We start from the raw sequence: 114,015 nt of genomic DNA, 5'->3' as shown, positions 1-114,015 counted from the left end.
GGCAGTGCTTCGGAGTGCTGTCCGGTGTTGAACAGCGCTCCCGCGCAGTTGAGTTCGGCCGACAGGGTGATCGGGTGGTCTGCGCCGAGCTCACGGCGGCAGTCGACGACCAGGTCCGGTCCTGCCGGTGCCTCGCGGTCCAGATCCGGTCCGGGAGGCAGTTCGAGCAGGCACGCCCTCGCCTCCAGCGTCAGCGGGTGCCACGGGCCCAGCAGCGCGGCTCGCCCGGCCGCGGCCCGGTGCATCAACTGCACCGCTTCCGCCGGCCGGTCGAGCCAGGTCAGCGGGCGGGACAGGTGGAGGCAGGTGGTCAGGGTGTCCGGCGCCTCGGGACCGCAGACCCGTTCGAGGTCGTCGAGCAGCCCGCGGTGGAGATTCGCCGCCTCCTGGAGGCGTCCCAGACGATCGGTCGCTTTCCCGATCCGCTGCCGCAGGCGCAGCACCAGGACGTGATCGTTGCCCAGCCGCCGTCGCACGAGGTCCGTCGCTTGTTCGGCCGCGGCCAGCGCAGAGGCGTAGTCGCCGGAACGATGCTGGGCCGTCACCAGACGCAGGGCGCAGGTGGCCGCAGCCTCGGCGGTGCCGACCGCGGTCTCGGGCCAGGTGATCACGCGGCGAAGCAGCGCCAGGACATGTGGGGCGAGGAGGGTGAGTCGGCTGTCACGCAAGCCGCGTTCCGGTGACGCGGGCAGGGAGCGCAGCAGAAGTCCGGCCGCCGCGGTAGCGAGCCCGTCGCGTTCACCGGCCGGGGTGACGCGTGCGACGCTGTCGAGCAGCACCCCGTGCGTGCGCAGGCAGCGGATGCCGCCGGGAACGAGTTCGGTGAGCGAGTGGTCGAGCAGTCCCCGCAGCGCCAGTTCCACCCGGTCGGCGGGCAGGGGCAAGTCGAGCCGGGCGTCGGCCGGCAGCGACAGGGGCAGCGGATCGTTCGACCAGCAGGCCAGCAGGCGGAGCAGGGTGACGGCCTCGGACAGGTTCTGCGCGACCAGGGAGTTCAGCGAGAGCTGCCACGTTCCGCTCACCAGGTGGCGCGAGTCGTTGCCCGCGTCCGTGGCGCCCTGGTCGATGAGTTCGATGGGATCCGGACGCTCCTGCAGACGACGCCCGTATTCCTCCATGGTCCAGGGGGCGATCACCTGGTGGGCCAGGAACCCGCCGGCCAGGGTCAGGGCGAGCGGCAGGCGGCCGAGGCGGTCGGCAATGGCGGCCGCTTCCTCGACGGAACCCGTTCCGGGGGCCAGATCGCACAGGACCTGGGCCGCCTCCTCACGCGGCAGGACACCTACGTGCAGCAGCTCGGCGGCGGGCCACCAGTGGCCGGCGGCCTGCCGTGTGGTCACGAGGACGGTTCCGCGCGGGCTGGTGCGCAGCCACCCGCCGTCCCGCAGCACTGCCGGGTCGTCGGCGTTGTCCAGCACCAGCAGCCATGGCAGGTCGGAGCGGTCGAGGTGGTCCCAGACCAAGTCTGCGGCCGCGCGCAGGCCGTTGCGCGCAGCCATCAGCTCGCCGTCCCTGGCGCCGCGGTCGGCGGCCACCGCGAGCATCCCGGCCCGCAGGGATGCCTGATCGGAGGCGTTGACCCACAGGCCAAGGCGTCCGCGTTCCCCGGTGGCGTGGTCGAAGAGTGCGCACGCCACGGCCGTCTTGCCGCATCCGCCCAGGCCGTGCAGGACGAATACGGTGTTTCCGGCGCCCTCGGTCACCGCCTCCTTCAGGCGTCCGACGAGTTCGCTGCGATCCCGGAGGATCGCCGGTGCCCGGCCGATGGGTGGACGCCGAACCGAGTCCGGGCCGGTCCAGGCGGCGCCGTGATGGTGGTGCTCGACGATGTGCTGGTCGCCGGAAGCCTGGTAGACGCGCCCTTGATCAGTGGCCCGGCCGTCGTTGCGTCCGGTCACCGCTGGTCGACGTTCAGGTCGCGGCCGGCCTGGTAGACGCGTGAGCTGCCGGAGGCGGTCGCGCGTTGGGTGACGGTTACGGTGGCGGGTGTGCCGGGGGCGAGTTCGGTCAGCAGGGAACGTAGTTCCGCCGCCAGCTCGGGGTGGGTGACGAGGAGACGGCGGATGCGGCCGCGCCACTCCGCCGCGATCTCCCGCTCGGTCTCCTCGTCACCGTCGGCCTGCGCGTCCAAGAGGTCCCGGCGCGACGCGTCGAGCTGGGCGGCGACGTGCTCCTCATGGTCCGGCCGGACACGTCTCCACAGCGCGAGCACTCCGTTCCGCACGCCGTTCCACGCGTCGGACGCCAGCAGCGTCGCGATCGTCGTCCCGGCGGTGCCCGCTAAAAGAGTGATCTCCGCGTCCATCGTCCGCCCTCCCTCGGTCCGGCCCCGGGCTACAACTCTAGGGGCGACACAGTGTCAGCACACCGGGCTGCCGGAGGCGTACGTCATCCGGCCAGCCCTGACCGTACGGACGTCGTGGCTTGTGTGGGGTTGTCGCCTGCGGCGACCGCGAGGTCGCGTAGGAGGCCGGCGAGTACGTCGTCCGGTCCGTAGCGGCCCAGGATGTAGCCGGCGCGGGTGAGTTGGGCGAGTCCGTGCATCTGCGCGAACAGCTGGCGGACGAGGAGATCGGCGTCCGTGTCGGCGTGGAACCGCCCGGCGCCGGCGCACCGGCGGATCGCGTCGCGCGGGAAGCGCAGCAGGGCGACGCCCATGGACCGGTCCGTCTCGCTGAGTTCGAACCCGGCGAGCGCCGAGCCGCCGAACAGCACGGCGTAGACGTGGGGTTCGGCGCGCGCGAACTCCTGGTAGGCGCGGCAGAGTCCGGCCAGTTCACGGACGGGGTCGGCGTCGGGCGGTACCTCCCGCACCCGGGCGAGGAACCGTTCGACGCCCTCCTTCATGACCTCGCGCACCAGTTCCGGCATGGACCCGAAGTGGGTGTACACGGCCATGGTGGAGGCGCCGACGGCCCGCACGAGCCGGCGTGCGCTGAGCGCGCCTGGCCCTTCCTCGGCGAGGACCCGGGCGGCCTCGTCCAGCAGGCGGCGGCGGAGGGGGCGGGCGCCGCGGCCGGGCGCCGCCGGATCCGGGTTCTGGGTTGACACGAGCCGAGCATAACGCTGTTATTGGCATAACGGCGTTATGGACGGGGGTTCGGCGCATGCGCAGGACGGGTACGCGACCGGTACGGCTGCCGGCGGCCGCGGGGGACGACACGGGAACCACGGAGGGCGCGGAGCCCGCGCTGCGGCTGGCGGTGATCGGGGACTCGGTGGCGGCGGGCGTGGGCGCGCCGGACCACCGTGCCACGCTCACCGGCCAGACGGCACAGGCCCTGACGGCGATGACCGGCCGGGCGGTGTCCTGGCGGGTGACGGCGAAGCCGGGCGCGACGCTCTCGGAAGTGCGGCGCGGTCTGCTGTCGGGGCTCACCGACCCGACGACCCGGTGGCGCCCGCACCTGGTCCTAGGTCCTGTCGTCAAACTCCCGTCGTCCGCCCGGAGGGCGGGCCCTGCGGCGTCAGGTGCGTGCTCTCGGTGTGCCGGGCGCGGGCCCTCGTACTGGACGTACTTGGGCCTGTGTCCGGTGCGGCGACTGCGTGCATGGCATCGCGGGGCTGGGGGCACCTCCCGGCCGGAGGCTGGGGGAGGGAGTTTGACGACAGGGCCTAGTGGTGGCCGGCACCAATGACGCGCTGCGGCTGCGCAGGCCGGGCGCGTTCCGCCGGGACGCCGAGTCCCTGATCCGCGACGTACGCCTGCGGCTCGGCGAAGAGGTCCCGCTGGTCTTCGCGGGCCTCCCGAGGATCGACGGCCTGGCGGCCCTGCCGCGCCGGCTGCGCCTGCCGATGTCGTTCTACGTCCGTCTGCTGGACCACAAGCTGAAGACGGCGGCCACGAGGGGAGCCGCCGTCTTCCACCTTCCCTCCGGGGGCCCGCCGGACCTCCCCGGTGACTGGCTGGCGGCCGACCGGTTCCACCCGTCCCCCGCGGGCTACCGCGCCTGGGGCCGCGTCCTCGCCTCCCGGCTCGCCACGCTCACGGAGACGGCCTGCCCGCCGCCCGCGGCCGACGCCTGAACGGCATCGTCCGCGGGCCGGGGATCAAGTACCTTGGCCACGGCGTACACGCGACAAGTGCGGCACACGTGACGGGGGTTGCGGGATGGTGGGGCATCGGCCCGCGGACTGGCATCCGCTGGATCTTGACAAGGACCCGACACCGGGCGACCCGCAGCGGGTCCGTTCCCTGGCGAAGCAGCTCCACGACTTCGCCGACGATGTCTCCGACGCCCTGCGGCTGGTCAAGGGCATGGCGGGCGAGGGCACGCTGCTGGAGTGGGCGGGCAAGTCGGCGGAGGTCTTCAAGGAGCAGTTCGGGGACGTCCCGAAGAACCTGAAGAAGCTGAGGACGTCGTACGAGATGTGCGGCGACGCGCTCGCCGACTTCTGGCCGAAGCTGGAGCGTGCGCAGGCGCTGGCGGACCGGGCGCTGGCGAGGGCGAAGGAGGCCCAGTCCGACCTGTCCTCCGCCAAGTCCCGTCTCGCGTCGGCCGATTCCTGGGTCACCCGGGCCGGCAAGGAGGCGGACAAGTACAAGGACGACCCGACCGGCCGCGGCAGCGACGGGGACAAGCCGGACGAGGCGAAGGTCCGCGCCGCCACCCGGGACGTCCAGCACGCCAAGTCGGCCCGCACCGAGGCCCAGTCGGACGTCACGACCGCGCAGAACGCCCTCGACGCGGCGAAGAAGATGGCCGAGGACGCGCGGAAGATGCGCGACGAGGCGGCCCGTGAGGCGAAGACGAAGATCGACGAGGCGTCGGACGCGGGGATCCAGAACCGGTCGTGGTGGGAGGACATCGGCCACTGGTTCGAGAACAACTGGGACACGATCGTCGCGGTCTGCAAGGTGGTCGTCGCGGTCGTCGGCATCGTCGCGATGATCATCGGCGGGCCGATCCTGGGTGCGATCGTCCTGATCGCGGCCCTCGTCGTCCTCGCGGACACCCTCTACAAATACTCCCAGGGCCAGGCATCCCTGTGGGACGTGGCGTTCGCAGCCCTGGACTGCATACCCGGCGGCAAGGGCATCACCACACTCGGCGGCCTCGCCCGAGGGATGAAGGGCCTGGGCAAGCTGGGCCTGAAGGGGATGGCCCTGAGCCTGCGCGGGCTGGCCAAGAGCGGCAGGGGCATGCTGGCCGACGGGGCCCGGGGCGCCTTCAACCGGTTGACGGGCGTTGTCCGCCGCGGCGGCAGCGACCCGGTGGACATGGCCACGGGCAAGATGTTCCTCCCTCAGACCGACACAGAGCTTCCGGGTCTCCTCCCTCTGGCCTTCGAACGCCGGGTGGAGTCGGGGTATGCGGCGGGCTGGTGGTTCGGGCCGTCGTGGTCCTCAACCGTGGACCAGCGTCTGGAGATCGACACGGAGGGAGTCGTCTTCGTCACCGAGGACGGCCTGATCCTCACGTATCCGCATCCGAACCGGCCGGGGGCACCCGTGCTGCCGGACATCGGTCCTCGCCGGCCCCTGTCCCGGCTGGAGAACGGCGGCTACGCCGTGACCGACCCCCTCACCGGGCACACCCGCCGCTTCGGGGCACCCGCCGACGGGCTGGCGCTGCTGGAGTCGATATCGGACCGCAACGGGCACACCATCGACTTCCACTACGACGCTGTCGGCACCCCCACCGACATCCGCCACTCGTCCGGCTACCACCTGAAGCTGACCGCCGATGACGGCCGTATCACCGCCCTCGCCTTGGCCGGCGCCGGCGAGGACGGCTCGGACGTCACCGTCAAGCGGTACGGATACACCGACGGCAATCTCACCGAGGTCATCAACTCCTCAGGTCTCGCGCTCCGTTTCAGCTACGACGAGCGGTTGCGCGTCGCCTCGTGGACCGACACCAACGACAGCCGCTACGCCTACACCTACGACACGCAGGACCGCTGCATCGCCGAGGGCGGCGCGGCCGGCCACATCGCGATCACCCTCGACTACGGCGGCAGGGACCCGCGCTGGCCGGACCACCGGGTCACGACCCTCACCACCGCCCAGGGCGCGGCCAGCCGATTCGTGATCAACGACCTCTGCCAGGTCGTCGCCGAGATCGACGCCAACGGCGGCACCACACGCACGGAGTACGACCGGAACCACCACGTCGTGTCCTCGACGGACGCCCTGGGTCACACCACCCGGTTCACCCACGACCTCGACGGACGGCCCCTCTCCGTCACCCGTCCGGACGGCGGGGTGACCCGCTGCACGTACAACGAACTCGGGCGCCCCACGACCGTGACGCTGCCGGACGGATCCCGTTGGCGGCGCGCGTACGACGCGCGCGGCAACTGCACCGCCGCCACCGACGCGACCGGCGCGACGACGCGGTACGCGTTCGACGACGCCGGGCGGCTGACCACCGTCACCGACGCACTCGGCGCGATCACGCGGGTACGCTGCAACGCCGCGGGGCTGGTGGCCGAACTGACCGACCCGCTGGGCAACCGAAGGACCGCGGAGCACGACGCCTTCGGCCGAGTCACCCGCACCACAGACCCCATGGGAGCGCAGGCCCGCCGCTGGTGGACCGTCGAGGGCCGGCTCGCCCGCCTGCTCGGGCCGGACGGGGCGGAGCAGACATGGGCCTACGACGGCGAAGGCAACTGCGTCAGCCACACGGACGCGAACGGCGGTGTCTCCCGCTACGAGTACACCCACTTCGACCTGCTCACCGCGCGTACCGGACCCGACGGAGTCCGGTACGAGTTCGAGCACGACCCTTCGCTCCGCCTGACCAAGGTCACCGCCCCGCGCGGCATGACGTGGGAGTACGCGTACGATCCGGCCGGACGCCTGGTGGCGGAGACGGACTTCGACAACCGCCGGATCACCTACACACGTGACCCGGCGGGCCGCGTGGTGGCACGCGCGAATCCGCTGGGACAGTCGGTCACCTACACGTACGACTCCTCGGGGCGGCTGTCCGCCAAGAACGTGGACGGAGCGGTCACCGGGTACGAGTACGACAGCGTGGGCAGGAGGCTGCGCGCCACGGGCCCCGACTCCACGGTGACCTGGGAACGGGACGCGAACGGCAGGCCCGTCGCCGAGACCGTGAACGGCACAACCCTGTCGTTCGGTTACGACGCAGCGGGCCGGCGCACCGAGCGGATGACTCCCACGGGCGCCCGCACCCGCTACGGTCACGACGCGGCCGGCCGTACGACATCGCTCGTCGCCTCCGGTCACGCCCTCGCCCTCCGCCATGACGCGGCCGGACGCGAGACCTCGCGGCTGGTGGGTGACCACCTCGAACTGGGCCAGGGCTGGGACGCGGCCGGCCGGTTGGTGGACCAGACCGTCACCGCGGCCGGGGCCACGGTCCAACACCGCTCCTACACCTACCGTCCGGACGGCCTCCTCGTCGGCATCGACGATCCCCTGCTCGGCGGGATCGAACTCGGCCTCGACGACGCCGGCCGAGTGACGGAAGTCCAGGCGCGCGACTGGACCGAGCGCTACGCCTTCGACCCCGTGGGAAACCAGAGCCGGGCAGTGTGGCCCGCAGGCCACCCCGGCCACGAAGCGCAGGGCGATCGAGCCTGCACCGGCAACAGCCTCACCTCCGCAGGCTCCATGCGCTACGAGTACGACGCGGCGGGACGCATCGTGGTCCGCCGCAGGACCCGGCTGTCGCGCAAGCCCGACGTCTGGCGGTACGCGTGGGACGCCGAGGACCGTCTCACCTCGGTGACCACCCCGGACGGGACCGTCTGGCGCTACCGCTACGACCCCTTCGGCCGCCGCACGGCCAAGCAGCGCCTGGCCGCCGACGGCGTGACAGTCACGGAGGAGGTCCGGTTCACCTGGGACGGTCCCACCCTCGTCGAGCAGACCACCACTGCCGCGGAACTGCCGCACCCGGTGACGCTCACCTGGGATCACGACGGGCTGTTCCCCGTGGCCCAGACCGAACGCCTCACCGACCGGGCCACACAGGAGGAGATCGACTCCCGCTTCTTCGCCATCGTCACCGACGTCGTGGGTACTCCCACCGAACTCGTCGACGAGGCGGGACACATCGCCTGGCGCTCCCGCAGAACCCTCTGGGGCATCACCGCGTGGCAGGCCGACAGCACCGCCCACACGCCCCTGCGCTTCCCGGGCCAGTACCACGACGCGGAAACCGGCCTCCACTACAACTACCAGCGCTATTACGATCCCGAGACCGCGCGCTATTCCACACCGGATCCGCTCGGACTGGAGCCGGCCCCCAATCCCTACGGCTATGTGGCCAACCCGTTCCGGTACATCGATCCGTTCGGACTGTCTCCTTATACGGTTCTGTACCATGGGTCGATGGACTGGCAGGGCAGCCAGTTCGCGTTGGACCTCTCCGAGGCGGGGCAGCGAGCCGGTACGCCGCAGGCGGGTGTCTACTTGACGGACGACTTCACACGAGCCGCTTCGTCCTACGGTCGAGGCGGGCACGTGGTCCGTGTCCAAGTACCGGAGGAATTCGCCGGCTCCATCCGGCAGATGGGCGGCCCGAGGGGAAATCAGCCTGAATTCTTCGTCAACACACCCGAGGGCATCGAAATCCTGAACAACGGCATCACGGACGTCCTCCCCACCCCAGAGGCGACAATGCGGCACTTCGCCGGCCTCTTCTGATCGAGCAAGGTCCTTTGACATGACGGATGAGTACGCGCCGGTCTCCGAAACAGGGCTCGGCTACGACGTGTTCGCCCCGCTGTGGGGGATTCTGGAGCTGAGCGCGGTCACCGTCTCGGGGGCACGGTCACTGCGGGATGTCTCCCTTTCCGGCTTCGTCGCCGCACACCGCGACGACCTGGATCACCTTCTCGAAGTGATCCGAAGCATCGGAGACTTCTCCGCGGAGACCATGGACATCTTCGAGAGACAGGGTGGTTGGCACGACAACCGTGCGGTGACACCGGAATACCTCATGATGTACTCGGGCTGTATCGAGGGCTATCCACCCGACACGGACGACCCGGTCGTGCTGCGACGCATGGTCCACATGGGCGGTGACCTGCAGCTGACCGCTCTCCTGGATGCCCTGGTGGGCGCCGCCACCGTGCGCGGCCCCGGTCCCGAGCAAGTAGCCGCGCTCGTGGTCGCCGCCGTGCGCGGGGCGGCTTCGCTGCTGGGCCGCGACGGGGACCAGGCGGCGGTGGACACCTTCCGGATGTGGCGGGTCAAGTTCCTCCCGGACATCCTGCGCCCGGACGCTCCCTCACGTCCCGGTGCCAAAGAGGCACTCCGGACCCACGCCCATGCGCTGGAGACGCTGCTCACCCCCTACCCGTGAGGGGATGCGTTGTCGGGTCAGAAGCCCAGGCGGCGTAGTTGTTTCGGGTCTCGTTGCCAGTCCTTGGCGACCTTTACGTGGAGGTCCAGGAACACCGGCGTGCCCAGCAGTGCCTCGATCTGCTTGCGGGACTTGATGCCGACGTCCTTCAGGCGCTTGCCCTTGGGGCCGATGACGATGCCCTTCTGGCTGGGGCGTTCGATGTAGAGGTTGGCGTGGATGTCCAGCAGCGGCCGGTCAGCGGGGCGGTCCTCGCGCGGGAGCATCTCCTCGACGACCACGGCGATGGAGTGCGGCAGCTCGTCCCGGACGCCCTCCAGCGCGGCCTCACGGATCAGCTCGGCCACCATGACCTGCTCCGGCTCGTCCGTGAGGTCGCCCTCGGGATAGAGCGCCGGCCCCTCGGGCAGCATCGGGATCAGCAGGTCGGCGAGGAGTTCCACCTGCTTGTCGCCGACCGCCGACACCGGGACGATCTCCGCCCACTCGAAGCCCAGCTCCCTGCCCAGCGCGTCGATGGCGATCAGCTGCTCGGCGAGTGCCTTGGAGTCCACCAGGTCGGTCTTGGTGATGACGGCGACCTTGGGTGTCTTCTTGATCCCGGCCAGCTCCTTCGCGATGAAGCGGTCACCGGGGCCGATCTTCTGGTCGGCGGGAAGGCAGAAACCGATCACGTCCACCTCGGCCCAGGTGGTGCGCACCACATCGTTCAGCCGCTCGCCGAGCAGGGTGCGCGGCTTGTGCAGGCCAGGGGTGTCGACCAGGATCAGCTGGGCTTCGGGGCGGTGCACGATGCCCCGTACCGTGTGCCGGGTGGTCTGCGGCCGGTTCGAGGTGATCGCCACCTTCTGCCCGACCAGCGCGTTCGTGAGGGTGGACTTGCCCGCGTTGGGGCGGCCCACGAAGCAGGCGAAGCCGGCACGGTGTACGGCCTCGGCCGACTGCTCGGATGACTGGGTACGAACGCTCATGCCGCCCATTGTCCCTGATCCCCGACCCAGCCCGTACCGCCCGGGACGGGCACCGGGGCAGGTCCGTACGACAGAGAGTCACGGTGACATCACCCTGCGGGTACGGACGGGCGGCGGGCACGGCCCCGGCGCGCCCGGACCAGCAGGGTCACCCCCGCGACGGCCACGGCGGCGGCCACCGTCACCACCAGCCACGGCAGTGCGAGGAACGAGGCGCTCGACGACTGCCGGGTGCCGGTGGCGTGCGCCGTCAACGTGACGTCCGCCCAGTCGAGTTGGGGCGCATTCCGCCACGGCGCGGTGAGCCGGACCCGCTGCCCGGGCAGCAGCTCGGCGGGGATCCCGGTCAGGTCGCGGGCCAGCAGGGTACGGCCGAACAGGCCCCGCGCCCTGAGTTCCACCTTCGGATCGAGGGTCACATTGCCGGTGTTGTGCAGGGTGTAGGAGACGGCCGCGGCGCTGTCGCCGAGGCCGGGGACGAGCGGCTGGCGGTGGGTGATGCGGACGCGCTCGACGGCGAGCGCGGGCAGCGCGGGTCCGCTCACCCGCAGATAGACCCGGGCGCCGACGGCCCGGCGCACGCCGAGCGCGACCGATCCGGCGCCGGGGTCGATCCGCTCGTCGATCGCCACGAGCGCGCCGGAGTGGTCGCCCGGTTCGGCGTCCACGGGCACCCGCAGTGTGACGGGCACCGTGACGGTGCCGTGGCCGGGGACGGTGACCCGGGACCGCGCGGGCCGCGCCCACGCCCCGACCCCCCGCATCCGCTCGCCGGCCGTCCGCACGGCGAAGCCGCCGTCCCGGGCGGTGTTGTAGGCGTCGGCCGCGTACAGCCGGAAGGTGCGGGGCTCGGCGGTCTTGTTGGCGAGGACCACCTTGTCCTCGATGGTCTGGCCGGGGTCGGCGGAGAGAGCGAAGTACGGCCGTGCGGCGACGCGCGAGGAGACGGGGTAGACGGACCAGCTGCCGTTGTCGGCGGCGTGCGCGGGCGTGGCCGCGAGGCCGAGGAGCAGACAGCACAGGCTCAGCAGGAGGACGTACGGCTTGCGCATGGGTGCGGATGGCTTGCGCATGGGTGCGGATGGCTTGCGCATGGGTGCGGATGGCTTGCGCATGGGTGCGGGCCCCCACGGGCGTAGGTCGGGGCGGTCGGACGGGTGCGGCCCCGCGCGGGCGGGCGCCCGGCCGCCGGAGTCGGATGCGGTCAGGTGAGGGTGAGCGTGAGGACGCCGGAGTACGCGCCCGGAGGCGTGAACGCCGGTACGTCCAGGGACAGTCCGGCGTCGACGGTGAACTCACCGCCGGTGAGCGTCCCGTCGGGCGCCTGTGCCAGCGTGGCCCCCGAAGCGCCCACCGTGCCCGCCGAGCCGGCCGCGCAGGTGCTCGGGCTGCCCGTCTCGGTCGCGCAGGCGGGGGTCCAGCTCAGCTTCCCGGCGTCGATCCGCCCGCCGGGGCCGGTGAAGTCGGTGACCTTGCCGGTCAGGGACCAGCCCGCGGGGCCGCCGCGGAAGTCCTTGACGGTCACCGTGCGCAGCGCGCCCGTCGAGGCGCCGCCCTCGCCGAAGTCGACCGCCGACAGCGCGACGGAGTCCCCGGCCTGGGACATGGCCAGCGTGCCCGCCTTGACGGTGGTGGTCAGCCGCTGGCTGCCGTCGGGGACGGGCGTGGTGTCGTTGACGACGTAGGCCGCGGGTCCTGCGCCCAGGTCGGCGTTCCATGCGCTGCCCTCGTAGGCCACGATCCCGGTCGTGGCCGGGTCGTTGACGACGAGGGAACCGCTGAAGGAGCCCTGGGCGTTCGCGGTCACGGTCGCCGTGTCCGCGGTCTGCGCCGCCCCGGACCGCCCGGCCAGCGTGACGCTCGCGCCCGGCGTGAAGTCGCTGCCGCTCACGGTGACGCTGTCCCCCGGGTCCCCGGATGCCGAACTCAGCGAGATGGCACGGGTGTTGGTGGGGACGCCGGAGGTCGCCGTGACGGTCTGGGACACCGGGGCTGGCGGGGCGATGACCGTGCAGGGGGTGTCCAGTTCGAGGATGTAGCTGGTGTGGATGTTGTAGTCGCCGGGCGAGAGGGTGATCGCGCCGGGCGAGGTGACGGTGAACGTCCCGGTCATGGAGAACGACGGGAACGTGCCCCTTCCCGGCACCGGGGGGTTCTTCTTCGGCCCCGCCACCGTGATGCTGCCGCTCTGCGCGCCGCCGAGGGTGACCTTTCCGGTCGGGGTCATGATGTCGGCCGGCAGGGCGAGGTCGGTGGGGTTGGCGGCGGCGGCCGTGACCACGGTGTAGGTCACGGCGACGGTGTCGCCGACCTCGGGGCTGGTGTCGTCCACCGTGATGTTCGCGGTGGTGGTGCCGTCGATGGGCGGCAGGCCCGCGATCGCGGGCGGGATGCAGTGGGTGGCGAAGTCCACGTTGCTGCCCGCCGCGGCCGGGCAGGCCAGGGCGCCGCCCGCGGTGACCGCGAGCGCGGTCGCGCCGAGCAGGGACGCCCAGCGCCGGCGTGCGGATCTTCGGAGTGTCGAACCCATGGGCCCCCTCCTTGAGGGTTGCGGGCGCAGCGGCTCGGCTGCGCCGACAGGGGGCCATTGATGTGGAGGTCGCGTGAGAAGTCAATGAAGAAGCGGCAGGAGAACTGACATGGTGTCAGTTCTCCTGCCGCAGCCGTGCGTCGGACCTGCGTCGGGTCAGTCGAACACGAACGGGCCCGGCGACTGGTTGCCGGTCGCCGTACAGGTGATGGTGATACCGAAGACCGTCATCTGCAGCGAACCGCCGTTCGCCTCCAGGCTGTCGCCGGAGGCCACGGTGCCGCTGAGCGGGCCGACGGTGACCGGGTCACCGGCGGCCATGGCGGGGTTCTTCGTGCCGCTGAAGACGGTGGTGCCGCCGCCCGCCTTGACCATCGTGAGCTTGGACGTGATCGAGTCCGCCGACAGTGACAGGGGTGCGGTGACCGCGGTGGACGTGAGGGTCATGGTGGCCGAGGTGCCGCTCTGGGTTGCGGTGAGCGTGGCCGCGCCGCCGCCGAAGGCTCCGCAGTCGGCGGTGATCGTCGCCGATTGCGGGGTGACGGCCAGGGCTGCGGGCGCGAAGGCCAGCCCGGTGACCGCGAGGGCCCCGACCGCCAGTGCCGCACCGGTTGCTGTTCGCTTGCCTCTCATGGGAATCCGGCTCCCTTCCCGTTGTCTGGGAATGCCATGTGGGGATGGACGGGAGGTACGCGCCGACGGACGACCCCGGACCAGGTGGATGCGGGCACCCTGCGGGGCTGAAACTGACGGTCCGTCGGGAACTTGCGGTTCCATTGATACGCGAGGGACACCCGCCGACAAGGCCGATTTCCAGCCGATTAACCAGAACAGCTACCGCCTGCCCAACTCCGGCCGGGATCGGTGGGGTTCACTCGACGGAGAGCGATACGTCTCGCCCGGCCGAGAGCCATGTCACGCGACCGGGAAGAAGCCGAGCGGCTGGGTCGGACGGGACCGGTGGGGTCCACCCGAGCGAGGGCAGTGGGGTTCGTCCGGCCGGGAGCGATGCGGTGTGGCCGGGCAGAAGCCGTGCGGTGCGGTCAGGCGGGAGCAGTGCGGGCGGTCACGAGCCGTGCGGGCGGCCGGGCCGGCGGGATTCATCACCCCGGCGGGAGCGGTGGGGTTCACCCGGCCGGAAGCGATGCGACTCGGCCACCGACAACGGTGCAGCACGGTCCGGCAAGAGCCGAGCGGCCCGGTCGAGTGGGACCGGTGGGGTCCACCCGAGCGGGAGCGGTGCGGCTCGCTGCCCGGCCCAAAGCCGTACATCGCGGCCGGGCCGGAAGCGGTGCGACTCGCCCGGCCGAGAGCAGTGCCGTGCGACCGGGCAGAAGCCAAGCGGCTCAGCCGGCCCGAGAGCGGTCGGGTTCACCCGACGGAGAGCGACACGTCTCGCCCGGCCGAGAACCGTGCCGTGCGACCGGGCAGAAGCCGAGCAGCTCAGCCGGGCGGGAGCGGATACGGCTCGCCCGGAGCGATACGGCGTGGCCGGGCAGGAGCAATGCGGTCGGTCACGAGCCGTGCGGGCGGCCGGGCCGGGCCGGCGGGGTTCATCACCCCGGCGGGAAGCCATGCCGCATGGTCCGGCAGAAGCCCAGCGGCGCGGGCGGTCGAGAGTCGTGCGGGCGGCCGCGCCGGGGACGCGGAGTTCATCGCCCGGGCAAGTGTGGTGCGGCTTGCCCGGACCGAAGCCGTGCCGTGCAGGCGTGCGGCTCGGGCAGCCCGGAGAGCCGGGGTCCACCCGAGCGGGAGCGGTGCCGCGCCAGCCAAGCGGCTGGGCGCCGTGGGATTCAGGTGGCGGTCAGGGTTCGGTGGATCTTGCCGTCGGGGGTGGACAGTAGGACAGGGGTGTCCGGGCCGCCGAGGTCTCGTACGGCGGACAGGTCCTCGGTGGGCACGGTGTCGGACTCGGTCACCACGGCCGCCGCCTCAAGGGACTTCGCCCCGGACGCCACCGCCATCGCCACGGCCGTCCGCAGGGCGCTGAGCCGCAGGGAGTCGAGGGCGACGGTCCCGGCGACATACGTACGCCCGGTCTCGTCCCGTACCGCCGCGCCCTCGGGCACGCCGTTGCGGGCCCGCGCGGAACGGGCCAGAGTGACGATCTTGCGGTCCTCGGGGTCGAGCCCGGTGCTGTCGGTCATGCCCCGAGCATACGAAGCCCCGCACGGCCCGCTCCACCACGGGGGTCAGGGGCGGTCCAGGCGGAGCCGCTCGGCGCGCGGCAGTCCGGCGACGACCAGGTCGTACGAGTCCTCGACCAACTCCCTGACCACACGGTCCGGGAGCGCGCCGTCGACCGTGACGGTGTTCCAGTGCCGCTTGTTCATGTGCCAGCCCGGGACGATCAGCCCCGGGTGCTCGCCACGCAGCCGGACCGCGTCCTCCGGATCGCACTTGAGGTTGACCGTCAGGGGCGTGGCCTCCAGGCTCGTCAGCGCGAAGAGCTTGCCCCGCACCTTGAAGACCGAGAGCTCGGGGTTGAACGGAAAGTCCTCCACGCTCGCGTTGAAGGACAGGCAGAAGTCACGCAGCGCCCGGGGCGTCACCCGGACTCCTTCTCGGCGGGCACGCCCTCCACCACGACCGGCTCCACCAGCACCGTCACGATCTTGTTCCGGCGACCGATCGCGGCCTCGGCCGTCAGCCGCAGCTCCCGGCCGTCCGGCAGCTCCACGACCGACGAGGCGCCCGCGATCGGCACCCGCCCCAGCGCCTTCGCGAGCAGCCCGCCGACCGTCTCCACGTCCTCGTCGTCGTACTCCTCCAGCCCGTACAGCTCGCCGAGGTCGGTGATGTCGAGGCGGGCGGTGACCCGGTAGCGGTCGTCGCCCAGCTCCTCGACGGGCGGCAGCTCACGGTCGTACTCGTCGGTGATCTCCCCGACGATCTCCTCCAGGATGTCCTCGATGGTGACGATGCCGGCCGTGCCGCCGTACTCGTCGATGACGACCGCGACGTGGTTGCGTTCCTTCTGCATCTCACGCAGCAGGTCGCCGGCGTTCTTGGTGTCCGGCACGAACACGGCGGGCCGCATGGCCGTGGACACCACGTCGTTCTCGGCGTCGCGGCTGATGTGCGTCTTGCGGACCAGGTCCTTCAGATACACGATCCCGACGATGTCGTCCTCGCTCTCACCGGTGACCGGGATACGCGAGAAACCGGACCTGAGCGCCAGGGTCAGGGCCTGCCGGATCGTCTTGTAGCGCTCGATGACGATCAGGTCGGTGCGCGGGACCATGACCTCCCGCACCAGGGTGTCGCCGAGCTCGAAGACCGAGTGCACCATGCGGCGCTCCTCGTCCTCGATGAGCGACTCCTGCTCGGCGAGGTCGACCAGCGCGCGCAGCTCCGCCTCGGAGGCGAACGGGCCACGGCGGAAGCCCTTGCCGGGGGTGAGCGCGTTACCGATGAGGATCAGCAGCGACGGGATCGGGCCCATCACCCGGGCCAGCGGCACCAGCACATACGCCGCCGCGGTGGCCGTGTTGAGGGGGTGCTGCCGGCCGATGGTGCGCGGCGAGACGCCGACGGCGACGTACGACACCAGGACCATGACGGCCATCGCGACGAGGAGTGCCTCGGCGGTGGAACCGGGGAACTCCTCCAGGCAGGCGTAGGTGACCAGCGCCGCCGCGGCCATCTCGCAGGCCACGCGGACCAGCAGCGCGACATTGAGGTAGCGGGTGGGGTCGGCGGCAACCTGGGCCAGCTTGGCGCTGCCGCGGCGGCCGGACTTCACGGCCTCCTCGGCGCGGAAGCTGGAGACGCGCGCGAGGCCCGCCTCCGCGCAGGCGGCCAGCCAGGCGACGACGATCAGCGCGATCGCGCCGAGGACGATCTGCGGACTCATGCGGACCCGCTCACGAGACCGTGGGTGCCGGAGAGGGGCCGGTCAGGCCCTTCTCCGCGCGCCAGCCGTCCACGATGGCCGCCTGCAGGCCGAACATCTCGGCCCGCTCGTCGGCCTCCTCGTGGTCGTAGCCGAGCAGGTGCAGCACTCCGTGGACGGTGAGCAGCTGGAGCTCCTCGTCCATGGAGTGCTGCGTCGGGGCCTCGGCCCCCTGCTTGGCGGCGACCTCCGGGCACAGCACGATGTCGCCGAGGAGTCCCTGCGGGGGCTCGTCGTCGTCCTTGGCGGGCGGCCGCAGCTCGTCCATCGGGAAGGACATGACATCGGTCGGGCCCGGCAGGTCCATCCACTGGATGTGCAACTGCTCCATGGCATCGGCGTCCACGACGATCACCGAGAGCTCGGAGAGCGGGTGGATGCGCATCCGCGCGAGCGCGTAGCGGGCGATGTCGAGGATCGCCTGCTCGTCTGCCTCGGTGCCGGATTCGTTGTTGACGTCGATCGACATGCTCGTGCTGGTCTACTTCCCCTTGTGCGCGTGCCCGGCCTTGTCGCGGCCGCCCTTGTGGGTGCCGTTCTCGGTGCCGTGCCTGCTGTCGTACTTCTCGTACGCGTCGACGATACGGCCCACCAGCTTGTGCCGTACGACATCGTGCGAGGACAGTCGGGAGAAGTGGACGTCCTCCACCCCGTCGAGGATGTCCTGGACCTGTCGCAGACCGGACTTGGTGCCGTTCGGCAGGTCGACCTGGGTCACATCGCCCGTGATCACGATCTTCGAGTCGAAGCCGAGCCGGGTGAGGAACATCTTCATCTGCTCGGGGCTGGTGTTCTGAGCCTCGTCCAGAATGATGAAGGCGTCATTGAGCGAACGGCCACGCATATATGCGAGGGGGGCGACCTCGATGGTGCCGGCTGCCATCAGGCGGGGGATCGAGTCCGGGTCGATCATGTCGTGCAGGGCGTCGTAGAGCGGGCGCAGGTAGGGGTCGATCTTCTCGTAGAGCGTGCCCGGCAGGAAGCCGAGGCGCTCACCTGCCTCGACCGCGGGGCGGGTCAGGATGATGCGGTTGACCTGCTTGGACTGCAGGGCCTGGACCGCCTTGGCCATGGCGAGGTAGGTCTTGCCGGTACCGGCGGGGCCGATACCGAAGACGATCGTGTGCTTGTCGATCGCGTCGACGTAGCGCTTCTGGTTGAGCGTCTTGGGGCGGATGGTGCGGCCGCGCGAGGACAGGATGTTCTGCGTCAGCACCTGGGCCGGGGTCTCCTGGCCGTCGCTCTCCCCGTTCTCGCTCGCCTTGAGCATGGCGATCGAGCGTTCCACTGCGTCCTCCGTCATCGGCTGCCCGGTGCGGAGCACCAGCATCATCTCGTCGAACACGCGCTGAATGAGGGCGACTTCATGGGGGTCGCCGACCGCGCTGATCTCATTGCCCCGGACGTGGATGTCGGCCGCCGGGAAGGCCTTCTCGATCACGCGCAGAAGGGAGTCGCCAGAACCCAGCACGGTGACCATCGGGTGCTGGGCTGGGACCGTGAACTGTGCTCTCGCCTGCTCCTGCGCAGGGGTGCGAGCTGTGGGTGTCTGAGTCATGGGCCGGCGCTTAAGGCCTGCGGTTCCTCCTCATCACGGCCGCGTAGCTGAGGGCGGCCTCGCGATTCCAAGAGTACGACGGTGTACCGACAACGCCGTAAGTCTTTTCGCCCCTGCGTGCGCCGTCCGGCGGTTGCGGGGGTTCGCCCCGGGAGTGCCCCGGTACGTTGTTGGGCGGCTGCGGGCGCGTTGTGGCTGGTCGCGCAGTTCCCTGCGGGATGCCGTCCGGCGGTTGCGGGGGCGCCCCCGAGAGTGCCCCCGTACGTTGTTGGGCGGCTGCGGGCGCGTTGTGGCTGGTCGCGCAGTTCCCCGCGGGATGCCGTCCGGCGGTTGCGGGGGCGCCCCCGAGAGTGCCCCCGTACGTTGTTGGGCGGCTGCGGGCGCGTCGTGGCTGGTCGCGCAGTTCCCCGCGCCCCTTCAGGGCGCTGGCACCAGCCCGGCGGGACAGGCTCGGGCAGGTCAGCCCCGGGAGTGCCCCGGTACGTTGATGGGCGGCTGCTGCGGCGTTGTGGCTGGTCGCGCCGTTCCCCGCGCCCCTTTGGGGCGCTGCATCTGCCCGGTGGGACAGGCTCGGGGGTGCTTCTTGGGTCAGGCTGAGCGGCGGAAGCCGATTGTGGGGACTGCTCGGCGGCGGGGCCACGGGTGTGCGCCCTCCTCCGGTACCAGCCGGTCCAGGAACGCGTATCGCCGCAGCGCGGCCGGATCCTGGCCCTCGACCGACTGCACCCTGCGCCACCACGCCCCGATCTCCGACCAGCCGGGAGCCGACAGCGATCCGCCGAACTCCTGGACGGACAGCGCGGCGGTGAGCCCGGCGAAGGCCAGCCGGTCGGCCAGCGGCCAGCCGGCCAGGGTGCCGGTGACGAAGCCCGCCACGAACACGTCGCCGGCGCCCGTCGGGTCGAGGGCCTCCACGGCGATCGCGGGGACCTCGGCGGTCTCCCCGGTCCGCCGGTCCACCGCGTAGGCGCCCTCCGCACCGAGCGTGACCACCGCCAGCGGTACGTGTGCGGTCAGCGCGTGCGCCGCCGACCGGGGGCAGCCGGCGCCGGTGTAGCGCATCGCCTCCTCGGCGTTCGGCAGGAACGCCTCGCAGTGCTCCAGGTCGGCCAGCCCGGACAGGTCCCAGGTGCCCGTCTCGTCCCAGCCGACGTCCGCGAAGATCCGGGTGCCCTCGCGCGCGGCCTGGGCGATCCAGGGGGCGCGTGCCCCGGGCGTCAGGGACGCGATCGCGGCACGCGCGGGTGGTGGGCAGTCCGGGGCGGGTTCCTCGGGGGGCGGCTCGTGGCCGTGGGAGACCATCGTGCGCTCGTCGTCGTAGGCCATCGAGACGGTCACCGGCGAGTGCCAGCCGGGGACCGTGCGCGAGGTGGACAGGTCGATGCCCTCGCCCTGGGCGAGGGCGTCCCAGCAGTACTCGCCGTAGTGGTCGTCGCCGAAGGCCGCGGCGAGGGAGGTGCGCAGGCCGAGCCGGGCCAGCGCCGTGGCCATGTTGGCGACCCCGCCGGGGCTCGACCCCATCCCCCGGGCCCAGGACTCCGTGCCGCGTACGGGGGCCGCGGCGAGCCCGGTGAAGATGATGTCCAGGAAGACGGTGCCCGTCAGGTAGACGTCCCAGGGCGGGTCGCCGGGCACGCGCAGGGCGGCCAGCGGGTCGACGTGGACCTGCCCGTGCTGGGGCTGGGTGAGGTGCTCCGGTTCCTCTCCGGTCATCGCGTGGGACGCGGTCACGGTGTGCTCCCTGACGTGGTACGGATCAAGTCAGTGTGCACCCTTTTCCGTGACCGGTCTCACCTTCAGGGCGCGACGACGCCGCGCACGGGCCCGGGCATTGCAACGCGCTCCGCGCCGGGTGTCGTCCTCGGGACAGCGCCGCCCGCCGCGCCCGGATCCGGTGGGCCCGACCAGGCTGCCCTCGGTCGCGCCGGTGTCGTCCTCGGGGTGGTGGTCGGTGGGTGGCTCGGTGGAGGGCGGTTCACCAACGGGGGACGGTGGGGGTGACCCATTCGGGGTCGGCGACCCGCATCGCGGCCGCGTCGTCGCGTTCCCTGAGCGTGCCGTCGTCGGCGGCCCAGCGGCGGTGCAGGAACTCCAGCCGGTCGCGGTCGAGTTCCACGCCGAGGCCGGGTGCGTCCGAGACGACGACCTTGCCCCCGGTGAAGGTGAGGCGTTCGGTGAGGACGTCCTCCGGCTGCCAGGGGTAGTGGGAGTCGCAGGCGTGGTGGAGGTCGGGGACGGTCGCGGCCACCTGGGTCATGGCGGCCAGGCTGATCCCCAGGTGGGTGTTGGAGTGCATGGAGACGCCGACGCCGAAGGTGCGGCAGACGGCGGCCAGTTGCTGGGTGTTGCGCAGCCCGCCCCAGTAGTGGTGGTCGGAGAGCACCACCTGGACGGCGCCCGTGGTGAACGCCTCCTGGATCTCGGCGAAGGTCGTCACGCACATGTTGGTGGCCAGCGGGACCTGGGTGCCCGCGGCGACCTGGGCCATGGCGGGCGTGCCGAGCGCGGGGTCCTCCAGATACTCGAGGACGTCGGCGAGTTCCTCCGCCACGGTCAGCGCGGTCGCCACGGACCAGGCGCCGTTGGGGTCGAGCCGCAGCGGGTGCCCGGGGAAGGCCCGGGCCAGCGCGTGGACGGCGGCCGTCTCCTCGTCGGGCGGGAAGACGCCGCCCTTGAGCTTGAAGGAGGTGAAGCCGTACCGCTCCTTGAACTTCCGGGCCTGCTCGACGATGCCGGCCGGGTCGAGGGCGGCGCCCCAGTCGTCCCGTTCGCCGGCCACGCCCTCGGGGTGGTCGGCCCATCGGTAGAAGAGGTACGCGCTGTACTCGACGGCGTCGCGCACCTTGCCGCCGAGCAGCGCGTGCACGGGCAGGCCCAGCGCCTTGCCGAGGGCGTCGAGGCAGGCGACCTCGAAGCCGGAGACGACGGACAGCCGCAGCTTGTCGGCGGTCTGGACGCCGCGCAGCCCGCCGACGTCGATGGCCTCGCTCACCCGGTTCGCGTCCACGGCGATCTCGTCGGCGACCGTGAACAGGCCGTTGAGGTCGGACACCTGACGGCCGATCAGCCGCGCGGCGAAGGGCCGGGCCAGCTCCAGGTACTTGGTGTCCCCGTACGTCTCGCCGATGCCGGTGCTGCCGTCCGCGGTGACCACCTCGATGATCAGGCGGGGCGTGTAGGGCTGGTGGACGCCCTGGGTGTTCAGCAGCGGCGGGTCGGCGACCAGGATCGGGGTCAGCCGTACGTCGGTGATGGTCAGGTTCCGGGTCACAGGGCGGCTCCCACGAGGTCGAGTCCGGCTGTCAGCAGGGTCATCTCCCCATAGAGACGCCATCCATGTATGGAGACAGAGGTTAGATATACGAATCACGAGCGTCAATGGCCGCGTCCGGCGAGACGATCCGCCTGGGGCGGCTGGACGGCCGGGGCGGCCGCCGGCTGCCGGCTTTCTGGCGGCCGGTGCTGCTGCCGACGTCCTGGGGGCTGCCGCCCCCGGACCCCCGCTTCGGCCTGGCGGCCTCGTCCTCAAACGCCGGACGGGCTGGATCTCAGCGGACGCCAACTGACCACCGCTACTCGAAGGTGTAAGCGTCCACCTCCGCCAGATACCGCCCCCTGCGCTCCTCGTCGTCCTCCAGGAACGAGGCCAGGAAGGAGTTGCGGGCCAGCTCGCGCAGCCGGTCCTCGGTCAGGCCGAGCGCCTCGCGCACCGCGTCGAAGGTGTCGCCGACGTAGCCGCCGAAGTAGGCCGGATCGTCGGAGTTGACCGTGCACATCAGCCCGGCGTCGAGCAGCGCGGGCAGCGGGTGCTCGGTCAGGGCGTCCACCGCGCGCAGCCGGACGTTGGACAGCGGGCACAGGGTCAGCGGGATCCGCTCCCGCACCAGCCGTTCGACCAGCGCCGGGTCCTCCAGGCAGCGCAACCCGTGGTCGATGCGCTCGGCGCCGAGCACGTCCAGCGCCTCGGCGATGTACTCCGGCGGCCCCTCCTCGCCGGCGTGTGCCACCCGGCGCAGCCCGAGCGCCGCGGCGGCCTCGTACACCGCGCGGAACTTCACCGGCGGATGCCCGACCTCGGCCGAGTCCAGGCCGACGCCGGTGATCCGGTCGAGGTGCGACCGGGCCGCCTCCAGGGTGCGCAGCGCGGACTCGGCGGACTCGTCCCGCAGGAAGCACATGATCAGCCGGGTGGAGACGCCGTGGTTCCGCTCACTGCTGCCGAGCGCCCGCCACAGCCCCTCGACGACCGTGTCCATCGCCACTCCCCGGGCGAGGTGCGCCTGCGGGTCGAAGAAGATCTCCGCGTGCCGCACGCCCTGAGCAGCGGCCCGGGCCAGATAGGCGTCGGCGAGGTCCGCGAAGTCACGCTCGGTGCGCAGCACGGCCATGAGTTCGTAGTACAGGTCGAGGAAGGACTGGAGGTCCTCGAACCGGTACGCCGCACGCAGTTCCTCGGTGTCCGCGTACGGCAGTCTCACGCCATTGCGCTCGGCCAGCCGAAACGCCAGCTCGGGCTCCAGCGTGCCTTCGATATGGAGGTGCAGTTCCGCTTTGGGGAGGGGCATCAAAGCATCGTACGGGCGTTTCACCTGCGCTTCGGAACAGGCACTCGCAGTAGGTCGTGCGCAACCGTCAGCTCCCCCTCGAAGCCCGCGGCCCGCGCCTGCCGCTCGAACTCCGCCGGATCCGGGTAGCGCTGGCTGAAGTGGGTGAGGACCAGATGCCGCACCCCGGCGTCCCGGGCCGCGCGGGCGGCCTGCCCGGCGGTCAGATGCCCGTACTCCACGGCGAGTTCGACGTCCTCGTCCAGGAAGGTGGACTCGATGACGAGCAGGTCGCAGCCCTCGGCGAGCGCGTGCACCCCGTCGCACAGCCGGGTGTCCATGACGAACGCGAACCGCTGCCCGCGCCGCACCTCGCTGACGTCGTCGAGCGTCACGCCCCCGAGGACGCCCGCGCGCTGCAGCCGCCCGATGTCCGGCCCGGCGATCCCGTGCGCGGCGAGCCGCTCGGGCAGCATGCGGCGCCCGTCGGGCTCGACCAGGCGGTAGCCGTACGACTCGACGGGATGCGACAGCCCGCGCGCCTCAAGGGTGTACGCGGGGGTCACCGCGAGGGTGCCGTCGCGGTCCACGGGCGCCTCGGTGAGCGCCACGGTCTCCCGGTAGGCGGTGGCGTACCGCAGCCGGTCGAAGAAGCGCTGCCCGGAGCGCGGGTAGTGGGCGGTCACCTGGTGCGGCACCCGGTCCAGGTTGATCCGCTGGATCACCCCGGCCAGGCCCAGCGAGTGGTCGCCGTGGAAGTGCGTGACGCAGATCCGGTTCAGGTCGTGGGCGGCGGCCCCGGCCCGCAGCATCTGGCGCTGGGTGCCCTCGCCTGGGTCGAACAGGATCCCCTCGCCGTCCCAGCGCAGCAGGTAGCCGTTGTGGTTGCGGTGCCGGGTGGGAACCTGGCTCGCGGTGCCGAGCACCACCAGTTCACGGACGGACACGGCGCCCTATCCGGGGGGCCACTGCATGCCGCGCCCGCCGAGGACGTGCGCGTGGGCGTGCCAGACCGTCTGGCCCGCGCCGCTGCCGGTGTTGAAGACGACGCGGTAGCTCTCCAGCTTGTCCTCGTCGGCGACGGCCTGGCTCTCGCGGAGCACGTCCGCGGCGAGCGTCGGCGCGGCGGTGGCCAGCTCGGCCGCGTCGCGGTAGTGGGCCTTGGGGATCACCAGGACATGGGTGGGCGCCTGGGGGTTGATGTCCCGGAAGGCGACCGTGGTCTCCGTCTCACGGACGATCGTCGCCGGGATCTGCCCCGCGGCGATCTTGCAGAACAGACAGTCGTCCTGCGGCGCGCCGTCCGCTCGCTGCGCTGCCATGCGTGTGCCTCCTCACGCCGGGTGATCTCCTATGGGTGCATGGTAGCGAGGCCGGCCGGACCGGATCCGCACCTCGGCCCCCACCGCCACCAGCCACCCCGGACCGCACGACCGCCCTCGACCTGCACGCCGCCTCCTGCCACCCCGCCACGGGCCTCACGGCAGCCCCGCCCGCCCGGGAACACACCACAGCCGAGCCCCCACCCCCGGACCACAGCACCACCCGAGCCACACAACCGCCCCCGGCCCCGCCCCGGGCCTCACGGCGGCCCGCCCGTGCTGCGGGTCCTGGGAGCGCACCGCGGCCGGGGCCGGCAACCCCCGACCCGAACCCCGCGACCGCACCACAGCGCGGCCCCGCGGACAGCCCCGGGCCACGTCAGCCGCCCCGGACCCGGCAGCCCGGCTCACGCCCCCACCCACACCGCGCACCCCGGGCCCCGGGTCCCGCCACGGCACCCGGAACCGCACCGGCGGTCGCCGGGCCTCACGGCAGCCGCGGTGGCGTCTTGGCCGGTGTCGACTCCAGCGCGGCCAGCGCCAGCGCGACCGCCTCGTCCAGCTGGGTGTCCCGGCCGGCCGCCCAGTCCTGCGGGCGCTGCACCACCTCCACGTCCGGGTCCACCCCGTGGTTCTCCACGCCCCACTCGTAACCCTCCAGCCAGAACGCGTACTTGGGCTGGGTGATCCGGGTGCCGTCGACCAGGCGGTAGCGGTTGTCGATGCCGATGACGCCGCCCCAGGTGCGGGTGCCGACCACCGGGCCGATGCCGAGCGCCTTGATCGCCGCGTTGACGATGTCGCCGTCGGAGCCGGAGAACTCGTTGGCGACGGCCACCACGGGCCCGCGGGGCGCGTCCAGCGGGTAGCTGAGCGGCCGCATGCCGCGCGGCACGTCCCAGCCGACGATCCGCCGGGCCAGTTTCTCCACGACGAGCTGCGAGGTGTGCCCGCCCCGGTTCTCCCGGACGTCCACGACCAGCCCCTCGCGGGCCACCTCGATCCGCAGGTCGCGGTGGATCTGCGCCCAGCCCGGCGCCTGCATGTCCGGCACATGCAGATAGCCGAGCCGGCCGCCGGAGCGCTCGTGGACGTACGCCCGCCGGTCGGCGACCCAGGCGTGGTAGCGCAGCGGTTCCTCGTCGTCGAGCGGGACGACCACGGTGTGCCGCAGATCGCCGCCGCCGGCCGGCGAGACGGTCAGCTCGACCGGCTGCCCGGCCGTGCCGACGAGCAGCGGGCCGGGTCCGACCATCGGGTCGACCGGCCGGCCGCCGACCGCGACGATCGCGTCCCCGGCGCGCACCGCGGCGCCGGGCGCGGCCAGCGGGGAGCGGGCCCGGGGGTCGGAGGTCTCCGCGGGCAGGATCCGGTCGATGCGCCAACCACCGTCCGGGTGCCGGGAGATATCGGCGCCGAGCAGGCCCTGCCGGGCGCCGGAGCCGTAGCCGCCGCGCGGTATGACGTAGGCGTGCGAGGCGCCGAGTTCGCCCTGCACCTCCCACAGCAGGTCGACCAGGTCGTCGTGGGTGGCGACCCGGGCGAGGACCGGGCGGTAGCGGTCGAGGACCCCGGCCCAGTCGACGCCGCCCAGGTCGGGCCGCCAGAACTGGTCGCGCATGATGCGGCCGGCCTCGTCGTACATCTGCCGCCACTCGGCGACCGGGTCCACGGTCTGCCGGACCCGGTCGAGGCCGACGGTGCCGCTGGTGTCGCCGTCGTCGTCATGACCGGCCCGCCGGTCGCTGGGCACCACCCTCAACCGGTCCTCGGTCCGCAGCAGGACGCGTTTGCCGTCGCCGCTGACCTCGAAGTGGTCGGCGTCGGCGGCGAGATGCTCGATGCGCTGCTGGACGAGGTCGTAGCGCTCCAGCTCGGTCTTGGGGTCCGGATCGTCGGGCGTGGCCCGGGTGGCGCCGAGGACGCCGCGCACCGGGTGGCGCAGCCACAGCACGCCGTCCTTCGCGGCGCGCAGGTTGGAGTAGCGGGCGGCCTCGACCGGGAACGGGACGATCCGGTCGGCCAGGCCCTCCAGGTCGATGCGGGTGGCCGGGGTGCCCTCGCTGTCGGGGGTCTCGTCCCGGTCGGGGGTCTCGAACGGCCGCCCGTGCCGCTGCGGGCCGAACGGGGACGGCGTGGTCGCGGCCAGGGTGATCAGGTGCGGGCGGTCGCCGACCACGAAGGCGAGGTCGAGGACGTGCTCGTCGTACACCGGGTCGAACGACCGGCTCGACAGAAAGGCGAGGTGCTTGCCGTCGCGGGTGAAAGCGGGCGCGTAGTCCTGGAAGCGCAGCGGGGTCGCCTCGGTGACCGACAGGTCGGTGGTGTGGGCGAGCCGGAGCTGGCACAGCGGGTGCGGGCCGGGGTGCGACCAGGCGAGCCAGGCCGAGTCGGGCGAGAAGGCCAGCCCGGAGACCTCGCCGTCGGTGCTGCGGTCGACCTCGCGCACCTCGCCGGTCTCCCGTTCGACGAGCAGCAGCCGCCCGTCGTGCGCGGCGACCGCGGCCCGGCTGCCGTCGGGTGCCATGGCCAGCTCCAGGACCCGGCCCAGCTCTCCCGCGGCGAGCCGCCGGGGTACGGCGCCGGGCACGAGGCCGGTCGCGGGGGCGAACTCCAGGGCGTCCTCGCCCTCGGCGTCGGTCACCCACACCACCCACTCCTCGCCGTCCGCGCGGAACGTGCGCGGCAGCCGGGCCCGCACGCCGGGCTGTGCGGCGAGGGCGCGGGTGGGGCCGGAGCGGTGGGTGACCCAGTGGACGGCGCCGCGCACCAGGACCGCGCTGCCGCGCGCGGTGTGGTCGGGCGACGCGGACCCGCACCAGCGGGCCGCGTTCACCGGGTACGGCTGGAGGTCGAGGCCCGGCCCGCCCAGGCGGATGTCGAGACGGCGCGGCTCCGCGCCCGCCAGGTCGTCGAGGAGCCACAGTTCACCGGCGCTGGAGTAGACGACCCGGTCGCCGTCGGAGGTGGCGTGCCGGGCGTAGAAGCCGTCGAGCGGTGTGTGCCGGCGCAGCTCGGAGCCGTCGGCGAGGGAGGAGTACAGCGCTCCGGTGCCCTCGTGGTCGGAGAGGAAGGCGATCCTGTCCCCCACCCACATCGGGGCCTCGATGTTCCCGTCCAGGTCCTCGTGCAGCCGGACGAACTCCCCGGCGCCCGATCCGTCGCCCGACCCGGCGCCCGATCCGTCGCCGACGTTCCTGTCGATCCACAACTTGCCCGCCGTACCGCCCCGGTAGCGCTTCCACCAGGCGGCCTCGCGGCCCATCGCGGCGGACAGCAGCACGGTGCACGGCCCGAACGCCACGTCGCCGACGGGCCCGTACGGCAGGGTGTCCGCGGGTCCGCCGTCCAGCGGGACGGCCCGTGCCCAGCTGCGGCGCAGGCTGGGCTGGCCGTGTGTGCTGAGCGCGAGGACCCGGCCGTCCGGGGTCCAGCCGCGCACCTGTGTGCGCCAGCTCCCCCAGTACGTCAGCCGCCGCGCGGGACCGCCGTCGACGGGGGCGACATGCACCTCGGGGGCGCCGTCGCGGGTGGAGGTCCAGGCGACGGTGGTGCCGTCGGACGAGATACGCGGATGGGTCACGGGCACGTTGTCCGCGCTGGCCCGCCAGGCCCGGCCGCCGTCCAGGGGGGCGAGCCAGATGTCGTCCTCGGCGGTGAAGGCGACGAGATCGCCGCGCAGATGGGGAAAGCGCAGATACGAAGACGCTCGGGGGACGCCGGCCGAACCCGCCCTGTCTGCCGCGTCCGTCGAAGTGGACTCAGTCACCCGATCACCCTATGCACCCGACGCCCCAGATGAACCCGGTTCGGATCACTTGCCCGCAACCGGCCGGCAGCCGGGGTCGCTCTGGCACCACAGGGTGCGGGTGACGGTCACGGTGTCGGTGGGGGCGGACCGCGGTCCGCTCGGGGGCCGGTAGGTGGCGGGCGGGGTGTACGCCGGCGCGGGGGTGGCACTGCAGTCGCCCAGGCCGTTGACGTGGAACCGCTGTCTGCCGTCCACCGCGGCGACCAGGTCGCCGCGCACACAGGCGCCGTCCACGGCCTTGGTGATCCGGCCCTTGACGGTGATGTCCTTGCCGTCCTCGGTCCGTCCCTGGCAGTCGACGGAGATGATCGTGCTCTCGGTGGGCGACGGTGTCCGCCCGGTCGCCGTGCCGCCCGCCGTCCTGCCCTCGTCGCCGCCGGTGCAGCTGAGCCAACTCACGTCGATGTGCTGCTGTGCCAGCCGCGCGGTCGCGGTTCTGTCAGTGGTGTACACGACGGTCGCGGTGCTCAGGCCGTCCGGCCGGCAGGCCACCGCGCCGACCACGGCCAGCGCCGCGAGCCCCGCCGCGGCCGTCACCCGCGCGCCCCGCGGCCGACGCCGAATCCGGCTGAATACCCCCATGGAGGGCAGAGTGCCACCGACTTGGGCACCGCGGTAGGGCACAAACGGCCAGTCACCTCTTCGTGTGAGTCCGGCGCCGGGCGGTGGGCCGGGGCCGGCGGCCCGTCAGGACCAGCGGCCGGTGCGGCCCAGCAGCAGGGCCGCGGCGGCGGTCCCGGCGGTCGATGTGCGCAGCACCGTGCGGCCGAGGACGTACGGCCGCGCGCCCGCCTGCGCGAAGAGCGCCAACTCCGCCGGGGAGACGCCGCCTTCGGGCCCGACGACCAGCACGATGTCGCCCTCGGTGGGGAGTTCGGCGGTGGCCAGCGGCTCGCTGCCGTGCTCGCGGTCCTCGTGCAGTACGACGGCGAGGTCGGCGTCGGCGAGCAGCGCGGCGACCTGTGGGGTGGTGGCCGCGTCCGCGATCTCCGGGAAGCGCACCCGGCGGGACTGCTTGCCGGCCTCGCGGGCGGTGGCGCGCCACTTGGCGAGCGCCTTCAGACCCCGGTCGCCCTTCCACTGGGTGATGCAGCGGGCCGCCTGCCAGGGCACGACGGCGTCGACGCCGACCTCGGTCATGGTCTCCACGGCGACCTCGCCCCGGTCGCCCTTGGGGAGCGCCTGGACGACGGTGATCCGGGGCTGCTCCACGGGCTCCTCGACGACGCTCGCCAGGTCCATGAGGACCAGCCGGTCCTTGCCCTCGGCGGCCTTGACCACGCCCTCGGTCCAGCGCCCGCGCCCGTCGGTGAGCACGACGTCCTCGCCGGGCCGCAGCCGCTTCACGGACACCGCGTGCCGGCCCTCAGGACCGTCGAGCACGAACTCCCCGCCGGGCACGGCCACGCCGTCCAGTGAGTCGACCACGAACACCGGCGCCGTCATCGCGGGTCGTCCCCGGCCGACAACGCCGTCCTGGCCGCGTCGAGTTCGGCCGCCAGGGTCTCCACCAGCTGTCCGGCGGGCAGGTCGCGGGCCATCCGGTGGCCCTGGCCCGCCCACAGCGCCATGCCCTGCGCGTCACCGGCCTTGGCGGCGGCCTTGCGCAGCGGCGAGGTCAGATGGTGGACCTCGGGGTAGGCGGCGGGGGCGTAGGGGCCGTGCTCGTGCAGGAACCGGTTGACCAGGCCGCGGGCGGGCCGGCCGGAGAACGCCCGGGTCAGCTCCGTACGGACGAACAGGGGGCTGGTCAGGGCCTGTTTGTGCACGGCGGACGCGCCGGACTCGGGGGTGGCGAGGAACGCGGTGCCGAGCTGGGCGGCGCCGGCCCCGGCCGCGAGGACCGCGGCGATCTGGGCGCCCCGCATGATCCCGCCGGCGGCGACGATCGGGATGTCCACGGTCTCGCGGATCTGGGCGACGAGGGCGAGCAGTCCCAGGCCGGAGCCGTCGTTCTCCGGGATGTCCCGGTGGGTGCCCTGGTGGCCGCCGGCCTCCACGCCCTGGGCGATCACCGCGTCGGCGCCGGCCCGCTGCACGGCCAGGGCCTCCTCCGCGGTGGTCGCGGTGACCAGGGTGAAGGTGCCGGCCCGGCGCAGCGATTCGAGGGCCTCCGGGCTCGGGACCCCGAAGTGGAACGAGACCACCTTGACGGGGTTGTCGAGCAGCACGGCCAGCTTGGCGTCGTAGCCGTCGTCACGGCCGCCGTCCGGGTCGCCGAGCTCGGTCTCGTACCAGGCGGCCTCGCCGGCCAGTTGGTGCGCGTACACCTCGACGGCCGCCGCGTCGGCGTGCTCCGGCTGGGGCATGAAGACGTTCACACCGAAGGGACGGCCGGTGAGCGCCCGCAACTGCTTGATGTCCTGATACATGCCGTCGGCGGTCTTGTACCCGGCGGCGAGGAACCCCAGCCCGCCGGCCTCGGACACGGCGGCGGCGAGCTGCGGGACGGCGACACCGCCCGCCATGGGGGCCTGCACGATCGGATGTGGGCAGAGATCGGTCAGTGCGGAGGACATGACCGCATGTTGTCACGTCCTCCGAACAAGTCCGAACCCGGCCTGCGCTTGGCATAGGCCTCCGGCAACCGGGTGCGTCAGCGCCCGTGGAACGCGTCCCTCAACCGGGAGAACGGACCCCGCCGCCCCGGCTGACGGTGCCTGCCCGGGGGCACCCCCGGCAGCACCTCTCAGCTCACGTCAGCGCCCGTTGAACGCGTCCTTCAGTCGCGAGAACAGACCCTGCTGCCCCGGCTGGAACTGGCCCTGGGGGCGCTCCTCGCCGCGCAGTTTGGACAGCTCGCGCAGCAGGCGCTCCTGCTCGGGGTCGAGCTTGGTCGGGGTCTGCACCTCGACGTGCACGATGAGGTCGCCCCGGCCGCCGCCCCGCAGATGGGTCACGCCCCGGGTGTGCAGCGGGATCGACTGGCCGGACTGGGTGCCCGGGCGGATGTCGACCTCCTCCAGGCCGTCCAGCGTCTCCAGCGGCACCTTCGTGCCGAGGGACGCCGCCGTCATCGGGATCGTCACCGTGCAGTGCAGATCGTCGCCGCGGCGCTGGAAGGTGGAGTGCGGCAGTTCGTGGATCTCGACGTACAGATCGCCGGCGGGCCCGCCGCCCGGGCCGACCTCGCCCTCGCCCGCGAGCTGGATGCGGGTGCCGTTGTCGACACCGGCCGGGATCTTCACCGTGAGCGTCCGGCGCGAGCGCACCCGGCCGTCGCCCGCGCACTCGGGGCACGGCGTCGGCACGACCGTGCCGAAGCCCTGGCACTGCGGGCACGGGCGCGAGGTCATGACCTGGCCCAGGAAGGACCGCGTCACCTGCGACACCTCACCGCGCCCGCGGCACATGTCACACGTCTGGGCGGTGGTGCCGGGCGCCGCGCCCTCGCCGTTGCAGGTCTTGCAGACGACCGCCGTGTCGACCTGGATGTCCTTCGTCGTGCCGAAGGCCGCCTCGTCCAGCTCGACCTCGATACGGATCATGGCGTCCTGGCCGCGCCGCGTGCGCGAGCGGGGCCCGCGCTGCGACGCCGTACCGAAGAACGCGTCCATGATGTCGGAGAAGTTGCCGAAGCCGCCCGCGCCGAAGCCGCCCGCACCGGCACCGCCGGACTGCGAGAGGGGATCGCCGCCGAGGTCGTAGACCTGCTTCTTCTGCGGGTCCGACAGCACCTCGTAGGCGGCGTTGATCTCCTTGAAGCGCTCCTGCGTCTTCGGATCGGGGTTGACATCCGGGTGCAGCTCGCGTGCGAGCCGCCGGAAAGCCTTCTTGATCTCTTCCTGCGACGCGTCGCGGCGCACGCCGAGAACGGCGTAGTAGTCCGTGGCCACCTACGACTCCGCCAGGATCTGTCCGACGTACCGTGCCACTGCGCGTACCGCTCCCATCGTTCCCGGGTAATCCATGCGGGTCGGTCCGACCACGCCGAGCTTGGCGACTGCCTCGCCGCCCGAACCGTAGCCGACCGACACCACGGACGTGGAGTTGAGTCCCTCATGGGCGTTCTCGTGACCGATACGCACCATCACGCCCGGATCCTGCGCCTCGCCCAACAGCTTGAGGAGCACGACCTGCTCCTCAAGGGCCTCCAGGACCGGCCGGATCGTGAGGGGAAAGTCATGTCCGAAGCGGGTCAGATTGGCGGTACCGCCGATCATCAACCGCTCCTCGTTCTCCTCGACGAGCGTCTCCAGGAGGGTGGAGAGCACCACCGAGACCGTACCGCGGTCCTCGGCCTCGAAGGCCTCCGGCAGATCCTCGACGAGGTTCGGCACGTCCGTGAAACGGCGGCCCGCGACCCGGCTGTTGAGCCGCGCACGCAGGTCCGCCAGGGACGTCTCGCCGAACGGCGCCGGGCAGTCGACCATCCGCTGCTCGACCCGGCCGGTGTCCGTGATCAGCACGAGCATCACGCGCGCGGGGGCGAGCGAGAGCAGTTCCACATGCCGCACGGTCGAGCGGGTCAGGGACGGGTACTGCACGATGGCGACCTGCCGGGTCAGCTGCGCGAGCAGCCGCACCGTCCGCGTCACGACGTCGTCGAGGTCGACGGCGCCGACGAGGAAGTTGTGGATGGCGCGCCGCTCCGGCCCGGTCATCGGCTTGACGCCCGCGAGCTTGTCCACGAACAGCCGGTAACCCTTGTCGGTGGGGATCCGTCCGGCGCTGGTGTGCGGCTGGGCGATGAACCCCTCGTCCTCCAGCGCCGCCATGTCGTTGCGGACCGTGGCCGGGGAGACGCCGAGGTTGTGCCGCTCGGTGAGCGCCTTCGAACCCACCGGCTCCTCGGTGCCGACATAGTCCTGGACGATGGCGCGCAGCACCTGGAGCCTGCGTTCACTCAGCATCGCGCGCCCACCTCCAGCAAGTCGTCCCCGCGGTCCCACGGATCTGTCGCCTGGCACTCTGAGCGTGCGAGTGCCAACTTCCCCCGCCCCAGTGTACGGCCGTGGGGTACACCCCGGGCAAGGCTGGTCCCGCCGGATCGTGCCCGAAGGCCCCTGGGCGTTAGCGTCGCCGCATGAGGGCGACTTGGGAAGAGGCGGGCTGGGAGCGAGTCTCCGCCGGGGTGGGGCGGTGCCGGCTGCCGGGGTGGGACTGCACGGCCGGGCTGGTCCTCGGGGCGGGCGCGGCGCTCGTCGTGGACGCCGGGTCCAGCCTCGCGGAGGGCGCCTGGCTGCGCGCGCGGGCCGAGGAGATCGCCGGCCACGGTGTGACGCATCTCGCGCTCACCCACCCCCACTTCGACCATGTCTTCGGCGCGGCGGCGTTCGCGGGCGCGGAGGTGTACGCCGCGGTCGGCGTGGACGCGGTGTTCGCCCACGGGCGGGACGAACTGCGCCGGGACGCGGTCCGCAACGGCCTGGACGCGCGGACCGCGGCCGAGGCGGCGCGCACCCTGGTCCCACCCCGCCACCCGGTCCACGGCGAGCGGACGCTGGACCTGGGCGGCGGCCGGCAGGCACTGCTGGCCGCCGTGGGCCCCGGCCACACGGCGCACGACCTGGCGGTGCTGGTCCCCGGCGACCCGGAGGTCGTCTTCTGCGGCGATCTGGTCGAGGAGTCCGGGGAGCCGCAGGCGGGCCCGGACGCCATGCCGTCCCGCTGGCCCGCCGCCCTCGACCGGCTGCTCGCCCTGGGCGGCCCGGACGCGCTGTACGTGCCCGGTCACGGTGCGGTGGTGGACGCGGCCTTCGTCCGCGGGCAGCGCGACGCGCTGGCGGCGCGTTTCGGCGTGTCGTGATCGTCCGCCCGCGCTTTCTCCTATCGTCATCCGAATGCGCCCGTACTCACCGGACCTGACGCCGCCGTGGAAGAAGCCCAAGCCCGTCCCCGAGGTCGCGGCCGAGAACGGTCTGGTGGTGGAGGAGCCCGGCACCGGCTTCTGCGGCGCGGTGATCCGCTGCGAGGCGGGCACGGTCACCCTGGAGGACCGCTTCGGCAAGCACCGCGTCTTCCCGCTGGAGCCGCGCGGTTTCCTGCTGGAGGGCCGGGTGGTGACGCTGGTGCGCCCGTCGTCGGCTCCGGTACGCCCCACCCGTACGGCATCCGGTTCGGTCGCCGTCCCCGGCGCACGCGCGCGCGTGGCCCGTGCCGGGCGGATCTACGTCGAGGGCCGGCACGACGCGGAGCTGGTCGAGAAGGTGTGGGGCGACGACCTGCGCATCGAGGGCGTGGTCGTGGAGTACCTGGAGGGCGTGGACGATCTGCCGGCCATCGTGGCCTCGTTCGCGCCGGGTCCGGACGCGCGGCTCGGCGTCCTGGTGGACCATCTGGTCCCCGGTACGAAGGAGTGGCGCATCGCCGAGTCGGTGACCAGCGAGCACGCGCTGGTGGTCGGTCACCCCTACATCGACATCTGGGCGGCGGTCAAGCCTTCGTCACTGGGCATCGCGGGATGGCCGAAAGTACCGCACGGCCAGGACTGGAAGACGGGCGTGTGCCGGGCGCTCGGCTGGCCGGAGAACACGGGTGCGGCGTGGCAGGGGATCCTGTCACGGGTGCGGTCGTACCGGGACCTGGAGCCGGAGCTGCTGGGGAAAGTGGAGGAACTGATCGACTTCGTCACGGCCGGCGATGACGTCTGACGTTCTCGTGAGCGGCGAACTCGCTGGTCTCCCGGGTGATCAGTCCACCAGGTCCCGTACCACCGCGTCCGCCAGCAGCCGGCCCCGCAGCGTGAGCGCCGCGCGCCCCGTTTCGTACGGCCCCCGCTCCAGCAGCCCGTCCGCCAGCGCCCGGCGCGCCGCCGCGAGGCCCGTCTCCCGCAGGACTTCCAGCGGTACGCCCTCCCGCAGCCGCAGTTCCAGCAGGATCCGCTCCACCCGGCGGTCCTCGTCGGACAGGATCTCCCGCCCGGCGCCCGGCGTTCGGCCCGCCGCCAGCGCCGCCGCGTACGCCCCCGGATGCTTCACGTTCCACCAGCGCACCCCGCCCACGTGGGAGTGCGCGCCCGGGCCCGCGCCCCACCAGTCGGCGCCGCGCCAGTACAGCTCGTTGTGCAGACAGCGGCCGGCGGCGGAGGTGGCCCAGTTGGACACCTCGTACCAATCGAAACCGGCCGCGGCAAGGGCCTCCTCCGCGATCAGATAGCGGTCCGCGTGCACGTCGTCGTCGGTCATCGGGATCTCGCCCCGGCGGATGCGGCGGGCGAGCCGGGTGCCCTCCTCGACGATCAGGGCGTACGCGCTGATGTGGTCGGGGCCCGCGCCGAGCGCCGCGTCGAGCGATGCCCGCCAGTCGTCGTCCGACTCCCCCGGCGTGCCGTAGATCAGGTCCAGGTTCACCTGCTCGAAGCCGGCCGCCCGCGCGTCGGCGACGCATGCCTCCGGGCGGCCCGGGGTGTGGGTACGGTCGAGGATCTTCAGCACGTGCCGGCGCGCGCTCTGCATGCCGAAGGAGATCCGGTTGAAGCCGCCCTCCCGCAGGGTGGCGAGGTAGGCCGGGTCGACCGACTCGGGGTTCGCCTCCGTCGTGATCTCCGCGTCCGCGGCGAGCCCGAACTCGGCGCGGATCGCGCCCAGCATCCGCACGAGGTCGTCCGCGGCCAGCAGGGTCGGCGTGCCGCCGCCGACGAAGACCGTGCGGACCTCGCGCGGGTCGTCGCCGAGCACCTTGCGGGCCAGCCGGATCTCGTCGGTCAGGGTGTCCGCGTAGTTCTCCTGGGAGGCGAGCACTCCGCCCGTGCCGCGCAGTTCGGTGGCGGTGTAGGTGTTGAAGTCGCAGTATCCGCAGCGGGTCGCGCAGTACGGGACGTGCAGATAGAACCCGAGGGGCCGGCCGGCGGCCCCGGCGAGCGCGGACGCGGGCAACGCGCCGTCGACGGGGACGGGCTCACCATCGGGAAGAGCGGAAGGCATGTCCCCCATTGTCCCGCACGGAACCGGTGCCTCCACCGACCCCGGTCGCCTCGTGCACCGCGCCGGCCAGTTAACGGCTCCGGGGGCGTCGGTCACTCTGCCTGGAGGACCAGCAGGGCCAGATCGTCCTCCGGGGGCTGTCTGCCGAAGTCGTGGACCAGCCTTCTGATCCGTTCCGCGATCAGTTCGGCGCTCAGCCCGGCGCAGTCGGCCAGCGCTCGCGCGAGCCCGTCGCCGTCGTCGAACTGGCGGGATCCGCAGCGGCGCTCGGTCACCCCGTCGGTGACGCACAGCAGGCTGTCGCCCGGCCCCAGCTCGATGGTCTCGCTGATGTACGTGGCGTCCTCGATGACACCGAGCAGGGTCTGCGGCTGCGCGGCCGTGCGGACCTCACCGTCGGGCCGCAGGACCAGCGGCAGCGGATGGCCGGCGGAGGCGAGGGTGCAGCGGATGCCGCCGTCGAAGGGGGCGAGTTCACCGTAGAGGAGGGACAGGAAGCGGGTCTGCGGCCCCTCGCCGGGGGCCACGGCCCGGCCGCCGGCCGCGACCAGCGCCCGGGCCGCCGCGTCCGCGGCCTCCGTCGCGTCGTCGAGCAGAAGCTGGTTGAGACGGTCGAGGACGTCGGCGACCCGGTAGCCCTCGCGGGCCAGCAGCCGCAGCCAGGGCCGGGCCAGACCGATCACCACGGCGGCCTCGGGGCCCTTGCCCTGGACGTCGCCGACCGCGAAGCACCAGCGGCCGTCGCCGGCCGGGAACAGGTCGTAGAAGTCGCCGCTCGGCCCGCCCTGATCGCACGGCTCGTAGACGAGCGCGCTGCACATACCCGGGATCTCGGCGACCGCCCCGGGCAGCAGCCCGCGCTGCAGGACGGCGCTGATGGTGGCCTGTCGCGCGTACTGGCGGGCCGCGCCGATGGCGAGGGCCACCCGGCGGGCGAGGTCCTCGACGAGCCCGACGATCTCGTCGGGGAAGCGGGTGAGGCCACGCCGCCCGATGACGAGCGTGCCCAGCGGCCGGCCGCCCGCGATCAGCCGGTAGGCGAGCGCCGCGCCGTGCGCGGACCGCGGGCCGAGGGCCTCGCCGGGCCAGGGGTAGGGCTCGGGTCCGGAGCGCAGGCCGTTCCGGGGGCGCGGCGGTTCCTTCTCCAGCCTGCGGCGCAGCTCCTCGATGAGGTTCTCGCTCGCGTGCCAGACCCGGGTGAGCCGCGGTCCGGCGAGACCCGTGCCGTCCGCCCAGCCGCCGCGGACGGTCGACTCGTCCTCCAGCCACACCGCGCACCAGTCGGCGAGGCGCGGCACGATCAGCTGCCCGGTGAGCGCGGCGACCAGGCCCTCGTCGAGCTGCCCGGCGAGCAGGTCGGAGGCCTCGGCCAGGAAGGACAGCGCGCCCCGGCCGAGCCATTCGCGGTCGCGTCCGGCCCGGTGGGGTCCGGGCGCGAGGATCTCGGCGTCGGCCAGTGCGCGCTCCCCGGCGTGCGCCTCGCATCCGTCGGCCGCCGGCGCGTCCTGCGCGGACAGCCGCGCCCACACCGTCTTGGCGCCGGTGCGGTACGCGATGCCCCAGGACTCGGCGAGCGCGGCGACGAGGCGCAGCCCGCGCCCGTACTCCGGGGTCTCGTACGGCGATTCGGCGGCGTGGTCACGCGGCGCGCGCGAGGGATGGTGGTCGCCGACCTCGACGACGACGGCGCCGTCCGCCTCCAGCCGGCAGGCCAGTTCGACCTCGGTGCCCGCGTGCACGACGGCGTTGGTGACGAGTTCACTGACCACGATCATGACGTCGTCGGCGAGCCGCTCGCCGGTCACGAGGCCCAGCTCGGCCCACTCGGCGAACACACCGCGCACCAGCGCGCGGGCGGAGCCGGGCGCGAGGGGGCTGCCGGGCAGGGTCGCGTGCCTCCGGGTGCGCGGGTCCGCGCCCGCGTCCGGGGACGCGGGCGCGGTCACGGGCACGGTCGGATGCGCGGACGGCTCGAAGCCACGGGACACGGTCTCCCGTTGCGTCGGTATGGCCCCCATTGCAGCTCCCCGGGCGGTTCGGACGATTGGGCCTCGGTCGTTCAGGCCTCGGTCGTTGCCGACAGGGTGACAGACCGGCTGCGTCCATAAGCGTGGAGTCACCGAAGTGACCCGCCCTGCGTGAGAACCGTGCTACAGGGTGCTACGGGTGTGCTCGAAGACGAACAGAAACGGCCACATCTGCGAGCGGGCGGGAGGGCTATGACTCGCGGGCGCCGGCGTACATCTCGTCGATCAGGTGCTTGTACTCCCGTTCCACCACGGGCCGCTTCAGCTTCAGGCTCGGCGTGATCTCACCGTGCTCGACGTCCAGGTCGCGCGGCAGCAGCCGGAACTTCCTGATGGTCTGCCAGCGTTGCAGCCCCTCGTTGAGCTCCTTGACGTACCCGTCGATGAGGGCGACCGTCGCGGGCGCGGCCACGACATCGGCGTACGACGTGTCCGCCAGGCCGTTCTCCTTGGCCCACGCCATGATGGCGGGCTCGTCGAGAGCGATGAGCGCGGTGCAGAAGTTCCGGTCGGCGCCGTGCACGAGGATGTTGGAGACGTACGGGCAGACCGCCTTGAACCGGCCCTCGACCTCGGCGGGCGCGATGTACTTGCCGCCGGAGGTTTTGATCAGGTCCTTCTTGCGGTCGGTGATGGTCAGATAGCCGTCGGGGGACAGCTCGCCGATGTCACCCGTGTGCAACCAGCCGTCGGACTCCAGCACCTCGGCGGTCTTCTCGGGCAGATTGTGGTAGCCCTGCATGATGCCGGGGCCGCGCAGCAGGATCTCGCCGTCCTCCGCGATGCGCACCTCGCAGCCGGACAGCGGCTTGCCGACCGTTCCGGTGCGGTAGGCCTCGCCGGGGTTGACGAAGGAGGCCGCGGCGGACTCGGTGAGGCCGTAGCCCTCCAGGATGTGGATGCCGGCGCCGGCGAAGAAGTAGCCGATCTCGGGCGCGAGCGCGGCGGAGCCGGAGATACAGGCGCGCAGATTGCCGCCGAAGGCCTCGCGGATCTTGGCGTAGACGAGCGCGTCGGCGACCTTGTGCTTGGCGGACAGGCCGAACGGCGCGCCCGCGGTGCCGGTGCGCCGGAAGGTGTCCTGGCTGGTCTTGGCGTACTCGCGGGCGACCTCGGCCGCCCACTGGAAGATCCGGTACTTGGCGGCGCCGCCGGCCCGGGCCTTGGCCGCGACGCCGTTGTAGACCTTCTCGAAGATGCGCGGTACGGCGGCCATGTACGTCGGCCGGACGACCGGCAGATTCTCGATGATCTTGTCGACGCGGCCGTCCACCGCGGTGACATGGCCGACCTCGATCTGGCCGGAGGTGAGCACCTTGCCGAAGACGTGCGCCAGCGGCAGCCACAGATACTGCACGTCCTCGGCGCTGATCAGGCCGGTCGCGGCGATCGCCTTCGCCATGTACGACCAGTTGTCGTGCGGCAGCCGCACACCCTTGGGGCGGCCGGTGGTGCCGGAGGTGTAGATGAGGGTGGCCAGCTGGTCCTTGGTGATCGCCGCCACCCGCTCCTTGATCAGCTCGGGCTGCTTCTCCAGGAGGGCGGCGCCGCGCTGCTCCAGCTCGGCCAGGGTGAGCACCCCGTCGCCGGTCTCCACACCGGCCGGGTCCAGCACCACCACATGGGTGAGGTCGGGCAGCTCGGCGCGCCGCTCCCGCGCCTTGGCGAGCTGGGCCGCGTCCTCGGCGATCAGCACCCGGCTCCCGGAGTCGGAGAGGATGAACGCCGACTCGTCGATGTTCGTCTGCGGGTAGACGGTCGTGGTGGCGGCGCCGGCGCACAGGATGCCGAGGTCGGCGAGGATCCACTCGACCCGGGTCGAGGAGGCGAGCGCGACGCGCTGTTCGGGCTGTACGCCCAGTTCGATCAGCCCGGCGGCGATCGCGTAGACCCGCTCGGCCGCCTGCGCCCAGCTCAGCGACTTCCAGTCGTCCGGGCCCTGACCTGAGGCAGGGGGCACCGGGTAGCGGTAGGCCTCGGCGTCCGGTGTGGCCGCGACGCGCTCCAGGAACAGGGTCGCCACGGACGGCGGACGGTTCTCGATCAGTGTCTGTGTGTCGCTCACGACATCCTCCGGGACCCGCGACGGTGCGGCTGGCTCAGTGCGGCTGGGTACACCCGCGGGCCGGGCGTCCGGGCCGTCGCCCGGCGTTGTTTAACCCGCGAGTAACTATCGAGCAGAGATCAGGGTAGAGCCCGGCCCCGCCGACACGTAAGGGGCGGCGGCCTGTCACTTCCTACAGAGAGCGACCCTACGCACGCGTAGGGGCTCGCCGCACTTTCACACGGCGAGCCCCTGTTGGTCCGGTTTGCCGGGGCACCCGGATGTAACCGGCGGTTACTTCTTGGCCTTGCCCGACCCCGCGCTGTCATCGCTGGACAGCACGGCGATGAAGGCCTCCTGCGGAACCTCCACGGAACCCACCATCTTCATCCGCTTCTTGCCTTCCTTCTGCTTCTCCAGCAGCTTCCGCTTACGGGAGATGTCACCGCCGTAGCACTTGGCGAGGACGTCCTTGCGGATGGCGCGGATGGTCTCGCGGGCGATGACCCGGGAGCCGATGGCCGCCTGCACCGGCACCTCGAAGTTCTGCCGCGGGATCAGCTCCCTGAGCTTGGCGACGAGCCGTACGCCGTACGCGTAGGCCTGGTCCTTGTGGGTGATCGCGGAGAAGGCGTCGACCTTGTCGCCGTGCAGCAGGATGTCGACCTTCACCAGGGAGCTGTTCTGCTCGCCGGTGGGCTCGTAGTCGAGCGAGGCGTAGCCGCGGGTCTTGGACTTCAGCTGGTCGAAGAAGTCGAAGACGATCTCGGCGAGCGGGAGGGTGTAACGGATCTCCACCCGGTCCTCCGACAGGTAGTCCATGCCGAGCAGGGTGCCGCGCCGGGTCTGGCACAGCTCCATGATCGCGCCGATGAACTCGGTGGGCGCGAGGATCGTGGCCCGCACGACCGGCTCGTACACCTCGTCGATCTTGCCCTCGGGGAACTCGCTCGGGTTGGTCACGACATGCTCGACGCCGTCCTCCATGATCACGCGGTAGACCACGTTGGGGGCGGTGGCGATCAGGTCGAGGCCGAACTCGCGCTCCAGGCGCTCGCGGACCACATCGAGGTGCAGCAGGCCCAGGAAGCCGACCCGGAAGCCGAAGCCCAGCGCGGCGGAGGTCTCCGGCTCGTAGACCAGCGCGGCGTCGTTGAGCTGGAGCTTGTCGAGGGCCTCGCGCAGGTCGGGGTAGTCGGAGCCGTCCAGCGGATACAGGCCCGAGAAGACCATCGGCTTCGGGTCCTTGTAGCCGCCGAGCGCCTCGGTGGCGCCCTTGGCCTGGCTGGTGATCGTGTCACCGACCTTGGACTGGCGGACGTCCTTCACGCCGGTGATGAGATAGCCCACCTCACCCACGCCGAGCCCGTCGGCCGGCAGCATCTCGGGCGAGCTGACGCCGATCTCCAGCAGCTCGTGGGTGGCGCCGGTGGACATCATCCGGATCCGCTCGCGCTTGTTGAGCTGGCCGTCGACGACCCGGACATAGGTCACGACACCGCGGTAGGAGTCGTAGACCGAGTCGAAGATCATGGCGCGGGCGGGGGCGTCCTGGACGCCGACCGGGGCCGGGATCTCGGCGACGGCCTTGTCCAGCAGCGCCTCGACGCCGAGGCCGGTCTTGGCGGACACCTTCAGGACGTCATCGGGCTCGCACCCGACCAGGTTGGCCAGTTCCTCGGAGAACTTCTCGGGCTGCGCCGCCGGCAGGTCGATCTTGTTCAGCACGGGGATGATCGTGAGGTCGTTCTCCATCGCCAGGTAGAGGTTGGCGAGGGTCTGCGCCTCGATGCCCTGGGCGGCGTCCACGAGGAGGATGGTCCCCTCGCAGGCGGCGAGCGACCGCGAGACCTCGTAGGTGAAGTCGACGTGCCCGGGGGTGTCGATCATGTTGAGGATGTGCGTGTTGCCCGGGTCGTGGCTGGGAGCCCACGGCAGACGCACCGCCTGGGACTTGATCGTGATGCCACGCTCACGCTCGATGTCCATGCGGTCGAGGTACTGGGCACGCATCTGCCGCTGCTCGACCACACCGGTCAGCTGGAGCATCCGGTCGGCGAGCGTGGACTTGCCGTGGTCGATGTGCGCGATGATGCAGAAGTTGCGGATCAGAGCCGGGTCGGTACGGCTCGGCGCGGGCACATTGTTAGGGGTCGCGGGCACGCAGGGTCCTGATTCTTGAGGTATCCGCAGGGTGAACGGTCTCGGGTCGGATCGATACGTAGTCTCCATGGTCCCATGGGCGGGGACCATGGACGGGTTTGGGCTGGCCGCGGGGCCACTGGTACCGTGAGTGGCTGTGCCTCATGCCCGCTCGGCACGGGGTGCGTCTCAAGAAATCACCGGTTCGGGACCTATAGCGGCCCGTACCAGAACCTGAAAAGGCTCATTCGTGGCGAACATCAAGTCCCAGATCAAGCGGATCAAGACCAACGAGAAGGCTCGGCTGCGCAACAAGGCCGTGAAGTCCTCCCTGAAGACCGCGATCCGCAAGGCCCGCGAGGCCGCTGCCGCGGGTGACGTCGAGAAGGCCACCGAGTACCAGCGCGCCGCCGCGCGCCAGCTCGACAAGGCCGTCTCCAAGGGCGTCATCCACAAGAACCAGGCCGCCAACAAGAAGTCGGCCCTGGCGTCCAAGGTCGCGTCCCTCAAGGGCTGAGTCAGCTCCGACTTGACCGCCGGGAGGACCAAGAGCGGGCCCTCTCTCATCCGCTCCCACCCGGCACCCCGAACTCGCACGCGGCCTGCGTTCGCAAGTCGTGGCGAGTTCCGACAACCCACCGTGAGGTACGTCGAGCCCTCTACCTCGGCTCACGGACAGACTACGCAGTACGCCACGCTGCGACAGCGCCCCCAGACCCACTCTGGGGGCGTTGCTGTGTCTGCCTGCGGACGTGAAAATGCCCGCCCACCTCCACGGGGGAGGAAGTGAGCGGGGCTCGTACCGCCCCGGGCGGTCCCGGAGGACCCCACCGACGGGCGGTGCCTCGTCCCCGGCGGCGGACTCGGGACGAGAAGTTCAGGACGCGGACAGGACGAGGTATGCCGACCAGAGTCCCGCCGCGCCCACCGCGAGCGACGCACGGGCGCCGCACGCGGGTCTAGGGGGCCGACGCAGTCCAGTGATACGTGCCTTTGTGCTGACCGTCGATCACCAGAGGTCCGCAGTGGTTCGGACCGGCGTGCGGCTCGTCGTCGCACGTCACCACAACTCCGGTCCAGTCGACGCCGACGACGCGTTTTTCCAGCTCGATGAAGGTGAGCGGCAGCAGCGTGGTGGCACCGCAGATGGCCTCCGCCGACGGATCGATCCTCCATCCGGTCTGCCTGACGATGCGGAACCGGCTGTGCCCAGGGTGGGCGTCGTGGTGCTCCTCCGCCCACGCCTCTGCTTCGGTGGTGTGCTCGATGTCCTGTGACTCAATGCAGTTCGCACACTCGACCCATCGGCGTACCGGGAGATCATCCAGCGTGATGCGCGACGTGAGAGCGGGATATGCAGCAGTGCGTACGACAGCCGTCATGCCCGACCCCCCTTCTTCCAGTCGTGCGGGTGGCGGCCGATTTCAACGGCCAGGTCCGTTGCGTGCGACGGATCGTGGGCGGGGCTACCGATCTCCGTCGCCTGGCCCCACTGCCGTTTGAGCGCCTCGCACACGTCGCATCCTGGCGCTGGCGCGGGAGGGGCCGACGTGGCTGGTTCCGCCAATAGCACGGGGTCTCTTGACGCTCTCTCCATTGCCATCCCTGCACCTCCGCCGTGGGACCTGTGCGACAAACGTAGGCGTGTGGAGATGGGGAGTTCCACGAAATCCTACGAAGTTCTATGTGACTTCAGTCCAGCGAGTCAATCGCTGCCGAGATAAGCCCCCGTGCCTCAGCACCGAAGACAGCAAGCGACTTCATTTCCTCGAAGGCGTGCGCGTACATCGAGATCTCGCCTGGTGCAGTGACTGTGATAGCGGCCGTCAGAAGTTCGACAGAGACACGGTCGTCGTCGAACACTGTGAACGTCTCCACCGTCCACATACCCCGCTCGCGTCCGGCAGGGATGACGCCGACGGACACAGCCGGCAGTGCCATGACGGAGAGCAGATAGCCCAGTTGCCCCGCCATGACGGCGACGTCCCCGACAACGTGGCGCAGCACGGATTCCTCCAGGAGGAGCGCGAACCGGTGATCTCCGCCGCGGATGATATGGGACCGGTCGACGCGTGCTGCTGCTGCCTCCTGGACGTCCTCCGGCGTGCCGTGTACGCGGGCAATGTTCCCCAGGAGCGCCGCAGCGTACTCGAAGGTCTGGACGAAGCCAGGGATCACGCTGGAGCTGTAGACGCGGAACGTCTTCGTGCGCGCATACAGCGGGATCCGGGATTCCTGGAGCCGACGAAGGCCGCTCCGCTGCACACGGCGCCACTCCAGATACATGGAGTCAGCCGTCCGGTTCGCCGCCAGGAGATCCGGAATCTTGTCCTCTGCTCCGCACGCAGTGCACCACGCCCGGATGTCATCGTCGGAGGGAGGCGTTGTCGCGCTCTGGAGACGTGACACCTTGGACGGCAGCCATCCCGCCCGTGCCGCAACCTCCCTACCCGTCAGCCCTGCGTCACGCCTGATCTCGCGGAGCTTCTCCGCGATGGCGCGGCGAGCCTCGTCGAGGGCAGCGGAAGGGTAGGGAGATTGCATCAGGAGGCGCGCTCAGATCCGGTAGTCCTTGTGAGGGATCGCGCGGGACCACACCGCCTCGAAGGCATCGGAATGACGCTTCACGACGTCGGGATCGTCCTCCATCACGTCCTCGACGAACCGGCCGTCACCTGCGAACAGGCTGAAGCGGATCAGTCGGTCGTCGAAGATCCACAGATCGTTGCCCGGAAGCAGCAGGTCCGACACCAGGCGCCGCGGGAGCCACCGGACGTCTTCGCCGGCCGCGATGTTCTGCGGAGTGCACGAGTGCTCGTAACGGATGTACTCGCTTACCGGCTCAGAGACGACGCGCGCACGGCGCATGACGACTCCGCGGCCCACAGCATCGGCCACGGCATCGTGGAAGCCGTTCCACCACGACGCCCGGTCGTCGTGGTTGTACTCCCGTCCGTCGCACCATGCTGCAAAGTCCGCGTCTTCCTCAGCCACCCCGTAGACATCCCGCATCTCCAGGTGGACTGCGGACGAGCGGCATCCGGCGAGCAGCTCAGCGAACGGCGGCACGTTCTGCGGCATCGAGCGCCTCCCTGATCTGCTGCGCCATGCGGACAGGCAGCCTGACGACCGCCTCCGTGTCGGGGATGGGCCCCGTAGACAGGCATTCTGCCTGGAGTGCGTCGTCCGCCTTCCACCCCTGGAACACGAACTCCTGCTTCTCCTCGTCGAGCCACACCGTCGGGCAGTGGTCGCCGTTCGTCTCGGGGTCCTTCCCGAAGAACCGTAGCGGCATGATGACCTCCGTTGTCACGTGGGTTGCGCAATGTTCTACGACCATCACGCCGACGGACGAGCGCGTCAAGGGCGCATAGAACTACACGGGTTGATGTGGCTGGAACTAATCAGCTTCCATCCCAAGCTCCGTATCGGGGCGGCAGAAGGGACACGCCTCTAGCTGCTCGTCGACGAGGGCGAGGCGCGCAGCATGGTGCGGGAGCCTCTAGCTCTCGGTTAGCTTGTCTGTTCTGACCCACTTGCCACGGAATCGCTTACCCGAGCCGATGATGACTACCGGCCGCACTCGCGAAGTGTTCCGTGTCTTGAGGAAGTCGAGGACAGGTCCGTCCATGACGCTCCACGACAGCGAGTGCAAGCCCTCCAGCTTCTCCGGGAGCTTCGCAGAGCCAGGCATGTGGTTGATGATGACCATCGACTTGTCTGAGCCGTCATCCAAGTACCACTGGGTCACTTCGCAGTCGCCGCGCCCCTTGTTGTACGCGGTGACGGTGAGGACTCGTGTCGGTTCCGACGTGCCCGCCATGTCAACCACCGTCATCGGTGTGACGGACGGTGAGATTCTCGGCCCGGACCATCGCCAGATGGCGAACTGCCACGCCAATGCGACAAACGTCGCCATGAGACTGGATACCCCAACCGATGCCAGGACGATGCTCGTCCACGGAACACTTTCGGCTGCCACCTGCACAGCACCCCACCCCTCATGACTGCATGAGAGGTAAGTCGTACCACACGATGTCGGTTACGCCGTCAGCGTGGAAACCACCACGGAGAGATCCGCGAGGATGGACGGGCAGGAGCCGCGTCGGCGTCCCGTCATTGCGATGTAGCGGCCGGTCCCGTAGATCTCTACTGCCGTACCGTCGGGGCGTCGGATGCGGCGTCCCTGTCGGACGTCAGCGCGGCCCCAGATGTGCAAGCCATCGCCGGACGGGGACACCTCTACGTAGGTGGTGCCTGCGTCGCGGAGGATGACTGCGGCCCACGGAGCCACGCGGCCCGTGAGCGGGTTGAGACAGTGGTCGAGGTCGAGGCACACGATGTCGTCCTCCTCGGAGAGGACGAAACCCAGACCGACGCCGGCCGTCGAAGCGGTGGCATCCTTGTGCGTGCTCCAGGTCCGCGGGTCCGTCGATGACGCCGCCATGCCGGCGACGGTCAATGGGGCTTTGTCCGCGGAGCGTCGAACCCACCTGTCGCGGGTCTTCAGCTCGTCGGGGAGCATCTTCCGCGCATTGGCGCGGGAGAGTGCCTTCCGACACCGAGGGGAGCAAGTGCGGGCGTGCGAACGCACCATGAGCGGAAGCTCGTTGGGGCACATCGCACACATCCTCGTGGTCATCGAACATCCCAGGGGAGCGACAGAGCGTCGCCCTCACGGCGCGGTACCACGTGGTAGTGCAGGTGAAAGATGGTCTGTGTAGCCACCGCGCCGCGTGACGTGATGACGTTGCAGTGCGTTTCAGCGGCCAATTCGGCCGCGCGTCGCATGGTCATGGCGCTCACTTCTGGATCATGGCCGACGTCCGCCACGTGTACGCGCGGGACCACCAGCACGTGCCCCGGCGTCACCGGGTTGAGTGGCACGAACGCAACCGCGTCGGACCACTCGTGCACGATCTCCGCTTCCGTCTCCCCACGCACGATCGTGCAGAACGGGCAGTCATATACGGGCATGGGGGCGAGTTCCATAGACTCAGCATACTGGGGGCGTGTCACACTTTCAATCCTTCCACCTGCAATTATGCACTCTCTGACCATGCTGGCGAGTCACGCTTTCAAGGCGGGCGTGATGCTCAGCAGCCCCCGGGAGGCTGCATGCGACCGACTCCGGGCCTACCGCGCGGTGGACCCAAAATCACTCCTCCAGACCCCCCAGACCCGCACAGAGCGCGAGACCGAGCACCTCGACGGTCTGGCGATCTTCCCGGAGGGGATCACCCCCCTGGGTCTGGGGCTAGTCGATCTTCGCAGCGAAGCCGACGCGAGGCTGCCGACGGGCTCCGTCAGCAAGCTCGCCGCGGATCTCCAGGCGGCTGGGGACGAGCGTGATCGTCACCGTCATGGACGAGCGATCACGACCAACATTGATCTTCGGAGGCTTCGCAAACTTCCCAACGTCAACGCCGTTGACCGAGACGCGCGTGACGATCACGCCGTCTTCGCCCGCGTCGTCTGCCTCCTCCAGCACCACATGGGCACCGCTCATGGCTAGTCTTCCAGTGCTGGATGTGTCTGCTTGGGCCGCTCTGTACGCACGCGCGTGAATGCTGCTGCTCGGCCGCCCTCACTGGCGCTGCTCCTGGCGTGGCACCACCCGCACAGTACCCGTAGATTCCCCATGCTGTGGTCGCCCCCGGGCCGTATATGGTCCACGTCTGTGGCCTCTCTGCCAGAGAGCCGGCCGTCAGAGAACCGGGCCTGACAGACGTGGCCGTCACGCCGCAGGACGCGGCGTCGTATGCGTGGCTAGTCCTTCGGTAGGCGGCTTCTGCGCGTGCTGTTGGCCCACGCCATTCGTCCACCTCCCGCTGCTCTGTTCGTCTATGGGGCTCTTTACGAGGCGCTCTACGTCGGCCGTCGACAAGGCGGCAGAGAAGGCGCACAAGCGCGGGGATACAGCCTACGTGCGCACCATCCATGCCATCCCGGGCAAGCCGGACGGGGGCCCTGCAATGGCCATCACGCGGATTGAAGCGGCCGGCTGGAAGCTGGAGAACCAGCACGAGGACGTGAGGATCGACCACGGATTCAGGCAGACGTACTGAACGCTGACCTTCAGGGCCGCTCCGAAACTGCCGTAGAACGTCGGGCAGCCCCATCCCGAGGAACTCTCCTCCCGGGCGGGTCTGTGGTCGGGACGGCGCGATTCGAGCGCACGACTCTCCGCTCCCAAAGCGGGTGCTCTGACCTCTGAACTACGTCCCGTTGCAAGGGGGTTGAGCGTCGCGTAGGACAGCTGCGCCCTGCTCCCTCTTCAAGGAGATCCATTAGTGACCTGCATTCGCGCACTCCGACCGGCAACCGGCTGGTTGAGGGCTCCTTAGCCCTACTGCGCGCGACTGGTGTCTAACGACTCACCTAGGTGAGTTGCGCCCGGATGCCGGTTGGCAGCGAAACCAATGGAGGAAGAGTGTCGAGCACTTCGACGCACCAGCCCTGTGACCATCCTGTGCGCGACGTGGCAATCGTCGTCTTGATTGCCACTGTGGCCTGCCTGGTCGCAGCGGTCATCGTGATGAGCCTGAACGGCGGGCCGCTTGAGACTGTAACCGGGAGCGGTACGACGTTCCTCGCGGTCTTCGCCGCTGGAATGACCGTCCTCAGTCACGTCCGGCGCGCCTAGGCTCTCAGGGGCGGTGCCACCACGGACCGCCCCCGCCCAGCTTCACGGCCGTGTCCCGTCTTCGATACCAGGACTTGCTAGCAGAGAGCCCCCGGCGCGACTCGAACGCGCGACTTCCGCTTTACGAGAGCGGCGCTCTGACCATCTGAGCTACGGAGGCGTGTGGGGCGCACCCGGGATCGAACCGAAGCTGCGTTCGCCACGCGGGTGCGAGCTCAACCATCTTGATCCGCAGGCCCCGCCACGCCGCCCTTCCCCGGGGCAGGACGGCGGGGCCTTCGGCTGCCCGGGGGTGGGCTAGCCCCGGCCTCTTGAGCGTGCGGCTCGGGCGATGGTCACCACCGCTTTCTCCAGCGCGTACTCGGGATCGTCCCCGCCCCCCTTCACTCCGGCGTCCGCCTCGGCCACCGCCCGCAGGGCCACCGCCACCGCGTCGGGCGTCCAGCCCCGCATCTGCTGCCGCACCCGGTCGATCTTCCACGGCGGCATCCCCAGCTCCCGGGCGAGGTCGGCGGGCCGCCCGCCCCGCGCCGAGGACAGCTTCCCGATCGCCCGCACGCCCTGCGCCAGCGCACTGGTGATCAGCACCGGGGCGACCCCGGTCGCCAGCGACCACCGCAGCGCCTCCAGCGCCTCCGCAGTACGTCCCTCGACGGCCCGGTCCGCCACCGTGAAACTCGACGCCTCGGCCCGGCCCGTGTAGTAGCGCCCGACGACGGCCTCGTCGATCGTCCCCTCGACGTCCGCGACCAACTGCGCCGCCGCGGACGCCAGCTCCCGCAGATCACTCCCGATCGCGTCGACCAGCGTCTGGCACGCCTCGGGCGTCGCCGACCGGCCGAGGGTGCGGAACTCGCCGCGTACGAAGGCGAGCCGGTCCGCCGGTTTGGTCATCTTCGGGCAGGCCACCTCCCGCGCCCCCGCCTTGCGCGCGGCATCGAGCAGCCCCTTGCCCTTGGCCCCGCCCGCGTGCAGCAGCACGAGCGTGATCTCCTCGGCCGGCGCCCCCAGATACGCCTTCACGTCCTTGATCGTGTCGGCCGAAAGATCCTGCGCGTCGCGTACGACCACCACCTTGCGCTCCGCGAAGAGCGACGGACTGGTCAGCTCCGCGAGCGTGCCGGGCTGGAGCTGGTCCGGTGTCAGGTCACGTACGTCCGTGTCGGCGTCGGCGGCCCTGGCGGCGGCCACCACCTCCCGCACGGCACGGTCGAGCAGGAGGTCCTCCTGGCCCACGGCGAGCGTCACCGGGGCGAGAGGGTCGTCTTGAGCAGTCTTTCTGGCCATCGCGACAAGCATCGCACGCACCACTGACAACGGGGTGCGGCGAGCAGGCCCGGGGAGCGGGCGAGGCCGGGTCCCGCGGCGCTACGGCTCCTCGCGCCACCCCTCCCACTGCCCGGCGAGCGCGTCCAGTTCCGCCGGGTCGAGCCGCTCCTCCTCGTCCCGCAGGACGACGAGCCACTGCGCGTCCTCGGCGTCGTCCTCACCCGCCAGCGCGTCCCGCACCAACTGGGGCTCCTCCGCGACGCCGAACCGCTCCCCGAGCGCCCGCGCCACCTCCTGCGCGGCATCGCGGTCGGGCAGCACCAGCACATGTCTCACATCGCTCACGGAGCCATTGTCGGGCAGCACGGCGATGCCTGAGGACCGGCCCGGATGTCAGCTCTTGGGCACGGGGACGTCAGCTCTTGGGCACGAGCTGTACGTCCAGGTCGATCTTGATGCTCGGCCCGACCACGGCGATCCCCCGCGCCAGCATCGTCTGCCAGCTCACGGTGAAGTCGTCCCGGTGCAGTTCCGTCGTGGCCCGGCAGGCGGCCCGCATCTCGCCCTCCATCCCGTTGCCGAGCCCGAGGTACTCCATGTCGAGCGTGACCGTACGCGTCACCCCGTGCAGCGACAGCGCGCCGGTGACGGCCCACCGGCTGCCGCCCCGGTTCACGCACCGCTCGCTGTAGAACTCCAGCGTCGGAAAGCGCTGTATGTCCAGGAAGTCCGCCGAGCGCAGATGGTCGTCGCGCATCCGCACGTTGGTGTCGATGGACGCCGCGTCGATCACCACGTGCATCGCGGACTGCTCCACGGGATCGGCGATCCGCACCGCCCCGGCGAAGGTGTTGAACCGCCCGTGGATCCGGGCCAGCCCGATGTGCCGTGCGGTGAAGCCGATCGAGGAATGCGTCGGCTCGATCTCCCAGTCGCCCGTCGCCGGCAGGTCAGGACCCGGGGCGACCTGGAGGGTCACATCGCCCAGCGAGGCCAGCGAATTCTCGCCGACCAGCGTGGTCGCCCGGTACGGCGCGTAGCCCTCCGCGGTCACCGCGAGCCGGTACTCACCGGCCGGCACCGTCGTCACGAACGACCCGTAGGGGTCTGTGCCGCCGGTGACCACCGTGCGCCCCATGGCATCACTGACCGCGAACTCCGCGTGCGCGACCGGCTCGTTGACCGGGTCGAGCACCCGGCAGCTGAGCACCCCCGCGTCGGGCGGGGTCTGGACCGCCGCGAGCGGGCTCCGGTGCACCCGGTTGGTTCGGTTTCCCAGCCAGCGGCCGAACATGTACGACACCCCTGTGCGCCTCGACGTCAACTGTTGCCGAAGATACATTCGATCACTGATGCGGCATTCGAGGCAACACAGGCCCACATCGCGGGAATCCAGCACATGTGATGGGACTACGCCTGACTGACCTCAACTGACCGCCTGTGAACCGAATTAGCCAAGCAGGTTCCGGTTTCACACAGTCAACACACAGGGAAAATCCCGCACCCGCGCCCACCGCTCCCGCGGTCAGGGACCGGTCCCGTCCTGCGGGGGTCTGCTGACCAGGCAGGCACGGACAAAGTCCTGGACAACGGGGTCGGTGTCGTCGGCGGGGGCCCAGGCGACGCCGACCCGGCTGGGGCTGACGCCGCTGACGGGGCGGTAGACGACGCCGGGGCGGGCGTAGTAGCGGGCGGCCGATTCGGGGGCGAGGGCGATGCCGTAGCCGTTGGCGATCGCGCTGAGCCAGTCGTCGGGCCGGTCGGTCACGGCGCCGATGCGGACCGGGTGGCCCTCCCGTTCGCCGGCGGCCAGCCAGTGGTCCCGCCAGGCACCGGATTCGGGCGGTGCCGCCACGAACGGCTCGTCCCACAGGTCCCGGAAGGGGATCAGGTCGCGCGCGCCGAGGGGGTGTCCCGCGGGGAGGGCGATCCAGCGCGGCTCGCTGAACAGCACCGCCACCCGCAGGGCGTCCTGACCGGGGAAGGGCAGCCGCACCAGGGCGACGTCGGTGTCGCCGTCGGCGAGCCCCGCGGTCGGGTCCGACCAGACGGCCTGTCGCATATCGGCCCGCCAGCCCGGCCGCCGGCGGGCGAACTCCGCGACGATGTGCTGGGTCGCCTCATTGGCGGCGCTGGCCATGAAGCCGACCCGCAGCACACGGGCCGCCCGGTCGGCCGCGCCCTTCGTCTCCCGCAGCAACCGGTCCCAGTCGGCCAGCAGCGCCGGCGCACGCGCCGCCAGGGTCCGGCCCGGCTCGGTGAGGGTCATCCCGGCCCGGGACCGGGTGAACAGCCGCACCCCGAGCCGGGTCTCCAACTGCTTGATCTGCTTGGTCAGCGCCGGCTGGGAGAGGAACAGACGCTCCGCCGCACGCGTCAGGCTCCCCGTGTCCGCCACCGCGACGAAGGAGCGCAGCAGCCGGGTGTCCACATCCATCCTTTCAGGTTATAGATGCAGGTATTGGACGCCAAACCGGAGTTCGACAAGGCTGGTCATGAGCCAGCGGACAGGGGCCCTGCCCGCCCTCACGACGTACTCGGCCGAACGGGGAGGCACGCATGTTCACCGCCTATGTGATCGTCACCGTCCTCACGATCGCGGCCAACGCCGGGATCGCCGCCGCGGACCTCCTGCGGGCCGGGTTCGTCCTCGCCAACTCGGCCGAGGTCGGCCTCCCCCAGTCCTGGCTCCCGTGGCTCGCCGCGGCCAAGGCCGCCGGGGCCGCCGGGCTGCTGCTCGGGCTCCTCGGCGCCCGGCCCCTCGGCGTGGCCGCCGCGGCGGGACTCGTCCTGTTCTTCATCGGCGCCGTCGCCGCGCACCTCCGTATGCGCGTCCTCCACAACATCGCCTTCCCCCTCGGCTACCTCGGACTCGCCACCGCCTCCCTCGCCCTCGTCCTGGCGCGCTGACCAGGTCCGGTGCAGTCCGCTACGGCTCGACAGCGCCCTGACCACCGGAGTCCGGCCGTCCTGCGCGCCTGGCGGCACCTCAGCCGCGCGCCACCCGCAGTCCGCCGCGTGCGCCGTCCGGTCCGGTGACCGCGAGGGAACCGTCCCGGTCCGTGCGCAGCACCATCGCCCCCACCGCCCGCAGCGCCGCCAAGGTCCCGGGCGCCGGGTGACCGTACGGGTTGTCTGCACCGCACGAGACGAGCGCCACCCGCGGGGACACGACGCGTATCAGCTCCGGGTCTTGGTACGCCGAGCCGTGATGGGCGACTTTGAGCACGTCCACGCCGGCCAGTCCGGCCCCCGCCGGAGATCTCAACAGCGCCTGCTGGGCCGTCGGTTCCAGATCGCCGAGCAGCAGCAGCCGCAGCCCGGCCGACCGCACGAGCAGTGTGACGCTCGCGTCGTTGGGGCCGTCCGGCTCCGGTCCCGGGGGCGGCCACAGCACCTGCCAGGCGAGCGGGCCGGTGCGTCGCTGTTCCCCGGCCACGGCACGAGTCACCGGGATCTGCCGCCGGGCCGCCTCCCTCCTCACGAACTCGGCCTGCTCCGCGGGTTCTTCGTAGCCCGTCGTCTCGATCGCGGCCACCGAGCGCCCGCGCAGCACACCGGGCAGACCCGCGACGTGGTCGGCATGGAAGTGGGTGAGCACGAGGAGCGGGATCCGGGTGATGCCGAGGTCCCGCAGACAGCGGTCGACGAGTCTTGGATCGGGGCCCGCGTCCACGACCACCGCGCTGCCCTCCCCCGCCGCGAGCACCGTCGCGTCCCCCTGCCCCACGTCGCACATCGCGTACCGCCAGCCGGGCGGCGGCCAGCCGGTGATCACCCGGGTCAGCGGCGCCGGCCGCACCACCAGCAGCAGGAGCAGCAGCGCGCACAGGCCGCACCACCACGGGTGCCGCGCCAGCCGCCGCCCGACGAGGACGACGGCCACCGTGGCCGCGGCCAGCAGCAACGCGCCCGTCCAACTGCCCGGCCAGTCCATCCCTCCGCCGGGCAGCGCGGCCCCGGTCCTGGCGACCCGCGCGATCCAGTCGGCCGGCCAACTCGCGCACCAGGCCAGCGCCTTCGCCACGGGCATCGCCAGCGGCGCGGTGGCCAGCGCCGCGAACCCCAGTACCGTGGCCGGGGCGATCGCGATCTCCGCGAGCAGGTTGCACGGCACCGCCACCAGACTCACCCGCGCCGACAGCACGGCGACGACCGGCGCGCACACGGCCTGCGCGGCGGCGGCCGCGGCCAACGCCTCCGCCGCCCGCCACGGCACCCCGCGCCGACACAGCGCCGCGCTCCATCCCGGAGCGAGCACCAGCAGCGCGCCGGTGGCCAGCACCGAGAGCAGGAATCCGTAGCTGCGGGCCAGCCACGGGTCGTAGAGCACCAGCAGCAGTACGGCCGTCGCCAGCGCCGGGATCAGGGACCGGCGGCGGCCGGTGGCCAGGGCGAGCAGCGCCACGGCTCCGCAGGCCGCCGCACGCAGCACGCTCGGATCGGGTCGGCACACCACGACGAAGCCGAGCGTGAGCGCCCCCGCGAGCAGCGCCGTGGCCCGCAGCGACAGTCCGAGGCGCGGGGCGAGTCCGCGGCGTTCGACGTGCGCGGCCAGGCCGGGCGGTCCGACGAGCAGGACGAGCAGGATGGTGAGGTTGCTGCCGGAGACCGCCAGCGTGTGCGTCAGATCCGTCTCCTTGAAAGCCTCGTCCAGTTCCGGGGTGACGCGTGAGGTGTCCCCGACGACCAGTCCGGGCAGCAACGCCCGCGGGTCGTCGGGCAGTCCGTCGGTCGCCGCGCGCAGTCCGGCCCGCAGCCGGCCGGCCAGCCGCTGCGGCCCGTTCGGTTCGCCGACCACCTCGGGCACGTCCTCCTCTGTCACGCGCAGCACGGCGGCCAGCCCGTCGCCGCCCGTCAGCACGGGGGCCAGCCGCGCACTCACTCGCAGCCGGGTGGAGGGCAGCAGGCCCAGCCAGGCCGAACGCGCACTCCGCGAGCCAAAGTCGGCGGTTCCTGACGGTGCCGGGGCATCCGGCGAAACCGGTGCGGGGATGTCCGCCCCGACCGGTGCCGGGACGTCAGCGTCGACGATCATCAGTACCGGCGCCCGCGTCGTCACCGCTGTTCCGTCGGCCCGCTCCACGCGCCGTACCTCGGCGTGGGCCAGCACGGCCGCCGGGGCCGCATGCCCGCCCCGTACCCGGGATCTGCTGAGCCAGGGGTCGGAGTCGAGCCGGACCTCCACGGTCACCGTCGCGTACCGGCGGGCCAGTTCGGGCACCGGTCCGCGGCGCGTGTCCGCCCCGTGCAGCCCGGCGGACATGGCCGCCGCGGCGACGCACAGCAGTACGGCGGCGACCGAGGCGCGCGGCCAGGTCAACCACGCGGGCGCGCGGGCCATCCGCCGGAATCCCGTGGGCGGGCACTTCGTCCGGCGGCCGGCACGGCGTGGGCCGGCCCGAGCCCCGCTGGTCAGGAGCAGCAGGACCGCCACGATCAGCGCCCCGGCCGCGACACCCACGGTCCATGGCGGTGGCGCGTCCAGCGTCACCGCCGCCGTCCCCCAGGCCGCCAGCGCGGGCGGCACCAGACGCAGGTCCGCCGGCCCCTCCTGACGGGGGTGCGCGGCACCGAGCCGCCGTCCGGAAGCGGCGTGCACGGCGGGGCGGTCGGCCTGGCCCGCGGGCGGGGAGGCGCCGGGCGGACTGCCCGTGCCCTCAGGCACGGTGGGCTCGGGCGGGGTCAACTCGGACCCGGTGGACTCGGGCGCGGTGGGATCGGGCACAGCCGGCTCGGGCGCGGAGGGATCGGGCACAGCCGGCTCGGACACGGTGGACTCGGGCGCGATGGGCTCGGGCACAGTCCGCTCGGGCACGGTCCGCTCGGGTGCGGTGGGCTCGGGCGCGGTGGGCTCGCGGGTCATGGCTGGACCAGGTTCCGCAGGTCGGCGAAGCGGCGGTCGCCGATCCCCTTGACCTGGCGGAGTTCGTCGACCGAGCGGAAGCCGCCGTGCCGGGTGCGGTAGTCGACGATGTGCTGGGCCAGCACGGGGCCCACGCCGGGCAGCGTGTCGAGCTGATCCACGGTGGCCGTGTTCAGCGAGACCGGGGCCGCGGGTCCGCCCACCCCCGCCATGGCGCCCGCCGGGCCGGCCCCGGACGCCCCACCGGCTCCGGGTCCGGTCACCCCGGCGGGATCGCCGACCACGACCTGCTCGCCGTCCACGAGGAAGCGGGCCCGGTTGAGGCCGTCGGTGTCGGTGCCCGGACGCACTCCGCCCGCCGCGCTCAGCGCGTCGACGACCCGCGAACCCGCGGGCAGTCGATGGATTCCGGGCTTGCGGACCTTGCCGCTGACGTCGACCACGATCTCCGCGCCCGCCGTCCCCGGAGCGGCGACCCCTGTCGAGCCGCCCGCCCCGATCCCACCGCCGTGTCCCGCCTTCTCGTCGTCCTCACCCGCCCCGCCCTCCTCCTCCTTCTCGTCCACCGCGAACGGTGCCTCCGCCCGCACCACTTGTGGCGCCCGCACCGACTGGGTACGGCCGGCCCAGAAGTGCTGCACGGCGAACACCGCGACCACCACGAGCAGCACCGCGAGCGCGATCACCCCCCGTCGCTCCAGTCCGCACCTGGCCTGCAGCCACAGCGGCATGCGCTCCCGCAGGGCGGTCCCGGCGCGCTCCCGCCAGCCCGGCGCGGCGGACCCGTCCCTGGCCTCCGCCCGGAGGGTGTCCTCCCCACCCGCGGTGTCCGGGTCCGGCGACGCGACCACGGCTGCCGTCCACGCGGGACGCAGCGCGGGCGCCCCACCGGTCACCGCCGCCGTCGCCTCCGCTTGCCCCACCGCCGTCGCCTCCGCCGGCGCCGTATGCGCACGAGGCGGCGCGCCCGGCGGGCCGTGGCCCGACTCCCGGCGTCGCCCTGGATCCTGGCGTTCGATGGACTTCCGGCATTCGTTCAACGCCTGGCGTTCGCCGGACGCCCGGCGTCGGTCCCGTTCCCCGGGATCCTCGACGTGCTCGCCGAAGAGGAGTTCCGCGCGGCGGCGCAGTTCCTCCGCCGGTGCATGGCGGTGGCGTGGTGGGCGGCGGGTGGCCGGGCGGCGGTGTCGGGTGCGGCCGTCGGACGCGGGTCCGCGGCCCGGGCCGCTGGTCGGGGTCGCGATGCGTGAGCGTGATCGAAGTGGCATGCGACGAGGATCGGACATTCCGCCGCCTCGCGATGATCTTGCTCAATTCCCGGGGATTACCGGCCGGTTGTGGAAAACCCCGTCACCCACACGAGTCTCACGACCCGTCATGGCATGGCGCGGCGTGGGATGGCATGGCATGACACAGCACGGCATGACACAGCACGGCATGACACAGCACGGCACAGGCGTCACCTCGGCGAGACGACGGCGCCCAGCAGCCCGGGCCCGGTGTGCGCGCCGATCACCGCCCCGACCTCGCTCACATGCAGATCGGCCAGCCCCGGCACCCGCGCCCGCAGCCGCTCGGCGAGGGCCGACGCCCGGTCGGGGGCGGCAAGATGATGGACGGCGATGTCGACCTCCGCGCCGCCCGCACGGTCGGCGGCGATCTCCTCAAGGCGGGCGATCGCCTTCGACGCCGTACGCACCTTCTCCAGCAGCTCGATGCGGCCGCTCTCCAGTTGCAGCAGCGGCTTCACGGCGAGGGCGGAGCCCAACAGGGCCTGCGCGGCTCCGATACGGCCGCCGCGGCGCAGATAGTCGAGCGTGTCGACGTAGAAGTAGGCGGAGGTGCCCGCGACCCGTTTCTCGGCCGCCGTGACCGCCTCGTCCACGGTGCCGCCCGCCTCCGCCGCCTCGGCCGCGGCGAGCGCGCAGAAGCCGAGGGCCATCGCGACCATCCCGGTGTCCACCACCCGCACCGGCACGGGCGCCTCGCGCGCCGCGGCGACCGCGGCGTCGTACGTACCCGACAACTCGGCGGAGAGATGCAGCGAGACGATGCCGGTGGCACCGGACTCGGCGACCGTGCGGTAGGTTTCCGCGAACATCGCCGGGCTGGGCCGGGACGTGGTGACGGGCCGCCGCTTCTGCAGTGCCTGGGCCAGGGAGCGGGTCGAGATCTCGGTACCCTCTTCGAGCGCCTGGTCGCCGAGGACCACGGTCAGCGGTACCGCGGTGATGCCGTGCCGATCCATCGTCCGGGGCGGCAGGTAGGCCGTTGAATCGGTGACGATCGCGACATGGCGGGACATGAGCTGGAGGTTACCTGCCGTATCGCCCGCACTGCAGCCCGACCCCCTCTCACCTGGGGCGGAACCGGTGGATCAGGTGGTGCTCTCGGGCCGGGGCCGCTTCTGCCAGGGGTGGGTCGGACGCGGGCCCGGCGGGGTGATGGCGGGCCGGTTCGGTTCCGCCTCCGGTTCGGATCGCGCGGGCCGAGGCCAGGTCTGCGGGCCGTTCGCACCCTCGGCCGCGGAGGCGTCGGGCCAGGAGGGCGCCGCGGATCCGGGCTGCCGGCCCGGGGGCGACGGTGCGGCGGCAGCGTCCGGTTCGGCGCGCTGCCAGTGCCGCAACGCGCCGGTCTCGACGTCGATCTGTGCGCTCAGCGCGTCCAGGTCGTCGTCGGTGAAGCGGTGGGCGCGGTCCCGGGCGGCCCAGCGCAGGGCGTCCGCGGACTGGGTGATCCGCTCGGTGCGCCTGCGCAGTTCGGGCAGGTGCGCGGCGAGTGCGGCCCGGTCCGGCTCGGACTCCAGGCGCCTGAGTTCGCCGTCCAGTTCCCGGCCGTGTGCGCTCAGCCGCTCGAAGAGGCCGAGCGACTCCTTCAGCGACGCGTCCTCCACCACGCCCGCGTGCAGCGCGTCACGCGTGGCCCGCATCGAGGTGCGCAGGTCGAGCCGGAGCTTGGCGATCTCGCTGGCCGGGCCCAGCTGGGCGAAGGACTTGGCGCGCAGCGTGTGGTCCTCGACCGTGCGGCGGGCCTGTGTGACCGTGCGGTCGACGCCTCGCTTGGCCGCGCCGATCACCTTGATCGTGACGTACCCGCCCAGGATGACGAAGAGCAGGAAGAGCACGGCGAACACTGTGATCACTGTTTCCACGACGCTCCTCCTCCGGCCGCACGGCGCGATCCGCCCCGCTCCTCCACGGTAAACGCAGCGGGCAGGCCCGGAGTTCCGGAAAAACCCCGAACCTGCCCGTAGGGGACTCCCCGGAGGCGGTGACCACCGCGGCTACGCGGGGACGATGTTCACCAGCTTCGGCGCCCGCACGATCACCTTGCGGATGCCGGCGCCGTCCAGCGCGGCGACGACCTTCTCGTCGGCCAGCGCCACCTTCTCCAGTTCCTCCTCGGAGATGGCCGGCGGGACCTCCAGGCGGGCCTTGACCTTGCCCTTGATCTGAACGACGCAGGTCACGGTCTCGTCGACGACGTAGGCGGGGTCGGCGACCGGGAAGTCCCGGTGGACGACGGAGCCGCTGTGGCCCAGCCGGTGCCACAGCTCCTCGGCGATGTGCGGGGCCAGCGGGGCGACCATCAGCACCAGCGGCTCGGCGATGCCGCGCGGGACCACTCCGCCCGCCTTGGTCAGGTGGTTGTTCAGCTCCGTGACCTTGGCGATGGCGGTGTTGAAACGCATGCCCTCCAGGTCCTGGCGCACGCCGTCGATCGCCTTGTGCAGGGCGCGCAGCGTCTCCTCGTCGGGCTCGGCGGCGGAGACGGTGACCTCGCCGGTGGTCTCGTCGACGATGTTGCGCCACAGCCGCTGCAGCAGCCGGAACTGGCCGACCACCGCGCGCGTGTCCCACGGCCGGGACACGTCCAGGGGGCCCATCGCCATCTCGTACAGACGCAGCGTGTCGGCGCCGTACTCGGCGCAGATCTCGTCGGGGGTCACCGCGTTCTTCAGGGACTTGCCCATCTTGCCCAGCAGGCGGGTGACCTTCTCGCCCTGGTAGGAGTAGGCGCCGTCGCGCTCCTCCACCTCGGCGGCGGGCACCGCGATGCCCCGGCTGTCCCGGTAGACGTAGGCCTGGATCATGCCCTGGTTGAACAGCTTGTGGAACGGCTCGGCCGACGACACATGCCCCAGGTCGTACAGGACCTTGGACCAGAAGCGGGCGTACAGCAGGTGCAGCACGGCGTGCTCGGCGCCGCCGACGTACAGGTCGACGCCGCCGTGCGGCATGCCGTCGCGCGGGCCCATCCAGTACCGCTCGATCTCGGGGTCGACCAGCTGCCGGTCGTTGTGCGGGTCCAGGTAGCGCAGCTCGTACCAGCAGGAGCCGGCCCAGTTGGGCATGGTGTTGGTCTCGCGGCGGTACTTCTTCGGCCCGTCGCCCAGGTCCAGGGTGACGTTGACCCAGTCCTCGTTCCGCGACAGCGGCGTCTCGGGCTTGGTGTCGGCGTCGTCCGGGTCGAAGGTGCGCGGCGAGTAGTCCTCGACCTCGGGCAGCTCCAGGGGCAGCATCGACTCGGGCAGCGCGTGGGCGATGCCGTCCTCGTCGTAGACGATCGGGAAGGGCTCGCCCCAGTAGCGCTGGCGGCTGAACAGCCAGTCGCGCAGGCGGAAGTTGACGGTGCCCTCGCCGATGCCCCTGCGCGCCAGCCACTCGGTGATGCGCGCCTTGGCCTCGACGACGGGCAGGCCGTCCAGGGAGATCTCGTCGTTCGAGGAGTTGACGATCTTCGCGTCGTACGACGCGAACGCGTCCTCCCAGGTCGAGGTGTCGGTGCCGCGGCCGTCGGTCGGCTCGACGATGCAGGTGATCGGCAGCTCGAAGGCCCGCGCGAACTCGAAGTCGCGCTGGTCGCCCGCCGGTACGGCCATGATCGCGCCGGTGCCGTAGCCCATCAGGACGTAGTCGGCGATGAAGACGGGGACCCTGTCGCCGTTGACCGGGTTGGTCGCGAACGCGCCGGTGAAGACGCCGGTCTTGTCCTTGGCCTCGGCCTGCCGCTCGACGTCCGACTTCGAGGCGGCCTGCGCGCGGTAGGCGGCGACGGCCTCGGCGGGGGTCGCGTGGCCGCCGGTCCACACCTTGTGGGTGCCCTCCGGCCAGGTGGCCGGGGTGAACTTCTCGACCAGCGGGTGTTCGGGCGCCAGCACCATGTAGGTCGCGCCGAACAGGGTGTCGGGGCGTGTGGTGAAGACCGTGATGTGCTCGCCGTCGATCGGGAAGTCGACGCGGGCGCCCTCGGAGCGGCCGATCCAGTTGCGCTGCTGCAGCTTGATGGCCTCGGGCCAGTCCAGCTCCGCCAGGTCCGTCAGCAGCCGGTCGGCGTACGCGGTGATCCGCATGTTCCACTGGCGCAGCTTGGCCTTGAAGACCGGGAAGTTGCCGCGCTCGGAGCGGCCGTCGGCGGTGACCTCCTCGTTGGCCAGCACGGTGCCCAGGCCGGGGCACCAGTTGACGGGCGCGTCGGAGGCGTAGGCCAGCCGGAAGCCGCTCAGCACGTCGGCGCGCTCGGTGGCGGTCAGCTCGTGCCACGCACGCGTGTGCCCCGGTACGGTGCGCTCACCGGACTCGAACTGGGCGATCAGCTGGGAGATCGGGCGGGCCTTGTCCGCCTCGTCGTCGTACCAGGAGTTGAAGATCTGCAGGAAGATCCACTGGGTCCACTTGTAGTAGTCCGGGTCGATCGTGGCGAACGACCGGCGCTTGTCGTGGCCCAGGCCCAGCCGGCGCAGCTGGGACTTCATGTTCTCGATGTTGGCCTCGGTGGACACGCGCGGGTGCGTGCCGGTCTGCACGGCGTACTGCTCGGCGGGCAGGCCGAAGGCGTCGAAGCCCAGGGTGTGCAGGACGTTGTGGCCGGTCATTCGCTGGAACCGGGCGAACACATCGGTGGCGATGTAGCCCAGGGGGTGGCCGACGTGCAGACCCGCACCGGAGGGGTACGGGAACATGTCCATGATGAACTTCTTGGGCCTGGCGACGGTCGCGGGGTCGCCGGCCAGGTCACCCTTCGGGTTCGGCGCGGCGTACGTGCCCTCGGCGTCCCAGAAGTCCTGCCAGCGTGCCTCGATCTCGGCGGCCATGGCGGCCGTGTAGCGGTTCGGCGCTGCCTCTGCCGACGCGGCGGCAGCGACAACGGGGTTCGTCTCGCTCATGATCCTCAAAGCTCCATCGGTCGTCTCTGCCTGCGGAAACGAAAAATCCCCTCGCACAGGAGGGGACGCCGCGCCGATGCCGACCACAGGACTCACCGGTGGCCGGGACTGATCAGCGCGGCCCGCTAAGCAGAAGGCGTACGGCACGCATGGCGCCAGGGTACCGCAGCCCTTGAGCAAGCTGCGACGCGCTTCCGTATGCCTGGGTGACCCGGCACGCACTCGTCGATGACGCTCACACATTACTTCGCGTAACACCCACTAACGGACATTACAACAGTCCCATTGTCCTTTGATAACAACGCAATAACTCAAACCTCGTACTGATCGGTATGACGCCGCTTAGAGTGCGGCAGCGGGACCGCTCACCCGGACTGCTCGGAGTTACCCCCCATGAACCCTCGTCGTAGTAACAGCTCGCTCCCCAAACCGGGCCGGTCGGCCTATGGGGTGGCGTCCGCCGTCGTCCTGCTCCTGATACCCGTGGTCGTGCTGCTCGGAGGCAACTGGCTCCAGGAGTTCCTCAACTTCGGTGCCGGCGTCCTGTCCCTCGTCTGCCTGACCTGCTCGGTGATCTGGGGCCTCGTCGCCCAGGACCGGCTGATCCTCAACACACGTCAGCGGATCATCGCCCAGGGCATCCACCGCGTGACCGCCGTCGGGTCGATCGCCTTCCTCCTGGTGCACATCACGATCAAGCTGGCGCTGGACCACACGGTCCTGATCGCCGCGGTGATCCCCTTCAGCCTCGGTGTCTCCGGCAGCGGCGGGCTCATCGGTCTCGGCTCCCTGGCCGCCCTGCTCATGATCTTCGTGGGCATCACCGGCGCGCTCCGCAACCAGTTCGCGTCCCCGGCACCGGTGGCGGCCCGCTGGCGTGCCATGCACATGCTGGCCTACCCCGCCCTGTGCGCGGCCCTGATCCACGGCCTGTTCGCGGGCCGCCCGGCGAAGACGTTCTTCATGGTGTCGTACGAGCTGTGCCTGGCCGGGGTGCTGGCTGCCCTCGCGCTGCGCGCGGCACCGCGCCCCTTCAAGCGCAAGGTCGCCGACCGGATCGTCGGGATCCTGGGCAACGAGGAGCGGGGCGCGGGCCGCGACGACCTGGAGGCGAGCCGGACCCGCCTGAACGAGGGCGGCGCCGCGCTGCCGGGCTACGAGAAGCAGGCCCCGTACGCCGACGCCGCCGCCTCCGCACGACGCGCCCCGGCGCCCCCGTACGAGGCCCCGGCCGCTCCCGCTGGCCCGGACGGACCCGGCTTCGCGGCGGCCTACCGGGCCGTCTCGACGCCCCAGCAGCCCCAGCAGCCCTTCGCGGCCGACCAGACCGCGCGCATGGACCTGCCGCTGGATGTGCAGCCCACGGAGGCGATGCCGCGCATGGACGCTCCTTCGAGTACCTCGGGCAGCTGGCCGATCCCGTCCCCGCCGCCGGTCGGCGAGGCGCCCCCGTCGGCGTACGACCCGCTCCAGGACACCGGATACAACATCCCGGTCTACGGCAATCCGGGCGCCGGCGGCTACGGCGGCAGTGACGTGTACGACACCGGTGAGACGAACACCCGCTACGACACGTACAACCGCAATGACACGTACAACAGCGGTCCCGCCACTGAACCATCGCCCGGCGCGTCGTTCGACACGCCGGGTTCGGGCGAACCTTGGAACACGCCTTCCGGAGGCTACAGGTGAACGAGGCCCTGCCCGACGTCCCAGAAGTCCGCGTGGTCGGCCTTCCCCAGCTCACGTCGGGCTTCGACCTTGTCGAACGGCTCGATCTGCCCATGCATCTGAAGGTGCACGGGCCGCTCGAACCCATGGGCGGCGAGCAGCTCGCACAGCTCGCCGAAGGCATCAACCTGAAGGGCCGCGGCGGCGCGGGCTTCCCCTTCCACAAGAAGCTGCGCTCGGTCGCCGAATCGGCGATCAAGCGCGGCGTCCGGCCGGTCGTCGTCGTCAACGGAAGCGAGGACGAACCGGCCTGCCGCAAGGACACCGTGCTCATCAACCGGGCCCCGCACCTGATCCTGGACGGGGCGCTGCTGTGCGCCGAGGCACTGGGCGCCCGCACACTCGTGGTGGGCGTCACCCGTGAGTCCACGCAACGCTCCATGGAGGCCGCCCTCGCCGAGCGCGGCCTCAGCAACAGCCGGCGTTCGGCGCTGCGCGTGAGCGTGCAGCGCAACCCGGTCCGCATGGTCACCGGCGCCGCCGCGTCGCTGATCCGCTCCATCGACGGCGGCCCGGCGATCCCGCCCGGCCGCAAGATCAGCGCCTCGCAGACCGGCGTCGGCGGCGCACCCACCCTGCTGTCGAACGCCGAGACGTTCGCCCAGCTGGCGATCGGCGCCCGCATCGGACCCGAGCGCTACGGCAACACCGGCCTGTACGACGAGCCGGGCACCGTCATGCTGACCGTGTCCGGCGCGGTCGCCCGCCCGATGGTGATCGAGGTCCCCACGGGCGTGCCGCTGCGCTACGTCCTGCAGCTGGCGGGCGCCCCACCGGTGCCGCAGGGCGTACTGACCGGCGGCTACCACGGCAAGTGGATCGACGCGGCCACCGTCAACGAGGCGATCGTCTCCCGCAACTCCCTGGACGCGGTGGGCGGTTCGCTGGGCGCGGGCGCGATCCTGCCGATCAGCCAGGAGACCTGCCCGCTGGGCGAGTCGCTGCGGGTGGCGCAGTGGCTGGCCGAGGAGAGCGCGGGACAGTGCGGTCCCTGCTACCTCGGTCTGCCCGCCGCCGCGCGCGGCATGGAGGACATCCTCAACGGCGGCGGACCGGCCGCCCTGGAGGCGCTCAAGCAGGTCGCGAAGAACGTGAAGCGGCGCGGCGCGTGCTCGCACCCGGACGGCTCGGCGATGTTCCTGGAGTCGACCGTCAAGGCGTTCACGGACGACCTCGCCGCGCACGTCCTCGGAAACGGCTGCGGGCGGCCCGTGGAGGGCGTTCTGCCGCTCTTCGAGGGGGGCAGGGCGCCGACGGGCATCCCGGGCGGCGCGGAGGCCGAGGAGAGCGGTTCCAGCCGCCAGAAGATCTTCGTCGACTGGACGCTGTGCCGGGGCCACGGGCTGTGCGCGGACATCCTCCCGGAGGTCTTCCAGCTGGGCGCCGACGGATTCCCGACCGTCGCGCAGGCGAAGGTGCCCCAGTACGCGGAGGCGAAGGCGCTGCGCGCGGTGCGCCGCTGCCCCGCGCTGGCGCTGCGCATCGAGGAGGACACCCGCTCCCAGGCGCCGGCCCGCAACCTTCCGGTCGTCTCCCAGGGCCGCGGACGCCGCGCCCTCGGCCGCTGAGCACCTGAGCACACGGACGGCGGGTCACCCCGGACCGGGGTGACCCGCCGTCGCGCGAGAACGCGCATCGCACGGGTACGAGCGCCGCAGGAAAACGGGCGTCGTACACGCCGAAGGCGGACCATCCGTTCGGATGATCCGCCTTCTGTTCCTGTGGAGCTAAGGAGAATTGAACTCCTGACCTCCTGCATGCCATGCAGGCGCTCTACCAACTGAGCTATAGCCCCTTGAGGTCCTGCGGCTGAGCCGCATCCCGACCGTGTCGCCCGGTTCCCCCGGCGGCGACGCCAACATTACACGGTCGACAGGGTGCAGCACCAAATCGTTTCCTTTCTGCCCCGATATCGGGGCTAGTGTCGGCCTTCGTGACCCTGAACGCGCCCTACGGAACCCGCCTTCGTGTGCCGGTCGCCCTGGGGGCGTGCCTGGTGTCCTTCGTCGCGTTCTGGACCGCGCAACGGGCCGCGCACGTGTCGATGATCGACCTGATGGTGTACCGGGCCGAGGGAGCGGCCGTCCGCGCGGGCGGCGATCTGTACGCCCTGCGCGCGACCGAGGCCCGGCTGCCCACCACCTACCCGCCGTTCGCGGCCCTGCTGTTCACACCGCTGACCCTTGCGCAGACCGCGCTCCTGCGCACCCTGGCGACGCTGGGCAACCTCGTCCTCCTGGTGGTGTTCGTACGGCTGTCGCTGCGACTCGTCGGGCACACGCGCGTGGAGAGCGTCTGCTGGATCGCGGCGGCGGCCGTGTGGTGCGAACCGGTCTGGACGACGCTGCGCTACGGGCAGGTCAATCTGCTGCTCGCGGTTCTGGTGCTGAGGGATCTCGACCGCTGCCGGCCGGGCGTCCGGGACCGATGGGCGGGCGCCGGCCTCGGGCTGGCCGCCGCGGTCAAGCTGACGCCCGCGCTGTTCGTGGTCTTCCTGGTCGCCACCGGCCTCGCGGCCCGCCTCAGGGGCGGCGACGGAGAGCCGTGGCTGCGGCACGCGCGCGGGGCGGCCGTCGCCTTCGCCGCGGCGACCCTGCTGGCGGCGGCCGTCCTGCCGTACGACTCGTGGCGCTTCTGGTCCGGCATGGCGTTCCGCGCGAACCGGGCGGGCCATGCCGAGGACACCGCCAACCAGGCCCTGCGCGGCGTTCTGGCCCGGCTGCTGCACACTGCGGAACCGGGCGTCTGCTGGGCGCTCCTGGCGGCCCTGACGGCCGTTGCCGGGTTGTGGGTGGCGGTCACCACGGAGTTGCGGGGCCGGCGCTCCTGGGCGGTGGCCGCCTGCGCGGTGACGGCGCTGCTGATCAGCCCGGTGTCGTGGTCGCACCACTGGGTGTGGTGCGTGCCCGTGGTGCTGCTGCTGTGGACGCACGGCCACCGGGCGGTGGCCGCGGGCACGCTCGCGGTGTTCTGCTCGTACGCGCTGTGGTGGGTGCCGCACGGTGACGCGCGGCCCGAACTGCACCAGGGCGGCGCGGAGTTGACGCTGTCGGCCCTCTACGGAGGTGCCGGTCTGCTCTTCCTCGCGCTCGCCGGACAGCGTTGCCGCGGCCCGGCGGGCGGCGGTCAGGCCGTGACGAACGAATAGAACCGCTTGAGGGTGCAGTGCTCCTCCAGAAGGCGGCCGTAGATCGGCTCGCCCTCCAGTTCGCGGTACGTCTCGATCGGGTCGCCCTTTATGATCAGCGCCCGCGCGCAGTCCTCGCACCAGTACTGGTATTCGGGGTTGATCGGCTCCATGTCGCGGACGATCGGCGTGCCGCTCCCGCACCAGTCGCACTTCCGCCGGTGTGCACCCATCGATCAGCTCCAGCTGTGGCCGCAGGCCGTGCACACGTAGGGGATTCCGCCGTTGTCGCCCGGGACTTGGGCCACCTGCGCGGAACTGCGGGAAGGGCAGCTGAGCCGGGTGACCGTGTCCCGTGTCAACGCCGCGTCGAGGAGGTGGCCGACCTCCTCAAGGATGCTCGCAGGCATCGCTACTCCCTCCCGTAGGGCCGCGCCCCCTTCCGGCCGTTTGATTCTGCCACGGCCGGACCAATACGGTCAGCGACGCCTCAGTACCAGTCCGGACACGGCAGCCACCGCGGCCGTTCCGGCCGACGCCCGTACGCACGCCGAACGCGCCTCCGTAGAGATATACGCCCGCGGGACCCCGGGTGACTCAAGCCGGTTCAAGAACGGAACCCCGTCTCGGCAGATACGGGAGGAGGAACAACAGGTCCGCCGTCCCTGAGGGCGGCGGACCTGGGAGGGGTTCGTGGCAGATCAGACGAGTGCGGCCACCTTTCCGGCGGGCTTGTTGCGTCGCCAGCCGACGGCCAGGTAGGCGAACATCCCGGCGGGCGGAATGGCGCACACGGTCCAGCTGAGGGCCAGGGGCGGGCCCGGCTGTTCGAGCACGGGGACGTCACGCAGGGTGCCGCGGCCGTGGCCGGCGTGGCCGTCGATGTCGAAGGTGAAGTCGTATCGGCCGGCCTCCGGGAGTGCCTTGACGTCCAGTCCCCAGACATCGAGCTTGCGGGGGTGCCTGGCCAGCGGGGCCTTGCGGTCCTCTGCGTCGAGGCCCGGCCCGTCGATGGCGAGGACGCCGGACTTTCGCGCGATGCCGCCGTCCGGGACGAAGGTGAAGTCCAGCGACTGCATGGCCCGCAGGGGCCACTCGGAGAAGCCGACGGTGACCGTGTACGGCCCTGCCTCGACCCGCTCGGTGTGCACGATGCCGACCGGGGCGTACGCAGCGGCGGGAACGGTCGACATGGCCACCAGCGCGAGTGCGGCGGCCACACCGAGCACCAGCCGACGCGCGTGGCCTCGCACGCTCCGGAATCCGGCGGCGAGAAGCCGTGAAGGTGAGGAACGCATGGGTCATCGGCCCTTCGTGAGCGGTGCGGTGGAGTTCTCGCGCAGCAGGACCGCGAGTCGCGCGGCGAGGTAGCCCGCGAGGACCCCGGTGACCAGACCGGTGATCGTCATCGTCAGCAGGTCGGCCGGGTCCGGGCTCGAACCGTCGAGCAGGGCGCTTTGGACAGGCAGGGACAGGCCGACCGCGGCGCCGCCTCCGGCGCCCATGATCTGCGGCGCGATGCGACCCGACCAGCCCTGCCTTCTGCTCAGCCACAGCAGGGCTGTGATGACCAGTGCGGCAAGGAGCATGAACATCGGGATCTGGGCGGGCAGGTCGGGCGGTTCGTCGGCGAGGTTGTCACGCAGCGGCAGGCCGCTGGCCTCGGCGTAGACACGGGCCGCCCACGGGGAGAACCACCACAGGGCGGCTTGCATGACGCCGAGTGCGGCAGCGATCGCCAGCGCCGTGCCCGGTCGGCCGAGCGTGAACGTCCCCATGATCAACAAGAGGGTGGAGAAGAGGATGTTCCCGACGAGTTGGGGGTCGACGGGTAGCGGCAGGGCGCTGAACGCGTTCGTCGTGATGGGGGTGAAGGTGATCAGCACGGGAATGCTGAGGATCAGGCCCGCTCGGCCCCACCGGGTGTCACGTACCGCGGCGAAGACGATGACGCTCCCCACCATCGTGATGGAGATCGCGACGAACAGGCCGATGTGGGGCGGCGAGTCCAGCACCGCGTCGAAGCCGTACAGCGAATGCCACCACAGGTCCAGGAGCCCGAACAGAAGGAACAGGGCGGCCCCCGTACCGGCGATCAGGTAGCCCAACGGGGCGCGGAAGATGCCGCCGAAGACGCGTACGGGTGTGCCGCCGGCGAGGCGGTCCGTGGGCCGGCCGGCGCGCTGGGCCGCGGTCGCGATCAGGACCATGACCAGGCTGGTGACGCCGGCGACGGCACTGCCGGAGTACAGCAGGAGATGGGAGAGCGTGAAGAACGTGTCCGGGCCGACGTCGATGTGCCACTGGATGTCCCAGCTGATGCCGAACAGCGACGTCAGGGTTCCGGCGAGGACGAGATGGGCCGCGACGGCGCCGGTCCGTCCGCTCTGGGACAGTCTGACAGCGGAGGACGACTGGACCAGCCCGGGTGCTCCCAGACCGGTGCCGGGCAATGCTGTACTCACATAGATGCCTTTCTCAAGGGGTGCACCGGAGCGCTTGCCGGCGCTGCGTGATCGGTCGGTCAGCCGGAGATGACGACCGGGAAGTCGAACTGGTCGTTCCGGGTGCCGTGGTCGACGCTGACGTGGAAGGTCCAGCGGCCCGGCATCATCAGATGGACGGCCGTGGAATAGGCGCCTGAGCCCTGAGGGTGCGCCGTTGCCGCCGGTGTCGCGTGTCCTGCGGTGGGCAGGACGGCCTGCAACGTGACCGTGGAAGGACGCCCGTTCCGCTCCCCTCGGCGCGGGGTGAGACGGATGCTGACGTCCGTGGCGCCGGTGCGGGGCCGCTGCACGGTCAGTGTCACTTCGTCGGTGGCATTGCCCCCGGTCAGTGAGACCGCCTCGTCCGTCCAGGAGGGAAGGAACGCCACACCCGCCAGGACGAGGCACACCGCCAGCAGTGCCGCGGCCCCCGCGTACAGAAAGCTCGCCATGGAGAAGCGGGAGGCAGAAGGGGCGCTCACTCTGCTCCTCCAGCCGGCGACACGTGCAGGAGATAAGGGGCGGTCAGGACCGCGCTGTCGCGCTCCGCCTGTATCCAGACGCGGTAGTAGCCGGCGGAGGGGAAGGTGTACACGAAGGCGACGTCCGGCCCGTAGGCGGCGACTGTCTCATCCGCGGGGCTGTCGCCGTTGAGGGGCATCAGCCCGCTCATCGAGCCCGAAGCCGAGGCGTCCCCGTCCTTCGTTCCCCCCTCGGCGCCCGTCATCTGATGGCCCGGCATACCACCCATGTCGTGCTCCGAGCTCATGTCGTGTGCCGACGTGCCCATCTCACCGCCCATGGAGTGCGCGTGTGCCCATACGGGTGCGTCCTGGGCGGCTCCTCCCATACGCGTCGGGCTGGTCGCGGCCGCCCTGCCGAGCGGGCCGACGACGATCATGTGACCGACCATGCCGAGCCAGGGCTGGAGCGTCGGCGTGTCACCGACGCGTGCGGTCAGGGTGCTCGCCGTACCCGCTCTGAGTGACGACGCCGACAGCCGCACCGATACACCGTCGATCACCCGCGTTCCCGGCTCCTGCGGGGCGAGCGCGGCAGGCAGCGCCGAGACGGTGCCGTGCCGGTCGGCGCCGGTGACCGTCAGGCCCGTTGCCGACCGTATTTGCTGGACACCGCCGCCGCGGCGGGCGAACTCGGCGGACACGGCGTAATGGCCGGCCACGGGCAGCCGCATCTGCACCTCGTAGGTGCCGGGCGCGGTGCGGATGGGATGCAGGTGCCAGAGCTCACCGGTCGGCCCGATCACCAACAGGTGCATGAGGGCGCTGTCGTGGACGATGAGATCGTCCGCGGGGAGGCCGGTGGAGCCGTCGTGCACGCTCAGCCGGAGCGTGCCCGGTTCCGTCGCCCCGGCCGTGTACGGACGGAGTGTCAGCGAGGCGGGCGGCCGTGATGAGTCGCTGGTCACCGGCCGGACGACCGCGTAGGGATCGGTGACGTTGTCCTGCGTGGCGTCCACCTCTCTGCCCGGTTCGGGTGGCGCGGGCAGGGACGCGGACAGCAGCGCGGCGGTGACGGCCGTTGCCAGCGCGGCCACGACGCCGCCGGCCGGCACCAGCACCCACCCTCCGCGCCGGGCCCGGACCGCGACGAACAGCGTCACCAGGATGAGCACACCGGCCGAGACGAATCCGCCGAACACCACTCGCTCCGGCGGCGATGTCACCTGGCCCGGCACCACGAAAGGGATCCGTGCGGTACGGGACCCATCGTCGACGACCAGCTCCCAGGGCCCCGCCCGATCGATCTCCAGGGCGGCGCCGTAGGACCCCGGGGTACCGCCCAGCTCGACGGAGGCGCTGCTCGTGACGGTCCCCACCGAGGCGCCGTCCGCCCGGTCCGCGGAGACGCCCGTCGGGACAGCGCCGAGGCGCAGGGTCCCCGCAGCCGTGCCCCGATGGGTGAGGACGTCCACATGCAGGGGGCCGGGCAGCCCGGTGACGCGCCGCAGCGTGAAGGTCAGGTCGCGGCCCCCGAGCGTCTGCGCCACCTGTAGGTCGCCGCCGGCCGTGGAATCCGCCCATGCGGGGGATCCCTCAGCGGCCGACAGGCCCAGGGCACAGAGCACGACCGTCACGACGACACGTACGGCGCGTGACATGCCGAGGCGATACGGACCGGTGGATCCGCTGCGAACAGATGTGGGGGGTGCGTTCTCGTTCACGCGGCAGACAGTAGAAACTGCCCCCACGCCGTGTCGTCACGCAACCGAGTTACACCGTGTCCCCCGCCCGGGGGACACGAACTCCCCCTGGAGCAGGAATGTTTTCCTGTGGGGGCCGTGCACTATAGGTCCCGTGTCCGTTCAGATTCGGGACGTGAGTGGGTCCCTGACCAGGCAGTCCGTCATGGTGGCGGGTTTCTGCCTGCTCGCGGACACGCTCACCTTCTACGGCGCGGGTGCGCGGGCGTATCCCGCCGTGTCCTTCTGGTGCCTGCTGACCGGAATCGCCCTGGCGGACGCGGCGTTGGCCACTCCGGCCCGGCTCTCCGGAGCCGTGGCGTTCGCCCACGCGGCGCTGGCCGTGGCCGGTGCGCTGCTCCTGCCCGGCGGTGGACCCCTGCCGGACATCAACGACGCCGGCATGCTCATAGCGGCCTACCGGGCCGGGGCCTGGCTGAACGGCCGGCCGGCCGTTCTCGCTCTCCTGTACCTGGTCGCCGGGGCGATCGGGGCCAGGACACTCTGCGGGACAACCGAGCTCACCGACTGGCGTTCCATTCTGCTGAGCGCGGTGAAGGAGGCCCTGCTCGCCTGGCTGGTCGGCCGCTACACCACCGCCCGGGGCGCGCACATCGCCGAACTGGAGCAGCGGGCCGCCCGGGAGCGGGAGCACGCACGGCACGAGCTCGCGCACGCCATCGCCGAGGACCGCAGTGCCATCGCCCGGGATCTCCACGACGTCATCGCCCACCATGTGAGCGCCATCGGTGTGCATGCCGGGGCCGCCCGTCTGGGACTGTCCGCCAAGGAGGCGTCTCCGGTGTCAACGGCCCTGGCGGCGGTGGAGACTTCCAGCCGCGCGGCCCTCCTCGATCTGCGCCGCCTGCTGGATTTCCTGCACGACAGCCCCGTGGACGACGCGCGGCAACCGGGGCTGGGCGATCTCGACGAACTGATTCACGTCGTGTCCGCCGCCGGCCTGAAGGCGAACGTCAGCATCGAGGGCACCCGACAGGAACTCGAAGGGTCCTTGGACATCGCCGTCTATCGCGTGGTGCAGGAGATGCTGACCAACGCGCTGCGCCACGGCGACGGTCACGTGGACATTGTTCTGCGCTACGGGACTTCGTGCGTCACTGTCACCGCGGTCAACCCGATAGCCGCCTCGAAACGCCTTGTCGAGGACTCTCCGCACCGGGGCCTCGAAGGCATCAGCAGCCGGGCCGGCATGTTCAACGGCTTCGCCTCGTACGGGCCTGTGAACGGCGGAGCCGACTGGAAGACGTCCGTCACCTTCTCCTTGGATGGCACATGAGTCTGCGTATTCTCCTGGCCGATGATCACGCGGTGTTCCGCTCGGGACTGAAAGCGGCCCTGAACACCCAGGACGACCTGTGCTGTGTCGCGGAAGTGGCGGACGGCCAGGCGGCCGTCAACGAGGTCACCAGGCTGACGCCTGACGTCGCCATCCTGGACATCCGTATGCCGCGACTGGACGGACTGCGGGCGGCGGAACGCATCCTCGACAGGCGGGGCAACACCACGAAGGTCATCATGCTGACCACCTATGACGACGACAGCTACGTCTACAGCGCTCTCCGCCTGGGGGTCAGCGGCTTCCTCCTGAAGAGCGTCCCTCCCGAGGAGACGATCGCGGCCATCCGCATTGCCGCCCGAGGCGACGCCCTCATCGATCCCTCGGTCACCCGCCGTTTCATCTCCCGCTTCGCCGCGAGCATCGCCCCGCCCGCGTCCGCCACCGGACTCGACAGGTTGACGGCCCGTGAGCGCGAGGTCCTGATGCTGGTGGCCCAGGCACACAGCAACACAGAGATCGCACGCGACCTGGGCATCGGTGATGAGACGGTCAAGACGCACGTATCCCGGATCCTGGCGAAGCTGGGTCTGCGCGACCGCACTCAGGCCGTCATATACGCGGCTTCCCACCACCTCGTGGCACCGTTTCCCGCGCCGCCGACGGATACGACGGATACGACGGACAGGGCGAAAACAGGCCGGCTCAAGGGAAGAGGCCGCCGCCGCACCACATGAGCCGGCGCAACGCAGAGGATCCCGCCCCTGAAGGGACGGGATCCTTGTCAACGATCTTTGACAGCTCACCAGAGTGTCGATATGTGGAGCTAAGGAGAATTGAACTCCTGACCTCCTGCATGCCATGCAGGCGCTCTACCAACTGAGCTATAGCCCCTGGTGCCACGCGGCGGAGCCGCATGGTGTCTCGCCCCGCTCGGCGAGGCGAACAAGAAGAACTTTAGCCTGCGACCTGCCGGAAAGCGAAATCCAGGCCGGGCCCCGGAAAGGCTCAGTCGTCGTCGCCGAGGACGGGCTCCGGGAGGGTGCCGGCGTTGTGCTCCAGGAGGCGCCAGCCGCGTACGCCCTCGCCGAGGACCGACCAGCAGCAGTTGGAGAGCCCGCCGAGGCTCTCCCAGTGCCGGGCCTCCAGACCGAGGAGCCGCCCGATGGTGGTGCGGATGGTGCCGCCGTGGCTGACCACCACGAGGGTGCCGTCCTCGGGCAGCTTCTCGGCGTGCCGCAACACGACGGGGGCCGCCCGGTCGGCGACCTCGGTCTCGAGTTCGCCGCCGCCGCGGCGGACCGGCTCGCCGCGTTTCCACGCGGTGTACTCCGCGCCGTGCCGGTCGATGATCTCCTCGTGCGTCAGCCCCTGCCAGACGCCCGCGTAGGTCTCCCGCAGCGCCTCGTCGCGGGTGACGTCCAGGCCGGTGAGTGCGGACAGCTCGGCGGCCGTGTTCGCGGCCCGCCGCAGGTCCGAGGCGACGATCGCGTCGGGCCGCAGGGAGGCCAGCAGCCGGGCGGCGCGGCGGGCCTGGCCGACGCCGGTCTCGGTCAGCTCGACGTCCGTGGTGCCCTGGAAGCGGCGCTCCACGTTCCAGGCGGTCTGGCCGTGCCGCCACAGGATGATGCGCCGCCCCCGGCCGGTGCGGCCGGTCACCTCGCCGGTGGCGCTCATCGCCACTCCCCGCCCGTCTCGGCCGCTTCCTCGGCGGCCTGCAGCCGGGCGTGCTCCGCCGCCTTGCCGCGGGTGGCCTTGGCGTCGGCCGGCAGCTCGATCTCGGGGCAGTCCTTCCACAGCCGCTCCAGGGCGTAGAAGACGCGCTCCTCGCTGTGCTGGACGTGGACGACGATGTCGACGTAGTCGAGCAGGATCCAGCGGGCCTCGCGGTCGCCCTCGCGGCGCACCGGTTTGGCGCCGAGCTCCTTCTGGAGCCGCTCCTCGATCTCGTCGACGATCGACTTGACCTGGCGGTCATTGGGCGCGGAGGCGAGCAGGAAGGCGTCCGTGATCGACAGCACGTCGCTCACGTCGTAGGCGATGACATCGTGGGCGAGCTTGTCGGCGGCCGCCTGGGCGGCGGTGTTGACGAGTTCGAGGGCGCGATCAGTGGCGGTCACTACGAAGCTGGCTTTCGGTCGGGGGCAGGGGTCGGCTGGGGGCGTGGCGGCGACCGCGACAGGGCGCGGCCCATCGGCGGTCACTCGACACCAAGGGTCTCACGGACCGCCCGGGGCACCCCACGTGATTATCGGATCACCTAGGGTGCCCGCGCCGCCTTCCGGCGCCGTCCGTCAGGAGGACGACGGCGTGTAGTCCTGGCCCAGGACCACCGAGACGTCGGCGTTCGACCCGACCGTGCCCTTCGAGACGGCGCCGTCGGGCAGGCCCAGGGTCTTGGCGACCTCGGTGGCGTCGTCCTTGTGGGCGGCATCGGAGTAGAGCACCTTCGACGCCGCCTGGGCGGCGCTCGCGGTGCCGCCCTCCAGGAAGCTGAAGCCACCGTTGAGGAGGACCACGCGGGCCTTCTCGGTGTTGTCCTTGACGCCGGTGGCGTTCTGCACGGAGACCCGGACGGCGGAGCCCTGGTCGGGGCTCTTCGCGGTGCCGCCGAGGATGTCCTTGACGACGCTGGCGCTGGTCTCGGCGCTGAGCGTGCCGTCGGACTGCACGGGCAGCAGGGCCGTCTTGTGGTCGCCGCCCTTGGCGAGGTCGGCGAGCTCGGCGAGGAAGGCGCCGAGGTTCTTGTCCGACAGCGGCGGCTCGATGATCTGGCCGAGCGTCTGCACGGTGACGGTCGCGGCCTGGGCGTCGGACGACATCTTGCGCAGCACGCCCTGCAAGACCTGGCCGAACCGCTCCAGCTGGGCGTTCTGGGCCTCGCCCGAGGCGCGGTAGGTGGCGTAGGCGACGGCCGCCTTGCCGCTGAGGGTCTGGCTCTTGCCCTCGCGGACGAGGGGGGCGGTGCCCTTCTTCTTGCCCGGGTCCGGGACGTCGGTGTCGGTGTCGATGTCGATGTTGCCGACGAGTTCGACGAGGTTCTGCAGGTAGGGGGTGTCCAGCCGCCAGGTGCCCTCGATGTTCGTGCCGAGGACGGTGTCGAGCTGGTCGCGGGTGCCGCTGGAGCCGTCGTCGTCGACCGACTTGGCGAGGGTGGTCACGCTGCCGGCGTCGTCGGTCAGGGTGAGGGAGTTGGGCAGCAGGACGGTGGTGCCCTGCTGGGTGGTGGTGTTGTCGACGAGCAGCGCCGTGGAGGTGCCGCCCTTCGCGGTGTTGTGCAGATGGACGACGATGACATCGCGCTTCTGGTCGGCGACGGCCGTCGAGGGGCCGGACTTGGTGTCCGACGAGGACAGGCCGGGCAGTTTTCCGGCGTACCAGAGGTAGCCGACGCCGCCGGCCGCGACCAGGGCGAGGACCACGACCAGGGCGATGACGCGGCTGCGGGCGCGGCGGCGGGCCTCTTCGCGGCGTTCGGTGCGGTTCTCGGTGAACTTCAGCCAGTCGATGACGTCCCCGGAGTCGCCGTCCGGCTCCTCCACGAAGGCGAACTGCTCGGTGTGGTAGTCCCGTTCGGGGCCGGCCGGGGGGTCGTCCGGTACCTCGGCCGGGCCGGGCTGCTGCGGGATGTGGGCGGTCTGCCCGGCGGCCCGGGGCTGCTGGGCGCCCGCCGCCGGCTGCCCGTAGGGGTCGTAGGCGGCCGTGCCGCCCGCGGGCGTGCCGGTGCCGTACGGGTCGTAGGCGGGGTCGTAGGGCGGCGCCTGGGGCTGACGGCCGGTGTCGTAGGAGGGCGCCGGTGGCTGGCGGCCGGTGTCATAGGAGTCGTACGGCTGCGCGGGCTGCTGCTGCCCGGTCGCGTACGGGTCGTACCCGTAGCCCTGCTGCGCGTACGGGTCGTACGCCTGCTGGGGGGTCTGCTGTGCCGGGATCTGGCGGTACACGGGCTGCCCGTACTCGTCGTAGCCGACGAGTTCGTACTGGTCGCCCCCGTACCCCGGGTCGTATCGGTCGTTCACCGGTGCCCCTCTCGGCTCACTCGCCGCGGTACAGCTCGCGCTTGTCGATGTAGCGCACGACTCCGTCCGGCACCATGTACCAGATGGGATCGCCCTTGGCGACTCTCGCACGGCAGTCTGTGGAGGAGATGGCCAGCGCGGGAACCTCGACGAGCGAGACACCGCCCTCCGGGAGTCCCGCGTCGGTCAGATGGTGGCCGGGGCGAGTGACCCCGATGAAGTGTGCGAGGGAGAACAGTTCCTCGGTGTCGCGCCAGGTCAGCAGCTGGGCGAGGGCGTCGGCGCCGGTGATGAAGAAGAGGTCCGTGTCCGGGTTGAGCGCGCGCAGGTCACGCAGGGTGTCCACGGTGTAGGTGGGCCCGCCGCGGTCGATGTCGATGCGGCTCACCGAGAACTGCGGGTTCTCGGCGGTCGCGATGACCGTCATCAGATAGCGGTCCTCCGCCGGGGAGACCTTGCGGTGGGACTTCTGCCAGGGCTGGCCGGTGGGCACGAACACCACCTCGTCGAGGTGGAACTGCGCGGCGACCTCGCTGGCCGCCACGAGGTGCCCGTGGTGGATCGGGTCGAACGTTCCGCCCATGACGCCGAGGCGGCGCTTGCCCGTGTGCGCGGGGCCACCGCCCGGACTGTGCTGCGGGGTCCTCACCGTGCCGTTCGCCGCGTCGTCCGCCGGACCGGTAGGCATGTCCTGCTCTCCCATGCGTGCAGACCCTACCGGCCCGGTCCACGGGCCCCGCCTGTCAGACCCCCGGATACGGCCCCCGGGGCGGGCCCTCGGGTTCAGCGGTCGCGGTTGAAGCGGGTGGTGATCCACAGCAGGAGCAGCAGGATGAGCAGTGCGCTGCCGCCGGTCACGAGCGGGCTGAGGCTGTCGTGGTTGCCGCCGTGCTCCTCGCCCTCGGCGGCAAGGGTGGCCAACTGGGCAGCGGTGCTGTGGAAGCTCATCTTCGGCAGAACCTATCCGGTGTGGGCGGGATAAAGATGTCGGCCCATGGTAAGCGGGCGCCGCGACGGCGATCACGCCGACTCCGCGGTTGGCGGCGGCCGGGCGACGGCGGGGAACCTTCGCGGGGGCTCAGTCGTCCTTCTGTTTGTACCCGCGTAGCACGAACCACGCGGTCAGCGCGCAACCCAGGACCATCACGACCAGGACGATCCGGAGCAGATTCCCCGAGCCGTGCTGCTGTGCGGCATCGGCGGCCTCGACCAGCCAGGCGGTTGCGGGGGTGTGCTCCATGATGTGTGCTCCTTCGGCTGTACTGCCCGTCCACGGTATCTCCGCCTAGGCTGGGCCCTGCCTCGGGGGCACAACGGGCACACCAACGCACATGGGGGACGACATGACCGACGACGGCCATGAGCACAGCGGACACGAGCAGGTGCCGAGCAGGCAGCGCAGGCGCTTTCCGGGGATCTCCTCGCGTGCGTACGAGCACCCCGCCGACCGTTCCGCCCTGGTGGCGCTGCGGCGGCTGAGCGGCTTCGACACCGTCTTCAAGGCGCTCAGCGGGCTGCTTCCGGAGCGGAGCCTGCGCCTGCTGTTCCTGTCCGACTCGGTGCGCGTCTCGGAGCAGCAGTTCGCCCACCTGAACGACATGCTGCGGGACGCCTGCTACATCCTGGACCTGGAGAAGGTCCCGCCGATGTACGTCACCCAGGATCCGCAGCCGAACGCGATGTGCATCGGCCTGGACGAGCCGATCATCGTCGTCACCACCGGCCTGGTCGAGCTGCTCGACGAGGAGGAGATGCGGGCGGTCGTCGGCCACGAGGTGGGGCACGCCCTGTCCGGGCACGCGGTGTACCGCACGATCCTGCTGTTCCTGACCACCCTCGCGCTCAGGGTCGCCTGGATCCCGCTGGGCAATCTCGCGATCATGGCGATCGTGACCGCGCTGCGGGAGTGGTTCCGCAAGTCGGAGCTGTCGGCGGACCGGGCGGGCCTCCTGGTGGGGCAGGATCTGCGGGCCTCGATGCGGGGCCTGATGAAGATAGCCGGCGGCAACCATCTGCACGAGATGAACGTGGACGCGTTCCTGAAGCAGGCCGAGGAGTACGAGGCGGGCGGTGACCTGCGCGACTCGGTGCTGAAGATCCTGAACGTGCTGCCTCGCTCCCACCCCTTCACCACGGTCCGCGCGGCCGAACTGAAGACGTGGGCCGAGACCCGCGACTACCAGCGGATCATGGACGGCCACTACCCGCGGCGCGACGAGGACAAGGACACCTCGGTCCGTGACTCGTTCAAGGAGTCCGCGGCCAGCTACGCCGACAATGTGAAGAGTTCCAAGGACCCGCTGATGAAGCTGGTCTCGGACATCGCGGGCGGCGCGGGAAGCCTGGGCGGCCGAGTACGGCGAGGCTTCGACGGCTTCACCAGCACACCACCCCCCAAGAACACCGACCCCGACGACTGACCCTGCCTCCGGCAACGGCCCCGGCTCCGGTCAACACGGTCAGCTCAGCGGCTCCGGGCCCCGGCCACCACCACGTCAGCTGCCCTGGGCTCGACCCGCCAGCGTCAGCAGATCCGGGCCCCGGCCGCCAGCCGCCCCGGCTCAGCCCACCACCATCAACCTCAGCGGATCCGGGCTCCAGCCACCAACATCCCAGCCGCCTCGGCTCGAACTACCACCGACAGCCTCAGCGGATCCAGCCGCCACGGCCTCAGCCTCAGCGGATCCGCGATCCGGCCGCCACGGCGAACATCGGCCCCCCTGGGCTCGATCCGCCAGCGTCAGCGGATCCGGGCCCCGGCTGCCACCCCCACCGACAGCTGAACCGGGCCTCCGGCCACCTCCGCCAGTCGCCCCGACTCCGGCCATCACCATCAGCCTCAGCGGCTCCGGGCCCCGGCCGCCACCGCGAACGTCAGCCCCCCGGGGCTCGATCCGTCAGCGTCAGCCGCCCTGGGCTCCAGCCACCACCGCCAGCCACCAGCCACCCCGGCTCAATCCACCACCGTCAGCGCCAGCGGATCCGGGCCCCAGCCACCACCGCCCCAGCCGCCCCGGCTCGAACCACCACCGACAGCCTCAGCGGATCCCGGCCCCGGCCGCCGCCACCGACGGGTGAACCGGGCCTCCGGCCACCACCAGCCACCCGGCTCCGACCACCACCCTCAGCCTCAGCGGATCCGGGCCTCGGCCACCACCGCGAACGTCAGCCACCCCAGCCGCCCCCGGCTCAATCCACCACCATCAACCTCAGCGGATCCGGGCCCCAGCCGTCACCGTCGTGTGCCCCGGGCCGGGTCCGGGCCCGCCGCAGGTGACCGGGGGGCTATGGCTTTGGTTGGGCCTCAGCGGCCAGCGTTCCGCATAGGGATGTCGTGCTGCCCGTCGCATAGGGGTCCGTGCCTGCCGGGCCGCCCGCCGTGGCGATCTGGCCGGCCAGGAGCGGGCGCAGCTGACGGGCGGAGTCCTCCGCGCAGGAGAGGGGACCCGCCTGTACCGAGGAGACGACCAGCCGCGCCTGGTGCAGGCGCAGGTCGTCCTGGTCGAAGCGGAAGGTCAGCTCGCGGCGGACGGTGAACAGGGAGACCCGCGCCTTGTCGCCGGAGCCGGTGGGCCGGACCGCATAGACGAAGGTGTGATCCGCGCTGACCTCCAGCGTGGCCGAGTCCGTCTCGACGGCCTGGAGCGAACCCTGCACCCGTATCTTCGGGTCGGCCAGCTCCACGCGGGCGGGGTCGAAGCGGACCAGCCAGCCGGTGGGCGCATGCCTGCCGTCCGCGGCGGGATGCTCGAAACTCTGGTCGAACTGGTCGAGTTGGTCGGGGTTGAGCAGCCTGCGCGCGGGCCGGATCTGGCTGCCGTCCAGCACCTCGGGGTCGAGCGAGGAGCTGACGAGGTAGTCCTTCGCCGTGGTCAGCGCGGTCAGGACCTGGCTCTCGGAGAAGTGCCCGGTGCGCCGGGAGGCGGGCAGCGGTATCCCTTCGGCGCCGACGCCGAACTGCGCCGCGGGACTGTGTTCGTACAGGTACTCGGCGTCGCTCGCCCCGGGCACCTTGCCCTGCGGGACGAGCGGTATGACGGTCATGCGCAGGGAGCCGACGGGTTCCCGGGACTGGGGGGTGCCGTAGGGGTGGCGTACGCCCATATAGATCGCAGTGCCGAAGGCGACGGCGATCAGCATGACGAGGATCAGCGCCTGCCGGGACAGCCCGCGATGCAGGGGCGGACGGCGGCGCACGGCGGGCGCATGGTCGGCCATGCGCTCCTGCGCGGAGTACTCCTGGAGCCGAGCAGCGCGGACGAACGACTCGTCGAAGACGACGGATCGGTACTCGTCCTCTCCACCACCGGGAGCGCCCTCGGGTGTCCCCTCAGGTGGGTCTCCAGGCCCGCCCATACTTTCAGAGTAGGTCTCAGGAGGCTCAGGTAAACGCCCTGCTACGCGACAAGTTCTGACGGGTTCTCACCGGAGCGCGCGCCGGTGTTCAGGGGGTGCGCGGCACCGCGGAGACGGCCGGCTGGGAGTAGTCGGCGGAGCCGGAAGGAGCTGCCGCCGTGCCCTGTTCGACCCCGGTGGAGGCGGGCGGCGGAACCTGGTCCCGGCTGCCCGAGGAGGCGCCGCGGTAGACCGCCGCGAAGGCCAGCGCGACCATGCCGACGCCCATCACGACGGCGAGCACCCAGGCGACGGGGCGGTGCCAGCGGATGTGCCTGCCGTAGCCCGTGGAGCCGTAATAGTCGTCCAGGGCGTCGGGGTCGTCCAGGTCGTCGAGATCGCGGTCATGGCCAAAACCGTGTCCGTCGGGGCCGTACCCCTCGTCGTAGCGCTCGCCTCGGGCGTGGGCGCGGCGGGCCTCCGCCTCGGAGGCCTCGGCTCTCGCCTGTGCGGCGGCCAGGAGGCGCTCGACGGCGGTCGGCTCATGCACCACGGCCGCCCGTATGAAGGCCTCGTCGAAGACCACGGAGGCGAACTCTTCGTCCGACACCCCGCGGTCGTGGTCGTCGTCGGGCTCCCAGCCGTCAGGGAACGGCGTGCCCCCCACGTCCTCCGGCACCATTCCAGAGTAGACCTGGGGGGTCAATTTGGGCAGACGGTATGGAAATTCATCCGCCTGCTGAGACGCCTCCCGCGCCGCTCCAGGTCAGCGCACGTGTCCGTCGCCGGTCACGATGTACTTGGTGCTGGTCAGCTCCGGCAGGCCCATCGGCCCACGGGCGTGCAGCTTCTGCGTGGAGATGCCGATCTCCGCGCCGAAGCCGAACTGGCCGCCGTCGGTGAAGCGGGTGGAGGCGTTCACGGCGACGGTGGTGGAATCCACCAAACGGGTGAATCGACGGGCGGCCTGCTGCGAGGTGGTGACGATCGCCTCGGTGTGGCCGGAGGTCCACAGCCGGATGTGTTCGACGGCCTTGTCGAGCGAGTCCACGACCGCGGCGGCGATGTCGTGGGAGAGGTACTCGGTCTCCCAGTCCTCCGGGGTCGCCTCGACCACGGTGGCCCTGGAACCCTTGGCGTACGCGAGGACACGCTCGTCGGCGTGGACGGTGACGCCCGCCTCGGCGAGGGCGTCCAGGGCCCGGGGCAGGAACGCGGCGGCGATGTCCTGGTGGACCAGCAGGGTCTCGGCGGCGTTGCAGACGCTGACCCGCTGGGCCTTGGAGTTGATCAGGATCCGGACGGCCATGTCGAGATCGGCCTCGGCGTCGACGTAGACGTGGCAGTTGCCGGTGCCGGTCTCGATGACCGGGACCGTGGACTCGGAGACGACCGTCCGGATGAGGGAGGCGCCGCCGCGCGGGATGAGGACGTCGACCAGGCCGCGGGCGCGCATCAGCTCGCGGACGCTCTCGCGACCCTCCCCGGGCACCAGCTGTACGGCGTCGGCGGGCAGCCCGGCCCCGCCGACGGCGTCCCGGATCACCCGGACCAGGGCGGTGTTCGACGCGTAGGCGGAGGCCGAGCCGCGCAGCAGGACCGCGTTGCCGGACTTCAGACAGAGGGCGGCGGCGTCGACGGTGACGTTCGGACGGGCCTCGTAGATGATGCCGACCACGCCGAGCGGGACACGGACCTGGCGCAGGTCGATGCCGTTGGGGAGGGTGGAGCCGCGGACGACCTCGCCGACCGGGTCGGGCAGCGCGGCGACGTGCCGGACGTCGGCGGCGATGGCGCGCACCCGCTCCGGGGTGAGGGTCAGCCGGTCGACGATCGCCTCGCTGGTGCCGGCCTCGCGGGCCTTGGCGATGTCCTCGGCATTGGCCTCGACGATCTCGCTGGTCCGGACCTCCAGGGCGTCCGCGATGGCGAGCAGCGCGTCGTCCTTCACGGCGCGCGGCAGCGGCGCGAGGTCGGCGGCGGCGGCCTGGGCGCGGTAGGCGGCCTGGGTGACCGGGGACATTGCGTCGTACGGCGAGAGCGTGGTCATGAAGGAAGCGTAGTGCGCGGTGCGGGGCCTGACGGCGGGTGTTCCACACCGCGAGACAAGGGTCAAAAGGGATGAACCCCTACCGGGGTCGCGGGGGCCGGGCCGTAGCCCTCGGCGATGCGCTGGTGGTAGGTCTCGCGGTCGATGACCTCCAGGCCGACGATCTCCCACGGGGGCAGTCCCGCGGTCTGCCGGTGCTCGCCCCACAGGCGCAGTGCCACGGCCGCCGCGTCGTGCAGGTCACGGGCCTCTTCCCAGTAGCGGATCTCGGCGTGGTCGTCGGCGTATCTGCTGGTCAGCAGGAAGGGGTGATCATGCGCGAGCTGTTCGAGGCCGCGCCGCAGCTCCTTGAGGGGGACCTCCTCACCGGCGACGCTGAGGGTGACATGCCACAGGCGGGGCAGGTCCTTCGGCTCCTCGTAGGACTCCCCGGCCGTGACACTCGTCAGAGCACCACGGGACGCCGCGGCCCCAGGGCGCACTCGTCTCACGACGGCCTCCTTCACCCAGCGCTCGGACGGATCATCGTGCCTCTGAGGCACATCCCTGAAACAAAGTTGAGCAGGCCGCACGGCTCCGCGTGGCGGTTTTACGGAACGTCCCCCACCGGTGGCGGTGTTACGCCCCGGTTTACGGATGCAGAATCACCAGATCGTCCCTGTGTACGACCTCGCGTTCGTACGCCCGGCCCAGCTCGCGCGCCAGTTCCCTGGTCGAACGTCCGAGCAGCTGGGGGATCTCCTTGGCGTCGAAGTTGACGAGGCCGCGGGCCACCGCGTGTCCCTGGGTGTCGCGCAGTTCCACCGGGTCGCCGGCGCTGAACTCGCCCTCGACGGCGGCGATCCCGGCGGGCAGCAGCGAGGTGCGGCGCTGCACGACCGCCTGCACCGCGCCGTCGTCCAGGGTCAGCGAGCCCTGCGGGGTGGAGGCGTGCTGCAGCCACAGCAGCCGGTCCGCGGAGCGTTTGCCGGTGGGGTGGAAGTAGGTGCCGGTGTCACCGCCGACCAGCGCGTCGGCGGCATGGACGGCGCTGGTGAGCACCACGGGGATGCCGGCGGCGGCCGCGATCCGGGCGGCCTCGACCTTGGTGACCATGCCGCCGGTGCCGACCCCGGCCCGGCCGGCGTTGCCGATCTCGACGCCTTCGAGGTCGACGGGGCCGCGCACCTCCGCTATCCGCGAGGTCCCGGGCCTGGCGGGGTCGCCGTCGTAGACGCCGTCCACGTCGGACAGCAGCACCAGGAGGTCGGCGTGGACGAGGTGGGCGACGAGGGCGGCGAGGCGGTCGTTGTCGCCGAAGCGGATCTCGGCGGTGGCGACGGTGTCGTTCTCGTTCACGACGGGCAGGGCGCCCATCGCGAGGAGCTTGTCGAGGGTGCGGGAGGCGTTGCGGTGGTGGGCGCGGCGGCTCATGTCGTCGGAGGTGAGCAGCACCTGGCCGACCCGGACGCCGTAGCGGGCGAAGGAGGCGGTGTAGCGGGCGACGAGCAGGCCCTGGCCGACACTGGCCGCCGCCTGCTGGCGAGCGAGGTCCCGGGGGCGGCGGCGCAGTCCCAGCGGTGCGAGGCCGGCGGCGATGGCGCCGGAGGAGACCAGGACGATCTCGCGTTCCCCGCCGCTGCGGCTGCGGGCCAGGACGTCGACGAGCGCGTCGACACGGTCGGCGTCCAGGCCGCCCGAGGCGGTGGTCAGCGAGGAGGAGCCCACCTTGACGACGATCCTGTGGGCCTCACCCACGGCCTGCCTTGCCCTTGCCACCTTGCCCTCTGTCCCCTCGATCAGGTCCGGCTGCCCTGTGCGGCAATCTACGCGAACGGGGTTCGGGGCGACGCGCCGTTCCACTCCCCGGACAGACGCAGGGTGACCGGGCGAACGCGCTTCGCACACGGCAAAAAGGTTGCCCTGGTTGCGTATAGAAATTAAAGCCCGTGCAAACTTAACTTGAACCTTGTGCCACAAACAGATCGTCGCGCCAAGCGCATACTCCTCAGATCGGGGAAGAGCCCCTACGACGTCGTGCCGCTGGAGGAGGCCCTCCACCGAGACGTCATCGCCACCAACGCCGGCAACCTGATCTTCAGTGATGCCGCGCACAAGATCCTGGAGACACCCGACACCGAGGTCGTCTCGAACGGCATCAAGGCCGATGCGGCCGCGGCGGCCCGGATCAACAAGGAGTACGACGCCTTCGTGGTGCCGTTGGCCAACGCCTTCCGGCCGTCCTTCGAGGACGGTCTGATCCGGCTGACGCGGCTCATCTCCCGGCTGAAGATCCCCGTGGTCGTGCTCGGGGTCGGCGCGCAGACCGGAGTGAGCTACGACCCGGCGCGGCTGAAGCGGATCGAGCCCGCCGTGCGGGACTTCTGCGCCGCGGTGCTGGACCGCAGCGCGTCGATCGGCGTGCGGGGCGAGTTCACCGAGCAGTACCTCAGGGACATGGGCTTCAAGGACGTCGAGGTCATAGGCTGCCCTTCGCTGTTCCTGAACGGCCGTCAACTCGACGTGCACAAGCGGGCGCCGGAGCTGACACCGGGTTCCCGGATCGCGATCAACGGTTCGCACAGCGCGGTGCAGGACGGTCTCGACGAGCTCATCGCGCGCACCCACCGGCGCTACCCGGACCTGTGCTTCGTCGGCCAGAACCTCAGCGACGCACGGCAGTTGCACTGGCGGGATGTGTCGGACCCGAACGGCAAGGTGACCGCGATGCCGACGCATCCGGACCACCCGATGTACGGGGAGGACAAGGTACGGGTCTACATAGATCCCGTCACCTGGATCGACGATCTGCGCGGGTTCGACTTCTCCTTCGGCTCCCGGATCCACGGCAACATCGCGGCGCTGCTGGCCGGGACGCCCGCGACGGTGCTGTGCGGGGACTCGCGGACGCTGGAGCTGTGCCGCTATTTCGACATCCCGCACCGGCAGCTCGACCAGGCGCTCAAGGATCCCGAGTCCGCGGACCCGGCGCGGCTGTACGAGCAGGCCGACTTCACGGGGCTGGTCGGCGGCCACGCGGAGCGGTTCGAGCGGTTCACGGCGTTCCTGGACAAGAACGGCCTCGAGAACACGTTCACGCACGGCGACGGCGGGGCCGCGTTCGAGGAGCGGATGCGGGGGCTGGCCTTCCCGCCGGGGGTGCGTCCCTGGCTGGACACGGACGCCGCTTCGCTGATCGCACGGATGGGCTGGCTGCACCGCCGGGTCGGCGAACTGACGCTGGACAACGCCCAGTTGAAGCGCGAGCTGGCACGGGCCCGGGCCGGCGCCAAGGCCACGGCCAAGGTGGCCGCCGCGGCCCCGTCGACGGCGTCGGTCTACCGCCGGGCCCGCCGCGCGGTGGGCCGCCCCCTGCGCCGCGCCCTCCAGGCGAACCGCCAGCAGACGACCTGACCACGCCCCTGTGTCCGACACCGGCCCGGCCGCCCGCAGAACCGGCGGTCGGGCCGGTGTCGTCGCACCCGCCGCGCCGACCTCGTCCCGCGGCCCCTCGGCAGCGCCCGCCGCGCCCCGCGCTGAGCCGGAGTGGGCGCCCCACCGTGCGCCCGACCCCGGCCCCACAGGTCCTGCCCGTCAGGCCGCCGCCGTGCCGAAGCCGCCCGGCGGGAGTGTGCGGCGGATCTTGCGCAGCGCTCGGCGCAGGAAGGAGTTGGCGCTCGCCTCGCGGTAGCCCTCGAAGGCCCGGGCCTCGCGGGCCTCGGCGAGGTAGAGGCTGTCGGGGAGGCCGGCCGCGCGGGAGCGGAAGTGCGGGTAGATGAGGTAGACGCGGGTGCCCCGCTTCTCCAGCACGGCGGCGGCCTGCCGCTTCGCCCGGACGAACTCCACGATGTCCGCGAGCAGGTCCGGGCGGCCGGCCGCCACCAGATGCAGCCGCAGCCGCTCGTGCACCTTGAGCCGCTGGGCGACCTCGGGGGTCCAGTACGCGTCCATCAGGGGCTTGGCCAGCTCGAACTTGTGCCGCCTGACCTCCTCGTCGTCCTTCAGGTACTTGGGGCCGAACTGCGGCAGCAGCGTCACCAGGAAGGGCCGGATCATCAGGGTGTCGCGCCGGGTGCCGGCCGGGACCATCTCGGCTATCAGGTTCATCAGGGCGCGCGCCGAGTCGAAGCGGAGCGCGTAGCCGCCGGTCTTCGTGACGTGCTTGCCGTCCTCGCGGCCCACCAGGTAGTAGCAGGTGTAGTCGGCGAGCACGGAGACGCCGTCGGCCCGCAGATACGCCTCCATGGTGAACAGCGCGTCCTCGCCGGTCCACAGGGACTCGTCGAAGCGCATCCCGTGCCGGTCCAGCAGCGCGCGCCGGAACAGCTTCTGCGCGCTCAGCGTGAACTTGATGTTGGAGGAAAAGACGTCGGTACGGCCGAGCGTCTTGCCCCACATCGACTTGGGCGGGGTGCGGTTGATGCCCTCGACCCGGCCGAGGACCACATCGGTGCCGTTCTCGTCGGCCATGGCGACCATGCGCTCCAGGGCCTCGGGCCCGAGCCGGTCGTCGGCGTCGAGAAAGAACACATAGCGTCCGCCCGCCTTGCCGAGACCGACATTGCGCGGGCCGCTGGGGCCGCCGGAATTCTCCTGCCGGATCACCGTGACCGGCATGGCGGCGCGGGCCGCGAACTCCTCCAGGTACTCCCCCGTGCCGTCGGTGGAGCCGTCATCGACCGCGATGACCTCGATGCGCCCCGGGTCGATGGTCTGTGCCTCGACGGACTTCAGGCACTCGACCAGGTAAGGCATCGCTTCGTACGCCCCGATGATCACGCTCACATCAGGCTGCGTCACGACGGTCACGTTTCCCCCTCGTCAATCGAACATTTCCCCCGTATCACCTTATTCGCAACCTGTTAGACGAGTAGCGGGGTGTGTCGGTTGCCTGGCGGTACGCAATGAGTGGCGCACGTCACATAACGAACGGACGGGCGGGGGTGGTAATGGGTGACACCGAACAGTACGCACGGCTGGTAAGAATTACTCAGTACGGACGAGAAACGACGGTAAGAAGTCGTCATAAGAAAATCCGAAGCGGTCTGAAAACGATTCGGAAGCGATCTGAAAGCCATACGGAAAAGCCGGGGCCCGGCCTTTCGGAGAGTGATCTCCGAAAGGCCGGGCCCCGGCTTCGGTACGGGGTGTCAGCCCGCCGTCACGCCGTCCGTCTCACCGGCGGACGACAGCCGCTGTCCGGGCAGCAGATCCGCCAGGGCGTTCTCCCCCGCGCCGCCGGCCATGGCCCGGTTCACCTGGCCGAGGTTGCGGGTCTCGGCCTTGCGGCCGAGGTCCGCCACCGCGGTGTTGAACTGGTCGATGGAGGTCGGCTCGTCCGGGCCGAGCAGATACCGCTTCAGCTCCCCGCGGTCGTCGGCCAGCGGATCGGCCGCCGGGTCGCGCACGGCGGCCAGCAGACCGCCCAGCTCCTGGGCGCTGTTGGACAGGATCACCGCGGCGCGCACGGCCGTGTTCTGCCGCTTGAACTCCTCCACGCCGAGCTCGGCGGAGTCCGTGACCGCGTACGGCTTGCCGCTCGCGATGAAGTCGGAGACCACGCTGGAGATGTCGGAGACCATCGCGTCGGAGACGTTGAAGCAGTCGTACAGGCGCGGCTCGGCGCCCGCGATGACCCGGTGCTCGTACGCCGGGAAGGAACGCCAGTAGGCGGCGTTCCACTCGGTGCGCAGCCGGGCGGTCTCCTCGTGCCTGGTGACGTCGACGACGCCGTCCCGGGACGCCTCGGCCTCGTCGCCCTTCTCGCCGCCGGCACCGGACAGCTCGGCGAGCCGGGCCTCGATGCGGGCCAGCTCGGCCTTGGCCTGCGTCTGCGCGGCCGGGTCGGCGGGGAACCGGGAGTCGGCGGCGCGCTGCGCGGCGGCCTTCTCGACCAGGGCGGTGATCCGCTCGTGGGCGGCCTTGGCCTGAGCGCTGCGGGTGCCGGTGAAGGGGTGCGGCTTGTAGAGGACGCGGACGGGCGGGTCGGCCTGCACCAGCCGGCGCACGATGTTCTCGCCGGCGAGAAGGATCGAGGTGTTGCCCGGGTTGTCGTCCCAGCCCTCCCAGGTGGGCGCGTACAGCACGGTCGGCATCCGGTCCTCGGGCACACCCTGCCAGTTCCTGATGGGCGCCAACTGCGGGCGGCCGACCTCGACGATGTCGTCGTCGCGCACACCCACGTCGGCGATGGCGTACCGGTCACGGCCCGCGCGGCCCGCGGTCCACACCTCGTCGTACACCTTGCTGAACGGGTTGACGCTGGCGAGCTTGTCGCTGTCGCCGTGGCCGATGAAGACGTGCTTCATGGTCGGCACCCGCAGCAGGTGGATGTTCTTGCCGACGTTCGCCGCGTACAGCGCGACGCGCACCGTGGACAGGTCCATGTTCATCAGATGCACACCGCCGGGCACGCAGATGACGGGGACCGTGGTCGGGGCCAGGTTCTGCAGGATGACCCGCTCGCGCAGCAGGACCAGCGGCCGGGTCGACAGCTGCTCCATGGTCTCCAGCCACATGTTGACCTGGTACGCGGAGTCCTTGGAGCCGGAGAAGTAGAGCACCGTCTCCGGCTTGTAGGCGGTCAGCCAGTCGTCGACGGCCTCCAGCACCCGCTCGGCGGTCGGCGGGATCTTGCGGCCGCGCACATAGGGCATGAGCGCGAGGACGTACAGCAGGCCGAGGAGCACCGTGCTGCCGATGCCGGCGTAGCCGTACGCGGACCTGTCCAGCGCGGCGCCGACCAGGATGCCGACGACCGCGAACAGGTCGAGGTGGAGCATCTTCTCGGCGGAGCGGTGCAGCAGGCCCTGCGGCGGGGCGTCCGGGATGCGGATGCGGGACTTCAGGTCGACGTTGCGGGTGGCGACCGGCATACGGCGGCGGTTGCGGATCAGGGTGACCAGCGCGCCGTGCGGGGCCTGCAGGGCGAAGAAGGCGATGAAGCAGGCGATCGCGCCGTAGTAGATCAGTTCGTCCGCCAGGGACAGCCGGGCCAGCAGCAGGACCAGGAGCAGCTGCCGGATCAGAAAGCGGATCGACAGCCCTGCGCGCACCTTGCCGAGGCGGTTGATCAGGTAACTGCCCTTGCGGTGCAGGTAGTGGTCCGCGAGGTAGGTCACTGCGGCCGCGGCCGCGAAGGCGTACACACTCGGGACGAGCGCGGCCACCATGAGGCAGGGGAAGCCCAGCATCATGAGGACCGCCGCGGCCAGCTCGGCCGCGCTGCCCACCCGGGCGACGCGAATGGCGGTGGATATCACGGAGCACCTTTTGCTGACAAAACGGCCGGAATAAGACCTGGCGGGCGATCTGGGAGTCTTACGGATTCAGGCCCCTGTGAACGCTCCGCTAACGCGCAGCCACAGAGGCCTGAATGACAGATGGCTATTTCCCGTCGATTATGCCACGCCGTCCTGGCGGTCCAGGACGCCGGCCAATGCCTGTTCGAAGCCGGACGCCCTGCTCGCGCCCGCCGTCGGATCCTGCTGGCGGACGTCGATGACGTGCCCGGTCAGCTCGGACAGCAGCACGTCGAGCGAGGTGCGGGCCACGGCCTCGGAGGAGAGCAGGCTGCCCGCGGGCTCCTGGCCGAAGGCCTTGGTCCGCATCGGGGTGGCGGTGCGCTCGGGGTTGATGCAGTTGACGCGGATGCCGTCGCCGGCCCACTCGTCGGACAGCGCCTGGGTGAGGTTCACCATGGCCGCCTTGGTGGAGGAGTACAGGCTGTACTCGGCCCGGCCGCGGGTGTAGCTGCTGGAGGTGTAGAGCAGCAGCTGGCCCTGGCTCTCGGCCAGGTACTTGTACGCGGAGCGGGCGATCTGCACCGGGGCCAGGTAGTTGACCTTCAGCGCCTCCTCGATGGTGGCGTTGTCGGTCTCGGCGAGCTTGCCGATGCGCAGCACGCCCGCGGTGTTGACGACGTGGTCGATCCGGCCGGTCTCCGCGTACGCCTTGGACAGCGCGTCGTCGACCTCCTCCGGGTTCTCCACGTGGGTGCCGGTGGTGGAGCGGCCGAGGGCGTAGACGTGCGCGCCGTAGGACTCGGCGAGTTCGGCGATGTCCTTGCCGATGCCGTACGAGCCGCCGAAGATCACGACGGTCCGGCCGGTGAGCAGCTCGCGGTAGGCGTCCTCGCCGTTCTGCTCGGGCGCGGTGGTGGAGGCGAGCTGGAAGAGCTTGTCGGCGATGAACACGTCGACCGGCTGCGTCACCTTCATGTTGTACTCGTCACCCGCCACGACGTGGATCGGCACGTCGGGCAGGTACTTGAGCACGACCGAGCAGTCGTCGGTGGCCTGGAAGTTGGGGTCGCCCGCGGCCACCTCGTAGGCGCGGCGGATCGTGGACAGCCTGAAGGCCTGCGGGGTCTGGCCGCGGCGCAGCCGGGAGCGGTCCGGGATCTCGGTGATGAACTCGCCGTCCCCGCCGTGGGTGCGCGTGACGATGATGGTGTCCGCGGACGGGATGGCGACGTCGACGGCCTGGTAGCGCTCCAGGGCGGTCACGCAGTCGTCGATGACGCGCTGGGACAGCAGGGGGCGTACGGCGTCGTGGAACAGGACGTTGAGGTCCTCGCCCTCGGCCAGGTTCTCGCCGAGGGCGGCGATGGCCCGCTCGGTGGTCTCGTTGCGGGTGGAGCCGCCCTCGATGATCTTCTTGACCTTGGTGAACCCGGCCTTGGCGACGATCTTCTCGATGTCCGGCACATAGCCCGGCGCCATCAGCACGATGATGTCGTCGATCGAGTCGGCGTTCTCGAAGGTGGTCAGGGTGTGCTCGATGACTGCCTTGCCAGCGATCTTCAGCAGCTGCTTGGGGATCGACAGACCCACGCGCTGACCGGTACCGCCGGCCAGGATCACTGCGGTGGTACGGGGCTTGGCTATGTGCTGGGACACAGGTGACCTACCTTGGGCGTCAGGGAACCTGGAAATGGTCCCACTTCGGGTAACCGCAGTGCAAGGTGAGCGTCCTTCGCTGCATATGTGCACGCAACCTGCCATTCACCTTCAGGGCCTGGCGATGGGCGATGCCCTGCGGACGCGGCCCGGGGAATTGCTGTGAGTAACTCCACAGGGCCTGGATCTTGCGGAACGTGACGTGCCGTCGGCTCAGCGCCGCCGCAGCCGCTTCAGGCACCGGTGGCCGAGCACCCGGACCAGCTCCTTCGACGATGTCTGGTGCACGGTGCGCGCCTTGGCCTGCGCGGTGTGCCGCACGGGTGCCGCGGCGGCCGCGGCAAGCGCCCCGTACAGCGCGCGAGCCGCGACCTCGGGGGCGATCCTGGCCTCCCCCGGGACCTCGCCCGACGGCTCAGGCACGGCGGACAGCAGCGCCGGATCACCGAGGACGCGCACGCCCGACGCGCCGATCCGCGCCATCATCTCGGCGCCGATCCCGGCGGCGGCCTCGACCGCCCACCGGGGCGTGACGATCTTCACGTCGTGCGGCGTGGGACTGCACGTGTTCTTCATATGCATGACCGCGCCGTTACGGACCAGCCGGGAATACAGCTCGTCCGGCAGCTCATTGCCACGGAATTCCACATTAAGATTCCGCAGCATTTCGGTCTCGGCCAGGGTGAGCGAACGATTCGCCGTGTCCGGCACCGGCTGGAGAAGGTTTCCGGGCAGCCCGAGCAGCGCCTCGAAGGTGCGCATCAGCCCGTCCCGGTCCCGGTCGTCGACCACCACGACGGTGATCCGGTCCGGTCCTGTCACCCGGGCCCAGCGCTCGATCAGCCGGTCGTGCCGGTGACGGCGCCAGAAGCTCGGATTGGGCTTCTCGTACGGCGGCTTACGGAGCATGTGCTCCAGCCAGTCCGGGTAGCCCATGCGCAGCCCGTTCTGCACGTACTGCTGCCACTGCGAGGGCATGATCCTGGCCAGCGGGCGCAGCGTGACCAGGACATGCACCCGATCACCGCCCAGTTGCTCCACGATCCGCCCGATGGCCGCCTCGTCCGCGGCGTCGGCGAAGAACTCGCTGCTCACCACCGAGGTGTGCCGGCCGGCCGCCGCCACCTGCTCCACCAGCCGGGTCCAGTGCCGCTCGGTGGGCACGGTGTCGCCCATCATCCCGGGCCGGGCGCAGGCGGCGAGCGCGGCCTCCATGGGGTGCCGGCTGCCGGCCGGGAACACGACGCCGTGCTCCGGCAGCTTGTCCTTCGCGGCGAACAGCGCGCCCTGGACGGCGGTGGTCCCGGTCTTGTGCGGGCCTATGTGCAGCAGGCGGGTGCCGGCCGGCAGCGGGGCGGGCGCGCCGGTGCGTCCGTCGCCCGCGGGGGTCCCGTTCACCGGGATGTCGTCTCTCGTACAGTCCGTCTCCATGGTCAACGGATGGTAAGAGACGTGCCTGAGACTTACCTGAGAACGCCCTGGGACAGGGGTGAGTCCCCGGGCGCTCCCCGCGAACGCACCGTCATATGACAGCGCACGGCAGGTGGGTCAGGCCGTGTGTACGCCCGGTACGTCCGCCTCCACCCGCAGTGCGGCCAGCGTGCGCGCGCTCGCCCGCGGCGCGACCACGGTGTCCACGGCCCGCACCCGCGCGTCGATGCCGCCGCGGCCGATGTCGAAGAGGTGGTAGCCGCGGTGGGCGTCGATCAGCTTCCAGTGCGGGTTGTCCGCCTTCAGCGGGTCCCACTGGGCGTGGAAGGCGGCCTGGTCCTGGTCGCCGTTGCTGGAGACGGAGGTGCCGACGAACTCGGCGCCGACCACGGCCGAGTCCGGGTCGGTGAAGTCCGCCTTCAGGTCGCTGATCATCGTCAGATGCCGGTCGCCGCTGAGCACCACCGGATTGCGGACGGACCTGAACTCCTGGAGCAGGGCGTTGCGTTCGGCCTGGTAGCCGTCCCAGGCGTCGTAGTACCAGAGCTTGCCGTCGCCGGGGAGCAGATCGGTCTCGGCCATCATGATCTGCGAGGCGATCAGGTTCCAGCGGGCCGGGGAGCCGTGCAGCCCGTCGAGCAGCCACCGCTTCTGGCCGGCGCCGAGCATCGTCAGCGACGGGTCCTGCGCGCCGGCCTGGGTGGTGGCTTGGTCGCTGCGGAACTGCCGGGTGTCCAGGACGTTGAGCCGGGCCAGCCGGCCGAAGTCCAGCCGCCGGTGCATCCGGATGTGCGGGCCGTTGGGGACGGCGGCCGCGCGGACCGGCATGTGCTCGTAGTACGCCTGGTAGGCCGCGGTCAGCCGGGCCACGAACGCGTCGTGCGCCTGCTTGTCGGGGTCCTGCGGCACCTCGCCGGCGAAGTCGTTGTCGACCTCGTGGTCGTCGAAGGTGACCACCCAGGGCGCGTGCGCGTGCATCGCGGCCAGGTCCGGGTCGGTGCGGTACTGGGCGTAGCGGTTGCGGTACTCGGCCAGGGTGTACGGCTCCCCCGTGCCCTCGTGACGGCGCACCGCCGTGGCCGACGGCGCCGACTCGTAGATGTAGTCGCCGACGAAGAGCACGACGTCGGGGTCCTGGGCGAGCATGTCGGCGTACGGCGTGAAGTAGCCGTGCTGCCAGTTCTGGCAGGAGGCGAGCGCCATGCGCAGCGAGCCGCCCTCGCGGTGCGGGTCGGGCGCGGTGCGGGTACGGCCGGTGGGCGAGAGCCGGCCGCCGGCCCGGAAGCGGTACCAGTAGGCGCGCTCGGGGCGCAGCCCGCGCACATCCACGTGGACGCTGTGTCCGTACGCGGGCCGGGCCCGGGCGACGCCCCGGCGCACGGTCCGCCGGAACCGCTCGTCCTCGGCGATCTCCCACTCCACCGGGACGACGGCGGCGGGCATCCCGCCGCCGTTCAGCGGGTCAGGGGCGAGCCGGGTCCACAGCACGATGCCGTCGGGCAGAGGGTCGCCGGAGGCGACGCCGAGGGCGAACACCCCGTCGGGCAGCGCTGTCTCGGCCGCCCCGGCCGTGCCGGGCTGCCACAGCGGGGCGGAGGCCGCGGCGCCGAGCACGGCGGCCCCGGCGGTCAGAAAGCGGCGGCGGTCGGGCGATAATGCTCCGGTCATGCGCTGACTCCCTTGCCACAGTGACCTGTTGGGCATGGACATTCGGAAGCTGCCACGGCCGGACGACCCGTCTCCTGAACGGAGGCATGCGCGTGCATGACAAGTTGACAGACAACAGAAAACCCGGTGCGGGACGGCCACACGAACGTGGCCGCCCCGCACCGGGTCTGCGGTCAGATCAGCGGGCTGAAAATGCTCGGTACAGCCCGGCCCCCGCCGCCGCGCGTCTCACTCGAAGGGATCGAACGCCTCGAACTCGCGGACGGCCTCGTCGCGTTCGGCCTCCCGCTCGCGCCGCCGCTGGACGGCGGGCCGCTGCTCCTCCAACCGGTGGTCCTCGCCGCGCCGGCCGAGCATCTCCGCACCCGCCATCACCGACGGCTCCCAGTCGAAGACGACCGCGTTGTCCTCGGGACCGATCGCGACGCCGTCCCCGGCGCGGGCGCCCGCCTTCATCAACTCCTCCTCCACACCGAGGCGGTTGAGCCGGTCGGCGAGGTAGCCGACGGCCTCGTCGTTGTTGAAGTCGGTCTGCCGGACCCAGCGTTCCGGTTTCTCGCCGCGCACCCGGAACAGCCCGTCGTCCTCGCGCGTCACCGAGAAGCCCGCGTCGTCGACGGCCTTCGGCCGGATGACGATCCGCGTCGCCTCCTCCTTCGGCTTCGCGGCCCGTGCCGCGCCGACCAGCTCGCCGAGCGCGTACGACAGCTCCTTCAGGCCGATGTGCGCCACCGCGGACACCTCGAAGACGCGGAAGCCGCGCGCCTCCAGGTCCGAGCGCACCATCTCGGCCAGATCCTTGCCGTCCGGCACGTCCACCTTGTTGAGGACGACGATCCGGGGACGGTCGCCGAGCCCGCCGTACTGCTTCAGCTCCTCCTCGATGACATCGAGGTCGGAGAGCGGATCGCGGTCGGACTCCAGGGTGGCCGTGTCCAGCACATGCACCAGCACGCTGCACCGCTCCACGTGCCGCAGGAACTCCAGGCCCAGCCCCTTGCCCTGGCTGGCGCCGGGGATCAGCCCCGGCACGTCGGCGACGGTGTACACGGTCGCGCCCGCGGTCACCACGCCCAGGTTCGGCACGAGCGTGGTGAAGGGGTAGTCCGCGATCTTCGGCTTGGCCGCGCTCAGCACCGAGATCAGCGAGGACTTGCCCGCGCTCGGATAGCCGACGAGGGCCACGTCGGCGACCGTCTTCAGCTCCAGCACGATGTCCTGGAGGTCGCCCGGCTCGCCGAGCAGCGCGAATCCGGGCGCCTTGCGCCGGGCCGAGGCCAGCGCCGCGTTGCCGAGTCCGCCCCGGCCGCCCTGCGCGGCGACGTACGACGTGCCGTGCCCGACCAGGTCGGCCAGCACCTGACCCGCCCCGTCCAGCACGACGGTGCCGTCCGGCACCGGCAGCACCAGGTCCTGGCCCTCCTTGCCGGCGCGGTTGCCGCCCTCGCCGGGCTTGCCGTTGGTGGCCTTGCGGTGCGGGGAGTGGTGGTAGTCGAGCAGCGTGGTGACGGACTGGTCGACGGTCAGGATCACATCGCCGCCGCGCCCGCCGTTGCCGCCGTCCGGGCCGCCCAGCGGCTTGAACTTCTCACGGTGGACGGAGGCACAGCCGTGACCTCCGTTACCCGCGGCGACATGCAGCTCGACGCGGTCCACGAAGGTGGTCATGGTGGTGCCTCCTGGGGATACCCCGGCCGACGGCAGGGGGTGTACGAGTGACTTGCTGGACAACACGCGAAAGGCGGACCCGCTTCCCGCCCGGGAAGTGAGGTCCGCCTCGCGAAACGTACGGTCGGGAGCCTTAAGTCAGGCGACCGGAACGATGTTCACGACCTTGCGGCCACGGTGGGTACCGAACTCCACCGCACCGGCCTGCAGCGCGAACAGCGTGTCGTCGCCGCCACGGCCGACGCCCGCACCCGGGTGGAAGTGGGTACCGCGCTGGCGGACGAGGATCTCACCCGCGTTCACGACCTGACCGCCGAAGCGCTTCACGCCGAGCCGCTGGGCATTGGAGTCGCGACCGTTCCGGGTGGACGATGCGCCCTTCTTGTGTGCCATGTCTCCTCAGTCCTTACTTCGCAGCCGCGGGGATCGCGGTGACCTTGATCGCCGTGTACTGCTGGCGGTGGCCCTGGCGACGGCGGTAGCCGGTCTTGTTCTTGTAGCGCAGAATGTCGATCTTCTGGCCCTTGTGGTGGTCCACGACCTCGGCCTGGACCTTGATGCCGGCCAGCACCCACGGGTCGCTGGTCACAGCGTCGCCGTCGACAACGAGCAGGGTCGAGAGCTCGACCGTGTCGCCAACCTTGGCGGTGGAAATCTTGTCAACCTCGACGGTGTCACCGACAGCAACCTTGTGCTGACGGCCACCGCTGCGCACGATGGCGTACACGCGGATCTCTCTTTCGCTCGGAGAACGGCACCCCCGCAGGCCAGCCGCCCAGAACAGCATGAGCAACCTCTCCCGGCCAACCCTGTGCCCGGGAGGAAGAGGTTTACGGGGATGTGGCGCGCCTCTATGGACGGACACACCGACGGACAAGGTTACGGGGAGCTGACCGAGAGGGTCAAACCGGGAGCGGTCCGACCGGGGTGCGGCCGGTCACAGGGACCGGCCGCACCTCCCGTCGGGCCTGGTCAGCCCTCGTCCGCGGTCGCCGCGACCGCGGTCTTCCTCGCCGTCGCCTTGGCGGCGGCCGTCTTGGTGGTCTTCGCCGCCTTCTTGGCCGTCGTCTTCTTCGCGGCCGTCTTCTTGGCCGCGGTCTTCTTGGTGGCGGCCTTCTTCGCCGTGGCCTTCTTGGCGGTCTTGCGGGCCGCCTTCTTGGCCGGAGCGGCCTCCTCGGCCGGCTCACCGGCGTCCGGACCCGCCCCGTCCGGCTCGCCCGCGGCCACAGCCGCCTCGGACGCCTCGGACGCCTCCGCGGTCGACGGGACGACCACCACGGCCGCCTCCTCGGACGCGGTCGGCGCGGTGGCCGTACGCACGGCACGGCGCCGCGTCCGGGCCGGGGCGGCCGCCTCGGCCGACGGCTCGGCGGCCGGTGCCGCGGGCTCGGGCGCCGGTTCCGCCGCCGGCTCCTCGACCGCGGGCGCGGCCTCGGTGACCGTCACCACGGCCGCCTCGGCACCCGCGGGGGAACCGGCCGGCGCCGACACCTTCCGGGTCGCGCGACGGCGCGTACGGCCGGTGGGAGCGGCCTCCTCGGCGGCCGGGGCCTCGACCGCCACGGGCTCGGCCTGTACCTCGGCCGTGACCTCCGCCGTCACGGGCGCGGCGGCCTCGGCCGGGGCAGCCACGGTCTCCGCCCGCACGGACTCGCCCTTGGGCGCGCCCGCCGGAGCCGAGGCCCGGCGGCTCGCCCGGCGCCGGCTGCGCCCACGGCCGGACGCCGCAGCCTCCGCCTCGGCGACGCTGCTGTACAGCTCCTCGTCGGGCGCGAAGTCCGGCGCGGGAAGCGCGACCGGCACGGCGGCCTCCGCCACGACCTCGGCCTCGCTCTCCGCCTCCTGCTCGGCGGTCACGGTCACCTCGGCGACCGCGGCCTCGGCCTCGTGCACATGCCCGTCGCCGCCGCGCCCGCGCTTCTTGCGCTTGCCGCCACCACCGGCAGCGGTCGGCTGCTCCATGTGCACGATGACGCCACGGCCGTTGCAGTGGACGCAGGTCTCCGAGAAGGACTCCAGCAGGCCCTGACCGACCCGCTTACGGGTCATCTGCACCAGGCCCAGCGAGGTCACCTCGGCCACCTGGTGCTTCGTACGGTCCCGGCCCAGGCACTCCAGCAGGCGCCGCAGCACCAGGTCCCGGTTGGACTCCAGCACCATGTCGATGAAGTCGATCACGATGATGCCGCCGAGGTCGCGCAGCCGCAGCTGGCGCACGATCTCCTCCGCCGCCTCCAGGTTGTTCCTGGTGACGGTCTCCTCCAGGTTGCCGCCCTGACCGGTGAACTTGCCGGTGTTGACGTCGATGACGACCATCGCCTCGGTCCGGTCGATGACCAGCGAACCGCCGCTGGGCAGCCAGACCTTGCGGTCCAGCGCCTTGGCGAGCTGCTCGTCGATCCGGTACGTGGCGAAGACGTCGACCTCGCTGGTCCACCGCTGCAGCCGGTCGGCGAGGTCCGGCGCGACATGCGCGACGTACCCGTGGACGGTGTCCCATGCCTCGTCACCGCTGACGATGACCTTGGAGAAGTCCTCGTTGAAGATGTCGCGCACGACCCGGACGGTCATGTCCGGCTCGCCGTACAGCAGCGAAGGCGCGCTGGAGCTGCCGCCGTTCTTCGCCTTCTTCCGGATGTCCTCCCACTGCGCCTGCAGCCGCTCGACGTCCCGGCGCAGCTCCTCCTCGCTCGCGCCCTCGGCGGCGGTGCGCACGATGACGCCCGCGTCCTCGGGGACGATCTTCTTGAGGATGGTCTTCAGCCGCGCCCGCTCGGTGTCGGGCAGCTTGCGGCTGATGCCGGTCATCGAACCCTCGGGCACATACACGAGGTAGCGGCCGGGCAGGGAGACCTGGCTGGTCAGCCGCGCGCCCTTGTGTCCGATCGGGTCCTTCGTCACCTGGACGAGCACGGACTGCCCGGACTTCAGCGCGGACTCGATGCGGCGCGGGCCGTTGGCCATGCCCAGCGCCTCGAAGTTGACCTCGCCCGCGTAGAGCACGGCGTTGCGGCCCTTGCCGATGTCGATGAAGGCGGCCTCCATCGACGGCAGCACGTTCTGCACCTTGCCGAGGTAGACGTTGCCGACGTACGAGGTCGACTGCTCCTTGTTGACGTAGTGCTCGACGAGCACGCCGTCCTCCAGGACGCCGATCTGCGTGCGGTCACCGTTCTGCCGGACCACCATCACGCGCTCGACGGCCTCGCGGCGGGCCAGGAACTCGGCCTCGGTGATGATCGGGACGCGGCGGCGGCCCTGCTCGCGGCCCTCGCGGCGACGCTGCTTCTTGGCTTCGAGACGCGTGGAGCCCTTGATGGACTGCACCTCGTCGGACGGCTCGGAGGGCTTGCGGGGCTCACGGACCTTGACGACCGTGCGCTCCGGGTCACCCTCGTCGGGCTCGGCGTCGGCCGAGGTGTCACCGGCGCGGCGGCGCCGCCGACGACGGCGCCGGCTGCTGGAGCTGGACCCGGTGCCCTCGTCGGCGTGGGCGTCCTCGGCGTCCTCTTCCTCCTGCTCGGCCGCGTCCTCGGCGTCCTGCGCGGCCTGCTCGGCGGCGAGTTCCTCGGAATCGGCGTCCACGCCCTCGCCGGCCTCGCCGTCGGCGGCGTCACCGCGCCGACGGCGCCTGCCGCCACGACGGCGACGGCGCCGCGAACCGGTCTCCTCCGCCTCGTCACCGTCGGCGTCGCCATCGGCGTCGTCGGCCGGCTCCTCCGGCTCCTCGGCGGTGTCCTCGGCGTGCGTCTGGTCCTCGACGGCCCGGGGCTCGTCGCCGTAGCCGGTGCCCCGGCGGCGACGGCGGCGCCGCGTGCCGGTCTCGGCCTGCTCCTCGGCGAGTTCCTCGGTCTCCTCCGCCTCCGCGGCCTCGGCGGCGGCTTCCGCGGCGGCCCGCTCCGGGGTCTGGAACTTCGGCTCGGTGAACACGGGCGCCTGGAACACGGCGACGGCGGGCCGCGCGGGCCTGCGCGGCGCCTCGGCCCCGGCGTCCTCGGCGGACTCCTCGGCCGACGGCTGTACGGACGGCTGCACGGACTTCCGCGCGGGCTCGGAGAACCCGGAGGCGGCCTGCCGCACGACGCGACGACGGCTACGGCGTGCCGCGGGCTCCTCGGCGGCGGCCTGCGGCACCTCGGCGGACTCGACGGCCACGGCACCGGCCTCGACGGCGGGTTCGGTCTCGACGGCGGGAGCACCGGCGGGCGCGGCGACCCGGCGCGTGGCCCGACGGCGGACGCGCCGCACCCCGGCCTCCTCGTCCTCGGCCGGCGCCTCGACGACGGTGAGGGTCTCCACGGTGACCGGGACCTCGACGGCCTCGGCGCTCTCCACGGCCTCGGCCGCCTCGGCGGCGACCGGAGCAGCGGCGGACGCGGACACGCGACGCGCGGCCCGACGACGCGGACGAGCGACGGGTTCGGGCTCCTCGGCAGCGGCCGGCGCCTCGACGGCGGGCTCCTCGGCGGGAGCATCGGACTCGACGGCGACCGGAGCACCGGCGGGCGCGGAGGCGCGACGCGCGGCCCGACGACGCGGACGGGCGGCGGGCTCGGCGCTCTCGGCAGCCGTCTCGGCGCCCTCGGCACCGCTTTCGGACGCGGGCGCCGCGGTGGTCTCGACGGCCGCGGGAACGACGGTCTCGGCGGCGGCCTCCGCGGCAGCCGGAGCGCCGACGGGCGCGGTCGCACGGCGGGTCGCACGACGACGCGTACGGGCGGCGGGCGCGGGCTCCTCGACAGCGGCCGGCGCCTCGGCGGTCACGGTCTCGGGCTGCTCCTCGGCGACCGTATCGGCGGCCGGTACGACGGTCTCCGCCGCGACGGGGGACCCGGCGGGCGCGGCGGCGCGGCGGGTCGCACGACGGCGCGTACGAGCGGCGGGCGCGGGCTCTTCCGCGACGGCGGGCGCTTCGGCGACCGCCGACTCGCTTGCTGCTCCGGCCACTTCAGCCTCTTCGGTCACTTGGGCGCCGTGTGTCTCTTGGATCTCTTCAGTCCTCTGGGTCTCTTCGGTCTCATCGATCTCGACGATCACAGGCGCCTCGGCGCCCACCGTCGTCTCGTCGGTCACATCGGTGACCACGGTCTCGTCGGTCACCCCGACCGCCGTCTCGGCCCCGGCAGGTGGACCCGCCGGGCGAGAGGCGGCACGGCGACGCCTGCGCGGCGGCAGGGTGTCGCTGGGGGTGTTCAGTTCGGAACCCTCGGTGGGTTCGATCGGTTCGAGCATGCGGGCGTTTCTCCCGTCAGGCTCCCGGGCGCCGCACCTGGTCCGGCGTCGATCCGCTCGATCGACCGCCGCTGACGTCCGCGGCCCGCTCGATGCGCGGTGGCCGCCGTCCGGGGCGCGGGCGCCGCACGGGAGCTCTCTGTGTCCTGTCTCGCCGGTTCCGTACGCCGTGTTGCCTACGGCCTGGCGAAAGTCTTCTGGTCGGTGCGCTGCCCGACCCAGGTGGCTCCCGAGTACGAGGGCGGCGCTACGACGCCCGTCCTACGCGGGACCTTCCGGCACCGGCGCCGTCGCGGCGGCAGTGGCGGCGGCCGGTTGCGGCGCGGTCGCTGCTGCCTCGCGGTCGGGCGCGAGCGGGTCGGTCACCGTGCCGGTCTCTTCATCGAACGGCCCCTGCGCCAGCCTGGTCACCGCTGCGGGGACCGGCGGCGCCAGGTCGGCCACGGCGCGGAGACCGGACAGGACGTCGTCGGGTCGTACGGCAGGCGTCACGTGCCGAACAACCAGCCGCAGTATCGCACAGGGCTGGTCGCTCGGCCTATCAGGCAGTGAACTGTGCGTTTCCGCGCTCGCCAGGCACTCCAGCTCGGCCACGGCGGCGCGGGCGTCGAACGTGCGCACGCCGTTCTTGGTCGTGCGCTGCACCTCGACGGTACCGGCCTCCGTGAAGGCCTTCACCGCACGTGCCGCGTCGGCCGGGTCGACACCGTCCAGCCGCAGCTCCCACACGGAGGCCGTCAGCCGGTCGGCGAGCCCCGACGTCCGCGCCTCGACCGCGTCGACGACGTCGAGCCCGGGGGGCAGCGACTCGTCGAGCAGAACACGCAGCGTGTCCGGGTCACGGGCGTCGGTGAGCGCGATCTCCAGGTACTCCGCCTCGCTGCCCGTGCCGGTGGGTGCGGCATTGGCGTACGACACCTTCGGATGCGGCGTGAACCCCGCCGAGTACGCCATCGGTACCTCGGCACGGCGCAACGCACGCTCGAAGGCGCGCTGAAAGTCACGGTGGCTGGTGAACCGGAGGCGGCCGCGCTTGGTGTAACGCAGTCGGATGCGCTGCACCGCCGGTGCGGGCGGCGGGCCTTCGGGCTGTCGCTTGCCCAGTGTCGTTCAGTCCTTAGTGAGTGCGGTCGTACTGCTACCAAGAGTACGTGTCTCACGGTCCGCGAGTTCCCGTCGGTCGACCGGCTCCGGCCGCCGCGGTTCACCGAAGAGGGCCCTGCGGAGATCGGCGCGCACCTGCCGTACCGACTCGCGCGCGCCGGCCAGCGCCTGCCGGGCGGCCCGCCCCACCGCGCGCGCGACCTCGGCGGCGGGCCGCAGGACCGCGTCCCTGAGCACGTGCCCGACGGGGGTGAGGACCGTCCGGTACGCCCAGCGCACCGGCTCCACCACGACCCACCGGAAGACGGCCGCGAGGAACCGCCAGACGGCACGGGAGACGTACCCGGCGACGCGCCAGGCGTGCACGAGGGCCGTCCCGGTCTCCCGGGCGACGACGGCGAGGACCCGGCCGACGGGCACGAGCACCCAGTGCCACAGGGCGCGGGCGGGCAGCACGAGCAGGACGCGTGCCGTCCAGTACAGGACGGCTCCGATCCCGGCGACGACGGCGCCGACGAGCCAGGCGACGGCCCGTCCGGCGGGCGTGAGGACCCGGGCGTACAGCCATTGGGCGGGGACGACGAGCAAGTGGTGCAGCAGCCGGGCGACGACGGCGAACACCCCGGTGCCCAGGGCGGCGAGCAGGATCCCGGCACCCTTGAGGAACCGGCCGATGCCGCGGCCTGCCGGGGCGAGCACGCGCGCGTACAGCCACGCCAGCCCGGCCCCGACCGCCCGCGCGACCCAGCCGAGGGCGTGTCCGGCGGGCGTCAGCACATACCGGTACAGCAGGCCGAGCGGTACCACGACGAGGACGTGACCGAGCAGGCCGAGCCCCTTGCCCGCGGGTACGACGACATACCGCCACAGCGCGACCAGGGGCAGGACGAGGACGGTCCGGCCGAGCCACAGCAGCGCCCGCCCGAGCGGCCGCAGCACGGAGTCGGTGAGCAGCCGCCCGGCCACGACCAGCGCGTCCCATGCGATCCGGACCGGCACCACCAGCACGAGCACGACGATCCGCACGGGAATCCGGATCGCGACGACCAGGCACCCGTCAGGGGCCTGCGGCCCGGGCGGAGGCGAGGGCGGTGGTGCGGGCGGCGGCGCGGGCGGCCGCTTTTCGAGGTCCATACCGGCGTAGACGCGCCGAACGCCCGTACGGATGCACCGGGCCTGCCGTGCCCGGTGGGCGCGGCGCGCCCGCCGCCGATCACCGCGTCCCGTCGTGGGGCCGTGCTGTCACGCCTTGGAGTTGCGCTGTGCGTGGGCCGCGTGCCGCGGGCGGAACCGGGTGGAGACCTGGCCGACCAGCTCCCAGAAGCACACCAGCGCGGTGATCGGCGGAATTCCGAGCATCACGTACGACAGCAGCGAACGCGAGGAGTGGCTGACGCACAGCGCCACCGCCATGGCCGAGGCCGCCAGGATGACCCCCCAGGACCGCCGTGCGCTGCGGCGCTGCACCGTCGCCCGCAGGATGGACAGGGCCGCCACGAACCACGGCCCGTACACCGTGAGCGGCCACCACTGCGCGAGGTTCGTGGGCAGGACGGACAGGGCGATGGTGCGCAGTTGCCCGTAGGAATAGGAGACGGACCAGCCCAGCATCGACGCGGCGCACAGCGTGATCGCCACGATCAGGACCGTCACATGGGTGACCCGCTGGCCGCCGTCCAGGAAGTGGGATTCCGTGCGCAGTCGCCGCCGGCCGCTTCTGCGGGGCGGGCGCCGGGTCATCCGGGGCACCCGGGCCACAGGGCCCGCGGCGGCCGCGGTGGACAGCATCCGGGCCAGTTCGTCGTCCAGGTCCCAGCCGTGGGCGGTGGCCTCCGGTGCCGGGGGGTTCCAGCTCTGCTGCGACTGCAGGGACACCGTGTCGTAGGCGGGCTGGGTGAGCGTGTCCGGGTCGGTTCTCAGGGCGTAGTGACGGTTGTAGAGACCGGCCTCGTCGTAATTCCCGTCCATCCGATAATTCCTCCGCGCTCCCGCTCAGCACGTTCCGTCGAGAGCGCTCAGATATTCGCTTTCCATTTTTCTGATCTTGTCCAGGAAATCATCGAGCAGGTCCGAGCAGTGGTTGGGTCCAGACCCCCCGCCGACCGACCCGCATTCGTCGGCGGCCGACGGGTGGTTCATGGCTCCGCATCCCTCTTTCCAGATCACGGTCACTTAACGAGCACCGCCGGGGGCCAGGTGTCGGACATTCGGGGGATTGAATCGCCCGCAAGGGGTATCCGGGTGCCTGATGACAACATTTAATGCGTGAATGTATGACTGCGCGGCCGGGTCATCCGGCCGCGCGTACGGGGTTGTGTGGGCGTGTGTTCCCGGCGAGCGGTTCCGTTCGGTCGGGTGGTCAGGAGCCGGTGGCTAGCGGGCGGGCTGGGCCCTGCCGCCGTCGGAGAGCAACTCGTCGAAGAGCGCCCGGTAGTGCACCATGGCGCCGCGCAGTTGCTCGGTCGTGGCCTGCCGGCGGCTGCTCAGCGTCTCGATCTCGTGGGCGGAGCGGTAGTGCTCGAGGGTGTTGCCGTGTTCCACCGAGAGGTCCTTCATCTGCTGTTCGAACCCCTCGGTCGGGTAGCCGCGTTCGCGCATCAGGGACGTCACCAGCCGGTCCGCGTCATGCACGGCGTCCTGCGGCCGGTCCACGAACTCCTCCTGAACGCCCCGCCATTCACCGACGTACCGGTCACGGGCCGCGGCGGGCAACGGCTTGATCTCCAAGGCGTCGTGCCGCTTCTCCCGCTCCCTGAGCTCACGCTCACCGGCCAGCCGGCCCCCCGATCCCTCGACCGTCCGCTCGTACTCGGGGCCGAAACGCTCACGGAGACGCTGCCGCCTCATCAAGAGCGAGGCCGTCACCGCAGCCAGCGCGACGACCAGCACCGCCAGGATGACGATCGCCACCAGCGCGCCTGTCGACATCGGACGCACCTCCTTCGGGGCGCCTTCCCCCGGAATCGGACACTCCCCGACTCCCCCGTTCCGTCCGGTTCAACCGTCCCTCCGGAGCCCCCGGGGATCCCGCACCGGGCGCCACGCCCCGGCGATCAGCCCCGGACGGACCGCCGACCGTGCGCCGTGCGCCGTGCGCCGTGCGCCGTGCGTCAGAGCTTGCCGCCGATCTCGCAGGCGCGGCACGGCGGGCGGCCGCAGGTGCACTGCATGAGGGCCTCGACGACCCCGCGGTCGTGGTAGAGGCACTCGTCCTGGCAGGTGTGGCGCGGGATGAACCCGGCCTCGATCTCACCGGGCCACGGCTCATGGCCGTCCCGGCAGCGCGCGAACCGCTCCGGGTCGGTGGAGTGCAGGTCACGCATGTGCGAGCGCGCCTCGTCTTCCATCTTGCGCACCCGCTCCACCAGGTCCTTCAGCTCGGCGGCGATGCTGGAGTAGCGGTCGGCGCCGGTCCGCACATGGGCCGCCCGCAGCGCCATCGCCGCGTTGCCCAGGAATCTGCCGGCGTCCTGAAGGTCGGTCACGTGATGCATCTGAATGCCGTTCACGCCTCGTACCCATACGGCGTCCATGCTGCTCACTGATCCACCTTCCCGATGTGCACCCCGATCAGCGCGAGAAACTACTGTGCGGTACCGGATGCCTCCGCACAGAGAAAAGACAACTTAATTAAGAAAGCTAAAGGCATTGGCCACGCACGTCCAGCCGATTCTCGGTGAAGCGGCTCACAGCAGAGCATGCGCTTACCGAGGCCAGGAGATCTGGATCTTCCCGGTGCAGATCTGGATCTTCCCGGTTATCGGAATACGGCCTCGGCGACGGCCAGGCCGAGGTAAACGGACCCGAGCCCCGCGAGGACCGAGACGATCACATTGGCCGCCGCGAGAAACCGCGATCCGGCCTCGGCCAGCCGCAGCGTCTCGTACGAGAACGTGGAGTAGGTGGTCAGACCGCCGCACAGGCCGGGCCCCAGCAGGAGCTGCACCTGCTGCGGGACGGTGGTGGACAGGGCGGCCCCGGTCAGCGCCCCCAGGATGGCCGACCCGACCGCGTTGGCGGCGAAGGTGCCCCAGGGGAAGGCCGTGTCATGGCGGGCCTCGACGGCCCGGTCGATCAGATACCGCAGCGGGGCGCCGACGGCGCCGCCGAGCGCGACCAGCAGGAACCTCATCGGCGTGGTCGCCTCCTCGTCAGGGCGAGCCGGCGGGCGGCGACCGCGCCGATCCGCACGGCGACGAGCGCGAGGACGACGGTCGCCAGCAGATAGGCCAGCGCGAGACCGACCCGTTCCTGGCGCACCAGGCGCTCGATGTCGGCGCAGTACGTGGAGAAGGTCGTGAAGCCGCCGAGGACCCCGGTGCCGAAGAACGGCCGCAGCAACGGATGCGCGGTCCACCCCTCGGTGATCGCCACCAGGAAGACACCGATGACGAGGCAGCCGACGGCGTTCACGCCCAGCGTCGTCCAGGGGAAATCGGCCCTGCCGGTCGGCCACAGCAAGGCCGCCGCATAGCGCGCGCAGGCGCCGATCGCCCCGCCCACGGCGATCACGGTCAACACCTGCGCATGTCCGTGGGGGGCGTCCCGGCGCCTGCGCGCCTCTGCCACCGGGGGGCCTTTCCGGCGGCCGGTCGGGCGCGGCGCGGGAGTCCCGGATTGCGGCCGCTCCACCCGTGAAATCGTACGTGCACCGGCCACGGAGAGCCGACCTCCTCGGATTTGACACACGGATGCGCCGGACGTCTCCTGGAAGTGGGAATAGCTCCCGGAGGCTGCTGATGGCGACCTACGAGTATCTGTGCAGCCGGTGCGGGCCTTTCGATGTGAAGCTGGCCATCGGAACGGCACCCAGAATTTACGGATGCCCCGCCTGCGCACACGATGCGAGACGCGTGTTCTCCGCACCCGGTCTCTCGCGGACCTCGGATGCGGCAGCTGCCCTCCGTGCCCGGGAGGAGCAGTCCCGTGAGGCCCCGGCGGTGGTCTCCGGACTCCCGTCGGGCAGCGGAGCGCGGCGGCGTCCGCACCCCGCGCTCTCGCGGTTGCCGCGTCCCTGACGAGGGCGGTGGTCGACGAACGGAACGTCTCATGATTCCGCTGCTCACGAGGGCTTAGGAGGTGCCTCACCGTGGCGAACGTGGGACTGCTCTTCGTCGGTGCGGTGCTCTTCATGAACGGGCTGATGCTGCTCGGAAAGGTCGAGGCCCGGGCGGCGGCGGTGTTCAACCTCTTCGTGGGCGCGCTCCAGGTGCTGACGCCGACCTATCTCATCTTCGTCGCCGACAACGACCCGAAGAAGATACTCGCGGCGTCCGGCATCTATCTTTTCGGCTTCACCTACCTCTATGTGGGCATTGGCCTGCTGGCCGGTCTCGACACCACCGGGGTCGGCTATTACTCGCTCTTTGTGGCCGTTGCGGCCCTCGGGTACTCGTTCGTCAGTTTCCGCATCCTGAAGGACTACCCGTTCGGCGTCATCTGGCTCTACTGGGCATTTCTGTGGTTCCTGTTCTTCCTGCTGCTCGGCCTCAAGAAGGACGGGCTCACCGCCTATACGGGCTGGGTCACGGCGATCGAGGGCTGGGTCACGGGTGTGATTCCCGCCGGTCTGCTGCTGGCCGGCTACTGGAAGCACCCCGACGCGGCCGCCATCGCCCTCGGGGTCTTCGCGGTCGTGGTGTTCGGGGCGCTGTGGCCGCTCACCCGTAATTCCCGACACCGTCCGACCCCTGCCGCTTCGACCACCGAGTTGAGCGCACCCACGTGACCGGACCAGAAACAATGAGGAAGTTGTCATGCCCGAAGTTCTCTTCACAGTGGACCAGAGCAAATCCATGCGCGACCAGGACGTGCCGGGACACAACAGGTGGCATCCGGACATTCCCAGCGTCACCATGATCAAGCCAGGCACGGAGTTCCGCGTGGAGTGCCGTGACTGGACCGACTGCCAGATCGGCGACAACGACTCCGCCAACGACGTACGCGACATCGACCTGACCATCCCCCACATGCTCAGCGGGCCGTTCGGCGTGGAGGGCGCCGAACCCGGTGACCTGCTCGTCGTCGACATCCTCGACCTCGGTCCGGTGCCGCAGCAGAAGGGGGACGCGGCGGGCCAGGGCTGGGGCTATACCGGCATCTTCGCCAAGGCCAACGGCGGAGGCTTCCTGACCGACTACTTCCCTGACTCCTACAAGGCCATCTGGAACTTCCACGGCCAGCAGGCGGTCTCCCGCCATCTGCCCGGCATCCGCTACACCGGGATCACCCACCCCGGGCTGTTCGGAACGGCGCCGTCGGCCGAGATGCTCGCCCGCTGGAACGCCCGCGAGAAGGCACTGATCGACACCGACCCGAACCGGGTCCCGCCCCTCGCCGTGCCTCCGGACGCCAGCAACGCGCTCGCCGGCAAGGCCACCGGGGACCTCGCCACCCGTATCGCGGCAGAAGGCGCGCGCACGGTGCCCGCCCGCGAGAACGGCGGCAACCAGGACATCAAGAACATGACCCGCGGCTCACGGGCCTTCTTCCCCGTATACGTCAAGGACGCCAAACTCTCCGCGGGCGACCTGCACTTCAGCCAGGGCGACGGAGAGATCAGCTTCTGCGGCGCCATCGAGATGGGCGGCTTCATCGACTTCCATGTCGACCTGATCAAGGGCGGCATGGAGACGTACGGCATCTCCACCAACCCGGTGTTCATGCCCGGCAACGTCGAGCCGCGCTACACGGAGTTCATCAGTTTTATCGGGGTCTCCGTCGACCACGACACGGACACCAACTTCTACATGGACGCGACCCTGGCCTACCGGCGGGCCTGCCTCAACGCCGTCGAGTACTTCAAGAAGTTCGGCTACAGCGGCGAACAGGCCTATCTGCTGCTCGGCTCCGCGCCCATCGAGGGACGCATCAGCGGCATCGTCGACATCCCCAACGCATGCTGCTCGCTGTACGTGCCCACCGCCATGTTCGACTTCGACGTCCGGCCCACCGCCACGGGCCCGACGAAGGCGGACCGCGGCCAGGCCGCCCTGACCAGCGCCTGACCAACCCCCGACGGCCCCGCACTCCGAACCCGCGGGGCCGCCCCCTGCACGGCAGGCCATGAATGACTCCGGAGACCGGTGCGGGACAGCTTCTGGTCAGTCGCCGTCGGCACCGGCCGGGGACGGTTCGTGGGTCCGGGTGGTGCAGCAGGCGTCGCCGACGGTGTCGGGGGCGTGGCTGTCGGGGGCGGCGCTCTTGCCGAGGGTGTCCGCGTCCGCCTTCACGACGTAGACCTCCCAGGGCTCCCGGCCCGGGCCGTGCACCCACACCTTGTCCTGGAGGGCGTAGCAGCAGGAGGTGTCGTTCTCCTCGAACGTGGCGAGGCCGGCGCCCTTGAGCCGAGTGGCGGCCGCGCCGACCTGGTCGGTGGACTCCACCTCGACGCCGAGGTGGTCGAGACGGGTCTCCTGTCCGGGCTCACCCTCGATCAGCACGAGCTTGAGCGGGGGCTCGGCGAGGGCGAAGTTGGCGTAGCCCGCGCGCCGCTTGGCCGGTTCGGCGCCGAACAGCTTCGAGTAGAAGGTGATCGACGCCTCCAGGTCGCTGACACGCAGGGCGAGCTGAGCGCGAGACATGGCAGGGCTCCCATCGGGTTGCATTGATGTCCGTCGATACAACATTGCGCACTGGATCGAAGACTGTCAACATAGACACATGTCGAATCAAGAGTTGGTGGTGCTCGGCCGGAACGACGAGACCGACGCCTGCTGCCCCGGTCTGCTGACCGCTCCCCTGGACGAGGACCAGGCCGTGGAACTGGCGAAGGTGTTCAAGGCGCTGGGCGATCCGGTCAGGCTGCGCCTGCTGTCGATGATCGCCTCCAGGGCGGGCGGTGAGGTCTGCGTATGCGACCTCACCCCGGCCTTCGACCTGTCCCAGCCGACGATCTCGCACCACCTCAAGCTGCTGCGGCAGGCCGGCCTGATCGACTGCGAGCGACGCGGCACCTGGGTCTACTACTGGCTGCTCCCGGAGATGACCGACCGGCTCGCGAGCATCCTGACCCGCCCTGCGGCCGAGCCCCTGCCCGACCGCGCCGCCACCGCCACCGCCTCGTGACCGGTGCCGCAACCAGGCGAGACGTGGCCGGCGGGCTGTCGTTCCTCGACCGCTGGCTGGCCGTCTGGATCCTCGCCGCGATGGCCGCCGGGCTCGGCCTGGGACGCTCGGTGCCGGGCCTGGGCGACGCGCTGGCCGAGGTGACCGTCACGGGGGTGTCCCTGCCGATCGCCCTTGGCCTGCTGGTGATGATGTACCCGGTCCTGGCCAAGGTCCGCTACGACCGCCTCGGCACCGTCACCCGCGACCGCCGCCTGCTGCTGCCGTCCCTGCTGCTCAACTGGCTCGTCGGCCCAGCCCTCATGTTCGCCCTGGCCTGGCTCTTCCTGCCGGACCTGCCCGCCTACCGCACCGGCCTGATCATCGTCGGCCTGGCCCGCTGCATCGCCATGGTCATCATCTGGAACGACCTCGCCTGCGGCCACCGCGAGGCCGCCGCCGTCCTGGTCGCCCTGAACTCCGTCTTCCAGGTGATCGCCTTCTCCGCGCTCGGCTGGTTCTACCTCTCCTTCCTGCCCGGCCGACTGGGCCTGGAACAGACCGCTCTCGACGTCCCGGTGTGGGAGATCACCCGCAGCGTGCTCATCTTCCTGGGCATCCCGCTCGCGGCCGGCTACCTGACCCGCCGCCTGGGCGAGCAGGCCAAAGGCCGCGCCTGGTACGAGTCCGTATTCCTCCCGCGCATCGGCCCCTTCGCCCTGTACGGCCTGCTGTTCACGATCGTCATCCTCTTCGCCCTGCAAGGCGACGCCATCACCGCACGGCCCCTCGATGTCGCCCGTATCGCCCTGCCCCTGCTGGTCTACTTCGCCCTCATGTGGACCGGCTCCATGGCCCTGGGCCGCGCCGTGGGGCTGGACCACCCCCGCGCCACGACGCTCGCCTTCACCGCGGCGGGCAACAACTTCGAACTGGCCATCGCCGTCGCCATCGCCACCTTCGGGGCCTCATCCGGGCAGGCGCTCGCCGGTGTGGTCGGCCCGCTCATCGAGGTACCCGTACTGATCGGCCTCGTCCACGTGGCCCTGCGCGCCCGCCGCCACTTCACCGTCCACGACGCTCCTTCGCCCCGGGAAGACCCCGCACATGCCTGAAACCGCCCCGCCCTCCGTCCTGTTCGTCTGCGTCCACAACGCCGGACGCTCACAGATGGCCGCCGCCTTCCTCACCCACCTCGCGGGCGACCGCGTACAGGTGCGCTCCGCCGGCTCCGCTCCGGCCGACACGGTCAACCCGGCCGTGGCCGAGGCACTGGCGGAGGTCGGCATCGACATCTCGGCCGAGGTGCCCAAGGTGCTCACCGTGGCGGCCGTCCAAGCCTCCGATGTCGTGATCACCATGGGCTGCGGCGACACCTGCCCCGTCTTCCCGGGCAAGCGCTACCTCGACTGGCAGCTCCCCGACCCGGCCGGCCGGGGAGTCGACGCCGTCCGCCCCATCCGCGACGAGATCGAACGACGCGTCCGCACCCTGCTCAACGAGATCGCCCCCTGAGCCGACCCGTCCCCCCCCTGCCCGTCAAGGGGGGTCACGCTGCGCCGAACCAGGGCCCCAGTGCTTCGTGCAGGCCGTCGCCCGTGGTGCCCTGCCAGGCGACGTAGCAGTCGGGACGGAGCAGCAGCGCGGTGTCGAGTTCCGGAACGGTCACCGTGTCGACGCGAGACGCCCAACCGCCCGCGTCGAGGCCGCCGGTGGGGTCCAGGAGGAGCGGGTCGGCCGGTACGGGTCAGCTCCCGCAGGCCCGGCAGGTCCGGTGCCCATCGGCCGACGAGCGGCCCGGTCGCCGGCCCCATGTCGTAGGAGACATCCGCACCGGACAGCAGCTCCGCGATGTGCCGCCGGTTCACGGGCCGGGCAAGCAGTTCGCGCAGCGCCGTCACATCGCCACCCGGGCGAGTGAGCAGCGATGGCGCCTGCGTGTGCATGGCGACCCGCCGCGCCACCGGGGAGCGCTCCGCCTCGTAGGTGTCCAGCAGCCCTTCCGGTGCGTGGCCACGCACCTCCGCGGCCAGCTTCCAGCCCAGGTTCACCGCGTCCTACAGGCCGCCCGGTACCGCGAGGCGATCCTGGTGTTCCCGCCGAACAGCCGCCTCATCAGGTGTGGCCCCGGCCCGGCGGGCGGGCCGAGCCGTACCTCCACGCCGAGAGACCGTCGATCAGGCAGAGGTGGTGAAGGCCCTCGGCTTGACGGGTGTACGGGAGACGAGCTGGGCCGAGGGCGTGGAACTCATCGACGAGGTGGCACACAACGGCACACGTCACTGACCGATGCCGAGAGTTGAGCGCGCACTTCGGCAAAGCTCAACTCTTCTTCCACAGCGAGCAGAACGACGGGGAGGCGTGGCTGATCGCCGAACGCGGACGGATCCTCAGGCGGTGGATCAGTGAGTACCCAGAGCTCGCCCTCGGCGAACCGTTCGGAGTCGAACGACGACTCCTCGACACCTACGGCATCACGGGCAAGCCCGAGGATCTCGAACCCAACAGCGACCTGGCCGGCGGCTGGGCGACGAGCTGGGGGGATTGCCCGGCGACAACGGTCGCAGAGGATTCCAGCGTCGACCCCACCACAGCCGACGCCGACATGGGCTCAATCAACAGCATGTTGCTGGCTACCGCTCCAACTCCCGAGTAGCCGCACGCCGACCACCACTTCAGGAGCCAGCCGGTGGTGCCGGTGTCGTCGATACCGGCCCGTTCCCGACAGCCCGAAGCACCCACAGCCGCCGACGCATCAGCCCCCTCAGCCCCGCTCGGCTCAGTGTGTGTGGCCCG

102 protein-coding genes, 4 tRNA genes and 2 pseudogenes (1 of these 108 running past the window's edge) are annotated in these 114,015 nt (G+C 71.3%); 24 read left to right on the top strand and 84 right to left on the bottom strand.

All coding sequences use genetic code 11. From position 1 onward, the window contains the following. From CTZ28_RS09445 to CTZ28_RS09435, 3 genes are all read right to left on the bottom strand, one after another. Window positions 1–1,898, bottom strand: partial view of a tetratricopeptide repeat protein gene (locus tag CTZ28_RS09445; RefSeq protein WP_121888807.1) — the 5' portion only. The gene continues 259 nt to the left of window position 1, outside the view; only the first 1,898 of its 2,157 coding nucleotides appear in the window; it begins with the start codon at window positions 1,896–1,898; its stop codon lies off the left edge, out of view. Further along, window positions 1,895–2,305 (bottom strand): hypothetical protein, encoded by a 411-nt coding sequence (locus CTZ28_RS09440; protein WP_121888806.1) that lies wholly within the window; start codon window positions 2,303–2,305, stop codon window positions 1,895–1,897. Before CTZ28_RS09440 ends, CTZ28_RS09445 begins: the two co-directional genes overlap by 4 nt. 83 nt (window positions 2,306–2,388) lie before the next feature. Then, window positions 2,389–3,051, bottom strand: a complete 663-nt coding sequence (locus tag CTZ28_RS09435; RefSeq protein WP_121888805.1) for a TetR/AcrR family transcriptional regulator — start codon at window positions 3,049–3,051, stop codon at window positions 2,389–2,391. A gap of 570 nt (window positions 3,052–3,621) precedes the next feature. Here CTZ28_RS09435 and CTZ28_RS09430 point away from each other — a divergent pair. The 3 genes from CTZ28_RS09430 to CTZ28_RS09420 all read left to right on the top strand — a co-directional run bounded on the left by CTZ28_RS09430 (window position 3,622) and on the right by CTZ28_RS09420 (window position 9,290). After that, complete coding sequence (locus tag CTZ28_RS09430) at window positions 3,622–4,026, top strand: GDSL-type esterase/lipase family protein (RefSeq protein WP_147481126.1); 405 nt, start codon at window positions 3,622–3,624, stop codon at window positions 4,024–4,026. An 85-nt stretch (window positions 4,027–4,111) separates the two neighbouring features. Beyond that, window positions 4,112–8,629, top strand: a complete 4,518-nt coding sequence (locus CTZ28_RS09425) for a DUF6531 domain-containing protein (protein WP_121888803.1) — start codon at window positions 4,112–4,114, stop codon at window positions 8,627–8,629. A gap of 19 nt (window positions 8,630–8,648) precedes the next feature. After that, entirely contained in the window at window positions 8,649–9,290 is a 642-nt protein-coding gene (locus CTZ28_RS09420; protein WP_121888802.1) for a hypothetical protein, read from the top strand. Window positions 9,291–9,307: 17 nt separating this feature from the next. Here the strand turns inward: CTZ28_RS09420 and era are convergent, their stop codons facing one another. The 20 genes from era to hrcA all read right to left on the bottom strand — a co-directional run bounded on the left by era (window position 9,308) and on the right by hrcA (window position 32,774). Next, window positions 9,308–10,261, bottom strand: a complete 954-nt coding sequence (gene era / locus CTZ28_RS09415; RefSeq protein ID WP_183154321.1) for a GTPase Era — start codon at window positions 10,259–10,261, stop codon at window positions 9,308–9,310. A gap of 89 nt (window positions 10,262–10,350) precedes the next feature. Continuing rightward, on the bottom strand, window positions 10,351–11,313 hold the full coding sequence (locus CTZ28_RS09410) for a WxL protein peptidoglycan domain-containing protein (RefSeq protein WP_183154328.1): 963 nt from the start codon (window positions 11,311–11,313) through the stop codon (window positions 10,351–10,353). Between the two features lie 152 nt (window positions 11,314–11,465). Then, on the bottom strand, window positions 11,466–12,791 hold the full coding sequence (locus tag CTZ28_RS09405) for a WxL domain-containing protein (protein ID WP_121888799.1): 1,326 nt from the start codon (window positions 12,789–12,791) through the stop codon (window positions 11,466–11,468). A gap of 156 nt (window positions 12,792–12,947) precedes the next feature. Next, window positions 12,948–13,424 carry a hypothetical protein gene (locus CTZ28_RS09400; protein ID WP_121888798.1) on the bottom strand — a complete coding sequence of 159 codons (477 nt, stop codon included), beginning with the start codon at window positions 13,422–13,424 and terminating at the stop codon, window positions 12,948–12,950. Between the two features lie 1,160 nt (window positions 13,425–14,584). Next, a complete protein-coding gene (locus CTZ28_RS09395; RefSeq protein ID WP_121888797.1) occupies window positions 14,585–14,938 on the bottom strand; it encodes a cytidine deaminase in 354 nt (117 codons plus the stop codon). 45 nt (window positions 14,939–14,983) lie between these two features. Continuing rightward, window positions 14,984–15,343, bottom strand: a complete 360-nt coding sequence (locus CTZ28_RS09390; RefSeq protein ID WP_121888796.1) for an MmcQ/YjbR family DNA-binding protein — start codon at window positions 15,341–15,343, stop codon at window positions 14,984–14,986. Next, window positions 15,340–16,647, bottom strand: a complete 1,308-nt coding sequence (locus tag CTZ28_RS09385) for a hemolysin family protein (protein ID WP_121888795.1) — start codon at window positions 16,645–16,647, stop codon at window positions 15,340–15,342. The genes CTZ28_RS09390 and CTZ28_RS09385 overlap by 4 nt, the downstream gene beginning before the upstream one ends. 10 nt (window positions 16,648–16,657) lie before the next feature. Next, window positions 16,658–17,155, bottom strand: a complete 498-nt coding sequence (gene ybeY / locus CTZ28_RS09380; protein WP_121888794.1) for an rRNA maturation RNase YbeY — start codon at window positions 17,153–17,155, stop codon at window positions 16,658–16,660. 12 nt (window positions 17,156–17,167) lie between these two features. Further along, window positions 17,168–18,244 (bottom strand): PhoH family protein, encoded by a 1,077-nt coding sequence (locus tag CTZ28_RS09375; protein ID WP_121888793.1) that lies wholly within the window; start codon window positions 18,242–18,244, stop codon window positions 17,168–17,170. Between the two features lie 588 nt (window positions 18,245–18,832). Then, window positions 18,833–19,975 carry a carbohydrate kinase family protein gene (locus CTZ28_RS09370; protein WP_121888792.1) on the bottom strand — a complete coding sequence of 381 codons (1,143 nt, stop codon included), beginning with the start codon at window positions 19,973–19,975 and terminating at the stop codon, window positions 18,833–18,835. Between the two features lie 244 nt (window positions 19,976–20,219). Continuing rightward, window positions 20,220–21,515, bottom strand: coding sequence for a glucarate dehydratase family protein (locus tag CTZ28_RS09365; RefSeq protein ID WP_121888791.1), 1,296 nt, complete (start codon window positions 21,513–21,515; stop codon window positions 20,220–20,222). Between the two features lie 301 nt (window positions 21,516–21,816). After that, complete coding sequence (locus CTZ28_RS09360; protein ID WP_183154320.1) at window positions 21,817–22,809, bottom strand: adenosine deaminase; 993 nt, start codon at window positions 22,807–22,809, stop codon at window positions 21,817–21,819. A gap of 20 nt (window positions 22,810–22,829) precedes the next feature. Then, window positions 22,830–23,735 carry a ribonuclease Z gene (locus CTZ28_RS09355; RefSeq protein ID WP_121888789.1) on the bottom strand — a complete coding sequence of 302 codons (906 nt, stop codon included), beginning with the start codon at window positions 23,733–23,735 and terminating at the stop codon, window positions 22,830–22,832. A 6-nt stretch (window positions 23,736–23,741) separates the two neighbouring features. Beyond that, window positions 23,742–24,110, bottom strand: coding sequence for a histidine triad nucleotide-binding protein (locus CTZ28_RS09350; RefSeq protein WP_121888788.1), 369 nt, complete (start codon window positions 24,108–24,110; stop codon window positions 23,742–23,744). A 487-nt stretch (window positions 24,111–24,597) separates the two neighbouring features. Continuing rightward, window positions 24,598–27,807, bottom strand: coding sequence for a S41 family peptidase (locus CTZ28_RS09345; RefSeq protein WP_121888888.1), 3,210 nt, complete (start codon window positions 27,805–27,807; stop codon window positions 24,598–24,600). A 117-nt stretch (window positions 27,808–27,924) separates the two neighbouring features. Then, window positions 27,925–28,503 (bottom strand): hypothetical protein, encoded by a 579-nt coding sequence (locus tag CTZ28_RS09340; RefSeq protein WP_121888787.1) that lies wholly within the window; start codon window positions 28,501–28,503, stop codon window positions 27,925–27,927. Window positions 28,504–28,608: 105 nt separating this feature from the next. Further along, complete coding sequence (locus CTZ28_RS09335) at window positions 28,609–29,367, bottom strand: 16S rRNA (uracil(1498)-N(3))-methyltransferase (protein WP_121888786.1); 759 nt, start codon at window positions 29,365–29,367, stop codon at window positions 28,609–28,611. Beyond that, window positions 29,364–30,440 carry a nitronate monooxygenase gene (locus tag CTZ28_RS09330; RefSeq protein WP_121888785.1) on the bottom strand — a complete coding sequence of 359 codons (1,077 nt, stop codon included), beginning with the start codon at window positions 30,438–30,440 and terminating at the stop codon, window positions 29,364–29,366. Before CTZ28_RS09330 ends, CTZ28_RS09335 begins: the two co-directional genes overlap by 4 nt. A gap of 180 nt (window positions 30,441–30,620) precedes the next feature. Beyond that, window positions 30,621–31,757 carry a molecular chaperone DnaJ gene (dnaJ, locus tag CTZ28_RS09325; protein WP_121888784.1) on the bottom strand — a complete coding sequence of 379 codons (1,137 nt, stop codon included), beginning with the start codon at window positions 31,755–31,757 and terminating at the stop codon, window positions 30,621–30,623. Continuing rightward, complete coding sequence (hrcA, locus tag CTZ28_RS09320; protein WP_121888783.1) at window positions 31,758–32,774, bottom strand: heat-inducible transcriptional repressor HrcA; 1,017 nt, start codon at window positions 32,772–32,774, stop codon at window positions 31,758–31,760. It lies immediately after the preceding gene. Window positions 32,775–32,947: 173 nt separating this feature from the next. Here hrcA and CTZ28_RS09315 point away from each other — a divergent pair, with 173 nt between their 5' ends. Both CTZ28_RS09315 and CTZ28_RS09310 read left to right on the top strand, forming a co-directional pair. After that, window positions 32,948–33,670: an MBL fold metallo-hydrolase gene (locus tag CTZ28_RS09315; protein ID WP_121888782.1), complete on the top strand. Its 723-nt coding sequence runs from the start codon at window positions 32,948–32,950 to the stop codon at window positions 33,668–33,670. A gap of 34 nt (window positions 33,671–33,704) precedes the next feature. Further along, on the top strand, window positions 33,705–34,514 hold the full coding sequence (locus tag CTZ28_RS09310) for a DUF3097 domain-containing protein (protein WP_121888781.1): 810 nt from the start codon (window positions 33,705–33,707) through the stop codon (window positions 34,512–34,514). A gap of 39 nt (window positions 34,515–34,553) precedes the next feature. On the opposite strand, the gene hemW is transcribed toward CTZ28_RS09310, so the two are convergent. From hemW to lepA, 4 genes are all read right to left on the bottom strand, one after another. After that, window positions 34,554–35,786 (bottom strand): radical SAM family heme chaperone HemW, encoded by a 1,233-nt coding sequence (hemW, locus tag CTZ28_RS09305; protein ID WP_121888780.1) that lies wholly within the window; start codon window positions 35,784–35,786, stop codon window positions 34,554–34,556. 92 nt (window positions 35,787–35,878) lie between these two features. Beyond that, window positions 35,879–37,804 (bottom strand): SpoIIE family protein phosphatase, encoded by a 1,926-nt coding sequence (locus CTZ28_RS09300; protein WP_121888779.1) that lies wholly within the window; start codon window positions 37,802–37,804, stop codon window positions 35,879–35,881. Between the two features lie 199 nt (window positions 37,805–38,003). Beyond that, a complete protein-coding gene (locus tag CTZ28_RS09295) occupies window positions 38,004–39,878 on the bottom strand; it encodes an AMP-dependent synthetase/ligase (protein ID WP_121888778.1) in 1,875 nt (624 codons plus the stop codon). Between the two features lie 273 nt (window positions 39,879–40,151). After that, the gene (gene lepA, locus CTZ28_RS09290) at window positions 40,152–42,020 is read right to left on the bottom strand and encodes a translation elongation factor 4 (RefSeq protein ID WP_121888777.1); all 1,869 of its coding nucleotides are present in this window, start codon (window positions 42,018–42,020) and stop codon (window positions 40,152–40,154) included. A gap of 229 nt (window positions 42,021–42,249) precedes the next feature. On the opposite strand from lepA, the gene rpsT reads away from it, so the two are divergent. Beyond that, window positions 42,250–42,516: a 30S ribosomal protein S20 gene (gene rpsT / locus CTZ28_RS09285; protein ID WP_015660447.1), complete on the top strand. Its 267-nt coding sequence runs from the start codon at window positions 42,250–42,252 to the stop codon at window positions 42,514–42,516. 442 nt (window positions 42,517–42,958) lie between these two features. On the opposite strand, the gene CTZ28_RS09280 is transcribed toward rpsT, so the two are convergent. The 5 genes and pseudogenes from CTZ28_RS09280 to CTZ28_RS49485 all read right to left on the bottom strand — a co-directional run. After that, window positions 42,959–43,381 carry a DUF7848 domain-containing protein gene (locus CTZ28_RS09280; RefSeq protein WP_121888776.1) on the bottom strand — a complete coding sequence of 141 codons (423 nt, stop codon included), beginning with the start codon at window positions 43,379–43,381 and terminating at the stop codon, window positions 42,959–42,961. A gap of 310 nt (window positions 43,382–43,691) precedes the next feature. Next, window positions 43,692–44,543, bottom strand: coding sequence for a helix-turn-helix domain-containing protein (locus CTZ28_RS09270; RefSeq protein ID WP_121888775.1), 852 nt, complete (start codon window positions 44,541–44,543; stop codon window positions 43,692–43,694). Between the two features lie 12 nt (window positions 44,544–44,555). Continuing rightward, window positions 44,556–45,080: a DUF6879 family protein gene (locus CTZ28_RS09265; protein ID WP_121888774.1), complete on the bottom strand. Its 525-nt coding sequence runs from the start codon at window positions 45,078–45,080 to the stop codon at window positions 44,556–44,558. After that, on the bottom strand, window positions 45,052–45,294 hold the full coding sequence (locus CTZ28_RS09260) for a hypothetical protein (protein WP_121888773.1): 243 nt from the start codon (window positions 45,292–45,294) through the stop codon (window positions 45,052–45,054). Before CTZ28_RS09260 ends, CTZ28_RS09265 begins: the two co-directional genes overlap by 29 nt. Before the next feature lie 105 nt (window positions 45,295–45,399). Then, window positions 45,400–45,483, bottom strand: a pseudogene (locus CTZ28_RS49485) (DUF6233 domain-containing protein); the annotation flags it as partial. 145 nt (window positions 45,484–45,628) lie between these two features. Between CTZ28_RS49485 and CTZ28_RS47665 the strand changes: the two are divergent. After that, the gene (locus CTZ28_RS47665; RefSeq protein WP_147481125.1) at window positions 45,629–46,006 is read left to right on the top strand and encodes a hypothetical protein; all 378 of its coding nucleotides are present in this window, start codon (window positions 45,629–45,631) and stop codon (window positions 46,004–46,006) included. Between the two features lie 35 nt (window positions 46,007–46,041). Here the strand turns inward: CTZ28_RS47665 and CTZ28_RS09250 are convergent, their stop codons facing one another. The 3 genes from CTZ28_RS09250 to CTZ28_RS09240 all read right to left on the bottom strand — a co-directional run bounded on the left by CTZ28_RS09250 (window position 46,042) and on the right by CTZ28_RS09240 (window position 47,508). Then, complete coding sequence (locus tag CTZ28_RS09250; RefSeq protein WP_259471518.1) at window positions 46,042–46,524, bottom strand: hypothetical protein; 483 nt, start codon at window positions 46,522–46,524, stop codon at window positions 46,042–46,044. 113 nt (window positions 46,525–46,637) lie between these two features. Continuing rightward, window positions 46,638–46,991 carry an HIT family protein gene (locus tag CTZ28_RS09245; protein WP_259471517.1) on the bottom strand — a complete coding sequence of 118 codons (354 nt, stop codon included), beginning with the start codon at window positions 46,989–46,991 and terminating at the stop codon, window positions 46,638–46,640. Between the two features lie 265 nt (window positions 46,992–47,256). After that, the gene (locus CTZ28_RS09240; protein WP_121888770.1) at window positions 47,257–47,508 is read right to left on the bottom strand and encodes a hypothetical protein; all 252 of its coding nucleotides are present in this window, start codon (window positions 47,506–47,508) and stop codon (window positions 47,257–47,259) included. 418 nt (window positions 47,509–47,926) lie between these two features. Between CTZ28_RS09240 and CTZ28_RS46890 the strand changes: the two genes are divergently transcribed. Further along, window positions 47,927–48,067 (top strand): hypothetical protein, encoded by a 141-nt coding sequence (locus CTZ28_RS46890; RefSeq protein ID WP_183154318.1) that lies wholly within the window; start codon window positions 47,927–47,929, stop codon window positions 48,065–48,067. An 84-nt stretch (window positions 48,068–48,151) separates the two neighbouring features. On the opposite strand, the gene CTZ28_RS09225 is transcribed toward CTZ28_RS46890, so the two are convergent. Further along, window positions 48,152–48,227, bottom strand: a tRNA-Pro gene (locus tag CTZ28_RS09225). A 253-nt stretch (window positions 48,228–48,480) separates the two neighbouring features. Between CTZ28_RS09225 and CTZ28_RS46885 the strand changes: the two genes are divergently transcribed. Further along, window positions 48,481–48,645 (top strand): hypothetical protein, encoded by a 165-nt coding sequence (locus CTZ28_RS46885; RefSeq protein ID WP_183154317.1) that lies wholly within the window; start codon window positions 48,481–48,483, stop codon window positions 48,643–48,645. An 86-nt stretch (window positions 48,646–48,731) separates the two neighbouring features. Here the strand turns inward: CTZ28_RS46885 and CTZ28_RS09215 are convergent. The 5 genes from CTZ28_RS09215 to CTZ28_RS09195 form a co-directional block, all read right to left on the bottom strand. Beyond that, window positions 48,732–48,805, bottom strand: a tRNA-Thr gene (locus CTZ28_RS09215). A 137-nt stretch (window positions 48,806–48,942) separates the two neighbouring features. Further along, the gene (holA, locus tag CTZ28_RS09210; protein WP_183154316.1) at window positions 48,943–49,932 is read right to left on the bottom strand and encodes a DNA polymerase III subunit delta; all 990 of its coding nucleotides are present in this window, start codon (window positions 49,930–49,932) and stop codon (window positions 48,943–48,945) included. A gap of 81 nt (window positions 49,933–50,013) precedes the next feature. Beyond that, the gene (locus CTZ28_RS09205) at window positions 50,014–50,259 is read right to left on the bottom strand and encodes a hypothetical protein (RefSeq protein WP_121888885.1); all 246 of its coding nucleotides are present in this window, start codon (window positions 50,257–50,259) and stop codon (window positions 50,014–50,016) included. A gap of 70 nt (window positions 50,260–50,329) precedes the next feature. After that, a complete protein-coding gene (locus CTZ28_RS09200; protein ID WP_121888884.1) occupies window positions 50,330–51,208 on the bottom strand; it encodes a YceI family protein in 879 nt (292 codons plus the stop codon). Between the two features lie 231 nt (window positions 51,209–51,439). Next, window positions 51,440–52,351 (bottom strand): LysR family transcriptional regulator, encoded by a 912-nt coding sequence (locus tag CTZ28_RS09195; protein WP_121888766.1) that lies wholly within the window; start codon window positions 52,349–52,351, stop codon window positions 51,440–51,442. Window positions 52,352–52,473: 122 nt separating this feature from the next. Between CTZ28_RS09195 and CTZ28_RS09190 the strand changes: the two genes are divergently transcribed. Continuing rightward, window positions 52,474–52,824, top strand: a complete 351-nt coding sequence (locus CTZ28_RS09190; protein ID WP_121888765.1) for a DoxX family protein — start codon at window positions 52,474–52,476, stop codon at window positions 52,822–52,824. 79 nt (window positions 52,825–52,903) lie between these two features. On the opposite strand, the gene CTZ28_RS09185 is transcribed toward CTZ28_RS09190, so the two are convergent. The 5 genes from CTZ28_RS09185 to leuS form a co-directional block, all read right to left on the bottom strand. After that, window positions 52,904–55,516 (bottom strand): ComEC/Rec2 family competence protein, encoded by a 2,613-nt coding sequence (locus CTZ28_RS09185; protein ID WP_121888883.1) that lies wholly within the window; start codon window positions 55,514–55,516, stop codon window positions 52,904–52,906. 260 nt (window positions 55,517–55,776) lie between these two features. Next, window positions 55,777–57,048, bottom strand: coding sequence for a ComEA family DNA-binding protein (locus tag CTZ28_RS09180; RefSeq protein ID WP_121888764.1), 1,272 nt, complete (start codon window positions 57,046–57,048; stop codon window positions 55,777–55,779). A 191-nt stretch (window positions 57,049–57,239) separates the two neighbouring features. Then, complete coding sequence (locus CTZ28_RS09175) at window positions 57,240–58,085, bottom strand: DegV family protein (protein WP_121888763.1); 846 nt, start codon at window positions 58,083–58,085, stop codon at window positions 57,240–57,242. 72 nt (window positions 58,086–58,157) lie between these two features. Next, on the bottom strand, window positions 58,158–58,931 hold the full coding sequence (locus CTZ28_RS09170; RefSeq protein ID WP_183154315.1) for a hypothetical protein: 774 nt from the start codon (window positions 58,929–58,931) through the stop codon (window positions 58,158–58,160). A gap of 132 nt (window positions 58,932–59,063) precedes the next feature. Continuing rightward, window positions 59,064–61,946: a leucine--tRNA ligase gene (gene leuS, locus CTZ28_RS09165; protein ID WP_121888761.1), complete on the bottom strand. Its 2,883-nt coding sequence runs from the start codon at window positions 61,944–61,946 to the stop codon at window positions 59,064–59,066. A 393-nt stretch (window positions 61,947–62,339) separates the two neighbouring features. Here leuS and CTZ28_RS09155 point away from each other — a divergent pair, with 393 nt between their 5' ends. Both CTZ28_RS09155 and CTZ28_RS09150 read left to right on the top strand, forming a co-directional pair. Next, window positions 62,340–63,638, top strand: a complete 1,299-nt coding sequence (locus tag CTZ28_RS09155) for a ferric reductase-like transmembrane domain-containing protein (RefSeq protein ID WP_183154314.1) — start codon at window positions 62,340–62,342, stop codon at window positions 63,636–63,638. Beyond that, the gene (locus tag CTZ28_RS09150; protein WP_121888759.1) at window positions 63,635–65,245 is read left to right on the top strand and encodes an NADH-quinone oxidoreductase subunit NuoF family protein; all 1,611 of its coding nucleotides are present in this window, start codon (window positions 63,635–63,637) and stop codon (window positions 65,243–65,245) included. Before CTZ28_RS09155 ends, CTZ28_RS09150 begins: the two co-directional genes overlap by 4 nt. 154 nt (window positions 65,246–65,399) lie before the next feature. Here the strand turns inward: CTZ28_RS09150 and CTZ28_RS09145 are convergent. Next, window positions 65,400–65,472 (bottom strand) — tRNA-Ala (locus CTZ28_RS09145). A gap of 144 nt (window positions 65,473–65,616) precedes the next feature. Here CTZ28_RS09145 and CTZ28_RS09140 point away from each other — a divergent pair. Continuing rightward, the gene (locus CTZ28_RS09140) at window positions 65,617–66,825 is read left to right on the top strand and encodes a glycosyltransferase 87 family protein (protein ID WP_398655605.1); all 1,209 of its coding nucleotides are present in this window, start codon (window positions 65,617–65,619) and stop codon (window positions 66,823–66,825) included. Here the strand turns inward: CTZ28_RS09140 and CTZ28_RS09135 are convergent. The 6 genes from CTZ28_RS09135 to CTZ28_RS09110 all read right to left on the bottom strand — a co-directional run bounded on the left by CTZ28_RS09135 (window position 66,804) and on the right by CTZ28_RS09110 (window position 71,412). Next, window positions 66,804–67,037, bottom strand: a complete 234-nt coding sequence (locus CTZ28_RS09135) for a hypothetical protein (RefSeq protein ID WP_121888757.1) — start codon at window positions 67,035–67,037, stop codon at window positions 66,804–66,806. The genes CTZ28_RS09140 and CTZ28_RS09135 overlap by 22 nt on opposite strands. A 3-nt stretch (window positions 67,038–67,040) precedes the next feature. After that, window positions 67,041–67,214, bottom strand: a complete 174-nt coding sequence (locus CTZ28_RS09130) for a hypothetical protein (protein ID WP_121888756.1) — start codon at window positions 67,212–67,214, stop codon at window positions 67,041–67,043. A gap of 291 nt (window positions 67,215–67,505) precedes the next feature. Beyond that, window positions 67,506–68,057, bottom strand: a complete 552-nt coding sequence (locus CTZ28_RS09125; protein ID WP_220795315.1) for a hypothetical protein — start codon at window positions 68,055–68,057, stop codon at window positions 67,506–67,508. A gap of 48 nt (window positions 68,058–68,105) precedes the next feature. Next, complete coding sequence (locus CTZ28_RS09120; RefSeq protein WP_147481124.1) at window positions 68,106–69,269, bottom strand: hypothetical protein; 1,164 nt, start codon at window positions 69,267–69,269, stop codon at window positions 68,106–68,108. 59 nt (window positions 69,270–69,328) lie between these two features. Then, complete coding sequence (locus CTZ28_RS09115; RefSeq protein WP_147481123.1) at window positions 69,329–69,772, bottom strand: FixH family protein; 444 nt, start codon at window positions 69,770–69,772, stop codon at window positions 69,329–69,331. Continuing rightward, on the bottom strand, window positions 69,769–71,412 hold the full coding sequence (locus CTZ28_RS09110) for a hypothetical protein (protein WP_220795314.1): 1,644 nt from the start codon (window positions 71,410–71,412) through the stop codon (window positions 69,769–69,771). Before CTZ28_RS09110 ends, CTZ28_RS09115 begins: the two co-directional genes overlap by 4 nt. A 217-nt stretch (window positions 71,413–71,629) precedes the next feature. On the opposite strand from CTZ28_RS09110, the gene CTZ28_RS09105 reads away from it, so the two are divergent. Next, complete coding sequence (locus CTZ28_RS09105; RefSeq protein WP_183154313.1) at window positions 71,630–72,790, top strand: sensor histidine kinase; 1,161 nt, start codon at window positions 71,630–71,632, stop codon at window positions 72,788–72,790. Then, entirely contained in the window at window positions 72,787–73,527 is a 741-nt protein-coding gene (locus CTZ28_RS09100) for a response regulator (protein WP_121888752.1), read from the top strand. The genes CTZ28_RS09105 and CTZ28_RS09100 overlap by 4 nt, the downstream gene beginning before the upstream one ends. Window positions 73,528–73,611: 84 nt before the next feature. On the opposite strand, the gene CTZ28_RS09095 is transcribed toward CTZ28_RS09100, so the two are convergent. The 7 genes from CTZ28_RS09095 to CTZ28_RS46875 form a co-directional block, all read right to left on the bottom strand. Next, window positions 73,612–73,684: transfer RNA gene (locus CTZ28_RS09095), tRNA-Ala, on the bottom strand. A gap of 114 nt (window positions 73,685–73,798) precedes the next feature. Next, a complete protein-coding gene (locus CTZ28_RS09090) occupies window positions 73,799–74,467 on the bottom strand; it encodes a histidine phosphatase family protein (protein ID WP_121888751.1) in 669 nt (222 codons plus the stop codon). Then, window positions 74,464–74,910, bottom strand: a complete 447-nt coding sequence (gene rsfS / locus CTZ28_RS09085) for a ribosome silencing factor (protein WP_121888750.1) — start codon at window positions 74,908–74,910, stop codon at window positions 74,464–74,466. The genes CTZ28_RS09090 and rsfS overlap by 4 nt, the downstream gene beginning before the upstream one ends. A gap of 174 nt (window positions 74,911–75,084) precedes the next feature. Then, entirely contained in the window at window positions 75,085–76,806 is a 1,722-nt protein-coding gene (locus tag CTZ28_RS09080; protein WP_121888749.1) for an LCP family protein, read from the bottom strand. Window positions 76,807–76,822: 16 nt separating this feature from the next. Beyond that, window positions 76,823–77,509: a nicotinate-nucleotide adenylyltransferase gene (gene nadD / locus CTZ28_RS09075; protein WP_183154312.1), complete on the bottom strand. Its 687-nt coding sequence runs from the start codon at window positions 77,507–77,509 to the stop codon at window positions 76,823–76,825. 80 nt (window positions 77,510–77,589) lie between these two features. Next, window positions 77,590–77,754, bottom strand: a complete 165-nt coding sequence (locus CTZ28_RS46880) for a hypothetical protein (RefSeq protein WP_183154311.1) — start codon at window positions 77,752–77,754, stop codon at window positions 77,590–77,592. Between the two features lie 130 nt (window positions 77,755–77,884). After that, window positions 77,885–78,046 carry a hypothetical protein gene (locus tag CTZ28_RS46875; RefSeq protein ID WP_183154310.1) on the bottom strand — a complete coding sequence of 54 codons (162 nt, stop codon included), beginning with the start codon at window positions 78,044–78,046 and terminating at the stop codon, window positions 77,885–77,887. A gap of 103 nt (window positions 78,047–78,149) precedes the next feature. Between CTZ28_RS46875 and CTZ28_RS09070 the strand changes: the two genes are divergently transcribed. Further along, complete coding sequence (locus CTZ28_RS09070) at window positions 78,150–79,226, top strand: M48 family metallopeptidase (RefSeq protein ID WP_121888748.1); 1,077 nt, start codon at window positions 78,150–78,152, stop codon at window positions 79,224–79,226. Window positions 79,227–80,091: 865 nt separating this feature from the next. On the opposite strand, the gene CTZ28_RS09065 is transcribed toward CTZ28_RS09070, so the two are convergent. The 5 genes from CTZ28_RS09065 to proB form a co-directional block, all read right to left on the bottom strand. Beyond that, entirely contained in the window at window positions 80,092–81,162 is a 1,071-nt protein-coding gene (locus CTZ28_RS09065; RefSeq protein ID WP_121888747.1) for an SCO2583 family membrane protein, read from the bottom strand. 88 nt (window positions 81,163–81,250) lie between these two features. Then, window positions 81,251–81,820 (bottom strand): SCO2584 family spore wall biosynthesis protein, encoded by a 570-nt coding sequence (locus CTZ28_RS09060; RefSeq protein ID WP_472926665.1) that lies wholly within the window; start codon window positions 81,818–81,820, stop codon window positions 81,251–81,253. Between the two features lie 87 nt (window positions 81,821–81,907). Then, window positions 81,908–83,191 carry a glutamate-5-semialdehyde dehydrogenase gene (locus CTZ28_RS09055; protein ID WP_121888745.1) on the bottom strand — a complete coding sequence of 428 codons (1,284 nt, stop codon included), beginning with the start codon at window positions 83,189–83,191 and terminating at the stop codon, window positions 81,908–81,910. 62 nt (window positions 83,192–83,253) lie between these two features. After that, complete coding sequence (locus tag CTZ28_RS09050; RefSeq protein WP_121888744.1) at window positions 83,254–83,682, bottom strand: hypothetical protein; 429 nt, start codon at window positions 83,680–83,682, stop codon at window positions 83,254–83,256. A 139-nt stretch (window positions 83,683–83,821) separates the two neighbouring features. Beyond that, on the bottom strand, window positions 83,822–84,928 hold the full coding sequence (gene proB / locus CTZ28_RS09045; protein WP_121888743.1) for a glutamate 5-kinase: 1,107 nt from the start codon (window positions 84,926–84,928) through the stop codon (window positions 83,822–83,824). Window positions 84,929–85,141: 213 nt separating this feature from the next. On the opposite strand from proB, the gene CTZ28_RS09040 reads away from it, so the two are divergent. Further along, complete coding sequence (locus CTZ28_RS09040; protein WP_121888742.1) at window positions 85,142–86,584, top strand: polysaccharide pyruvyl transferase family protein; 1,443 nt, start codon at window positions 85,142–85,144, stop codon at window positions 86,582–86,584. Window positions 86,585–86,764: 180 nt separating this feature from the next. On the opposite strand, the gene CTZ28_RS09035 is transcribed toward CTZ28_RS09040, so the two are convergent. The 17 genes from CTZ28_RS09035 to crcB (CTZ28_RS08960) all read right to left on the bottom strand — a co-directional run bounded on the left by CTZ28_RS09035 (window position 86,765) and on the right by crcB (CTZ28_RS08960) (window position 107,694). Next, window positions 86,765–87,925, bottom strand: coding sequence for a glycosyltransferase family 2 protein (locus tag CTZ28_RS09035; protein WP_121888879.1), 1,161 nt, complete (start codon window positions 87,923–87,925; stop codon window positions 86,765–86,767). Between the two features lie 395 nt (window positions 87,926–88,320). Further along, window positions 88,321–90,432, bottom strand: coding sequence for a CDP-glycerol glycerophosphotransferase family protein (locus CTZ28_RS09030; RefSeq protein WP_259471515.1), 2,112 nt, complete (start codon window positions 90,430–90,432; stop codon window positions 88,321–88,323). A gap of 138 nt (window positions 90,433–90,570) precedes the next feature. Continuing rightward, window positions 90,571–92,070: a bifunctional cytidylyltransferase/SDR family oxidoreductase gene (locus CTZ28_RS09025; protein ID WP_121888740.1), complete on the bottom strand. Its 1,500-nt coding sequence runs from the start codon at window positions 92,068–92,070 to the stop codon at window positions 90,571–90,573. A 213-nt stretch (window positions 92,071–92,283) separates the two neighbouring features. After that, window positions 92,284–93,501 carry a hypothetical protein gene (locus CTZ28_RS09020; protein WP_121888739.1) on the bottom strand — a complete coding sequence of 406 codons (1,218 nt, stop codon included), beginning with the start codon at window positions 93,499–93,501 and terminating at the stop codon, window positions 92,284–92,286. A gap of 117 nt (window positions 93,502–93,618) precedes the next feature. Continuing rightward, window positions 93,619–95,169 carry an alkaline phosphatase D family protein gene (locus CTZ28_RS09015; RefSeq protein WP_121888738.1) on the bottom strand — a complete coding sequence of 517 codons (1,551 nt, stop codon included), beginning with the start codon at window positions 95,167–95,169 and terminating at the stop codon, window positions 93,619–93,621. Window positions 95,170–95,397: 228 nt separating this feature from the next. Then, on the bottom strand, window positions 95,398–96,837 hold the full coding sequence (obgE, locus tag CTZ28_RS09010) for a GTPase ObgE (protein ID WP_121888737.1): 1,440 nt from the start codon (window positions 96,835–96,837) through the stop codon (window positions 95,398–95,400). Window positions 96,838–96,975: 138 nt separating this feature from the next. Further along, window positions 96,976–97,230, bottom strand: coding sequence for a 50S ribosomal protein L27 (rpmA, locus tag CTZ28_RS09005; protein WP_023550764.1), 255 nt, complete (start codon window positions 97,228–97,230; stop codon window positions 96,976–96,978). 13 nt (window positions 97,231–97,243) lie between these two features. Then, the gene (gene rplU / locus CTZ28_RS09000) at window positions 97,244–97,564 is read right to left on the bottom strand and encodes a 50S ribosomal protein L21 (protein WP_121888736.1); all 321 of its coding nucleotides are present in this window, start codon (window positions 97,562–97,564) and stop codon (window positions 97,244–97,246) included. A gap of 245 nt (window positions 97,565–97,809) precedes the next feature. Further along, window positions 97,810–102,069, bottom strand: a complete 4,260-nt coding sequence (locus CTZ28_RS08995) for an Rne/Rng family ribonuclease (protein WP_121888735.1) — start codon at window positions 102,067–102,069, stop codon at window positions 97,810–97,812. A 261-nt stretch (window positions 102,070–102,330) separates the two neighbouring features. After that, a complete protein-coding gene (locus CTZ28_RS08990; protein ID WP_121888734.1) occupies window positions 102,331–103,131 on the bottom strand; it encodes a TIGR03936 family radical SAM-associated protein in 801 nt (266 codons plus the stop codon). Window positions 103,132–103,179: 48 nt separating this feature from the next. Beyond that, a complete protein-coding gene (locus CTZ28_RS08985) occupies window positions 103,180–104,307 on the bottom strand; it encodes a hypothetical protein (RefSeq protein WP_183154309.1) in 1,128 nt (375 codons plus the stop codon). Between the two features lie 108 nt (window positions 104,308–104,415). Next, complete coding sequence (locus CTZ28_RS08980; RefSeq protein WP_121888733.1) at window positions 104,416–105,141, bottom strand: DUF2637 domain-containing protein; 726 nt, start codon at window positions 105,139–105,141, stop codon at window positions 104,416–104,418. Between the two features lie 24 nt (window positions 105,142–105,165). After that, entirely contained in the window at window positions 105,166–105,345 is a 180-nt protein-coding gene (locus tag CTZ28_RS46585) for a hypothetical protein (RefSeq protein ID WP_147481122.1), read from the bottom strand. A gap of 201 nt (window positions 105,346–105,546) precedes the next feature. Then, window positions 105,547–106,101, bottom strand: a complete 555-nt coding sequence (locus CTZ28_RS08975; RefSeq protein WP_121888732.1) for a hypothetical protein — start codon at window positions 106,099–106,101, stop codon at window positions 105,547–105,549. A gap of 182 nt (window positions 106,102–106,283) precedes the next feature. Then, entirely contained in the window at window positions 106,284–106,706 is a 423-nt protein-coding gene (locus CTZ28_RS08970; RefSeq protein ID WP_121888731.1) for a hypothetical protein, read from the bottom strand. Window positions 106,707–106,930: 224 nt separating this feature from the next. Then, window positions 106,931–107,305: a fluoride efflux transporter CrcB gene (crcB, locus tag CTZ28_RS08965; RefSeq protein ID WP_121888730.1), complete on the bottom strand. Its 375-nt coding sequence runs from the start codon at window positions 107,303–107,305 to the stop codon at window positions 106,931–106,933. Beyond that, window positions 107,302–107,694, bottom strand: a complete 393-nt coding sequence (crcB, locus tag CTZ28_RS08960; protein ID WP_398655561.1) for a fluoride efflux transporter CrcB — start codon at window positions 107,692–107,694, stop codon at window positions 107,302–107,304. Before crcB (CTZ28_RS08960) ends, crcB (CTZ28_RS08965) begins: the two co-directional genes overlap by 4 nt. Window positions 107,695–107,864: 170 nt before the next feature. Between crcB (CTZ28_RS08960) and CTZ28_RS49480 the strand changes: the two genes are divergently transcribed. From CTZ28_RS49480 to fmdA, 3 genes are all read left to right on the top strand, one after another. Then, entirely contained in the window at window positions 107,865–108,191 is a 327-nt protein-coding gene (locus tag CTZ28_RS49480) for an FmdB family zinc ribbon protein (protein ID WP_398655559.1), read from the top strand. 71 nt (window positions 108,192–108,262) lie between these two features. Further along, the gene (locus CTZ28_RS08950; RefSeq protein WP_121888727.1) at window positions 108,263–108,901 is read left to right on the top strand and encodes an AmiS/UreI family transporter; all 639 of its coding nucleotides are present in this window, start codon (window positions 108,263–108,265) and stop codon (window positions 108,899–108,901) included. Window positions 108,902–108,929: 28 nt separating this feature from the next. Next, a complete protein-coding gene (gene fmdA / locus CTZ28_RS08945) occupies window positions 108,930–110,180 on the top strand; it encodes a formamidase (RefSeq protein WP_121888726.1) in 1,251 nt (416 codons plus the stop codon). Window positions 110,181–110,276: 96 nt separating this feature from the next. Here the strand turns inward: fmdA and CTZ28_RS08940 are convergent, their stop codons facing one another. Beyond that, window positions 110,277–110,756: an ArsI/CadI family heavy metal resistance metalloenzyme gene (locus CTZ28_RS08940; RefSeq protein ID WP_121888725.1), complete on the bottom strand. Its 480-nt coding sequence runs from the start codon at window positions 110,754–110,756 to the stop codon at window positions 110,277–110,279. A 79-nt stretch (window positions 110,757–110,835) separates the two neighbouring features. On the opposite strand from CTZ28_RS08940, the gene CTZ28_RS08935 reads away from it, so the two are divergent. The 3 genes from CTZ28_RS08935 to CTZ28_RS08925 are packed head-to-tail and all read left to right on the top strand — an operon-like array spanning window position 110,836 to window position 112,734. Beyond that, the gene (locus tag CTZ28_RS08935; protein WP_121888724.1) at window positions 110,836–111,240 is read left to right on the top strand and encodes an ArsR/SmtB family transcription factor; all 405 of its coding nucleotides are present in this window, start codon (window positions 110,836–110,838) and stop codon (window positions 111,238–111,240) included. A gap of 23 nt (window positions 111,241–111,263) precedes the next feature. Beyond that, a complete protein-coding gene (arsB, locus tag CTZ28_RS08930) occupies window positions 111,264–112,334 on the top strand; it encodes an ACR3 family arsenite efflux transporter (RefSeq protein ID WP_121888723.1) in 1,071 nt (356 codons plus the stop codon). After that, window positions 112,327–112,734, top strand: a complete 408-nt coding sequence (locus CTZ28_RS08925; RefSeq protein ID WP_121888722.1) for an arsenate reductase ArsC — start codon at window positions 112,327–112,329, stop codon at window positions 112,732–112,734. The genes arsB and CTZ28_RS08925 overlap by 8 nt, the downstream gene beginning before the upstream one ends. 34 nt (window positions 112,735–112,768) lie before the next feature. Here CTZ28_RS08925 and CTZ28_RS49475 read toward each other — a convergent pair. Next, window positions 112,769–112,945 (bottom strand): annotated as a pseudogene (locus CTZ28_RS49475) (aromatic-ring hydroxylase C-terminal domain-containing protein); the annotation flags it as partial. 573 nt (window positions 112,946–113,518) lie between these two features. Here CTZ28_RS49475 and CTZ28_RS08915 point away from each other — a divergent pair. Beyond that, the gene (locus CTZ28_RS08915; RefSeq protein WP_121888721.1) at window positions 113,519–113,875 is read left to right on the top strand and encodes a hypothetical protein; all 357 of its coding nucleotides are present in this window, start codon (window positions 113,519–113,521) and stop codon (window positions 113,873–113,875) included. The last annotated feature ends 140 nt before the right edge of the window (window positions 113,876–114,015 follow it).

It is taken from the genome of Streptomyces shenzhenensis, assembly GCF_003688995.1.
Lineage (GTDB): Bacteria > Actinomycetota > Actinomycetes > Streptomycetales > Streptomycetaceae > Streptomyces > Streptomyces shenzhenensis_A.
This window is presented reverse-complemented; position numbering and strand designations above follow the sequence as displayed.

What these genes read in the sequence shown, in the direction of transcription:
- CTZ28_RS09440 (WP_121888806.1), bottom strand. Translation starts at nt 2,305, where the DNA reads ATGGACGCGGAGATCACTCTTTTAGCGGGCACCGCCGGGACGACGATC.
- CTZ28_RS09425 (WP_121888803.1), top strand. Translation starts at nt 4,112, where the DNA reads ATGGTGGGGCATCGGCCCGCGGACTGGCATCCGCTGGATCTTGACAAG.
- CTZ28_RS09420 (WP_121888802.1), top strand. Translation starts at nt 8,649, where the DNA reads ATGACGGATGAGTACGCGCCGGTCTCCGAAACAGGGCTCGGCTACGAC.
- era (WP_183154321.1), bottom strand. Translation starts at nt 10,261, where the DNA reads ATGAGCGTTCGTACCCAGTCATCCGAGCAGTCGGCCGAGGCCGTACAC.
- CTZ28_RS09410 (WP_183154328.1), bottom strand. Translation starts at nt 11,313, where the DNA reads ATGCGCAAGCCGTACGTCCTCCTGCTGAGCCTGTGCTGTCTGCTCCTC.
- CTZ28_RS09405 (WP_121888799.1), bottom strand. Translation starts at nt 12,791, where the DNA reads ATGGGTTCGACACTCCGAAGATCCGCACGCCGGCGCTGGGCGTCCCTG.
- CTZ28_RS09400 (WP_121888798.1), bottom strand. Translation starts at nt 13,424, where the DNA reads ATGAGAGGCAAGCGAACAGCAACCGGTGCGGCACTGGCGGTCGGGGCC.
- CTZ28_RS09395 (WP_121888797.1), bottom strand. Translation starts at nt 14,938, where the DNA reads ATGACCGACAGCACCGGGCTCGACCCCGAGGACCGCAAGATCGTCACT.
- CTZ28_RS09385 (WP_121888795.1), bottom strand. Translation starts at nt 16,647, where the DNA reads ATGAGTCCGCAGATCGTCCTCGGCGCGATCGCGCTGATCGTCGTCGCC.
- ybeY (WP_121888794.1), bottom strand. Translation starts at nt 17,155, where the DNA reads ATGTCGATCGACGTCAACAACGAATCCGGCACCGAGGCAGACGAGCAG.
- CTZ28_RS09375 (WP_121888793.1), bottom strand. Translation starts at nt 18,244, where the DNA reads ATGACTCAGACACCCACAGCTCGCACCCCTGCGCAGGAGCAGGCGAGA.
- CTZ28_RS09360 (WP_183154320.1), bottom strand. Translation starts at nt 22,809, where the DNA reads ATGCCCCTCCCCAAAGCGGAACTGCACCTCCATATCGAAGGCACGCTG.
- CTZ28_RS09350 (WP_121888788.1), bottom strand. Translation starts at nt 24,110, where the DNA reads ATGGCAGCGCAGCGAGCGGACGGCGCGCCGCAGGACGACTGTCTGTTC.
- CTZ28_RS09340 (WP_121888787.1), bottom strand. Translation starts at nt 28,503, where the DNA reads ATGGGGGTATTCAGCCGGATTCGGCGTCGGCCGCGGGGCGCGCGGGTG.
- CTZ28_RS09335 (WP_121888786.1), bottom strand. Translation starts at nt 29,367, where the DNA reads ATGACGGCGCCGGTGTTCGTGGTCGACTCACTGGACGGCGTGGCCGTG.
- CTZ28_RS09330 (WP_121888785.1), bottom strand. Translation starts at nt 30,440, where the DNA reads ATGTCCTCCGCACTGACCGATCTCTGCCCACATCCGATCGTGCAGGCC.
- hrcA (WP_121888783.1), bottom strand. Translation starts at nt 32,774, where the DNA reads ATGCTGAGTGAACGCAGGCTCCAGGTGCTGCGCGCCATCGTCCAGGAC.
- CTZ28_RS09315 (WP_121888782.1), top strand. Translation starts at nt 32,948, where the DNA reads ATGAGGGCGACTTGGGAAGAGGCGGGCTGGGAGCGAGTCTCCGCCGGG.
- CTZ28_RS09310 (WP_121888781.1), top strand. Translation starts at nt 33,705, where the DNA reads ATGCGCCCGTACTCACCGGACCTGACGCCGCCGTGGAAGAAGCCCAAG.
- hemW (WP_121888780.1), bottom strand. Translation starts at nt 35,786, where the DNA reads ATGCCTTCCGCTCTTCCCGATGGTGAGCCCGTCCCCGTCGACGGCGCG.
- CTZ28_RS09300 (WP_121888779.1), bottom strand. Translation starts at nt 37,804, where the DNA reads ATGGGGGCCATACCGACGCAACGGGAGACCGTGTCCCGTGGCTTCGAG.
- CTZ28_RS09280 (WP_121888776.1), bottom strand. Translation starts at nt 43,381, where the DNA reads ATGACGGCTGTCGTACGCACTGCTGCATATCCCGCTCTCACGTCGCGC.
- CTZ28_RS09270 (WP_121888775.1), bottom strand. Translation starts at nt 44,543, where the DNA reads ATGCAATCTCCCTACCCTTCCGCTGCCCTCGACGAGGCTCGCCGCGCC.
- CTZ28_RS09265 (WP_121888774.1), bottom strand. Translation starts at nt 45,080, where the DNA reads ATGCCGCAGAACGTGCCGCCGTTCGCTGAGCTGCTCGCCGGATGCCGC.
- CTZ28_RS09260 (WP_121888773.1), bottom strand. Translation starts at nt 45,294, where the DNA reads ATGCCGCTACGGTTCTTCGGGAAGGACCCCGAGACGAACGGCGACCAC.
- CTZ28_RS47665 (WP_147481125.1), top strand. Translation starts at nt 45,629, where the DNA reads ATGACGCTCCACGACAGCGAGTGCAAGCCCTCCAGCTTCTCCGGGAGC.
- CTZ28_RS09250 (WP_259471518.1), bottom strand. Translation starts at nt 46,524, where the DNA reads ATGCTCCCCGACGAGCTGAAGACCCGCGACAGGTGGGTTCGACGCTCC.
- CTZ28_RS09245 (WP_259471517.1), bottom strand. Translation starts at nt 46,991, where the DNA reads ATGGAACTCGCCCCCATGCCCGTATATGACTGCCCGTTCTGCACGATC.
- CTZ28_RS09240 (WP_121888770.1), bottom strand. Translation starts at nt 47,508, where the DNA reads ATGAGCGGTGCCCATGTGGTGCTGGAGGAGGCAGACGACGCGGGCGAA.
- holA (WP_183154316.1), bottom strand. Translation starts at nt 49,932, where the DNA reads ATGGCCAGAAAGACTGCTCAAGACGACCCTCTCGCCCCGGTGACGCTC.
- CTZ28_RS09200 (WP_121888884.1), bottom strand. Translation starts at nt 51,208, where the DNA reads ATGTTCGGCCGCTGGCTGGGAAACCGAACCAACCGGGTGCACCGGAGC.
- CTZ28_RS09195 (WP_121888766.1), bottom strand. Translation starts at nt 52,351, where the DNA reads ATGGATGTGGACACCCGGCTGCTGCGCTCCTTCGTCGCGGTGGCGGAC.
- CTZ28_RS09190 (WP_121888765.1), top strand. Translation starts at nt 52,474, where the DNA reads ATGTTCACCGCCTATGTGATCGTCACCGTCCTCACGATCGCGGCCAAC.
- CTZ28_RS09180 (WP_121888764.1), bottom strand. Translation starts at nt 57,048, where the DNA reads ATGCCACTTCGATCACGCTCACGCATCGCGACCCCGACCAGCGGCCCG.
- CTZ28_RS09175 (WP_121888763.1), bottom strand. Translation starts at nt 58,085, where the DNA reads ATGTCCCGCCATGTCGCGATCGTCACCGATTCAACGGCCTACCTGCCG.
- leuS (WP_121888761.1), bottom strand. Translation starts at nt 61,946, where the DNA reads ATGAGCGAGACGAACCCCGTTGTCGCTGCCGCCGCGTCGGCAGAGGCA.
- CTZ28_RS09155 (WP_183154314.1), top strand. Translation starts at nt 62,340, where the DNA reads ATGAACCCTCGTCGTAGTAACAGCTCGCTCCCCAAACCGGGCCGGTCG.
- CTZ28_RS09135 (WP_121888757.1), bottom strand. Translation starts at nt 67,037, where the DNA reads ATGGGTGCACACCGGCGGAAGTGCGACTGGTGCGGGAGCGGCACGCCG.
- CTZ28_RS09130 (WP_121888756.1), bottom strand. Translation starts at nt 67,214, where the DNA reads ATGCCTGCGAGCATCCTTGAGGAGGTCGGCCACCTCCTCGACGCGGCG.
- CTZ28_RS09110 (WP_220795314.1), bottom strand. Translation starts at nt 71,412, where the DNA reads ATGTCACGCGCCGTACGTGTCGTCGTGACGGTCGTGCTCTGTGCCCTG.
- CTZ28_RS09100 (WP_121888752.1), top strand. Translation starts at nt 72,787, where the DNA reads ATGAGTCTGCGTATTCTCCTGGCCGATGATCACGCGGTGTTCCGCTCG.
- CTZ28_RS09090 (WP_121888751.1), bottom strand. Translation starts at nt 74,467, where the DNA reads ATGAGCGCCACCGGCGAGGTGACCGGCCGCACCGGCCGGGGGCGGCGC.
- nadD (WP_183154312.1), bottom strand. Translation starts at nt 77,509, where the DNA reads ATGGGAGAGCAGGACATGCCTACCGGTCCGGCGGACGACGCGGCGAAC.
- CTZ28_RS46880 (WP_183154311.1), bottom strand. Translation starts at nt 77,754, where the DNA reads ATGAGCTTCCACAGCACCGCTGCCCAGTTGGCCACCCTTGCCGCCGAG.
- CTZ28_RS46875 (WP_183154310.1), bottom strand. Translation starts at nt 78,046, where the DNA reads ATGGAGCACACCCCCGCAACCGCCTGGCTGGTCGAGGCCGCCGATGCC.
- CTZ28_RS09070 (WP_121888748.1), top strand. Translation starts at nt 78,150, where the DNA reads ATGACCGACGACGGCCATGAGCACAGCGGACACGAGCAGGTGCCGAGC.
- CTZ28_RS09065 (WP_121888747.1), bottom strand. Translation starts at nt 81,162, where the DNA reads ATGGGCGGGCCTGGAGACCCACCTGAGGGGACACCCGAGGGCGCTCCC.
- CTZ28_RS09055 (WP_121888745.1), bottom strand. Translation starts at nt 83,191, where the DNA reads ATGACCACGCTCTCGCCGTACGACGCAATGTCCCCGGTCACCCAGGCC.
- CTZ28_RS09035 (WP_121888879.1), bottom strand. Translation starts at nt 87,925, where the DNA reads ATGCCTTACCTGGTCGAGTGCCTGAAGTCCGTCGAGGCACAGACCATC.
- CTZ28_RS09020 (WP_121888739.1), bottom strand. Translation starts at nt 93,501, where the DNA reads ATGGAGACGGACTGTACGAGAGACGACATCCCGGTGAACGGGACCCCC.
- CTZ28_RS09015 (WP_121888738.1), bottom strand. Translation starts at nt 95,169, where the DNA reads ATGACCGGAGCATTATCGCCCGACCGCCGCCGCTTTCTGACCGCCGGG.
- obgE (WP_121888737.1), bottom strand. Translation starts at nt 96,837, where the DNA reads ATGACCACCTTCGTGGACCGCGTCGAGCTGCATGTCGCCGCGGGTAAC.
- rpmA (WP_023550764.1), bottom strand. Translation starts at nt 97,230, where the DNA reads ATGGCACACAAGAAGGGCGCATCGTCCACCCGGAACGGTCGCGACTCC.
- CTZ28_RS08995 (WP_121888735.1), bottom strand. Translation starts at nt 102,069, where the DNA reads ATGCTCGAACCGATCGAACCCACCGAGGGTTCCGAACTGAACACCCCC.
- CTZ28_RS08985 (WP_183154309.1), bottom strand. Translation starts at nt 104,307, where the DNA reads ATGGACCTCGAAAAGCGGCCGCCCGCGCCGCCGCCCGCACCACCGCCC.
- CTZ28_RS08980 (WP_121888733.1), bottom strand. Translation starts at nt 105,141, where the DNA reads ATGGACGGGAATTACGACGAGGCCGGTCTCTACAACCGTCACTACGCC.
- CTZ28_RS08975 (WP_121888732.1), bottom strand. Translation starts at nt 106,101, where the DNA reads ATGTCGACAGGCGCGCTGGTGGCGATCGTCATCCTGGCGGTGCTGGTC.
- CTZ28_RS08970 (WP_121888731.1), bottom strand. Translation starts at nt 106,706, where the DNA reads ATGGACGCCGTATGGGTACGAGGCGTGAACGGCATTCAGATGCATCAC.
- crcB (WP_121888730.1), bottom strand. Translation starts at nt 107,305, where the DNA reads ATGAGGTTCCTGCTGGTCGCGCTCGGCGGCGCCGTCGGCGCCCCGCTG.
- CTZ28_RS49480 (WP_398655559.1), top strand. Translation starts at nt 107,865, where the DNA reads ATGCGCCGGACGTCTCCTGGAAGTGGGAATAGCTCCCGGAGGCTGCTG.
- fmdA (WP_121888726.1), top strand. Translation starts at nt 108,930, where the DNA reads ATGCCCGAAGTTCTCTTCACAGTGGACCAGAGCAAATCCATGCGCGAC.
- CTZ28_RS08940 (WP_121888725.1), bottom strand. Translation starts at nt 110,756, where the DNA reads ATGTCTCGCGCTCAGCTCGCCCTGCGTGTCAGCGACCTGGAGGCGTCG.
- CTZ28_RS08935 (WP_121888724.1), top strand. Translation starts at nt 110,836, where the DNA reads ATGTCGAATCAAGAGTTGGTGGTGCTCGGCCGGAACGACGAGACCGAC.
- CTZ28_RS08925 (WP_121888722.1), top strand. Translation starts at nt 112,327, where the DNA reads ATGCCTGAAACCGCCCCGCCCTCCGTCCTGTTCGTCTGCGTCCACAAC.